Here is a 98,646-nt window from a genome sequence, read left to right as displayed (position 1 = left end):
CAGATCACGGTGCAAGGGCAGCCCGACCATGCCGGCACCACGCCCATGGACATCCGCCGCGACGCCCTGGTGGGCGCGGCCCGCATCATCGACGCCGCCCACCGCCAGGCCAGCGCCGCCAGCGGCAATCCGCACTACGTCGTGGCGACGGTGGGCCGCCTGTCCATGACGCCCAACGCGGCCAATGCGGTGCCCGGCTGCGTCGAACTCACGCTGGAAGTGCGCAGCGACAGCGACGCCGTGCTCGATGCTTTCCCCGAAACCCTGATGGCGGGCGTGGCCACGGACCTGACGGCGCTGCGCCTGTCCGCAAGCTTCACGCAGCTGAGCCGCGCCCGGCCCACCGACTGCACGCCGCTGGTGATGGACGCGGTGCAGGCCGCCGCCAGCCAGCTGGGCTACGCCTGCATGCGCCTGCCCAGCGGCGCGGGCCACGATGCCGTCTACATGGCGCCCACCGGACCCATCGGGATGATCTTCATCCCCTGCCTGAACGGCCGCAGCCATTGCCCGGAAGAATGGATCGAGCCCTCGCAACTGCTGGACGGCACCCGCGTGCTGTATCAGTCCGTCCTGGAACTGGACCGGGCGCTGCGGGCGTAGTTGTCGCGGACGCCTTAACGGCGCCCGCCTTTCATCGCCGTTACTTCTTCACCAGTGGGCAGGACGACCGGGACAGCGGCATGAAGGCCTGGTCTCCCGGCAGCGTGGCCACCAGCTTGTAGTAGTCCCAAGGGCCCTTGGACTCGGCCGGCTTCTTCACTTCGAACAGGTACATGTCATGCACCATGCGTCCGTCCTCGCGGATGCGGCCGTTGGTGGCGAAGAAGTCGTTGATGGGCATGGACTTCATCTGCTTCATCACCGCCGCGGGCTCGTCGGTGCCGGCGGCCTGCACGGCCTTGAGATAGTGCATGACCGAGGAGTACGTGCCCGCCTGGCTCATGTTGGGCATTTTTTTGAGCTTGTCGTAGTACCGCTGGGACCAGGCGCGCGTCTGGTCGTTCATGTCCCAATAGAAGGCCTCGGTCAGCGTCAGGCCGGCCGCCGCTTCCAGGCCGATGGCGTGGATGTCGTTGATGTACAGCAGCAGTCCAGCCATTTTCTGGCCGCCCTTGGTCAGCCCGAATTCGCTGGCGGCCTTGATGGCGTTGACGGTGTCGCCACCGGCGTTGGCCAGTCCCACGATCTGCGCGCGGCTGGCCTGCGCCTGCAGGAGGTACGAGGCGAAATCGCTGGAGCCCAGCGGGTGGCGCGATGCGCCCAGCACGGTTCCGCCATTGGCCTTGACGACTTCGGTGGCGGACGCCTGCAAGGTATGGCCGAACGCATAGTCCGCCGTCAGGAAGTACCAGCTCTTGCCGCCTTGCTCGACGGTGGCGCGCGCCGTGGTGTTGGCGAGCGACCAGGTGTCGTAGGTATAGTGGACCGAATAGGGCGAGCACAGGTCATTGGTGATGCGTTCGGTGCCGGGGCCGCTGTAGACCACGATCTTCTTTTTCTCGCGCGCCACTTCCAGGACGGCCAGCGCGGGGGCGGAACCCGCCACGTCCATGATGGCATCCACCTTCTGGGTGTCGTACCACTCGCGGGCCTTGGCGGCCGCGATGTCGGCCTTGTTTTGATGGTCCACCACAAGCAGGTCGATTTTCTTGCCGAGCACGGTGCCGCCGAAGTCCGCAATGGCCATTTCGGCGGCGGTGGCGCTGCCTTTGCCCGTGACGTCGGCGTACACGCCGCTCATGTCCAGGATCAGGCCCATGCGGACCACATCGTCGGAGATTGCCTGCGCCAGGGCGCCAGGCGCGGCGGCAAACGCGGAAAACAGGGCAAGCGTGCTGCGCAACTTCAAGGAAATCCGGGGGGGTCTACGGCATTTCATGGTTGTCTCCTTTGATGCCGGATCTTGTTCGGATACTGCGGGCGCTTGTGAGAATCAGCTGCTGCGCTCTGTTATGGCGGGTTGCGACGGGGCGCGGGCTCTTTGGTGTGGATAGGCCTTAGCGGTGGGGTAGAAGATCGAATTCCATCCGTACCTTGCGGAACGGAAATTCCAGCCGCGCGAAATACACCACGCGGCCGTCGATGCAGGCGTAGCGGCGCAATTCCGCCACTGGCGAGGACACGGGTATCTGAAGCGACTCCGCGGACTCCTGGCCGGCCTCGATCACGTTGAGCACCTGGCGCGCTTCGCTGATGCGGGCGCCGTAGAACTGATCCAGCACGGGCGCCACGGTGCTTTTCCGGATGCGGGCGCGGTGTTTGCGGAACAACACGCTGTCCAGGAAGACCTCGCTATAGCAGAAGGGAGCGCCGTCCGTGGTGTGCACACGCCGCAGATACTGGAAGCTGCCGCTGCGGTCGGCGTTGCAGGGCATGCCCAGCGTGTCCGGCAGGGGCGAATCGGCGCTGGATTCCACCAGGGACACGGTGCCCAGCTGATTGCTCAGTTCCACGGTCTCGGCCCAGGTCTTGGGGATGAGCAGGGTCGGCGTTTCGGGCAGCTCCGCGTTGACAAACGTGCCCGATCCGCGCGATCGGCGGATCAGGCCGTCGTCTTCCAGCAGGCCGAAGGCCTGTCGGATGGTGGCCCGCGAAATGCCGTAGGTTTCCATCAGCGATTCCAGCGGCGGGATCTGCTGCCCGGGCCGCCAGGTGCGATTCTGGATATTGCTGCGAAACAGCGCCGCCGCCTGCAGATACAGGGGCTGGGGGCTGCGCGAGAATAGCTTGGGGTCGGGCATGTTCAGGCCGAAGGCGTCAAGGGCGGGGCCGCAAGTATGGCATCGGCCATCTCGCGCAGCCGGTGCTTCTGGATCTTGACCGAGTTGGCGCTTTCCACCGAGGGGAAGGCGTCCAGCGCGGTAAAGCCCGCTGGCGTCTTGAAACCTGCCATTGCGGCCTTGCAGGCGCGGGTCCAGCCTGCCGGGTCCGGCGCGGCGCCTTCGCGCAGCAGCACGAAGGCATAGGGCACGGTCTTGCCGGCCTGCGTGGCGCCCACCACCTGGCAGGCGCGCACGCCGGGCAAGGTTTCGACCACCTGTTCGATTTCCACCGGATTCACCAGGAAGCCCGAGAGGCGCAGCGAATCGCCCATGCGGGTCTGGAACACGAACTGGCGCGGGTTCAGCGTGTAGCCCAGGTCGCCAGTCTTGAAGTAGCCGTCGTCGGTCAGTGCGCCGCGGGTGGCTTCCGGATTGTCCAGATAGCCCTGCATCAGGCTGGGCGAGAGGATTTCGAGTTCGCCGGACTGGCCGTGAGGCAGGACTGCGCCCGTGGCCGGATCGCGCGCGCGCACGCGGGCTTCCGGGTAGATCAGCGTGCCGCCCGGCTGGTGGCGTACGGATACGTCGCCCTCGGCTGGATCGCGCGGCTGGCCGGCAACCAGCGCCACCAGTTCGCTGGATCCGTAAAGGCCGGTAAGCGGCACGCCGGCCTCGCGAGCCAGGTCCAGCATGTTGTCCAGCGCGGGCGTGAAGCTGGCGAAGCCGAACAGGCGGGCGGAAGCGAAGTCCCCCTGGCCCGCGGCCCGCATCATGCCGACCAGGGCTTCGTTGTTGGCATAGGTATGCGTGACCGCATGGCGGCGCACCGCAGCGGCGGATTGCGCCGCGTCGAATACGGGCGCGCAGACCACGGGCACGCCCTGCGCCAGGCCGCCTGCCAGCGTCGCGAAACCGAAGGCGCCGCAGAATGGCGCGCTGGCCAGCACGCAAGCGCCAGGGGCGTAGTCAAAAGCCCGGGCCACGGCCTCGCCATGGTTGAGCAGAGTGCGTTGGTCGTGCAGCACGAATTTCGGCTTGGACGTGGTGCCGGACGTGGTAAAGCACAGCACGCCCGCATTGGGCTGGGCCGGCGGAGCGGGGTCCGGGCAGGCCAGGAGGTCCAGGTAGCGATGCGCGGGTTTGCCATGCATGGCGTCGGGCAGCGCTTCGCCCACCCCCGTCAGCGCGATCACGCCTTGCAGGCGCGCCAGATGCTCGGGCGCCACCTCGCCCAGGATGCCCTGGAAGTCGATGCCCTTGAATCCCGGCCAGAACACCAGCCAGTCGGCCTTTCCGCGGCCCAGGATGTCGGCAAGTTCCAATGCGCGAAAGCGCGTATTGACCGCCAGCACCAGCGCGCCCAGGTGGGCGCTGGCCAGGAAGGACTCCACCCAGGCCGCGCAATTCGGCAGCCAGACCGCGACCCGCTGTCCCGGTTGCACGCCAATGCGCGCAAGCCCGGCGGCCAGCGCGCGGCTGCGCGCGCGCAGCAGTGCGGCGCTGATCGGCTGGTCCTGGTCAATCAGGATAGTCGCGTCGGGCTGGCGGGCAACCAGCGCGTCCAGGTGGGCGGAGAAAGTCGTATGCGGCATGGTCGTCACACCGTGGCGATCGGCGTCACGGGGGAACCGACGGCGCCGGGCATGCGCAGGGGTGGGGCCGTCAGCAGGAAACGGCTGCGGCCTTGTTCGTGCAGCCAATCGGCCAGGTCCTTCAGGTACCAGAGTTCCGCCAGCGGCACGCCCAGCTTGAACAGGCAATGGTGGTGCAGCGGCAGGATGGAGTGGCCGGGGCCGGCGCTACGCGCGGGATAGGCTTCGACCGCGTAGTTGTCCGCGCAGATCGCGGCAATGCCGGACTGCGTGATCCAGTCCAGCAGCGCCGGGTCGGAGCCATCCAGCACGGCGCCGGTCTGTTCCAGCCGATGCGCGTCGGGCTGGCCGTTCATGGCCACGATCGCTTCCGCGAAGCCGGTGCGCAGCACCAGCATGTCGCCGGACTCGATCGTCACGTTCTGCGCTTGCATGGCCTCTTGCAAGCGTGCCAGGTCCACGAGGGTGCGGCCGGGGCCGAAGGCGCGCGCAAGGTCGACAAGCACGCCCCGACCCTGCATGCCTTTCTCGGCATAGCGGCTGATGCTGAGTTTGCGCGCGTACGAACCGCCGGGCGGGCAGCAGGCGTCGGGCGAGGTGTCGGGATCCGCGCCGCCGAACACGTCCACGCCGGCCGCGTAGCCGTTGTAGTAGACGCGGCGCGCCTCGCCGTCACCCTGGATGTCGAACAGCGCGCCCACGTGACAGAGGCCGTCCCATTGGGTGGAGTACTGCATGGACATCGTGACCTGGTCATCGGACAGCACGTCCACGGCTTCGGGTTGCACCTGGGACATCTGGAAGTTCAGATAGGGCGTGCCTTCGCGGAACGTGGGCTTGAGGACCGGCGCGTGGCGGCGCGGATTCAGCACGTTGCCGCCCGGCAGGTCCAACGGCAGCGACAGGCAGAACACCTTGCCCGCGCGCACTTCACGCACGGCCTGCAGCACTTTTTCCTCGGTCAGCAGGTTCAGGCGGCCGATCTCGTCATCCGGGCCGAAGTCGCCCCATGTGGAGCCTTCGGGGCGTTGGGTCCAGCGTTTCATCTGCTTGTCTCCTGGAGGTTTTCTATGTTTTTATTAATATAGTACGTATTTACGTACTTTAAAAAGAGACCCGCAAGAAGCCACAAAAGAAATCCGCAATCAGCGGATTCGATAGGAGACAAGTCCATGACGCAATTGCCGCATCCGAATGCCGCGTGGCGCAGGCTGGCCGTCGCTGCGCTGGCCATACTGGCGCTGCCAGCCGCGCAAGCCGCCGGCTACCCCGATCATCCCGTGACGGTGGTCGTGCCTTATCCGCCGGGCGGCGGCGCGGACATCTTCGGCCGCGCCATCGCCCACGCGCTGGAACCGGGCCTGAAGCAGACCGTGCTGGTCGAGAACAAGCCCGGCGCGGGCGGCAATATCGGCATGGCCTACGTGGCGCGGGCCAAGCCCGACGGCTACACGCTGGGCCTGGGCACCATCGGCACCCAGACGATCAACCAGTTTCTCTATAGCAACATGGCGTTCGACCCCGAGCGCGACCTGGTGCCCATTGCGCTGGTATCCACCACGCCCAATGTCATCGCCGTCAGCGCCAAATCGCCCTATAAAACGGTGGCCGACGTGATCAAGGCGGCCAAGCAGTCCAAGGACAAGAAACTGACGTACGCCTCGCCCGGCATCGGTTCCTCGGTGCACCTGACCGGCGCCTATTTCGAAGCCATGGCCGGCGTGACCATGTTGCACGTCCCGTTCAAGGGCACGTCCGCGTCGCTGCCTGCGGTGGCGGGCGGTCAGGTCGATCTGCTGTTCGACAACCTGCCCGGCGCCCTGGCCCAGATCAAGGACGGAAACCTGGTGCGCGGCGTGGCCGTGACCTCCGCCGCGCGCGACGCCTCGGTGCCCAATCTGCCTACCGTGGCGGAGTCGGGCCTGCCGGGCTTCGACGTCACCGCGTGGTTTGCGCTGTACGCCCCGCGCAACACGCCGGAAGCGGTCGTCAAACAGTTGATCGAAGCCGCTCGCAGCGGACTGCAAACCCCGGCCATCGCCCAGAATTTCTCGGGCATGGGAGCCAAGCCTGGCACGCTGTTCGGCGCGGACCTGGCAGCCTTCGAGAGCGAGGAGCGCAAGAAGTGGGGCGGGCTCATCAAGGAAAAGGGAATCACCGCGCAATGAATACGCCCACCGCACTGGTCACCGGCGGCAGCCGGGGCATTGGCCGCGCCATCGTCGCGCGCCTGATCGACGACGGCTTTCTGGTCGTCAACTTCAGCCGCGGCGCACCCGAGGCGCTTCTGCCCGGCGAAACATTCCGTTCGGTGGATCTGGGAGATCCTGCGGCGACCATCGCCGCGGCTCGGGAACTCGTTGCCGAACGCCAGGTCCTGCATCTGGTCAACAACGCCGGCATGATCCAGGTCGCTCGTGTGGACGAGGTGACCCAGGAGCAGATGGCGCGCACCATGGCGCTGAACGTCACGGCGCCGGTGTTGCTGATGCAGGCCCTGTTGCCGGGCATGCGGGCGGCCGGCTACGGGCGCGTGGTGAACATCGGCAGTCGCGCCGCGTTGGGCAAGGACGGGCGCACTGCGTACGGCGCGTCCAAGGCGGCGCTCGCGGGCATGGCGCGCACCTGGGCGCTGGAGTTGGCGGGCAGCGGCATTACCGTGAACACCGTCGCGCCGGGGCCGATAGCGACTGAACTGTTCAACCAATCCAATCCGCCGGGCGCGCCGAAGACCTTGGCGCTGGAGGCGTCGATCCCGGTAGGACGCGTGGGCCGACCGGAAGAGGTTGCCCACGCGGTCTCCATGTTCCTGGATGCGCGCGCAGGCTTCATGACCGGGCAGATGCTGTATGTCTGCGGCGGGGTGTCGGTGGGGCTGGCGGGCTGACCGCGCCGGCCTACTGCTTCGTCCAGGTGCGCCCGTCGGTGGAGCGGTATTCGCCGCCAGTGGCGCAGCAACCGCCGCCGCCAAAGGCTTGCTCGCCCAGAAAGGCCCGCACGCCTTTGCCGGCGCGGTCGGCGCTCAGGCTTTGCCGCACGCAGGTCGTGAACGAGGGGTAGAACTCCGGTTCCAGCACCTTGACCCAGCGGGCCGCGCTGGCGCCGGTGGCAGGTTCGCGCAGATAGACCTTGCAGTCGCTGACGACCAGTAGCACGGGCTGTCCGTTCAGGCTGCCTTCGAAACGTTCATGCGGCGCGGCGTCGCGCAGCAGTGTTTGCTCCAGCGCTTGCGGCGGCGGGTCGCGGTCGCAGGCCGTGAGCAGTGGCAACAGTGCCAGCAACCCGAACATCATGCGCAGCGCGGAAGGCGTTTTCATCGCCTGGCCCCAGGTTTTCATTCCGACACCGTCCGTTGCGGCGCGGCGTGCACGGCGAACTCCCGCAGCATTTCTTTTCTCGACACCTTGCCGGACGCCGCCAGCGCTTGTGCGCGTTCCTGCCGCAACCGCTTGAGCACTTCCGTGGGCGCCACGCCGAAATGCGCGGCAAACTTGCGCTGGAAGGTGCGGCGTGACATCTGGCAGGCGTCGGCCATGTCGTCGACCGACCAGCGCGCCGACAGCCGGGCCTCGATTCTTTCCACCAGATCCCGGAACGGCGCCGCCACCCGATCCTGCACGCGCAACGCCTGGCTGTACTGGCGTTGGTCGCCGTTGCGGCGCATGAATACGACCAGCCGGCGCGCGACGCATTGCGACAGGTCTGCTCCGAAGTCGCGCTCGATCAGCGCCAGCGCCAGGTCGATGCCGGCGGTGACGCCCGCCGAGGTCCAGTACTTGCCGCTTTCGATATAGATGCGGTCGTCCTCGACGCGCAGCGCGGGATAGCGCTGGCGCAGCCTGTCGGCCGAACGCCAGTGGGTGGTGACGGCGCGTCCGTCCAGCAGGCCGGCCGAGGCCAGCACGAACGCGCCTGTGCACACGCTGCACGTGCGCCCGGCATTCGCGTCGCGGCGGCGCAGCCAGGCTCGCGTTTCGCCATGGGCGCCGGCCAGATCCGCGCCGGGTCCACCGGGCACGAACATCATGTCCACGGGCTCATCGCCATCGTCGGCGAAGGTGCCGTCCACCTGCATGCGCAGCCCCTGTTCCCACGTGGATACCAGGGGCGTGGCGGCGATGGTGCCCAGGCGGTAGAGCTTGCGGCCCGATTCTTCGTTGGCTGAACTGAAGGCTTGCCAGGGACCGGCCAGATCCAGCGGCTGGAAACCGTCATACAGTACGAACACCACGCGCAATGGCGCATCCGGCGCCGGAATTGGCGCAGCCTTCCTGGCGCGTCCGCCTATGCTGGAAGGCGTCGTTTCTAACGGAGCATCGTCATGCATGTGAATTTTCTCTTGTTCGAGGGGCTGACCCAGCTGGATATGACCGGGCCGTACGAAGTGTTGGCGAACGCGCCGGGCTTCACCGTGGATTTTGTCGCAAAAACGCGCGATCCGGTGCGCAGCGATCGCGGCCTGTGTTTCGTGCCCACGCAGACCATCGCGTCCGCCCCGCCTTGCGACCTGCTGGTGGTGCCGGGCGGGCCGGGCACGGATGATGCCATTGTCGACGCCGACTGGGTAGCGTTCACGCGCACGCAGGGGCTCGCGGCGCGGTATGTGTTCGGCATCTGCACCGGTTCGCTGCTGCTGGGCGCGGCGGGCCTGTTGCGGGGCAGGCGCGCATCCAGTCATTGGCGCGCGCGTGCATTGCTGTCGCATTTCGGGGCCATCCCCAGCGAAGAACGCATGTGTGTGGATGGCAACCTGTTCACTGCCGGCGGCGTGACCTCGGGCATCGATATGGGGCTCAAGGTCGTGGCGATGCTGTGCGGCGAAGACGTGGCCAAGCTGATCCAGCTGCAGATCGAGTACGACCCCGAGCCGCCGTTTCCCGGCGGCACGCCCAAGACGTCCGAGCCGGCCGTGGTGCAGCGTTATCTTGCGCTGTCGCAGGCCCGGTACGAACGCCGGTCGCAGGCGGTGGAGCGGGCCGCGGCGGCGATGGAATGAGTGCTCAGCGGGCCAGGTGGTCCAGCGGAAGCGGGCTTTGCGGTTTGACGGTCTGGATGGCGAAATTGCTGCGTATGTCTTTCACGCCTGGCAGCTTGAGCAGGGTGTTCAGCAGGAAGCGTTCATAGGCGCGCAGGTCGGGCACCACCACCTGCAGCAGGAAGTCGGATTCGCCCGATACCAGGTGCGCGGCAATGACTTCCGGCAAGGTGCTGACTTCCTTGCGGAACAGGGCGGAGTCGCGCTCGTGGTGCCGCTCTACCTTGATGCCGACGAAGACGGTCAGGCCCAGGCCGACTTCGTCCGGAGCGAGGCGGGCCTCGTAGCCCTGGATCACGCCCGCTTCTTCCAGCAGCCGCACCCGCCGCAGGCAGGGAGAAGGGGACAGGCCGATCTGTTCGGCGAGCTCGACATTGGTCAGCCGGCCGTTCTGCTGCAGCGCCTCCAGGATACGGCGGTCGTAGGCATCCAGTTCACGTTTTGGCATGGAATCAAGATCAGGGTTTATCAATTGGTGGAATATGCCAATCATGATAAATCCAATGGCATGAATAGGATGCACATGCCAGCCCGCTTTTTCTAGAATGATCGCCTGCAACGCGTAACGGTAGAGGGTAAAGCGATGGCGGATATGGCGATGTTTCTAGGGGCGCTGCTGATTGTCTACGTGGTGCCCGGACCCGACATGCTCCTGCTGCTGGAAACGGGCATGCTGCGCGGCAGGGCGCAGGCCTTGGCGGTGGCTGTGGGGCTGGCGATTGCGCGAGCCGCGCATGTGACCCTGGCCGCGCTGGGATTGGCGGCGCTGTTCAAGACCCATCCGTGGGCGTTCGACGTTGCGCGCACCGTGGGCGGCTGCTATCTGGTGTGGCTGGGGATCAAACTGCTGCGGTCAGGCCCGGTCTCTTATGACGCGGCCGGGCAGGCGGTCGCGGAGCGGGTCGGGCTGGGGCCGGCGCTCCTGAGCGGCGTGCTCACCAACGTGCTCAATCCCAAGGCCTTGCTGTTCTGTTCGGTGTTGTTGCCGCAATTCGTGTCGCCCGCCCTCGGGCCGATCGGTCCGCAGTTCGCGGTGCTGGGCGTGATCCTGGTCAGTCTGGGGCTTGCCCTGGATGTGCTGTGCGCCTTGGCCGGCGGTGCGGTAGGACGCTGGATGTCGGCCAGCCCGCGCGCGCAGAAGATCCAGAGCCGGGTGTTCGGCCTGGCGCTGATCGGCTTTGGCCTGCGCCTGACCGTGGCCCAGCGTCCGGCCTGAACCGTCGGCCCCGCGGCTTGCGCCACGGGGCCGACCGCCCGGTTTACTTGGCGTAGGCGTACGAGGACTCGTCGGCTTCCTCGTCCTTCGGCTGCGGCGGGACCGCGCCGTCTTCCAGCAGTTCCGACTGCGTCAGGCCCTTGGTCAATTCCAGTGCCTGGCGCTCGAACAGGCGCCGGTACAGGCCACCCTTGAGCCGGATCAGCGCGTCGTGGCTGCCTTCCTCGATAACGCGGCCGCGGTCCATCACCAGCAGGCGGTCCAGCGCGCGCACCGTCGACAGGCGGTGCGCAACCACCAGGGTGGTGCGGCCCACCATCAGGCGGTCCATGGCCTGCTGGATCAGCACTTCGCTTTCGCTGTCCAGGCTGGACGTGGCTTCGTCCAGGATCAGGATGGGCGCGTCGGCCAGGAAGGCCCGGGCGATGGCGACACGCTGGCGTTCGCCGCCCGACAGCTTGACGCCGCGTTCGCCCACCAGCGTGTCGTAGCCCTTGGGCAGCGCCATGATGAAGTCATGCGCGCTGGCCAACCGCGCCGCCTGCTCGATCTCGGCCTGCGTGGCGCCGGGACGGGCGTAGGCGATGTTCTCCGCCAGGGTGCGGTGGAACAGCACCGGCTCTTGCTGCACGATGGCGATCTGGCTGCGCAAGGACGCCTGCCGCGCCTGGGCAATGTCCTGCCCGTCGATGGTGATACGGCCGCCATTGATGTCATACAGACGCTGGATCAGCTTGATGAACGTGGTCTTGCCGGAGCCGGAATGGCCGACCAGGCCGACCCGTTCGCCCGGGGCGATGCGCACCGAGAACTGGTCGTACAGCGCCTTGTCGTGCGCGCCATAGCGGAACGTCACGTCCTCGAAGCGGATCTCGCCAGCCGTGATGCGCAGGTCGCCCGCGCCAGGCCTGTCGTCCACGCCCAACGGTTGCTTTTCCAGCGCGACCAGTTCTTCCATATCGTTGACCGAGCGCTGCAGGTTGCGGATATGCATGCCCACGTCGCGCAGGTAGCCCTGCAGCATGAAGAACATCGTCAACGCGAAGGTGATGTCACCGACGCTGGCCTGGCCGCGCGACCACAGCAGCAGCGATGCACCCAGGATGCCCGCCTGCATGGCGACCAGCATCGCGCCCTGGATACCGCCGTTGATCGTGCCGCGGATCCAGGTGCGGCGGGTGCGGCGCCGCCATTTGTCGACGACACGGTCCAGCCTGACTTCTTCGCGCTCTTCCGCGCCGAAGGCCTTGACCACGGCGTTGCAGCTGACAGCGTCCGCCAGCGCGCCGCCCATGCGGGTATCCCAGGCGTTGCCCAGGCGCGCAGCCGGCGCCACGTAGCCCAGCGACAGTGCGGCCGTCACGGCGATATACAGCACCGAGCCCAAGCCCACTACCAGGCCCATGATCGGCCAGTGCACGCCCAGGAGGGCGGTGGCGCCCACCAGCATGACGACCGAAGGCAGCAGCGCGACCAGCAGGGTGTCGTTCAGGATGTCCACCGCCCACATGCCGCGCGTGACCTTGCGCACCGTGGAGCCGGCGAAGCTGTTGGCGTGCCAGTCCGTGGAAAAGCGCTGCACGCGGTAGAACGCGTTGGACACGATGCCGTTCATCATCTTCAGCGTGAAGGTGATGATGTTCTGGAACACGGCTTGGCGCAGCAGCGTGCCGCCGATGCCCAGCGCGATCAGCAGCCAGAACGAGGTGAGCGCCGCGTTCCAGACGATGTCCTCGCCGGCCGCGCCGGAAGCCACGGCGTCGATCAGTTTGCCGGCGTATAGCGGTGTCAGCACATCGGTCACCGCCGACAGCAGGGCGAGCGCGATGATGGCGGAGGTACGCCAGGGCTGCGCGCGCCAATGGCGGAAGGTAAAGCCCAGGACATCCTTGAAGGTCTGTCCTCGTAGATCGATTTTTTTTCTAGCCATTGCAATGGCCCGGCGGCACCAGGACGCCGGGTGTCCTTGTGTGGAAAGAGGAAGGAACGGCCTGCGCTGCGAAGCGCGGGCGATTGCGTTTAGGGTTTTGGGGCGGGCACGGAGGACCGGTCGCTAGATAGGCATCCAGCGATGGGTCCGCGCGGGCGACGACTTAATGGCGTCGCGGAGACACGCGCGGGACGGCGGTATGCGGATTCATCATCTTGCGCCTCCCAGTGGTGTATTGAATGGAGAAAAGGAATGGGCGTAGGCCCGAATTGAAGATTCTATAGAAGTGGTGTAAGCGAATCAACGGGTGGGCACGCGCTAGTGTGGGTTTTTTTCAACTGACGAGGGCGTTCAGCCTGGGGTGAACAGGTTTGAAGGCAGGCGCGCGACGGCGTCGTAGGTGAGGCGGATGTGGGCGGCCAGCAGATCGCAGGCGCGGTCGGCATCGCGGGCCAGGGTGGCGTCCAGGATGCCCTTGTGTTCGTCGTCGAGATCGCGCGCGATGGGTTTGCGGGTGACGGTCAGGCGGCGGTAGCGCTCTGCCTGCTGGTAGAGGATGCCCAGGAAATGATGCAGCCAGCGCGAGGGACAGGCGCGGATGAGTTCGCGGTGGAATTCGCGGTTGCGCTGCTCCCATTCCTCGAAGCGGGTGTCGGGGTCGGCGGCCAGGCGCTGTTCGGCCTTGCTCAGGCGGTGGAAGGCGGCGAGTACGGCGCTTTCCCAGTCGTCGTCGCCCAGGGCGATGGACTGGCGCAGGGCCTGGGTTTCGAGCAGCACGCGGTTTTCGGTGATGTCGCGGAAGTCTTCGAGCGAGATCGGGGTGACGTGAAAGCCGCGTTGTCCTTGCGCGATGACCAGGGCATCGGAGACCAGCAGCGCGAGGGCTTCGCGCAGGGTGCCGGCGCCCACGCCGTAGTCGTCCTTGAGGTGTTCGACCCGCAGGCGGGAGCCTGGCGGGTGCACGCCCTGGATGATGTCGCGGCGCAGGTTGACGTAGGCCGCGCCGACCAGGGTGTTGGCGGAGGCGGAGTGAGCGAGCGGGGGGAGGGTGGCGCCGTCTGACATGGGAGGTACTTTATCACTGCGCTCAAAAAATCTCGATAAAAATTATTGACGCCGAGATTTATGCTGCTTATCGTAGAAAAAAGCGTCGCGATGACGACCGGCATGAAGCCGGCGGCGGGCGCCACCAGGAGACAAGCAGTGATACGGCTACACGACATCCGGTACGTCCGGCTGGGTACCCGCGATCTGGAATCCGCGGTCCGCTATGCGACCGCGGTGCTGGGGTTGGAAGTGGCGCGCAAGGAGCATGGCGCGGTCTATTTCAAGTCCGATTCCCGCGACCACACCCTGTGCTACTTCGAAGGCGATCCGCGCGACCACACCACGGCCTTCGAGGTGGATACCCCCGAAGAACTGGAGCACGCCGGCGCGGTGCTGGAGCGCAGCGGCTACCAGGTTGCCGCGGGCAAGCGCGAGGACGCCGAACAGCGCTACGTGCGCGATTTCCTCAGCTTTATCGACCCCTCGGGCAACCGCATCGAGCTGGTGCATGCGCCGCATCACAGCGGTCGCCGCTATTTTCCCAGCCGGGATGCGGGCGTAACGGGGTTTTCGCACATCGGCCTGCGCACGCTGGATGCGCGGCGCGACGAGGCCTTCTGGACTGGCCTGTTGTCCGCGCGGGTCAGCGACCGCATCGGCGAAGCGCCGCTGCTGCGCATTGACGAAGTGCACCACAAGATCGCGCTGTTTCCTTCCAGCTACCCAGGCGTGCAGCACATCAACCACCAGGTCGAAAGCATCGACGACATCATGCGCGCCTGGTACCAACTGAAGGAATGGAACGTGCCGATCCGCTTCGGTCCCGGGCGGCATCCGACCTCGGGCGCCATGTTCCTGTACTTCGACGGGCCCGACGGCATGATCTATGAATATTCCACTGGCGTGCGGCTGATCACCGCGGAAGACGAAAAGACCTATCGCCCGCGCAGTTTCCCGGCCGTGCCGTCTTCATTCTGCATGTGGGGAGCCAGGCCCGATATTCCGGAGTTCAAGACGTGAGCGCCACACAGATGAAAGCCGCCGCGGGCCAGGAGGCCCTGGTGCGGGTGGCGGCGCGCGGCCTGGCCCGCGCCGGCCTGGTCCACGCCTATGGTCACTGCAGCAGCCGGCTCGACGCCGATCACTTCCTGGTATGCGCGGCGCGGCCCATGGGCCTGATCGAGACCGGGGAAGCCGGCACGGTCGTGCCGGTGCATGGCGAACTGCCCGATGGCGTGCTGGGCGAGGTCCGCATCCACCAGCATATCTACCGCATGCGGCCCGAAGTGGGCGGAGTGGTGCGCTCCATGCCGCCCACCGTCATGACGCTGTCGTCGGCGCGGGTGACGCCGCAGCCGCGCCATGGCATGGGTTCGTATTTTTCGCCCGCCGTGCCGCTCTGGGACGATCCGCAACTGGTGCGCAGCGATGCCCAGGCGCGCGGCGTGGCGCAGGCCATGGGGACGGCGCGCGCCGTCGCCATGCGCGGCAACGGCGCGGTGGTGGCGGCAGAATCCCTGATGCATGCCGTGGTGCTGACCTGGTACCTGGAGGACGCCGCGCGCATCGAATGGCAACTGCGCTCGGCCGGCCTGGCCGACGGCGCGCCCACGTTTTCGCCCGAAGAGGCGGCGACCCGCGCCGTGGGCACGGGCCGCATCTACGAGCGCATGTGGGAATACCTGACCGCCGGCGACCCGGAAGCGGCGCTGGCAGACCTGTCACAACCGAGGACGCAATGACCGATTTCCGCAATTTCATCAACGGCGTATGGGTCGCCACCGACAAGACGTTCGATAACCGGGATCCGGTCGACAACCGCCTGATCGGCCGCATCCACGAGGCAGGCGATGCCGAAGTCGATGCCGCGGTGCGTGCCGCCAAGGCGGCGTTGCGCGGTCCCTGGGCCAAGTTGAAGACGCAGCAGCGCGTGGAGCTGCTGCACGCCGTGGCAGACGGCATCATCCGCCGCTTCGACGACTTCGTGGACGCCGAAATCGCGGACACCGGCAAGCCTTATGACCTGGCCAGCCATCTGGACATTCCTCGGGGGGCGGCGAACTTCAAGATCTTTGCGGACCTGGTGCGCAACATTCCCAACGAGACTTTCGATCTGGAAACGCCGGACGGCGGCCATGCGCTGAACTACGGGGTGCGCGTGCCGCGCGGCGTGATCGGCGTGATCTGCCCCTGGAATCTGCCGTTGCTGCTGATGACCTGGAAGGTGGGGCCGGCGCTGGCCTGCGGCAACACGGTGGTGGTCAAGCCGTCGGAGGACACCCCGGCCACGGCTACGCTGCTGGGCGAGGTGATGAACGAGGTCGGCGTGCCGCCAGGCGTCTATAACGTGGTGCATGGGCGCGGCCCCGGATCCGCCGGCGAGAAGCTCACCCGCCACCCGCTGGTCGACGGTATCACCTTCACGGGCGAGACCCGCACCGGCGAAGCCATCATGCAGGCGGCGGCGGTGGGCGTGCGGCCCGTGTCCTTCGAGTTGGGCGGCAAGAACGCCGGCATCGTGTTCGCCGACGCGGATTTCGACAAGGCCGTGGCGGGCATTGCGCGCGCCGCTTTCGACAATACCGGCCAGGTCTGCCTGGGCACCGAGCGCGTCTACGTGCAGCGGCCGATCTTCGAGCGCTTCGTCGCCGCGTTGGGCGAGCGGGCCCGAGGCTTCAAGCTGGGCCGCCCGAAGGATCCCGGCGTGAACCTGGGGCCGCTGATTTCGCAGCGTCACCGCGACAAGGTGCTGGGCTACTACGCCCGCGCCCGCGAAGAAGGCGCCACGGTGGTGGCAGGCGGCGGCGTGCCGGACATGCCCGACGATCTGGCCGCCGGCGCATGGATACAGCCCACGGTATGGACCGGCCTGCCGGAAACCTCGGCCGTGATCCAGCAGGAGATCTTCGGTCCTTGCTGCCACATTGCGCCGTTCGACACCGAGGAAGAAGCCGTTGTCCTGGCCAATGCCACGCCCTACGGCCTGGCGGCTTCGGTCTGGACCAGCAACGTGGGTACGGCCCACCGCATGGGACAGGCGCTGGAAGTGGGTATCTGCTGGATCAATTCCTGGTTTCTGCGCGATCTGCGCACGGCTTTCGGCGGCGCCAAGCAGTCCGGCATCGGCCGCGAGGGCGGAGTGCATTCGCTGGAGTTCTACACGGAGCTGCGCAATGTCTGCGTGAAGCTCTGAAGCCAATACGGCAGGCGCCGCGCAGAACGGCGCCGCCGCCCATCCCCCAAGGAGACATAGCATGCAAGCATACGCACGCGGGTTGTCCGCGCTGGCCGCGGTCGTGACCCTGACGGCGGCCAATGCCGCAATGGCGGACATCCGCATCGGTTTTACCGGAGTGTTGTCCGGGCCCCAGGCGGCGCTGGGCCAGGACCAGTATGACGGCCTGATGCTGGGTATCGAGCAACTCGGCGGCAGCCTGGGCGGCCAGAAGGCCGTGGTGATCCGCGACGACGACCAGCTCAAGCCCGACGTGGGCGCGCAGATCGTGCAGAAGTTTATCGAGAAAGACAAGGTGGATGTGATCGTCGGCCTGGGCTTCTCCAATGTGCTGATGGCCGAACTGCGCCGCATCAAGGAGTCGGGCGTGGTGGCGCTGTCCACCAATGCCGGACCCGCGCCCATCGCCGGCCGCATGTGCCTGCCCAATCTGTTCGTGCTGGGCTGGCAGAACGACAGCATGTCCGAAGCCATGGGCAAGTACGTCAAGGACCAGGGCTACAAGCGCACCTACCTGATGTCGTCCAACTACCAGGCGGGCAAGGACAAGCTGGCGGGCTTCAAGCGCTTCTATGGCGCGGCGCCTGCCGACGAAATCTATACCCAGCTGGGACAGCTGGACTATTCCGCCGAGATCTCGCGCATGCAGTCGGCTTCGCCCGACGCGCTGTTCGTGTTCTATACCGGCGGGGTGGGCGTGAACTTCGTGCGCCAGCTGCGCCAGGCCGGCCTGATGGAAAAACTGCCGTTCTTCTCGGAAAGCCTGATCGATTCCAACACGCTGACCGCGCTGAAGGAACAGGCCGTGGGGGCGATCTACGGCACGCCCTGGGCCACCACGCTGGACAATCCGCAGAACCGCAAGTTCGTCGAGGCCTTCAAGGCCAAATACGGACGCTTGCCGTCGGAGTATGCGGTGGGCGGCTATGACTCGGCCTTCCTGCTGGACGCAGCCATCAAGCAACAGGGCGGCAAGGTGGGGGACAGCAAGGCCCTGGCGGCGGCGGTAAAGTCCGCGGGCGCCAACTTCCCCTCGGTGCGCGGCAAGTTCCGCTTCAACACCAACAATATGCCGGTGCAGGATCTGTATGCCTATCAGGTCGTGAAGGAAGGCGAGGGCGTGGGCCTGAAGCAGCTGGCCAAGGTGTTCACCGACCACCAGGACGCCTATGTGGCGGACTGCCCGCTGAAGTGATCGTCCCGGGAGACGCCCCATGAACGGATCCTTGCTGTTGTCGCAGATGCTCAATGGCCTGCAGCTGGGCGCCTTGCTGTTCCTGTTGTCCTCGGGGCTGACCCTGATCTTCGGCATCATGAACTTCATCAACCTGGCGCACGGTTCGTTGTACATGATCGGCGCCTTCCTGGGCGCCACCGCCTACAACGCCAGTGGCTCGTTCGCCTTCGCCATTCTGGCGGCGGTCACGGGCAGCGGCCTGGTGGGCGTGGCGCTGGAGCGCCTGATCGCAAGGCCCCTCTACAAGCACGACCATCTTTACCAGGTGCTGGCCACCTTCGGGCTGATGATGTTCTTCAACGAGCTGGCCTCGGTCATCTGGGGCAGCCGGCCTTATTACGCGGCTGTGCCGCAGGGGCTTGAAGGTGCCGTCAGCCTGTTCGGCAACGACTATCCGGTGTATCGCTTGATGATCATCGGCGTTGGCGCGCTGGTTGCCGTGGGCGCCTGGTTCCTGATCCAGCGCACCCGCTTCGGCATGCTGATCCGCGCGGGGGCCAGCAATGCGCCCATGGCCAGCGTGCTGGGCGCCAACGTGGACCTGCAGAAGACACTGCTGTTCCTGCTGGGCGCGGTGCTGGCCGGCGTGGCGGGCGCGCTGGCGGGCCCCATCCTGTCGGTGCAGTCCGGCATGGGGGAACCGGTCCTGATCCTGGCGCTGGTGGTGATCGTTGTCGGTGGCATCGGCTCGGTGCGCGGCACGTTGGTGGCGGCGTTGCTGATCGCCATGATAGATACGCTGGGCCGCGCCTTCTTGCCCGACATGCTGCGCGCCGTGTTCGATGCGTCGGTCGCCAATGCGGTCGGGCCGGCCCTGGCTTCCATGCTTATCTACGTCCTGATGGCGGTCGTGCTGGCGTTCCGGCCGCAAGGCCTGGTCTTCTCGGCGCGGCGTTGACGCGCGCCTGTCCTGAGGTTGGATCATCATGCAAGAACACAACAACCGGCGTTGGGTGCTGCCCTTGCTGTTCCTGGTCCTGGCCGGCGTGCCCTTCGTGGCGCAATGGCTGGGTGAACCGTTCTACGTGACGCTGGGCGCGCGCATCCTGATTTATGCGCTGGCCGCGCTGGCGTTGAACCTGGTGCTGGGTTTCGCCGGACTGGTGAGCTTCGGCCACGCCATGTTCCTGGGCCTGGGCTGCTATGCCGTGGGCATCCTCAGCTATCACGGTTTCGGCAACGGCTGGCTGCAACTGGCCGTGTGCATCGCGGTGTGCGCGCTGGTGGCGCTGATTGTCGGCACGGTCTGCCTGCGAACCTCGGGCATAGGGTTCATCATGATCACGCTGGCCTTCGCGCAAATGTTCTATTTCCTGGCAGTGAGCCTGCGCGAGTATGGCGGCGACGACGGGTTGAACATCTACGAAGCTAGTTCCTTCGGCCTGTTCGACCTGGGCGGCAGCCAGCCCGTGTACTGGGCGGCCTGGGGGTTGCTGCTGGCATCCAGCCTGGCAATGCTGCGCCTGCGCCGCTCGCCCTTCGGCATGATTCTGCGCGCCACCCATGCCAACCCGCGGCGCGTGGACGCACTGGGCTATTCGGTGTTTGGCGTGCGCCTGACTGCCTATGTGGCATCGGGCGTGCTGACGGGGGTGGCCGGGCTGCTGCTGGCCAACCTGACCGCCTTCGCATCGCCCAGCTATATGTCCTGGCCGGTGTCGGGCGAGCTTATCGTTATGGTCGTGATAGGCGGGCTGGGGAGTGTGCTGGGCCCGATCTTCGGCGCCGTCGCCTACCTGCTGCTGGAAGAGGCCTTCAAGAGCATGACGCAGCACTGGATGCTGCTGATGGGACCGACGGTGGTGATCATCGCCATGGTGGCCAAGGGCGGCTACTCCAATTCCCTTTCCTGGCTGCGGCGTCCCCCGCCGGCCGCGCCGACGGTCCAGCCGCCGACCGCGGAGGGTCAGAAGGACCGTCGTGCGCCGGACGCGCTGGCCAAGGAGGCTTCGGCATGAATATGCAAACTGCCGCCGCACCCGCCGGACTGTCCACGCAGGACCTGGTGCGCCGCTTCGGCGGCCTCAAGGCCACGGACGGCGTATCGCTGGACGTGGCGCCCGGCGAACTGCACGCGCTGATCGGCCCCAACGGCGCGGGCAAGACCACCCTGATCAACCTGCTGTCGGGCGAGCTTCGCCCCGACGGCGGGTCCGTGCGCCTGGGCGCCGCCGACGTTTCCCGTGCCACGGTGCAGGAGCGCGTGGCCCAGGGAATGTTGCGGTCCTACCAGGTGACCTCGGTATTCGACAGCTATACGGTGCTGGACAACGCCTGCCTTGCCGCGCTGCGCAAGCGCCGCCGGCGCTTGTCGGCGTGGACCGGCTTGCGCGATTGCGCCGACGTCGTGGACGCTGCCAAAGAGGCGCTGCGGGCCTGCCGATTGGAGGACGTGGCCGAGGCCCAGGTGGACAGCCTGGCCTATGGCCAGCGTCGGCAACTGGAGATTGCCATGGCGTTGGCGGGCGAGCCGTCCGTGCTGTTGCTGGACGAGCCCATGGCTGGCATGAGCGCGGCGGAAAGCGCCGGCGTGATCGCCTTGCTGCAAAGCCTGAAAGGCCGCTACACCATCGTGCTGGTCGAACATGACATGAACGCCGTGTTCGCGCTGGCCGACCGTATCAGCGTGCTGGTCTACGGCAAGATCATCGCCACCGGCAGCGCGGACCAGATACGCAACCATCCGGACGTGCGCCGCGCCTATCTGGGCGACGACGCCGACGCATAAGGAGCCGCCATGTTGAGCATCAGCGGATTGACGGCGGCCTACGGGCATTGCCAGGCATTGTTCGGCGTAGACCTGGACGTGGGCCAGGGCGAGGTCGTGGGCCTGATCGGCCGCAACGGCATGGGCCGCAGCACCGTCATCAAATGCCTGTTCGGCCTGCTGCCGGCCAGCCAGGGCAGCATACGCTACGGCGAGCGCTCCTTGCGCGGACTGGCCCCGTACCGGATCGGCCGGATGGGCCTGTCGCTGGTCCCGGAGGGACGCCAGATTTTCCCGACTCTGACGGTGGAAGAAAACCTCATCGCTACCGCCATCGGCCGTGGCGGCTCCCGCGCCTGGACGCTGGAGCGCGTGTACGAACTGTTTCCGCGCCTGCGCGAACGGCGCGCCAACCTGGGCACCCAGCTATCCGGCGGCGAGCAGCAGATGCTGGCGCTGGGTCGGGCACTGATGACCAACCCCAGCCTGCTGGTGCTGGACGAAGCCACTGAAGGTCTGGCGCCCGTGGTGCGCGCGGAGATCTGGCGCGTCCTGGCGCAATTGAAAGCCGAAGGCCTGTCGATGATCGTGGTGGACAAGAACACCACGGCCTTGCTGCGCTTGTCGGATCGCAACGTCATCCTCGACAAGGGCGTGACGGTGTGGCGCGGCAGCTCGGCGGAATTGTCCGATCGGCCCGACTTGGTGGCCGCCTACGTAGGAGTCTGAGATGAGATTGCAGGACAAGGTGGCGTTGGTCACCGGTGCCGCCGGAGGTATCGGGCTGGCGATCGCGCGACGTTTCGTGGCGGAGGGCGCCTATGTGTTGCTGGCCGACCGCAAGGAGGCCGAACTGACGGCCGCGGCCCGCTCGCTGGGAGAACGCGCCGCGGCCATAGTGGCCGATGTGACCGACCCGGCCGATGCCCGGACTCTGGCCGACGAGTGCGTGCGGCGCTGGGGCGGCCTGGACATCTGCGTCTGCAATGCCGGCGTGATCCGCGCGGCTGACTTCCTGGACCTGAAGCTGGAGGACCTGGACGCGGTCATGAATGTGAACGTGCGCGGCACGTTCCTGGTGGCGCAGGCCGCAGCGCGCGCCATGGTCGCGGGCGGCCGTGGCAACGGCGCCATCGTGACGCTGTCTTCGATGACGGCGGAGCTGGCCATGCCGGATCAGCTGGCTTACGGCGCCAGCAAGGGCGCGGTGCGGCAGATGACCAAGTCGATGGCGCTGTCCCTGGCCCCGCACGGCATCCGTGTCAACGCCATCGGGCCCGGCAGCATCGATACAGAGATCCTGGCCACGATCACCAGCAATCCGGAGGCGCGCAGGACCGTGTTGTCGCGCATCCCGATGCAGCGGCTGGGGTCGACCGACGAAGTCGCCAAGGTCGCAGTGTTCCTGGCCAGCGACGACGCCAGCTACGTGACCGGGCAGACCGTTTACGCGGATGGCGGCAGACTGGCGCTGAACTATACAGTGGCGGTGCAAGAGTAGAAGCGCGGAGATGCTACATTCTGGCGCGTTACGCAGAATATGGACTCTCCCCATGAAAGCTGCCGCAATCACTTCCTCCGAGGATGCCGCCTGGCTCGCGCTGCGCATGGCGCTCTGGCCCGACGCCTCGGCCAGCGAGCATCTGCAGGAAATGGCCGATCAGGTCTCGTCGCCGACCAGGTACGCGCAGTTCCTGGTGCGATCCGACGCCGGGCAGGCTGTCGGTCTTGCCGAGGCTTCAATCCGATCCGACTACGTCAATGGAACGAATTCCAGCCCCGTTGCCTTTCTGGAGGGGCTATACGTCGTGCCCGAGGCCCGGCGGCTGGGCGCGGCCAGGGCCTTGATCGCCGCTGTGCGCGGCTGGGCGCGGGACAGGGGCTGCAAAGAGCTGGCCTCGGACACGCAGCTGGACAACGCGGTAAGCCAGGCGGCCCACTCGCGCCTCGGGTTCACGGAGACGGAGCGGGTCGTCTACTTCAATATGCCGCTGCAGGCGCCGGCGCATCCCGCTCATTGCGAGTAAGGTATGGGCTGCAGCCCATGAATTTCCGGCACACTGGCCCGTGCTACCCCAGCAGGAATCAGCACATCATGAAGATCCTTAGTCCAGCGCCGCGGCCCGTACTCGTGGCGGCTGCGTGCGCGTTGATCGCCGCTTGCGCGAGCAAGCCGCCCGAGCGGACCGACCTGGAATATCGCAGCCGGCCGCCTTCCTCGGCAACGGGCGCCCATAGGGCTCCTGACTCCGCGGATCAGCGTTTGACCATACAGTCCGGCGAAGGAGAAAAATTGAATCTGCCCTGGTTCATCCAGGACACGCAGGATTGGATCAATCGCAATTGAACTCGACCAGGAGCCGGTAGTGAACTTCATGATTGCTCGCAGCACGCTGCTGGCGCTTGCCATGCTGAGCTTTTCCCCCGCCATCCATGCCCAAGCCGCTCCGGGCGTTGCTGCGTGGACCCCTGCGGCTCCGACAGCATGCGGTTTTTCCGGCTGGACGACCAACGACAAGCCCGGCATCCCGGTGCGCGCCGAGGCTTCCGCCCAGGCCGAAGTGGTGGGCGAGCTGCCGACCACGCGCGGCGAGGGGCCCGATCCCGAGATCGACTACTACAGCGTCACTTTCGACGTGACCGAAGCGCGCGATGGCTGGCTCAGGATCAGGAACGCCAGCGACGACATGACGGCCGGTGAATCCGGCCGCCCGCGCCCCGTATACCGGGGAGAGGGCTGGATCGAGGCCGCGGATGCCCAGGTCGGCATCCAGTCTGCGCGCGGATATGCCCGTCCTGATGCCGCCAGTGAGCGCTTGCTCGATCTGGGCGACGACTGGCTTACCGAAAGGGCCACGCTGCGAGGCATAGTCGCCTGCGAGGGCGATTGGCTGCTGCTGGACTACGAGATGCGCAACAGCGACAAATTCGAGCCGCTGGCGCCCAAGGACCGCACGCGGGGGAGGGCGTGGTTCCGTGGCGTCTGCTCCTCGTCCGAGACGACTTGCGACATGCGGTCGGTGGACGCAAATTGATATATCGCGAATTCCCGATATAATCCGCCCATGGATCTGCTTGAAATCTTCAAAGCCCTCTCTAACCGCACACGCCTTGAAATCCTGAAAGGCTTGAAGGACCCCGTGAACAGCTTTCCCCCGCAGGACGAGGGCGACGTTCATACGGTGGGCGTGTGCGTCAGCAGCATCCAGGAAGGCGTCGGATTGTCGCAATCCACCGTCTCCGATTACCTTGCCACGCTCCAGCGAGCCGGACTGGTCGAAGCCACGCGCATCGGATCGTGGACCTATTACAAGCGCAACGAAGGCGCCATCAGCGCCTTGGCCCAGGTCATCGGGAAAGAGTTGTAATTTTTTTTGCCCCACAATATCGGAAAATCCCGATATCCCTATTTACCGAAATGAGAGATCCCAATGAAATCGATCGTACTTAAAGCATTTGGCGGCCCGGAATCGTTCGAGCTGCGCGATGTGCCCACTCCAGTGCCAAATCCGGGGCAAGTCCTGGTCCGAGTCCACGCAACCTCCATCAATCCCTTGGACTACCAGGTGCGGCGCGGGGACTATCCCGACCTCGTGCCACTGCCCGCCATCACTGGGCACGACGTATCGGGCGTTGTGGAAGAGGTCGGCGCCGGCGTGACGGCATTCGCGCCGGGAGACGAGGTCTGGTACACGCCGCAAATCTTCGAAGGGTCGGGAAGCTATGCGGAATATCACGTTGCCTCAGAGAGCATTGTCGGAATGAAGCCTCCCTCGCTGAGCCATCTGAAGGCCGCAAGCCTGACCCTGGTTGGCGGGACGGCGTGGGAGGCGCTAGTGGTGCGCGCGGCGCTGCGAGTGGGGGAGGACATATTGGTGCATGGCGGCGCGGGAGGCGTTGGCCACGTGGCAATCCAGCTCGCGAAAGCCATGGGCGCCAGGGTATTTACGACCGTGCGCGCGGCAAACGCCGAGTTCGCGCGGGCGATGGGGGCCGATGTCGTGATCGACTACGAAAGCGAAGACTATGCCGACGCCATCATGCGGATGACGGGAGGCCGCGGCGTGGACGTTGTGTTCGATACCATCGGCGGCGCCACCTTGTCGCGCAGTCCTGACGCACTTGCCCAACTGGGCCGGGTGGTCTCGATCGTCGACATTGCGCAGCCGCAGGGGCTGCTTCAGGCCTGGGGTAAAAACGCGAGCTATCACTTTGTCTTCACCAGGCAGAACCGCGGCAAGCTCGATGAGTTGAGCGCATTGGTCGCCCGGGGGCAGTTGAGGCCGCATGTGGGCGCCGTCTATACGCTTGCCGATGTTCCGTTGGCCCATGCCCGGCTGGAAAGCCCTAACAACGGCATCCGCGGAAAAATCGCGATTGCGGTCGCGCCCTAGGCGCGCCCGCGACCGCATGGTTCGCCGGGCGTGGCCTGGGTGCATCAGGCGACCGCCGCTCATGTCAGGCGAATTGCAGCTTGCCGCGATGGCGCGCCGCATTGGCAAGGTCGGCGATGGGCGCGAGCAATCCGCGATCGAAAGCCTCCAGCGCCTGGCCGGCGCGCAGTCTGGCGGGCCAGTCGGCATGCGTGAGCGCGCCGCGGCCCAGCGACACGAAATCCGCTTCCTTTCGCGAAATCATGCCGCCGGCCTGGACCGGATCATGCAGCGAGCCGTTGGCCAGCACCGGAACGCGCACGTGCCGCCGCGCCAGCGCGGCCAGGCTGGGACCCTGTGCACCGAAAGCGGGACGCCAGGCCTCGAACTCCGTGGTGTGCAGATAATCGATGGGCTGCGCGTCCAACGCGCGGTAGATCTGCGCGGCATCGGCCTCGCCGCCTTCCCATTTGTGCGTGAAGTCGTTGACCTTGCCTTGCGAACTGCGCACCCCTACGACAAAGTGCCGCGCGGTGGACGCTCGGACAGCCTGGATCACGTCCAGGGTCAGGCGCAGGCGATTGTCCAGGCTGCCACCGTAGCGGTCGTTACGCGCATTGGTGTAGGTGGTGAGGAACTGATCCAGCAGATACCCGTTGGCGCCGTGTATCTCGACGCCGTCGAACCCGGCTTCCTGCGCCCGACGCGCTGCCTGCGCGAAGCCGGCTACCGCTACGGAGATATCTTCTTCCGACATCGCTTCGGGCATCCGGTACGGCCCCGTGCCTCGATAGAACGTCATCTGCTGCCCTTTGGGTAGTACAGCGGACGGGCCTTGCGTGGTGGCGCGATGGGGGTTGCCCTGCGACAACGCGCCCGCATGCATGAGTTGCGCGATGATCCGGCCGCCATGAGCATGCACACGATCCACCACGGTCCGCCACGCATCGCGTTGCGCGTCGTCGGCCAGGCCGGGCTGGAACAGGTAGCCCTGCGCATGGGCCTTGTCCGTATAGATGCCTTCCGTAATCACAAGGCCGAAGCCGCCGGCAGCGTAGGCGGCGTAGTAGTCGGCCATCTGGGCGGTGGCGCGGCCATCGGCCGTGGCGCTGACCCGAGTCATGGGCGCCACGGCGAGTCGATTCGACAGCCCCAGCCCGCGTTCCAGCTGCAGCGACGCGAACAATCCTGTGTGCGTGCTCATGTCAGCGGCCCTCCTGAGGGCGCACGGCCGCGATCGCCTCGATTTCGATCATGGCTGCCGGGTCGTAGAGCGCTTTGATTTCGGCGATGGTGTCGGCCGGGTAGGGAGCCGAGAAAAAGCGGCGGCGCAGCGTTACCACGTCCTTGAAATACCCCATGTCGGTGACGAAGATGGTGACCTTGATGACGTCCTTCAAGCTTGAACCGCCTGCTTCCAGCGCTCGGCGCAAATTCAGGAATGCTTGCTCGCCTTGCGCGAGAAAGCCGCCGTCGACGATCTTTCCATCGTCGCCGGCGCCCGCCTGGCCGGAGATGAACAACAGGTTGCCGAATTGGATTCCCTGCGACAGCAGGAAGGGCTCGTAGTTGTCGGGCTGGGTGATGACGCGCTGTAGCATGATGCGAATTCCTTCACTTATGGTTGATGAGAGGACCGGTGTGAAAATCGCCAATCCATGCCCACACTGTAGGGACGGGCGAGCATGGTGACAAAGGTTCATTTGTCAGCTATAAGATGAGAAAAACTCATCTGTAATCTCGATCATGCAACGCCGATCCCTGCCGCTTTCCGGACTACGCGTATTCGAGGCCGCCGCACGACTGGGTAGCTTCAAGGCCGCTGCTCGCGAACTGGCGGTCACGCCGACTGCCGTCAGCCACCAGATCCGCGCTCTGGAGGCGCAGACCGGCCTTGCGCTGTTCGATCGCCATGTGCGCAGGGTGTCGCTGACCGACGCGGGGGCGCAGCTTTATCCCGTGCTGCGCGACGGGTTCGATGCTTTCGAGGCGACACTGGCGCGGCTGACCCAGCAGCGCGCGCGGGTCCAGGTGACCATCTCCGCGACAAACGCGTTTACTGTGAAATGGCTGGTGCCGCGCATGGCCGATTTCCGCAGCCGGCATCCTGGTATCGACCTGCAGTTGCAGGCCAGCGATGACATCGTCGACCTGCGGTCGACGGCGGTGGATATCGCGATCCGCTACGGCCGAGGGCCATATCCGGGGCTGGTCGTACAGCCCCTGTTCACCGACAGGTTCGCGCCCGTGGCGAATCCACGGCTGGGCATCGGATCGCCAGACGATTTGGCTCGTGTGCCGTTGATCTGTTTCGACTGGAAGCGGCGCAGGCCGGAGAATCCAACCTGGGAACGTTGGTTTGCGGCCGCCGAGCGGGCACAGCCTCGCCAGGCGAGCCAGCTGCGCTTTTCCGATGAAGGGCATGCAATACAAGCGGCCGTCGCTGGCCACGGCGTTGCGCTGGTCAGCCTGGCCTTGGTTGCCGAGGAACTGGAGGCCGGCCATCTCGTGCAGCCCTTCGGCCCGGTGATAGACGGGCACACCTATCACCTGGCCATGTACGCCGGACGGCCGCCCTCGGCGCCGGTCCAGGCCGTGGCGCATTGGTTGACTACGCAGGCGGCCTGGCAGGACCCCGAAGAATGAGCGAAGCGGGCGCTGCGTGTCAGAAGGTTCCGCGCAGGGTCAGCGTTGCATTGCGGGGCTCGCCATAGAAGCTGCCCCATCCCGGCGCGCCGATGGTCTGGTAGTACGTCTTGTCGAACAGGTTGTTCACGTTCAGCGCCGCGGACCAGTGCTTGTTGATCTTGTATCCGACGCGTGCATTCCAGACGGCGTAGGGCGCCTGCGACACGCGGACCGATCGGGTTTCCGTGTAGCTGCCGGTCTGGTAGTTGACGCCGCCGCCCAAGGTCCATGCCGACCACTCGCCTGGCAGGCGGTAGTCCGACCAGAGCCGCAGGATGTGCTTCGGTGTCACCGTGCGCCCAAAATTGGTGCTTGATACTTCAGTGTCGTTCAGGAACTTCAGGGTATTGAACGTATAGCCGGCAAACAGTTGCCAGCCAGGCGCTACCTCGCCGCTGATTTCGGCGTCCACGCCCTGGCTGCGCACCTTGCCGCTGGACACATAGCAGATATCGCCCACCGTGCACGCGCTGACCAGGTCCTGCTGGGCTCGATTCTTCTGGTCGACGCGGAAGAGCGCGAGCGAGGCGTTGACCCGGCCGTCGAGCAGTTCGCCCTTGATGCCCGCTTCGTAGTTTTTGCCGAGTATGGGGTCGAGCAGTTGGCCCGACGCGTCCACGGCGTTTTGCGGTTCGAAGATTTCCGCAAAGCTGACGTAGCCCGACCACTGGGGATTGAAGGCGTAGATCAGGCCGCCGTACGGCGTGACGACGCCATTCTCCTTATAGGGATCGGTGTAGCGGTCTCCGCCATCCCGGTAATTGCCGGTGTTCTCATACCAACTGACGCGGGCGCCCGCCACCAGCGTCAACGGGTCGGCCAGCTGGAACCGGCCGACGCCATAGACGCCGGTCTGCTTCATCTTGATGATGGTCGCGGCTCCTCGGTAGGCGTACTCGCGCAACCATTGATCGGTAGGCTCGGGCACGTGATGATCCGGATTCCACACGTTCACGCCCCGGTTCAGGCGCGCTGTCGCGAAATCGTTTTTGCTGGTCAGTTCGTTGTAGCTGGCGCCGACGCTCACCGAATGCCTGCGGCCCAGGGCCTCGAAGGCGCCGTCCACGTCCAGGTTGAGGGCTTTGTTGTGCGTCGAGAAATCGAATATGCCCGCGTACATCGTCGGCCCAAGCCCGGTGGCCGGATCGACCGCGCCTTCCGTGAAGGCGTATTTGGAATCGTTGGACTCCTGGGTGGAAGTCCCGGTGAGTTTCAGCGACCAATCCTGGTTGAAGCGATGCGCAAGCTCGGCGAACACGGTCGTCTGCTTGCCGTTCCAGCGGTTCCAGTCCTGCGAGAGCGAGGTCGAACGCTGCTGCCCGATGTCGTCGCCGTTGGCGTAATGGGGCAGGCCGTGGAAGAACGGCGTGGACCGCAGCTCCTCGTAGCTGACGCCGCCGGTCAAGGTGGTGGCGGGTCCCAGGTCGTAGCTCAGCACGCCATACAGCACGCCGGTGCGGCTGTCGGCGTTGTCGTAAAAATAATCGCGGTCGTTGTAGCTGGCCACGGCGCGGCCGCGTAAGGAGCCCGATGCATTCAGCGGGCCGGTCGCGTCGATGTCGGCCCGGTAGTTGCTCCACGAGCCGCCGCTGGCCATCAGCTGCACCTGGTTTTCGGCGAGCGGGCGCTTGCGCACCAGGTTGACCGCTGCGCTGGGCGACCCGGCGCCTTGCAGCAAGCCGGTGGCGCCGCGAATGATCTCCACGCGGTCCAGGATCACCGTGCTGCTCGTGAAGCTATTGGCCTGGGGGTAGTAGAACGCGCGGTTGACGCCATCGAATTGATAGCTGTCGACGCGAAAACCGCGCGAGAACACGTAGTTGCCACCCATCGGACTCTTGTAGAGCGTCATGCCGGTGCTGTTGGCCAACACGTCGTCCAGCGTGTTGGCGTTCTGGTCATCCATGCGCTGGCGTGTCACCACCGTGACCGACTGAGGGATCTCTTTCAGGCTCTGCTCTCCCTTGCCTATCGTCACTATTCCGCTGGTATAGCTGCCCGTGCCTTCGGTGACGGCGGGATCGGCCATGCCCGTTACCGTGACCGGCGCGAGCGTGGTCGCTTCTCCCTGCGCAATGCGGCGCAGGTGATAGCCTTCTCCGTTGGCGTTGGGCACTGCCTGCAGTCCCGTGCCCGCGAGCAGGCGCGTGAGGCCCTGTTCGGCGGTGTAGCGGCCCGTGAGGCCTTGCGTCATCACTCCGAGGGTCAGCGTTGGCGACGCGGCCACGGTGACGTTGGCAGCGACACCGAACTGGCCCAGCGCCGCGTCCAGCGTCGTGGGCGCAATGGCGAAGGCGATCCCCTGCGCGGTGGCGGGCTGAGCCCAGGACGTGACGGGCGCGGCGAGCGAGGCCATTGCGGCCAATGCAAGATGGACGGCTAGGCGCAAGCGGGCCGTACCCGCCCCGGGCGTCTGGGGCGCGGCAAGAATAGAGGATGTATGGCGTGCTGCCATGAGAGCTTCCTGGTTCGTCGATTGATCGGGCCAGACCGCGGGCGCCTCGGGTCTGTCTCTATGTCTAACGAACCACATCCGATAATCTTCGCCGTCGTTACAAATTTTCCGCCGGTCCGGGGTCGATGCGGACCGTGTTGTCCGGTCAGGCGCGGTCGACGCTGACCCAGTAGCGTGTGCGGTACCGCAGCCTCAGGTCGAGCACGTCGGCCAGCACCTGCAGCGCCTTGTCGGTGTCGTCGATCCGGAAGGCGCCGGTGACTTCCAGGTTCGCCACCTGGGGGGCGCAGCGCAGGACGCCGACCCGGTAGCGGCCCAGTTCCGCCAGGAAGTGATCCAGCCGCATGCGGTTTGCGACGAGCATGCCGGTAGCCCAGGCGGGTTCCTTGCCGGCGACGGTGAAAGCAGGGGATGCCGTGCGGCCGTCGAAGTCCGTCTGTTCTCCTGCATGCACGATCCGCGCGGCGGATTCGATGCGGACAGCGCCTTCAAAGACGGCAACACGCGTCGAACCACGGCTGTCGTCCAGCTCGCGCACGGCAAAGCGCGTGCCAAGCGGCGTGAGCAGGCCGTTGCGGGTCTGCACGCGGAAGGGGCGCCCCGCGGTATCCGATGCCGTCGCGATCAGGATCTCGCCGCTCTGCAGCTTGATCCGGCGCTGCTGCGCGTCGTAGCGCAGCGCCACTGCGGTGTCGGTGTTCAGGGTCAGGACAGTGCCGTCGGGCAGCGTCATGGTCCGCTGCTCGCCGGTGGCAGTGCGATAGACGGTGCTGCCGTCCCACCAGCCTTCGCGCGCGCCCGCCCATGCCAGCGTGCCCAGGCAAATGCCGCCCGCCGCCCATTTCATGACGCTGCGGCGCGAACGCTGCTCGCAGTAGCGCAGGATGGTCTGGCTGGCGGCGCCCTCGGACACCTTGCTGGCATTGATGGTATTGACCTCGCGCCCGATGCCCTGCAGGCGCTGCCAAGCCAGTTCGTGGCGCGCGTCTGCCTGACGCCATGCCGCACAGGCGGCCTGGGTGGCCGCATCGGGGGCGTCCCCGGTTCGCATCATCCAGCGCGCCGCCTGCTTGATGATGTCGGGATGCAGCCGTTCGGCTTGGGCGGCGTTCATGCGTACAGCACCGCGTAGCAATGTTCCCAGGCCTTGACGATGTCGCGCTGCACGGCCGCCACTGAAACGCCGAGCTGTTGGGCAATGTCGCGATAGGGCAGTCCTTCCACCTGCGCCAGCACGAAGACGCGGCGTGCCCGTGGCGGCAGTTGCTCCAGCATGCGGCATACGGCGTTCAGTGCCTCCAGCACCAGGGCGTGGGTCTCGGGGCTGGGTTCGACGGCTACGCTGCGCGAGGCCAGCGTTTCCAGGTAGGCTTGTTCCACGGCGCGGCGGCGAGACTGGTCGATCAGGAGACGCTTGGCGACGGTGGTGAGGAAGCCGCGGGGTTCTGCAAACGCGGCGCGCGATTCGCTGCGCATGACGCGTTCGAACGTGTCATGCGCCAGATCAGCGGCGTTTTCGGCGTTGCCGCTGAGCCGGCGGCGCAGCATCTGCACGAGCCAGCCGTGATGCTCTCGATACAGGCTGACGAAATCGTCGGAGGACGCAAGGTCGGCAGGGCGCAAGGGGGCTTCCGTTCAAACGCTAATGGGAATGATTTCTAATTGTATAGGATCATTGCCCAACGGGCGCGTGGCGCCAAGGAAGCGCGGACGTCAGCGCGCGGCTTTCGCGAGCAATTCCGCTACGGCCGTCTTGGCGCGGCCGAATTCAGCCTTGTCATCCATCAATGCGGCGACGTTGGCAAATGCCTGGTAGGCGAGCAGGTCCATGACGAGTTTTGGCTCGTCCGTCTCTGCCGTAATTTGGTCCTGTGCCTTTGCGTCGCGGATCAATCCGTAAAGGCGCGTCCGGACTGCCTGGCGGTATTGCTGGATGGCGTCGCGCAATGGTCCGGGGCGGGCGCGGTACTCGCTGCTGACGGCAGTGATGACACAGCCGCCGGGAAGCTGGCGGGTCTCGACGAAGTCGAACCATCCGTTCATCAGCGCGCGCAGGCGTGCCAGCGGCGTGCGCTTGCGCATGGCCGGCTCGACCACCTGGACGTGGTACAGGGCGATCGCATGGGCCAAGGCTGCCAGTTGCAGGTTTTCCTTGTCGCCGAAGAGAACCTGGAGATTGCTTTTTCCCGTTTCAGCCTTCTCGGCCACCTGTCCGAAGGTCAGGCCTCCCAAGCCCTCGACGGATAGGAGCTTCACGGCTTCATCCAGCACGCGCGCACGGGCGCGTTCGCCCCGCAGCCGGCGGCCGTCGAGTGGCGGAGAGGGCGGCAACTGATTCATCACATCTGGTTCTTTTGCTTGCATGAGTTCCATTCTTTCACGATACTATAAATACGTACGTATATATAGTTATAGAAACATGAACCATAGCCTGGCCCTGCCTCCTGAAAAGACCCGCCCATGGAGCGCGCTTGCCGTGTTGTTGACGGGCAATTTCGTGACGATCCTCGATCTCTTCATCGTCAATGTTGCGCTGCCAAGCATCCAGCGCGATTTGTCGGCAACGGATACCGACCTGCAACTGGTCGTGGTGGCCTATGCGCTGGCCTATGGCTTATGCCTGATAAACGGTGCGCGGCTGGGCGATCTGTTCGGACGACGCAGTTTGTTCCTTATTGGCATGAGCATATTCACCCTGGCTTCGGCGCTATGCGGACTGGCCGTCACGCCGTGGCAACTGGTCGCGGCGCGTGCCTTGCAGGGCTTGGGGGCGGGCCTGTTGATGCCGCAGGTGCTGGCATCCATACGAGTCTTGTTCGAAGGAGAGGCTCGCAGGCGCGCCTTTGGAACCATGGGAGCGGTGCAAGGCTTGGCCGCGACGGTCTCACAGTTGCTGGGCGGGGTTCTCATCGCGTTGAATCCGCTCGGCCTGGGCTGGCGGCTGGTGTTCCTTATCAATGTTCCGCTAGGGATAGCCGCGTTGCTGGCGGGACGGCAATTGCTCCCTGAATGGCGCGCGCCGGTTCCGATGCGCGTGGACGTGCGCGGCGCGCTGGTGGGCGCGCTTGGCTTGGCCTTGATCCTGGTGCCGATCATGGAGGGGCGGGAGTACGGCTGGCCTTGGTGGTCGCTTGCGGGGCCGGTGCTGGCGTTGGCGGTACTGAGATATTTCGTCCACTACGAGAAAGCGCTTGTCCTGCGCGCAGGCGTGCCGGTGCTGGATATGCGGCTGTTTGAAAACCGTGCGTTCCTGTCGGGCGTGGGCGCCATCTTCTGCTTCTATTCGGCTATCAGCTCATTTTTCTTCGCGCTGACGCTGCTGTTGCAGTTTGGGCTGGGCTATGCCCCGCTGATGGCGGGGATGGTGTTCACTCCCTCGGCATTGGCATTCTTTGGCGCTTCGCTCGCCGGTCCGAAACTGGCGGCACGTCATGGCCGAGGGGTACTGTTGTCTGGCGTGCTGATGTTTGCCGCGGGCTTGGGGCTCTCCGCGATCACCGCCGCGGCGCAGCCGGAGAATCTGGCACTGCTGGTGGCATCCCTGGTACTCAATGGGGCAGGACAAGGCCTCGTGATCCCGCTTGCGTTCAACGCCATCCTGGGCTCAGTGCGTCAGGAAGAGGCCGGTATGGCCTCGGGGATGCTCAGTACCCTGCAAGTCGTTGGCACTTCCGTAGGCGTCGCGGTGGTGGGCGGCGTGATATTCACGATGCTTGAGACCTTGGATAACGCGCCGGCGGCGAACAGCGCGCTGATCTACGGACGGGCGTTGGCGGTGGCAATGTTCTACAACATCGCCGCGGCGATGCTCGGCTTCGTCTTGTTCAGGGCTGCGACACAAACCCATCCCAATACCCCCGCGTGAATTCATATAGCGCGTCCTGCGCGGTCAATGGCGTGCGCCCCGCCAGCCGCGCCAGCGCATAGTGGCCTTGGCGCTGCGGGTCGGGCGGAATGGGCACTTCGACCAGCAGCCCGGCCTTCTGTTGCTGGCGGGTGACGCAGATCACGCCCAGCAGTAGGGCGTCCGAGCGCAGCGCCAGCTCGACCAGCGCGTCCAGGTTTTCGCAGCGGTGGGTGACCATCTGTTCGGGGGCGCCGCCGGGTCCCAGCGTTTCCGCAAGCCGCAATGAAACTTCGGGGCTGAGCGTGCTGGAGGCCACCGGGTACTGCCTTATCTGTTCGATGCCGGGCCGCTTGTGGGCCAGGATGGGGTGGCGCTTGCGGCAGACCAGGCCGGCGCGTAGCGGAGGCAGGGAACGGGTTTCGAGGTCGGCCGCGTCATACAGCATGCGGGCGTCGCAGACCATGGCGTCGATGCGTTCTGTTCGCAGCATTGCCAGCAGCGCGGCGGTGGAGCCGAGTTCGACACCGACGCGCACCTGCGGATGGCGCTCGGCCATGTGGGCCAGGAAAGGGGAGAGCAGCAGGGAGGCCGGTGCCGGGCTCAATCCGATAGACAGGGTTCCCGATTCGCCGCTGTGCAGGGTCTTGAGCTCGCGTTGCAACTCCGCTTCTTCATAGCGCATGCGGCGTGCGCGTTCGGCCACGCAGGCGCCATAGGGCGTGAGGCGCACGCGGCGGGTGTCGCGGTCAAGCAGGGGCAAGCCCAATTCGGCTTCCAGTGCCTGGATGCTGCGGCTGAGCGCGGGCTGCGACAGGTTGACCGCTTCCGCGGCGCGCGAATAGGTGCCGTGCTCCACCACCGCGAGCAAGTGCTTGAGTTTCTGGAAGTCCATGTCTCTATTGCATAAATATTATGAAATAAATGCATTGGAATTATAGAAGTGCTGTTCGTATGATGGGCCGCAGACGGTGCCCGCAAGAGGCGCCGCTACGCCGCGCACGGGACTCGCACCGCCACGCGGCTCGTCAAACACGGAGACAGATTCACATGAAGCAGCACTTGTTGTCGGCCGCCATCCTGGCGGCCTGTGCGGCCGTGGGCGCTCAGGCCCAGGCCCAGGAAATCCCGCAGAAGACCTCGCCGCAGGCCGGTGCCTCGGCGCGTCCTGCTGGAGCCACCAGCGGACAGGTCACGATACGGCGCGATGGTTATGGCATGCCGCACGTGTACGCCAACACCGTGTATGGCATTTTCTATGGCTATGGCTACGCGGTGGCGCAGGATCGCCTGTTCCAGATGGAGATGGCGCGGCGCAGCACCCAGGGCCGCGTGGCTGAAGTGCTTGGACAGCCCATGGTGGCGTTCGACAAGTCCATCCGGGGGAATTTCTCGCCGGAGCGCATCCAGCGCCAGCTCGCGGCGTTGCCGGCATCGGAGCGTCAGATCCTGGACGGCTACGCGGCCGGCATGAATGCCTGGATCGCGCGGGTGCGCGCCGAGCCTGGTGGACTGATGCCCAAGGAATTCAACGACCTGCGCTTCCAGCCGGCGGACTGGACGGCCTACGACGTGGCGATGGTGTTCGTGGGCACCATGGCCAACCGCTTCTCCGACGCCAATAGCGAGATCGACAATCTGGCGCTGCTGACCGCGCTGAAGGACAAGCACGGCGATGAGCGCGCCATGCAGATCTTCAACCAGCTGCGCTGGATGACCGACAGCCGCGCGCCCACCACCGTGCCGGAGGAAGAGGGGGTGTACCAACCGGACGCCGCTCGTCCTTCCGCCAGGCTCTCCTATGCGTTGCCGCGCTACGAGGGCACGCCGCCCATGCTGGAACGCGTGGCGCGCGATCCGCAAACCCGCGGTGTGCTGGACGAAGCGCCTGCCGCGGTGCCGGCGCGACTGCTGGCCCAGTTTGCGGAATCGGGGCAACCGGGCATCGCCGGCTTTCCCACGACCAGCAACATGTGGATCGTGGGCCGCGACCATGCCCAGGACGCGCGCGCCATCCTGCTGAACGGACCGCAGTTCGGCTGGTGGAACCCGGCGTATACCTACGGGATCGGCTTGCACGGGGCCGGATTCGACGTGGTCGGCAATACGCCGTTTGCCTATCCCAGCATCTTGTTCGGCCACAATGCGCACGTGACCTGGGGCTCGACTGCCGGCTTTGGCGATGACGTGGACATCTACGCCGAAAAGCTGGATCCCAACGACCGCACCCGCTATTTCCATGATGGCGTCTGGAAGACGATGGAAAAGCGCACCGAGCTCATCGAGGTCAGGGACGCGCAGCCGGTGGTGATGGATGTCTACCGCACCGTGCACGGCATCGTCACGAAGTTCGACGACAAGCAGCGCGTGGCCTACGCCAAGGCACGCGCCTGGGAGGGCTATGAGCTGCAATCGCTGATGGCCTGGACCCACAAGGCGCAGTCCCGCAACTGGGACCAGTGGAAACAGCAGGCCGCGCGCCACGCCCTGACCATCAACTGGTATTACGCGGACGACACGGGCAATATCGGCTACGCGCATACGGGGTTCTACCCCAAACGCCGTCCGGGCCACGATCCGCGCCTGCCCGTGCCTGGCACCGGCGAGATGGATTGGGACGGCATGCTGCCTTTCTCGACCAACCCGCAGGTGTACAACCCGCGCCAGGGCTTTATCGCCAACTGGAATAACCAGCCCATGCGCGGCTATCCCTCCACCGACCTGTTCGCCATCGTATGGGGCCAGGCGGATCGCTACGCCGAGATCGAGACGCGCCTGAAGGCCATGACAGCCAATGGCGGCAAGGTCAGCGCGCAACAAATGTGGGACCTGATCCGCACGACCAGCTATGCCGACGTGAACCGCCGCCATTTCCTGCCGTTCCTGCAGCAGGCGGTGCAAGGGCTGCCCGCGGATGACGCGCGGGCGCGGCTGGTTGCCGGGCTGGCATCGTGGGACGGCATGGGTACCAGCGACAAGCAACCGGGTTACTACGACCACACGAGTCCCGCGGTGATGGACGCCTGGCTGCGCGCCATGCTCAAGCGCACGCTGGCCGACGAGATGCCCGCCGACTTCTTCAAGTGGTACAGCGCCACCGGTTATCCGACGCAGGCGGCGCCTGCTACCGGGTCGGTCAACCTGACGGTGGGGGTGAAGGTGTTGTTCAATGCGCTGGCGGGTCGCGATGCGGGCGTGCCGCAGCAGTACGATTTCTTCAACGGCCAACGACCCCAGGATGTAACGCTGGCGGCCCTGGACGACGCGCTGGCGGCTTTGCGCAAGGCCTACGGCGAGGATCCCGCCCAGTGGCGCATACCTGCGCCTCCGATGGTGTTCGCGCCCAAGAACTTCCTGGGCGTGCCGCAGGCGGACGACAAGGCCGTATTGAGCTTCCCGGCCACCCAGAACCGCGGCACCGAGAACAACATGACGGTGTTCGATGGCAAGGGCGTGCGCGCGGTGGACGTGGTGGCGCCGGGACAAAGCGGTTTTGTCGCCCCGGACGGCACCCCGTCACCCCACGCGCGCGACCAGTTCGACCTTTACACCAGTTTCGGCAGCAAGCGGATCTGGTTCACGGATGCGGAAGTGCGCGCCCACGCTAAGTCGGTAGAGACGTTGCGCTACTGACGGCGTAGCCGCCCTGGTGGCTGGCCAGCCGCGCATAGACTCCTTGCCGCTTGAGCAATTGGTCGTGCGTGCCGGCCTCCGCCAGGGTGCCGCGTTCCAGCACCAGGATCAGGTCGGCATCGCGGATCGTCGACAGGCGGTGGGCGATGACCAGCGTGGTCCGGTGCCGCATCAGCACGTCCAGTGCGCCGCGTACCTGCATCTCGGACAAGGTGTCCAGGTGCGAAGTGGCTTCGTCCAGGATCAGCACCGGCGCATTCTTCAGGAAGGCGCGGGCAATGGAAATACGTTGCCGCTGGCCGCCCGACAGTTGCATGCCGCGTTCGCCCACGCGCGTGGCCAGGCCGTCCGGCAGGGTGCGCACGAAGTCGGCCAGCGCCGCCTGTTCCAGGGCGCGCGCCAGGTCCTGGGGGCTGGCCTCCGGCCGCGCCAGCCGGATATTGCCTTCCAGCGTGTCGTTGAACAGGTAGGTGTCCTGCGTTACCAGCGCCACGCGCTCGCGCAGGCCGTCCAGCTGCATTTCGCGCAGGTCCACGCCATCGAGCTTCACCTGGCCGGAGCGCGGATCCCAGAAGCGCAATAGCAGGCTGGCCACGGTGCTCTTGCCTGCGCCGGACGCGCCCACCACGGCCACGGTGGCGCCCGCGGGCACCTTGAAGCTCAGGTCGCGCAATGTGTCGTCGCGCTTGCCCGGATAGGCGAAGCTGACGTGCTCGAAGGCGAGCGAGAGGCCGTGCGCGGAGACCGGCGCTGGCCGCGGCCCGTCGACCACGGGCTCGGGTTCGTTGGCGACCACGTGCAGGCGGCGGGTGGCCGCGATGGTGTCGGCCAATTGCCGGCTGACCTGGGAAATCTCCGACACAGGCAAGAAGGTGGCCAGAGCGATCAGCACCAGCAGGGGCAGCATGCCGGCCGAGAGCACGCCTGCCGATACCTGAAGCGCGCCCACGACCGCTACCGCCAGGCCGCCCAGGCCCATCGCGATCTCGAAGCCCGCGGTCTGGCGAGACAGATCGTCCAAGATGTCCAGGCGGCGCGTCCGGTAGTGATCCGCCACACGCAGGAACTCGTCGCGCCGGCGGCCGGTGGCCTGGAAGGCGGTCAGGTCGGCCAGGCCCTGGATGGTGTCGGTGGTGTGCGCGCTCATCTCGCCCAAGGCCTCGCGCGCCTTGTCTCCCAGCGCATCGACCTTGCGCCGTCCGCGCACCGGCGACACCAGGGCATAGGCGAGGAAGGGCAGCAACGCCAGCGCCACGGGCCAGCTGTAGATTCCCAGAAAGCCCAGCACGGATAGCGGGACCAGCACCGAAACGATGGCTGGCGCGATCGTATGGGCGTAGAAGTACTCGACCATCTCCACATCCTGCGTGGCCAGCGCGACCAGGTCGCCGGAGCGGCGCTGCAGCAGGTACGCCGGCGCCAACCGTTCCAGCTTGTCGTAAAGCTTGACCCGCATATCGGCCAGCAGCTGGTAGGCCATGGCGTGCGCCAGCCAGGATTCCAGCCAGTGGAACAAGGCGGCCAGGGGCGCGGCGATCAGCAGGCCAGCAATCAGGGCGGAATAGTCGCGGCCGTCGCGGATGGCCGCGACGATCAACGCGCTGAACACGCCAACGCCGATGTAGGCCGCGACCCGCGCCACGCCCAGCAGGATGGTGGCTGTCAGGGTCCCGCGCCATGGCCGCACCACGGAAAGCAGCGTGCCGAGGGTGGCGCGCCAGCCGACCTGGGCGGCATCCTCGTCCAGCGCGCGCAGGGCAGGGCCTTGCGCACCGGACTCCTGGCCGGTGCCGTCGCGGTCCGGCGCCGCCGTGGTAACGGCGGCAGTCGCTGCTGCGGCGGATCCTGCCGAGGGATTGCGGTGCGCCGCGGCCTGTTCGTGCATCAGGCGGTGGTACAGGCCTCCTTGACGCATCAGCTCGGCGTGCGGACCGGATTCCGCGATCCGCCCCTGGTCCAGCACCAGGCAGCGGTCGGCGCCGATGACGCTGGCCAGCCGATGCGCCAGGATCAGCGTGGTGCGGCCCGCCATGAGGCGGTCCAGCGCCTGCTGGATCAGTGCCTCGTTCTCCGTATCGACCGAGGATAGCGCTTCGTCCAGGATCAGGATGGGCGCGTCGCGCAGCAGGGCGCGGGCAATCGCCACGCGCTGCCGCTGGCCGCCGGACAGCTGCAGGCCGCGTTCTCCGATGCGGGTGGCGTAGCCGTCGGGCAACGCCATGATGAAGTCGTCGATGTTGGCGGCGCGTGCGGCGGCGCGCACCTGCTCAGGCGTGGCGTCGGGGCGGCCCAGCCGCAGGTTGTCGTCGATGGTGCCGTGGAACAGCGTGATGTCCTGGCTGACCAGCGCGATATGCGACAGCAACGCCTGCGTGTCGAGTTCGTTCACGTCCTGGCCGCCGATGCGGATGCTGCCCGACTGGGGCACGCATTCGCGCAGCAGCAGGCGCACGATGGTGGACTTGCCGGCCCCGCTGGGGCCAACCACGCCGACGCGTTCGCCTGCGGCGATGCGGAAGCTGAGGCCTTGATGGGCGCGACGGTCAGGCGTGTAGGAAAAGGCTACGTTGTCGAATTCGATGGTGGGGGCGAGCCGCGCGGGCGCCTTGCCGCCAACCGTGGGCGCGGGCGTCAGGGGCTGGGCGTCCGTCAGCGCATGGATGCTGGCGGCTGCCGACTGGCCCAGCATGCCCCGGTGCAGCACCGAGCGCAGGTCGCGCAGCGGTCGGAAAATCTCGGTGCCGGCCATCAGCACGATCAACAGCGCTTCCACGCTCATGTCCCCGTGGGCCACGCGCCAGGCGCCCAGCGTCAGCGCCAGCGCCGCACCCAGCGCCACGCCCAGATCGCTGATGCCGCGGGTCAGCAGGCTGACCGACAGCACCCAGAACGTGTTGTCCGACAGGCTGCGGGCGCGGGCCGCCAGGCGTTGGCCCCAGGCCTTGCCCTGACCGTAGGATTTGAGGGTCGGCAGGCCTTGAACCGCATCCAGGAAGTCCTCGCCGAAATCATTCAGCGACTTCGTGCGGGCCAGGCTGGCGCGGCGGTCCAGCATGTGCACCGCCATCGGGCCGAACAGCGCGAACAACGCCGCCGCCAGGAACACCAGCGCAGTGGGCACGTCCCAGAACGCAATCACGGCAAAGATGGCGAAGGGGGCGGCGGCGGCAATCGCCACTTGTGGCAGGTACTGGCCGAAAAAGGCCTGCAATTGCTCGACCCCATCCACCACCGTCAGCATCACGCCGCCGGTGCGCTGGTTGGCGAACCAGGCCGGCCCCAGGGCCACGATCCGGTCATAGAGCCGGGCGCGCAGCGCATGCTGGACCGTGGCCGCGCAGCGGTTGGCCTGCACGGTGCGCCAGTGGTCCAGGAAGGCGCGCAAGAGCACCATGGCGGCGGCGCATAGCGCGGGCGCGATCCAGTCCTGCCAGGCGGCGCCATCGAACACCCGGGCCAGCAATTGGCCCAGGAACACGTAGCGGGCGATGCCGGCCGCCAACGCCAGCAGTCCCAGGAAAATGCCGCCCGCCATGCCGGCGCGCAAACCCGCCGTCAACTGCCATAGGCGCGAATCGAAATACATAGCAAACTCCTTTCAGTGTTTGCATGGTCACTGATCCCGCGCCCTGGCGAAAGCGATAGTTTTTCAATCATGGGTTGAGCTAGACTTGACCCATGGCCGATCTCCCCAACCATACCCCACCCCTGGCGGCCCTGCGCGCCTTCGAGGCCGTCGCCCGTCTGGGCAGCCTGAGCCGCGCCGCCGCCGAGCTACATGTCACCAAGAGCGCCGTGAGCCATCAGTTGCGCGCGCTGGAGGCCGATCTGGGCGTTGCGCTGCTGCGCCGAGGGGGGACGGTGCGCCGCGCCGAAACCACTGCGGCGGGCGCCGACCTGCTGGCTTCCGTGCAACAGGCCTTGACCCTGCTGGAGACCGCCTGCCGCAACGTGCGGGCTTCCGCCCGGGGCAAACGGCGCAATACCCTGAACGTTTCCGCCAATCCCTCGCTGGCCGCCATGTGGCTGGCGCCCCGTATCGGACGTTTCATCGAGCTGCATCCCGGCATCGACATCCAGGTGTATCTGCATGCCAGCCAGGACCCGGCCTGGAAAAGCCAGGACATCGACCTGGCATTCCTGCACGTGCGCGCCATGGGGCCGCACATTGCCGAACCTGGCGACATTCCGCTCATGACCGAGACAGTGGTGCCCGTCTGCAGCCCCACGCTGGTGGATCCAGCCGAGCGTGGCGACCCCAGCGTCTTTCTGCGCCACCGCTGGCTGGAGGAAAAGCACGTGGACAGCCCCGAAACCGACTGGCGGACCTGGAGTCCAAGGTTGGGCCTGGCCGATACCGACTGGCAGGAACCCATGGTTCTGAGCGGGCTGAGCACGGTTGCCGCCGCGGCTGCCGCCGGAGTCGGCATCGCGCTGGGGCGCGCGCCGCTCATCGACGAGGAACTGGCCAGCGGCCGGCTGGTGCCCCTGGTGCCGCAGTTGCGCATGCCCGGTTCCTGGGGCTACGTCATGCGCATCCAGGCCAACCGCCCGATGGACGCCGCCTTGCCGACGCTGGTGGAATTCCTGGCCGAAGAGGGGCGTAGCACCGGCGCGTGGCAGCACCAGGCCGAAGCGGCGCGCTGAGGCCGCTGACCAGGCTGACGGCTCAGTCGGAGCCGCCGCGGCCGCGCGGCGGTGAACTGATGGTGACCGCCGAAGTGACGATCAGCTCCATCAGGATGTTGCGGGCCAGATTCTCGGCATAGTCATTGCGCGCTTCCGCCGTGGCGATGGCGCGTTCCACCGAGCCCTCCACGATGGCGTTGATCTGCTGGATGTGCAGCTCGCAGATCTGGATCAGGTCCGGATGGCGCTTCTGATGGAAGTACAGGAAGCGGCGGGCCAGCGTCTGCAGCATGGCGTGGAACTCGGCCGCGTAGCTGTTGCGCGAGGCGGCGCCGATCTGGCTGGTCAGGGAAAAATGCAGGCGCATGTACATGCGCATGTCGTTCACGGCTTTCAGGTCTTCGAGCTCACGGGCCAGCCGCGCCAGTTCGGCGCGCTCGGCGTCGTCGGCCCACTGCGCCGCCTGGGCCACGATCAGCCGCTCGATCTCGCGCCGCGCCTGGATGATCTTCAACTGCCCTTGGTAGTCGATCTCGGAAATGAAAATGCCCTGGCGCGGCGCGATTTCCACCAGGCGCTGGAATGCCAGCTTCTGCAGCGCGTCGCGCACCGGCGAGCGGCCGATGCCGACGCGCTCGCTCAGGGTGGTTTCCGACCACTGGCTCCCCGGCGGCAGTTCGCCGGTGACGATCATTTCCTCCAGGGCGCAATAGGCCTTTTCGGTTTGACTGACAGCCGTGCGGCCAAAGAGGGGCGAGGGTTGGGTCATGGAGTCGGAAGCACGCGTTGTTGGAGTTCGCGTTTTAACACTTTGCCGGTGCTGTTTTTTGGCAGTTCATCCAGAAAGACGTAGCGCTTGGGCCGCTTGAAGCGCGCGATGGACGCCAGGCACAGGCGGTCCAGCTCCTGGTCCGAGACCTGGGCGCCCGGCTTCAGCACCACAAAGGCCAGTACCGATTCGCCCCATTCCGGATCCGGGCTGCCGACCACCGATACCTCCTGCACGGCTTCGTGGCGCATCAGCGTCTCTTCCACTTCGCGCGGATAGATGTTGGTTCCGCCGCTGATAATGACGTCCTTGGACCGGTCTTTCAGGTGCAGCAGCCCGCGTTCATCCAGGATGCCGATGTCCCCCGTGCGCAGCCAGCCATCCACCAGGGTGTCGGCGCTGGCGCGTGGATTGTTCCAATAGCCCTGCATGACGGTCGGTCCGCTGACGGCGACTTCGCCCAGTTCGCCTGGAGCCACCTTATGGCCGGCGGCGTTGCGCAGTTCCACCTCCATGGACGACTGCACATAGCCAACCGAGCCCAGCAGCGCGTCGTCGTTGCGGGCCACGGCGGCACCCACCTGGGCCGCGGACAGCGCAGAGATAGACATGGGGCTTTCCCCTTGTCCGTAGATCTGTGCCACGCGAGCGCCAAAGCAGGTCACGGCGTCCTTGATGTCTTCGACGTAGAACGGCGCGCCGCCCACGATCAGCGTGCGCAGACCGGGCGGCGGGCCGCCTGCCTGGCGGGCGTGGCGCACCATGCGCTGCACGATGGTGGGCGAGGCGAACAGGCTGACGTTGCGGTAGTGCGCCAGCAGCCCGGACAGCTCGTCCTCGTCCAGGCCGCCGCTGTCGGGGACGACTTGCAAGGCGCCATGCAGCCAGTACGGAATGCTGTAGAGACCGCCGCCATGCGACAGCGGCGCCACGTGCACCATGGTGTCGCCGGGCTGCACCGACTGCACATCGGCGTAGAAGTTAAGGCACATGCCGACCAGGTTGGCATGACTGAGCATCACGCCCTTGGGCTTGCCGGTAGTGCCGCTGGTATAGAACAGCCAGGCCAGTTCCTGCGACGGCCGCGTTTCCAGCGCCCGTGGCGGGCCCATGGCGCCCGCCGCGTAATCCGCGGATTCCACGTCGATTACGCGCGTTGCTTCGAGACCGCGGGCGACGGGAGCCAGCGCTTGCAGCAGCTCGCCTTGGGACAGGCACAGGCGCGCATCGCAGTCGCGCAGTATGTATTCGAGTTCGTTGGGATGCAGCTTGGCATTGACGGGCACGGCGCACAGGCCGGCGTGCCAGATGGCCAGCATCGATTCGATGTAGCTGGGATGGTTGCGCAACGCCAGCATGACACGCTGGCCGGGCGTAAGGCCCAGCGGGCCGCGCAGCCAGCCGGCCAGCGCCTGCACGCGAGCCTGGAGCTGGGCGTAGCTGAGGGAATCACGGGTACCGGCGGCCAGCGCGGGCTGGTCGGCGTAGGTGGCGGCGCTGCGGTGAAAGAGAGAGCTGAGATGCATGGCGGTCTCTGGATTGATGGGGAACGCGGGTCAGCGGCCAAGCAGGGTGATGCACGTCACCGCCTCTTCCACGCCATTGAAGCCGCCGCCGTTTTCGGCAATGGCGAAGCGCGCGCCTTCGACCTGGCGGGCGCCGGCCTCGCCGCGCAGCTGGATCACCATTTCATGGACTTGCGCCAGGCCGGTTGCGCCAATGGGGTGGCCGCGCGACAGCAGGCCCCCCGACACGTTGATGGGAATGCGGCCGCCCAGGCTGGTGGCGCCGGATTCGGCCATCGGCCCGCCTTCGCCGAATGCGCAGAAGCCCAAGGCCTCCGTCTGCTGGATTTCGGCGAACGCGGTAGCGTCATGGACTTCCGCCAGCGACATGTCCTGCGGGCCGACGCCGGCGCGCTCGTAGGCTTCGAGCGCGGCCAGGTGGCACAGGTGCTGATCGTAGCGGTCAGCCGGGCGATCCGTGGCTGTGCGCAGCACGCTGGCATGCAGGCGCACGGCGCGGGCACGCCGCAGGCGTTTCAAGCCCTGGGCGTTGCACACGATGGCGGCCGCGGCGCCGTCGCTGATGGGGGCGCACATGGGCAGCGTCAGCGGCCAGGACACGGGCCGCGCGGCAAGGGCCTCTTCGATCGTCATCGGGTACTGGAACTGGGCCAGCGGGTTGCGGGTGGAATGCATGTGGTTCTTTGCGGCCACCGCGGCAAGCTGGCGCTGAGTGGTGCCGAAGGTCTTCATGTGCAGCCGCGCCAGGCTCGCGTAGATGTCCATGAACACGCTGCGCTTGCCCGGCTCCTCGAACCCGGGCGGCGGCGTCACGTCGGGCGCCAGCGCCAGCAGGCGGGACATCTGCGCCGGCGCGTCATGCACGTCCCAGGCGCCGTCGAACACGGCGAAGCTCTTGGCCTTGTCTTCGGAATACAGCTTGTCCACGCCGACGGCCAGGCAGATGTCGCCCGCGCCCGAGGCCACGTACAGGTGCGCGGCGTTCAGCGCGGTGCTGGAGCTGGCGCAGGCGTTTTCCACGTTGATGACGGGTATGCCGGCGATGCCCATGGCCTTGAGCGCCACTTGGCCTGCCACCATGTATTGGCCCTCGATGGAACCCTGGCCGGCGGTGGCGAAGTAGGCCGCCTGCAGGTCGGGGGCATCGCAGCCCGCATCGGCCAATGCCTGGGTGACCGCATCGCTGACCAGATCCTTGACGCTCCTGGACGGCTGTTTATCGAAGCGGGTGATGCCCACGCCCGCGATGTAGGTGGTGTCGTTGCTCATGCTTGGATGCCCGTGGTGAGGATGGATTCGATGATGTGGCGGTCGGCCTCGACGTCCGCGGCCGATCCGCTCCAGGCGATTTCGCCGTGGTCCAGCACGTACTGGCGGTGCGCCAGCCGCGCCGGCACCTTGAGGTTTTGTTCGACCAGCACGATGCCGGTGCCCTGACGGTGGACCTCTGCGAATACCTCGATCAGTTCGTTGACGATGCGCGGCGCAAGGCCCTCCGTCGGCTCGTCCAGCAGCAGGACGCGCGGATTGCCGAGCAGGGCGCGCGCGATCGACAGCATCTGCTGTTCGCCGCCGGACAATTGGTCGCCATGAAAACCGATGCGTTCGCCCAGCCGCGGGAAGACTTGCAGCACCCGCTCCTGCGTCCAGTAGCCTGGTTGGTGCGCGAGCGCGCCCATGCGCAGGTTTTCCCGCACGGTCAGGTTGGGGAAGATGCGGCGTGTGTCGGGCACCAGCGCGATGCCGCCGCGGCTGATCTGTTCGACGGCGCGGCGCGTGGCGTCCTGGCCCGCAAGCAGGCGGCTGCCCGAGGACAGGGGCAACAGCCCGATCAGCGTCTTGAGCACGGTGGACTTGCCTGCGCCATTGCGCCCCACGATGGCGACGATTTCGTCCTGGGCGGCGCGCAGGCCGATGTTCTTGAGCGCCAGCGCCTGGCCGTAGTGGACGCTGGCATGCTGCAGTTCGATCATGCCGCCACCTCTTCGCCCAGGTAGACCGCGCGCACGGTGGCGTCGTCGCGGATCGCGGCCGGCGATCCCTCGGCCACCTTGCGGCCGTTGGACAGCACCACGATGTGTTCCGATAGCGTCATGATCACGTCCATGTTGTGTTCTATGAGCAGCACCGTCCGGCCGGTGGCGGCATGCCGGATGAGGCGGGTGGCGGCGGCGATTTCGTGGTGGCCGACGCCGGCCAGGGGCTCGTCCAGCAGCAGGATGCGCGGGTTCGGCAGCAGGGTCAGGCCCAGTTCCAGTGCGCGTTGCAAGCCATACGACAAAGTACCCGCCACGGTGTTGCGCCAAGCCGCCAGATCGGTCAGTTCGAGCATGGCGTCGATGGTGGATGCCAGGCGGCGGTCATAGCGCGGCGCAAGCCAGAAGGGCAGCAGGTGAGAGTGGCTGATCTGCGCGGCGATGCGCAGGTTCTCCAGCACCGTCATCTCGGGGAAGATCTTGGTGATCTGGAAGCTGCGGCCGATGCCGTGCCTGGCGCGTTCATAGGCACGCAGGCGCGAGATGTCGGTGCCGTGGCACCGAATGCGCCCTCCGTGGCCGGGAAGGTTGCCGGACAGCACGTTGAGCAGGGTTGTCTTGCCAGCGCCGTTGGGGCCGATCAGCCCGTAGACGCGGCCAGTCTCGAAGGCGTAGCTGAAGTCCTCGATGGCGCGCAGCGCGCCGAAGGTCACGCTGACCTGTTCGCATTGCAGGGCGACGTTGCTCATGAGGGGCTCCCTTCGCGCGGGGTCAGCGGCACGCCGGGCGTGGGCGGACTGGCAGGCGCGGGCACCGCGGGACGCTTGCGATTCCAGCGGGCCTGCAGGGCGCCCAGCACTCCTTGCGGGAAATACAGCGTGGCCAGGATGAAGACCAGCCCCAGGATGCCGTACCAATAGGGCGTCCAGCCGCTGAGCCATTCCTTCAGGGCTTCAAAGAGCAGTACACCCGCCACCGGCCCCCATAGCGTGCCGGCGCCGCCCAGCAAGGTCATGATGATGACGTCGCCGGACGTGGTCCAGTGCAACATCTGGGGGTTCATGTACATCAGCATCGCGGCCAGCAGCCCGCCCGCCAGGCCGCCGACGGCGCCGGACACCAGGAAGGTAATCTGCTTGAGGCGTTGCACGTTGTAGCCCAGTTGGGCCGCCCGGATTTCGTTCTGGCGCACGCCTGCCACCGCGCGGCCGAAGGGCGATGCGCGCAGCATGGCCATCAGCGCCATCACCAGTGCAAACACGGCGGCGACATACCAATAGAAGTTCACGGTGTCGAAGAAGTCGATGCCGGCGAGTTCCGGCCGGCCGATGCCGGGCAGGCCGTCCGCGCCGCCGGTCCATTCACGCAGCTTGCTGTCGGCCAGGATGTACATGAGCTGCGAAAGCGCCAGCGTGACCAGCGCGAAAAAGATTCCCGAGACCCGCAGCGCGAAAACGCTGAAGATCCAGGCGCAGGCCGCACCGGCCAGGATAGCGAGCGCCAGGCCGGCCTCGAACGGCAGGCCGTAGCGCTGCGTGGCCAGCGCCAGCGCATAGCCGCCCGTGCCGAGGAAGGCCGCATGGCCGAAGGACACCATGCCTAGCAGCCCGAACACCAGGTCGAAGCCCACGGCGAATATCGACCACACCATGATCAGGATGCTCAGGTTCAACAGGAAATCGTTTTGCGTGCAGAAGGGCACCGCGATCACCGCGGCGGCCACGCCGGCCGCCATGGCGGCATCTTGGCGGGAAGTCGTCATGCCAGCCTCGCTTGACGGGAGAACAGTCCTTGGGGACGGGTGAGCAGGGTGGCGATCAGCATGGCGAACGTCAGGATGTCCACCCAGCTGGGCATGAAGGTGTAGCCCACCGCGCGGACCATGCCGATCAGCAGCGATGCGGCGACCACGCCGCGTATATTGCCCAGCCCGCCCAGGATCACGACGATGAAGCAGTCGATGATGGTGTTGGTGGCCATTCCCAGTTCAATGGGGAACAGCGGGGCGGAGATGGCGCCCGCCAGTCCGGCCAGCGCCGCGCCCACGCCGAATACGGCGCTGCGGATGGTGGCGGCGGGCAGCCCCAGGATGCGCACCATTTCGCCGTCGCTGCTGGCGGCGCGCACCAGCATGCCGAAGGTGCTTTTCTCCAGCACGAAGAACAGCGCGGCCGATACCAGCAGGCCGAAGGCGATGACGAACAGGCGGTAGACAGGAATGGTGCTGCCGGCCAGGTCGACCGTGCCCGACAGCAGCGCCGGCATCGGCGTTTCCTGGTACCCCAGGCCCCAGACGAACTTCACGGCTTCGCTGATGACCAGGATGAAGCCGAAAGTCAGGATCAGCTGGTAGAAATGCGGGCGGCTGTACAGCGGTCGCAGCGCCAGCCGTTCGATGGCCAGGCCGGCGAGTCCGACGCCCGCCGTTGCGACGATCAGGCCGGCGATGAATGAACCTGTGCGCAGCTGGATGTCGAAGGCCAGGTAGGCGCCCAGCATGTACAGGGCGCCATGGGCGAAGTTGATGACGCCCAGCATGCCGAAGATTAGCGTAAGGCCGGACGCCAGCAGGAACAGCAGCATTCCCAGGCTCAGGCCGATGATCACGGTGGACATGGCAGAAATCCGTCAGGCGGCGCGAGCGCGCCGGGGGCGCCGGTCCGCTGGACCGGCGAGGACATGGCGCGACGGGCTCAGCCCGCGCAGGGTTCGAATACCTGTTCCGGCGGAAACACCTTGACGATGTCCATGACGTAGGCCGGTTGCGGCGGCTTGCCCGTATCGACCACGCCCCACAGGCCGTTCTGCATGGCCTGGTGGTCGCAGGCGCGCATGCTTTTCTTGCCTTCCACGGAGTTGTCTCGCACGCTGGCCGCAAATGCCTCGACCCACTTTTCCTTGTCCCAGGTGCCGGTCTGGTCCACCACGTCCAGCCACCAGCTCATGCCGTCATAGGCTTCGCCCGCGGCGGCCGAGGGGAACTCGTTGTACTTCTTGCGGAACGCCGCGACGAAGGCCTTGTTGGCTTCGTTTTCGACCGTGAAGTGATATCTCACGCCCGATTGCACGCCGACCGCGGTGGGCCCGACGCCGGCGGCCATGGTCTCGTCGGCGATGACCGGGCCGAAGATCTTGCGCGTCTTGCCCAGTTCTATCTGGCCGGCCTGCTTGACCATCGTGACCGCGTCCGAACCCGTCATGAACAGCGCCACGCCATCAGCATTGGAACGCGCAATCTTGTCGGCGATGGATGAATAGTCGCGATTGCCCAGTGGCGGGAAGTCCGCGCCCACGATCTCGATGCCGGCCTTCTCGGCTTCGCGGCGGTACCAGTCCCAGCTGTCGCGCGTGGCCTGGTAGTCGGCCGTCACGCCGTAGACCCGCTTGAGTTTCTGCTCCTTGGAGTAGGCCAGCGCCATGCGCTGCTCCATGCCTAGCGTGTTGGAGGTGCGGAAGGTGTAGCGCGAACCGCCAGGCGCCGTGATCTTGTCGTCGGCCGACATGGTGACCAGATGGGGGATCTTGCGCTGCTTGGCAATGTTCATGATGGCCAGCGTGCTGGCCGAGCTGACCGCGCCGAAGATCATCTGCGACCCGTCCGAGATCAGGCGGGTGGTTTTCTGCACCGCTGGCTGCGGCTTGGTCTCATCGTCTTCCCAGGTGACCTGGATGGGCTTGCCCAGCACTTTGCCGCCGCGCTGTTCGATGGCGATGGTGACGCCCTTGCGCATGTCTTCGCCAAAGATGCCGTAAGTGCCCGACAGCGACACCACGCCGCCGATCTTGAACGTGTCGGGATCGGCGGCGCGCGCGCCTGTCGTGAACAGGGCGCACAACGCCAGCGCGCCGTAGGCGGCGGGTCTCCATGTCTTCATTATTTGTCTCCACGTATTTTTCATTATGGCTCGTAATGTTTTACGTAGCGCGGTTGAAATACTACGTTTGAGACTGTGATGTGAAAAATTGGGGTATACCCGGGGCGGACGGGCGAAGAAAGCCGCCCCAGGGCCACGCGGGCGCCTGGGGCGGTTTTCGGAAAGGGACGGCTGGCCGAGGCGCGCATGGCGCCTTGCGGCTGGCGCTCAGCGCTGACGCGCCTGGGTCTGATTCAGCGCCGACTGCACCATGCTTTCGACCAGCGGGATGACGCGGCCGGCCAGTTCGGGGCGGTAGGCGTAGGGATGTGTCTCGTCCATGTAGGTGGACTGGCACATTTCCAGCTGGATGGCGTGCACGTTGTCTGCCGGATTGCCGTAATGGCGCGTGATATAGCCGCCCTTGAAGCGGCCGTTCACGGCCCAGGTGTAGGCGGCGTTGCCGGACAACCGGCTTTCGACGGCCGCCAGGATGTCTGGCGCGCAGGCCGCGCCGTCGGCGGTGCCGATGTTCAGGTCGGGCAGCTTGCCCTCGAACAGGCGCGGCAGCACGCTCGCAATCGAGTGCGCTTCCCACAGAAGCACGGTCCCGTGCTCGGCCTTGATGCGGTCGATTTCCTCGCACAGCTTTGCGTGGTAGGGCTTCCAGTAGGCCTGCAGCCGGTGTTCGCGTTCGGCGTCGGTCAGGACGGCCTCGTTGCGGTAGAGGGGGTCGCCACGGAAGGTGTGGGTGGGACACAGGCCGGTTTTGGTCTGGCCGGGATACAGGCTTTCATCGTTGGGCGGGCGGTTCAGGTCCACCACGTAGCGCGAATAGCGCGCCCCGATGACGGAAGCGCCGAGCGTCTCGGCGAACTTGTACAACGTGTCCAGGTGCCAGTCGGTGTCGCCCGATTGCAGGCCCAGCGGCGTCATCTGCGCGCGTTGCGAATCGGGGATCATGCTGCCCAGATGGGGGATGGAGATCAGCAGCGGGGCCGTGCCGCGGCTGAATTGATAGATGTCGCTCAAGTAAAACTCCGGGGGAAATGGCGGGGCGCAGGCAAGGGTGCCTGGCAGCGTCCCTGGGTATCCGGTATTGCGCCTTGCGGGGCAATGCCGGCAATCATAGTGGATCAGGCGCCTGTCCATGGCCGCCGCGGTGCGTCGACGGCCCAGGGCGCGCCGCGGCTCCAGGCGCTCGCGAGGCTGTCGATCAGCACGCGCACCTTGGGCGCCAGGTGGCGCCGGTGCGGATAGACCGCACAGACCGGCGCTCCGGGAGGCGCCACCGATTCCAGCACCGGCGCGAGCCTGCCTGCGCGCAAGTCTTCCCCGACCAGAAAAGCGCCCAGTTGGGCGATGCCTTCGCCCGCCAGCGCGGCGTCGCGCAGGGCCTCGGTATTGCCCAGGCGCAGGCGTCCGGCGACGTGTACGCCGCGTTCCTGACCGTTGACCGCAAAGCGCCACGGCACCAGCGCGCCAGCGTGGGTGTAGGCCATGGTCTGGTGGCGGGCCAGATCGTCCGGGCTGGCGGGAGCGCCATGGCGCTCAAGGTAGCCAGGCGAGGCGCACGTGATCAGGCGGTGCGGCGCCAGCACTTTTCGCACCAGCCGGCTATCGGTTTCGCCGCCGATGCGGATGGCGACATCCACGCCGTCGCGCACCAGGTCGATATAGTCGTCCGAGAAGCTGACGTCCGCCTCGACCTCGGGCCATTCGCGCAGGTAGTCGCGCAACAGCGGCATGATGTGCAGCCGTCCCAGCGAAACGGGCAGGTCGATGCGCAACCGTCCCCGCGGCGCCAGCTTGCGGCTGGCCATTGCGTCGGTGGCGTTGTCCACCTCGGACAGGATGCGTTGCGCGTGGTCATAGAAAACACGGCCCTCATCGCTCAGGCTGACGCTGCGGGTACTGCGATGGAGCAGCCGCGCGCCCAGGCCTTGCTCCAGGCGCGCGATGCACTTGCCTGTCGCCGAGCGCGACAGGCCCAGCTTTTCGGCCGCGGCGGTAAAGCTCTGGGTGTCGGCCACGCGCACGAACGCGAGCAGGTCGCCGATATGGTCCAAGCGGGCCATCGGAGAGGGTGAATTGCGCACGATTCGTCCCTACTGTTTATTGAACGTCCTACTTTATCAGCGAATTGGAAACAGTAGACTGCCTAGGGGTCGGCTCGGCATGAGCTCTTATCAGGACCCTACACAATGACCCGCAGTTGCCCTGCGCCAGAAAGCGCCATCCCTGACTCTCCCAGCAACCAGCCGGCGGCCTGGCGCGCGTGGCTTAGCGTCATTGCCGTCGGCATGGCGACTTTCTGCGTGGTCACGACCGAAATGCTGCCGGTGGGGCTGTTCGTTCCCATCACTGGCGCGCTCGAGGTGTCGGTGGGGATGGGCGGTTTCATGCTGTTTGTGCCCGCGATGCTGGCGGCGCTATTCGCCCCGCTTGTGGTCCTGGGCGCCAAAGGGGCCGACCGCCGCGTCATTCTCTGCGGTTTGCTGGCGCTATTGGTCTGCGCCAACGCAGCCAGCGCGTGGGCCCCCAGCATGCCGTGGTTCCTGGCGGCGCGGGTGTTGGTGGGCTTTTGCATCGGCGGCGTCTGGGCGATCGCGGGCGGGCTGGCGAACAGGCTGGTCGGCCCGAGCGCCGTGGGACTGGCCACGTCCATCATTTTCGGCGGCGTCGCGGTGGCGTCGGTACTGGGGGTTCCGCTGGGCGCCTTCCTTGGCGAACTGGCCGGCTGGCGCGCGGCTTTCGGCGCGATGGCCGCATTGTGCGCCGCGGTGCTGTTGCTGAATCTGCTGGGCCTGCCGGCCTTGCCCGCGGCGCGCTCGCTGCAGCCACGCCAGCTGGCGTCGCAACTGGCCAATCCGGGCTTGAGGCGCGGCCTGCTCATCACACTGTTCCTGGTTGCCGGCCATTTCATGGCCTATACCTTCGTCCGTCCGCTGCTGCAAATCCATGCGGCCTTCGGAGAGGGCTGGATCGGACCGCTGCTCTTTGCCTACGGCGCAGCGGGCGTGGCCGGCAATTTCCTGGGCGGCGCCGCAGCCGCCCGACGCCCCGCGGCGACCTTGCTCGTGATCGCTGCCAGCTTGCTGTCGATCCTGCTATTGCTGAGCGGGCTGGGGCAATTGCGCCCGGCGGCCGCGGTCTTGCTGCTGCTGTGGGGGCTGGCGTATGGCGCCGTGTCCGTTTCGTTGCAGACCTGGATGATGAAGGCGGCGCCGGATGCCGTGGAAGCCGCAACCTCGCTTTTCGTCGCGGTGTTCAACCTGGGGATTGCCGCGGGTTCGCTGCTGGGCGTGCCCAGCGTGGACGCTCTGGGACTGCGGGTCAACCTGTGGTTGGCGGCGGCCTGCATGCTGTGGCCGGCGACGCTGCTGGCGCGCCAAGGGTGGGGCGAATTGCGTCGCCCCTACGCCCGGAAAGCGCGCAACAGCGTGTCCACGCCGTAGCGGCAGGTGGCCAGGTCTTCGTCGTCCGGGCCATCGGCCCGGCCGCCTGTCAAGCGCGCGTGCGAGGCAATGCCATTGATCAGGTTGCCCAGGGTGCGCGCGGCCAGCCGCGGATCGTCGATGCGGAGTTCGCCGCGTTCGCAGGCCTGCTTCAGGCATTGCTCCAGCGGCGCGTGGAGTTGCATGGCTACCGCCAGCCGCAATGATTCGGCCAGTTGTGGCAGGCGATGCGATTCCGAGACGATCAGGCGGTACAGTGCGACCGATTTGGGCTGCAGCGCATAGCTCAGCAGCCGTCGCGCCAGTTCGTGCAGGGCCGGGCCGACGGGCTGATCCAGCAAGGCCGGCGGAAACACGGCTGCGCGCATGCTGTTCAGTTCGTGTTCGAGCACGGCGACGAGCAAGCCTTCCTTGCTGCCGAACAACTGATAGGCGGTGGCCGCCGAGCCGCCCGCCTGGCGCACGATGCGCTGGATGGACGTCTGCGCGTAGCCGTGCTCCAGCAAGGATTGCGTGGCGGCTTCCAGCAGCCGTTCCCGGCGCGCTTCGCCCCGGCTGGTCAGCGCGCGCGGCGCCGTATCGTTTTGAATCGAGTTCATTTCGCCCCCTTGTCGCGGCATGGCCCTGGCGTTTCGCCCGGCCATGATTCTGGCTGAAGTTGTGTAATGTATAGTACATTACACAACTGCTACATCATCCGAGCCGCCGTGACGCGCCGCGCCGCGCACCGCGCAATTCGCTATGACTGACGACCTGGTTCAATTGGGAAAGCTGGTCAGCCTGGGGCTGGCCTTGATGCTGCCGCTGGCCAATCCGCTGACCTCCATGACCTTGCTGCTGTCGCTGGGCCAGCAGATCCCCTACAAAGAGCGCGAGCGCCAGGTCAAGCAGGCGGCCTTCTATGTCGTCGGCATCATGGTGGTGACCTACTATGCCGGCGCCTGGATCATGCACACCTTCGGCATTTCGATTCCGGGGCTGCGCATTGCCGGTGGGCTGATCGTGGCCAGCATCGGCTTCAGCATGGTGTTTCCCTCCGCGCCGTCAACCGCCGCCGAAGCCGACGTGGCGGACGCGCAGGCCAATCGGCAGACGCCCAACATCGCTTTCGTGCCACTGGCGATGCCGGGTACGGCGGGGCCGGGCACGATTGCCATGATCATCAGCGGCGCGGCCACGCTTGACGCCTCGGTGACGCAGGCCTATTCCCAGTGGGTGCTCGCGGTGACGCCCATCGTGGTGTTTTCCCTGCTGGGTCTGCTGTTCTGGATATGTCTGCGCTCGGCCGGGCGCATCGTGGCCGTGATCGGCCAGGGCGGGGTGGAGGCCATCTCCCGCATCATGGGCTTTCTGCTGGTCTGCATGGCGGTGCAGTTCGTGATCAACGGCGTCCTGGAAATCGTGCAGCAGCATGGCGGCATGTAATCCTGCCCGGCGCGGCTGGCGGACGATCGCCTGGCGCATCGCGTTAAGCCTGCTGCTCATCCTGTCCGCGGCGTGGGGCTGCCTGGCGTTTGCCTATCGCGTGCCGGGCGGAGCGTTCCTCCAAGGGGCGGCCGCACTGGCCTGGGCCGCGCTGTGCTTATATTTGGCCGTGGTGCTGTGGCGCGGGCGTACCCGGCGCGCCATCGGGACCTGGCTGATCGGCATGGCCGCGCTGTGTATTTGGTGGCAGACCCTGGCGCCGTCCAATGACCGCATCTGGGCGGACGACGTGGCGCGCACGCTGCGCGGTAGCGTATCCGGGTCCATCGTCACGTTGGACAGCGTGCGCAATTTCGATTGGCAGGCCGATACGGACACGCGCTACACGCCCCGCTGGGAAGTCCAGCAGTACAACCTTAACGAGCTGGCCACGGTGGACATGGTGCTGTCGTACTGGGGCAGCCCGGCCATCGCCCATACGCTGGTCTCGTTTGGCTTCACGGACGGCCGCCAGGTTGTGTTCTCGGTCGAGATCCGCAAGGAGCGCGGCGAGCAGTTTTCCGAGATCGGCGGCTTCTTCAAGCAGTTCGAGCTGAGCGTGATCGCGGCGCAGGAGCGCGACATACTTTACGTGCGAGCCGGACCGCGCGACGAGCGCGTGTACCGCTACGCCGTCGACATGCCGGTGCCTGCCATGCGCGAATTGTTCTTGTCCTATGTGCGCACCGCGAATGAACTGGCCGACGAGCCGCGCTTCTATCACACGGTAACCGCCAATTGCACGACGCTGGTCTACCGCATGGTGCGCGCCATCGTGCCGGGCCTGCCCATGGACTACCGCATTCTCCTGTCCGGCTATTTGCCGGAGTATCTCTACGAGCAAGGCGGGCTGGACACCAGCAAGCCTCTTTCCACGCTGCGTGAGCAGGCCTATATCGGCAAGCCCGCCTTGCCCGGGTCGGATCCTGTTGCGTTTTCGCGGGCCATCCGCTTGCCGGAGTCGGCGGGAACCCCGCCATGAACGGCCTCTGGCAAGCGGGCGCAAAAGCCTGCGCGATCCTGGGGCTGGCCGTGTGCGCGGGCTGCGCGGGCGTCAAGGTGTCTTCCGTCAGCACGCAGGACTACATTGCCCAGCGCCGCGGCGACGTGCTCACCACCGGGCGGCTCAGCGCCTCCGCGCGCGAGTCCATGGCCGTGCTGGGCTTGAACGCGCAGGACTGCCGCAAGGACCGAGACGCCTGCACCCGCTCGCTGGCCACCATGGAGGGCCTGGACAGCGAACGGCGCCTGGCCACCTTGTCCGAGGTCTGGCTGATGGAGGCGCTGGCGACGGAAAAGCAGCGTCCCGCCAGTCAGGACGAGCAGGACCAGTTGCTGGATGCCTATCTGCAGACCGCGCGGGCCGCCTATGCCTATCTGTTTTTCACGCCGCGTTCCCCCAGCGACCGCGCCTTCGAGGATCGCCAGACCCAGGTGCGGGATTACTACAACTATGCGGTGCAGCAGGCCGTCACTCGCCTGTTCGAGCAGCATCGCGGCCGCCCGCCGGCGCCTGGAGCCAGGATGGCGGCGGGGCCGTGGCAGGTGCTGGGCGAGATGTCGGACGTCAAGTTGCCTGGCGGCAAGCAGTTCCCGCACGAGCTGGTGCCGGCGTCGACCCTGACGTTCCAGGGCCTGCGCAGCATGTACCGGCGCGACGGTTTCGGCGCCGAGCTGGTGGCGGTGACGGCACGCCGCGTGAACGATGCCGACACCTTCAAGACGCCCTATAGCGAAACGCCATTTCCCGCCGTGACGGTCATCATGGGCTTTCCCGGCGCCACGCTGGAACAGGTCATGGCCACGCGCGAAGCGACCCTCGCTGCCTACGACCCTTATAAGCGGGATACGGTGGCATTGGCTGGCACGACGGTGCCCCTGGCCGCCAACTTCACCTCCGGCTACGGGCTGTGGCTGGCACGGTCGGGCTTCGCCACGCAGGCGTTGCGCAACGTGCTGGGCAAGGAAGAGGGCATCGAGGCGCCGCACGTCTACCTGTTGCAGCCCTACGATCCGGACCGCCGCACCATCATCATGCTGCACGGTCTGGCGAGCAGTCCCGAGGCGTGGATCAACGTCGCCAATGAGGTGCTGGGCGACGAAACCCTGCGCCAGCACTATCAGATCTGGCAGGTCTATTACCCGACCAATACGCCCCTGGCGCTGAACAACCGGGCCATCCGCGACGCGTTGAGCCAGACGATCGAACATTTCGATCCCACGGGTGCGGCGCAGGCGTCGCGCGACATGGTGATCATCGGGCACAGCATGGGCGGCGTGTTGAGCCGGCTGCTGGTGTCCTCGTCCGGCACCGTGCTGTGGGACGCGCTGCGCGACCATGCCAATCTCGACGAAGCGCGGCTCGCCCAGGCGCACGCCGAGTTCGATCCGGTGCTGAGCTTCGATGCCTTTCCCGGCATTACGCGGGCGGTGTTCATCGCGGCTCCGCACCGGGGCACGCCTTTTGCCGAGAACACTTTGTCGCGCTGGCTGTCCAACTTGATCACGCTGCCTGCCACGGTAGTCAGGCAGTTCGCCAAGCTCAACCGGTTGGCCGACACCGATGGGCCGCCCCGGCCCGAATCCTCGATCCGGGTGCCCAACGGCGTGGACAACCTGAGCGAAAAGGACCGATTCGTGAGATTGACCGCGACCATGCCGATTTCGCCGGCGGTGCGTTACCACAGCATCATTGCGAACAACACGCCCGGCGTGGCGCTGGCAGATTCCGACGACGGCCTCGTCCCGTATCGCAGCGCGCACCTGGACGGCGCCGAATCCGAGAAGATCATCAGTTTCTCGCACAGCGTGCAAGAGACGCCGCAAGCCATCCTGGAACTCAGGCGCATCCTGCGCTTGCAGCTCGAGCAGGGGCCGCGCTGATGCACTGGATCGCAATTGGCCTGGCGGCTATCGGCATTTGCGCATTGGCGGCGGCGCTGCTGCGCCATCCCGGCGTCATCCTCTACGACTGGTTCGTGACGACGCGCTCCAGAAAGCGGTCCGCGTCCCGTGGCCGTGCCGCGGCGCGGGCCGAGCGTCGCGACCCCGCATCCTTGCCCGGATAGTGCGCCAGGCGGGCAGGCAAGGGCAGATAGCCCCAAGCTGGAAGCGGCCAAAAAAAAGCCACCCGATGCACGGATGGCCAAAAGAGGAGACGCCCCGACTCTGCTCAGTTGGGGCAGTCCATGACCTGCTTAGAAGCGATGGCGGATGCCGAAGCCCACCGTGCTCATCTTGTCGCCCTTGATGAAGGCGGCGCCATCAGCGTAGGACGCCAAGGCGTACAGGTTGGTCCGCTTGGACAGATCGTACGTGTAGCCCAGGCTGTACACGTCCATCGCGTACAGGTTCTTGTTGGGGTCGGCACGTTGCCAAGAGGCGAACACATTGCTTGCGCCGCCGATCGGAGCGCTCAGGCCGACCATGTACGAGTTGATGCGCAGGCCGTCCCAGGTGAAGCGGTCGTTGGTGTAGCCCAGGCCGCGGGCGACGCCGCCGGATTGCTGGCGGCCGCCCATCAGGGCGAAGTCCTGGCCGGCGAACACGCCGTCCTCGGAACGGCCGTAGGCCAGCGCCAGCTTGATCACTTCAAAGTCGTACGCGCCGCCGATGATGAACTGCTGCGGCTGAGGCTGGTTCGGCTTGCGGTACTGCACGTCATACGTCAGGGCCACGTTCAGGGGGCCGTTGTCGTACTTCACACCGGCCGTCCATGCGCGGTTGTTTTCCTTGGTCTTGAAGCCGGTGGGGCCTTCGACGTCGTCGGTCGAGAACGAGTAGCCCACGCCGCCCTGGAAGCCGTTCCAGTTCGGGGTCTGGTACATGACCATGTTGTCATAGCGGACGGTGTTGGCCGCGCTGAAGGCCATGCCCATGTTGGCGTTCAGGTAGTCCAGCGAGAACGGATCGATGTTGCGGAAGTACTTGGACGCGATGTTGGTCTGGCGGCCCAATTCCAGCAGACCCCATTCGGTGTGGCTCAGACCGACGGTTGCCTGGCGGCCGAACATGCGGCCTCCTTGCGAGCGGTTGCCGTTGTTGGCCGTAAAGCCGCTTTCCAACGTGAAGACCGCCGACAGGCCGTCGCCCAGATCTTCAACGCCGCGCAGGCCCCAACGCGAGCCATTCTGGATGCCGTCGTTCATGCCGATGCGGGACTGATAGTCGCCGCCATACAGGCCGCGGTTGGAATCGGTGGTGCCGACCTTGCCGCGCTGGTAGGTCATGCCCAGGTCGACCACGCCATAAAGCGTCACCGAGGTTTCTGCGTACGCGGTGCCAGCCATGCCAGCCAGAATGGCGCCAGCAAGCAAAGTTCTTGTTAGTTTCATAATAAATCCCGTTCTATGGCTTGAATCGCCTGCCTTCTGTACCGATGAAGACAGCCCAGACGTAACCTTAGGCATGTGAGCGGGGTGAAATGAAACTGAAAACTACATAATGGTTCGGGATATGGATATTGGGGTCGAATTAAATTATCGGCTCTCTGACGAAAGACTTAACGGCGTTTATTTTGTTACGGAATACACAAAATAAAACCTGCGATTCATTGCTTGTGTACAACGTTGAGAGCGTTTTCTTTTTTTTATCCGGCCCGCGCCACCGCAATTTCCCTTGATATGTATGAAGAAAATGTTGGTGGCCAATTCCGTACATTTGGATAAATTGTGGCGCTGCATCTGTAACGCCGCAGCGGCTTGCCAACGCCGCTTTCACCCGCCGTCCAAGCCCAGGTGCCCGCGCAATGTCCGGTGTTGATATTCGGTCCGGAACAGGCCCCGGCGCTGCAGCACGGGGATGACGTGTTCGACGAAATCGTCGATGCCGCCGGGAAGCGATGGCGGCATCAGGTTGAAGCCGTCGGCGCCTTCGTTCCGGTACCAGTGTTCCATCTTGTCCGCGATCTGTTCGGGCGTCCCCACCATGGTGCAATGACCGCCACCGGCCGCAAGCCGGCCAAGCAGCTGGCGTACTGTGGGCTTTTCGGTTTCGATGATGCGCAGGATGGTGGCATAGCGGCCCTTGGGGCCAGTGAACTCGGACAGGGGCGGCAGGACGGGCACGGGCGCGTCCAGTTCCCAGGCGGAGCAGTCCTGAAGCACGAACATGCCCAGCTGGCGTAGCGACGCGTCGCTGGGCAGCAGGACGTCCAGTTCGCGCTGCTTGGCCCGGGCTTCGGCCTCGGTCGAACCAACGTAGGTGACCAGGCCCGGCATGATGGGCACGAAATCCTCGCGGCCGGCGGCCTGCACGCGGCGCTTGATGTCGCGGTAATAGGCCTGCGCCGCGGGCAGGTCGTAGGCGACTGCGTAGATCGCCTCGGCGCGCCTCGCGGCGAGGTCTCGGCCCTGGTCCGACGCGCCTGCCTGGAACAGCACCGGGCGGCCCTGCGGCGGACGCGGCACGGTCAGGGGGCCGTCGACCAGAAAGTGTTCGCCGTGGTGCGCGATCTTGTGCACGCGCGCAGGCACGCCGTAGTCTCCCGAGCGGTCGATGGCCAAGGCGTCTTTTTCCCAGGAGTCGAACAGCTTGAGCGCGACGTCGACAAATTCTTCGGCGCGCGCGTAGCGCCAGTCGTGCCCGGGCATGGACTCGTAGCCGTGGTTGCGCGCTTCAGCGTCGAACATGGAGGTGACCACATTCCAGCCCATGCGCCCGCCCGAGATGTGGTCCAGCGAAGCCACCATGCGCGCCGCGTGAAAGGGCGTGAAGAAGGTGCTGGAAACCGTGCTGATCAGGCCGATGCGGGACGTGGCGCGCGCGATCGCGGCCATGGCGGTCAACGGTTCCAGGTACCAGCGCGGGCCGTCGCCGATGTTGTCGACCGATTGCCCGTCGGCAAAGAAGATGGCGTCCAGCTTCCCGCGCTCGGCGGTGCGCGCCAGTTCTTCGTAGTAGGCAATGTCGCCCAGCCGTTCGGCGGCGGAATCGGGGTGGCGCCAGGCGGCGCGATGGTGGCCGCAGCCGAAGATGAACAGGTTCAGATGCAGCATGGCGGTTCGGTGCGGGCGGAGGCGGTGAAAGACGCGATAGACATGGTCGGGCTCTACGATTCCAGCGGCGCACAGGCAAACGGACGCCGCTCGCGGGCGAACTTAGCACAAAAGCCGCCGCCGGCGTCCGCGCCGCGCGCGTTGACATTGCCGTGCCGCTCTCCTAATCTTGCGGCAATTCCTGGGGGAGCCCTGCAAGGGCTGAGATTCCGCGTCATCGCGGTAACCCTTTGAACCTGATCCGGGTAATGCCGGCGAAGGGAAGGACATCGCGCAGTCCGCGCGCCCTCCCTAGACTTTCATTCATTTTGCGGCTTGCGCGCCACGCGTGGGCCGCGGCGTTGCGCGTCCGGCTGCCAGCCGGCAGCGGGAGGACCGATTCCATGTTGACCCAATCAACCGCCCTGATGTGGCTGCTGCTGTTCTCGGGGGGCTTCGCCTTGGCCAGCGTGCTGTATACGCGGCGCAAGCGCGGCACGCTGGAGGACTACATCGTCGCCCGCAACAGCCAGGGCGCCTTTGGCACCATCCTGACGCTGATGGCCTCGACGCTGGGCGCCTGGATCCTGTTCTCGCCCGCGCAGGCGGCGACCTGGGGAGGGCTGGCGGCAGTGATCGGCTACGCGTTGGGATCGATGTCGCCGCGCCTGGTCATGATTCCCCTGGGGCGGCGCATGCGCGAACTGATCCCGCATGGGCACACCCTGACGGAGTTCCTGATGGCGCGCTACGGCCGTCCCATGTACGGGCTGGCGCTGTTCATCATGCTGTTTTATCTCTTCATCGCGCTGTCGGCCGAAGTCACGGCGATTGCCAAGCTGGTCACCATGCTGGCGCCCGTGCCGCTGTGGGCCACCGCCGCCATCGTGATGGGCACCACCTTGCTCTACACCACCTACGGCGGGCTGCGCTCGTCAATCTTCACGGACCAGGTGCAGATGATGGTCATCGTGCCGCTGTTGGTGATTCTGTGCGTGGTCGGCTGGCAGGCCGCGGGCGGAGCCATGCCCACCATCGAGGCCCTGCAGGCCAAGGCGCCGCAGTTGCTGGACCTGACCGATCCGGTGGGCATCAAGGCCGGCCTGACCTTTTTCGTTGCCATTCTGTTGACCGGCGTGTTCCACCAGGGCAACTGGCAGCGCATCTACGCCGCGCGCGACGCCCGGTCCATGCGCAACGGATTTCTGCTGGGCGGAGTGCTGGTTGCGCCGTTCATTTTCCTGATGGGGCTGTTCGGCCTGGCTTTCGTCGGCCTCGCGCCCCAGGGCGACAGTTCCATCGCGCTGTTCAGCGTCATCATGCCGCATGCGCCCGCATGGTTCGTGATCGCGCTGATTCCGTTGGGGCTGTCGCTGGTCATGAGCACGGCCGACACGGCGATCAGCGCGGTTTCCAGCATTATCGCGGTCGATCTGCGGCGCCTGATGCCCAACGCCAAGTCCATGACCATGAAGCGTCTGGCGCGCTGGCTGGTGCTGCTGATGGCGATTCCGGTCATGATCGTGGCCTCGCAGGGCTACAGCGTGCTGTACCTGTTCCTGCTGGCCGATCTGCTCTGCTCCGCCGCCGCGTTCCCGGTGTTCTACGGCCTGTTCAGCCGCAAGCACGACGGCCTGACCGCCACCGTTGCCACGATCTCCGGCCTCGCGGCCGGCCTGTTCTTCTTCCCGGCGCCGGGCGATAAGCCCTCGTTCCTGCTGGAGTCCTTCCTGCTGGCCGCGGTGGTGCCTGTCATTACGACGGTGCTGATGCGCTGCCTGCTGCGCGGGCGCAAGGAATTCGATTTCTCGACCTTGAGCGCGGCAGTGCGCAGGCTGGACCAGGATCCGGTTTGAGGGGCTGGCGCCCCGGCTGAGGGCGCCAGCCGCGGAAACGCTAGGCGGCGCGCAGCGCTTTCTTGTCGACCTTGTTGGCGCCGGTATAGGGCAGGGCGTCGAGAATGCTGATGACCGCCGGCACTTTGTAACGGGCCAGGTTGGCTTGGCAGTGCGCGATCAGGCCGGCTTCGTCGACGGCCGCGCCCGGCCGCAGGACCACGAAGGCGCGGATGACCTCGCCGCGATAGCTGTCCGGCCAGCCTACCGCCGCCGCTTCGGCCACGTCCGGATGCAGGTACAGCACCTCGTCGATTTCGCGCGGGTATATGTTGTAGCCGCCTGAAATCACCAGGTCCTTCTTGCGGTCGCGGATGTACAGGAAGCCGTCCTCCGCGAACTCGCCGATGTCGCCCGTGTACAACCAGCCGTCGCGCAGGGCTTCGGCAGTGGCGTCGGGCCTGGCCAGGTAACCCTGCATGATCTGCGGTCCGCGCGCGCGGATTTCGCCGCGCTGGCCGGGTGGCAGCACCACCGTGCCCGATTCCAGATCCACCACCTGCACCTCGGTGCATGCGACCGGCGCGCCCACGGAGCCGTGGCGGGTTCCCGCCGGGCCGTTGTAGGTGAGGATGGGGCCCGCTTCGGTCTGGCCGTAGCCTTCGTATATCGGCGCGCCCACCGCAGCCTCCCAGCGCCGGTGCACCTCTTCGGCCAATGGCGCGGATCCGGAATAGCAGACACGCACGCTGGACCAGTCGGTGAGCGCGAAGCGCGCATGCCCAAGCAGGCCGGTATAGATGGTGGGACTGCCGGGAAACAAGGTGATGCGCTCGCGTTCAATCGCATCGCAGACATCGTCCGGCCGGTAGCGCGGCAGCACCACCAGTGTCGCCGCGGCGCTGACGGCCAGGAACAGGCCCATGGCCATGCCATAGGAATGGAATAGCGGCATGGCGCAAAGCACGCTGTCGGCGCCGTATCGGGTGGGCAAGGCCAGCTCCCGCTGCAGCACATTGGTGGCGATGGCGTCGCGCCCGAGGATTACCCCCTTGGGCTGCCCGGTCGTGCCGCCGGTGTATTGCAGCAAGGCCGGTGCTTGGGCATCGGCGTCGTCCACGGGCGTGTCCGCCATGCCGGGCTCTGGCTTCATCCACGCGCGGGCCTCATCTTCCAGGACCAGTCGGATGCCCAGCGCCGCCGCCAGCGGGGCGGCCACGGCAGAGCACGGGCCGTCGGCGACCAGTAGCGCGGGTTGCGCGTCCCGCAGGATGAATTCCAGTTCGCGGGCCGTATAAAGAGGGTTGAGGGGGACGTGCTGGTTGCCGGCGCATTGCAGCGCCAGCGTCATCACGCAGGCCAGGTCGGAATTGCCCAGCAGCGTTGCGACCCGGTCGCCCAAGCGCGTTGTCTCGCGCAGGCGGTGGGCCGTTGCCCAGGTTTGCGTCGCATAGCGCCGGTAGCCGACGCGGTGCGTGCCGCAGACCAGCGCGGTGCGCTCGGGATGGTCGCGGGCCGCGCGCGCCAGCAGTGCCGGAATGCGCGGCACATTTTCCAGATTGACGCTGCTCATCTTGCGCCTCCGGCAGCGTCCACCCGCAGCACCACCGCCATGGCGCTGTCGCCGGCCGCGCAGCCGGTAAACAGGCCCAGGCCGCCGCCGCGTTCGGCCAGTTCCTCGATGAGTTCGATGACGGACCGCAGCCCGGTCGGGCTCTGGGGGTGGCCCCACACCAGCGAGCAGCCATAGTTGTTCATGGCCATGGCGTCGAACCCTGTGGCGCGCGCCAACGCGATGTCCGAGACCACGAAGGGATTGTGTGTCTTCACGGCATGCAAGTCCGCGACCGCCAGGCCGGCGCGCGCCAGCGCGCGGCTGGCGGCTTCGATGGGGGCTTGCGGCATGTAGCCCTTTTCGGTACGCGACTGGCCGAAGGCCAGAATCTCGATGCCAATCTCGGGGCGGCGCGACAGCTCGCGGGCACGCTCGGCGGTCGCGAGGATCATGCCTGCGTTGCCGTCTGCCGGATGCGTCTGCCCGCCGTAGGTGATAGTGCCCCCAGGCAAGACCGGGGCCAGGCGCGCCAGGCCGTCCGCCGTGGTGGCGTGGATGCCCTCATCGCCTTCCATCACCGCCGCGATCTTTGCGTACCGCGCATCGGGCACTTCGAAGGGCAGCGTCATGTAGCGCTGCTGGAACCGTCGTCCATCGGCACAGGCCTGCGCATACTGCTCGTAGCGGCGCAGCGTGACCGCATTCTGTTCGTCCGTGCATATGCCATGGCGCTCGGCCACGCGCTCGCCAGTCTGCAGCATGGACAGGCCGCTCCACGGGTCGTGCGAGAAATTGTCCAGCACCCAGTTTTCGTGCGTGCCGGAGCCGCCAGGGCCTGCAGGGTCGGGATAGTAGAGCTGCGGACCGTTCGACACGCGGTCCGCCATCAGGACCAGCGACGTCTCGGCGTTGCCGAGCATGAGTTCGGCTGCGGCCGTCGCCAGGCCCCGCACGGAAGTGGCGCAGGCCTGCGACACCACGGGTCCCGCCAGTTGGGGCGCGCCGAGCATGCCGGCCACCCAGGGCAGGCCGTAGAACGACCCCTGTTGCGGCACCGAGCAGCCCAGCACCGCGCTTTGCAGCGCCGTGGGCGCGATGCCCCGGCGTTCCAGTTCGCGGCGCGCGGTCCAGGCCGCGAAGCGCAGGCTGTGCAGACGTGACAGGCTGCCCTGCCAACGGGAAAACGGGGTGCTCCAATACACGCCGTAGGGGATGTGTACGCCGGTCATGCGGACTCCTGCTGCAAAAGAGGCGGTTCAGGGCAGGAACTGCCAGGCGCCGGAACGGGCTTGCATCAGCACGACGCCGCGCTCGTCCAGGCCGTTGTGGTTGGTGGGCGACATCATGTAGATGCCCTGGGTGCCCACCGTGCCTTGCAGGCTTTCCAGCGCGTCGCGCAATGCCTGGCGGAAGGCTGGGGTGCCGGCCGGGACGTCAGCGGGGATCTTGGCGACGGCGGCGTCCAGCAGCAGGTAGGCATCGTAGGTATAGGGCGCGAAAGCGTTGCGTGAATCGGCGCCGTAGGTTGATTCGTACTGCTGGGCGTAACGGCCGGCCACCGGCTTGATCGGGCTGTCGGCGGGCAGTTGTTCAACCACTTGCACCGGGCCGCTGGGCACGATGACGCCATCCACGCCCTTGCCTCCGAGCTTCAGGAACTCCTTGTTGATGACGCCGTGGGTGTTGTACTGGACGCCTTGGTAGCCGCGCTCGCGCAGCGACAGGTGGGGCAGGGCCCCCGGCGTGCCCGAGCCGCCCACCAGCACCGCGTCCGGAGTGAGCGATACGATTTTCAGCACCTGGGCCGTGACCGAGTTGTCGGTGCGCGCATAACGTTCATTGCTGAGCAGCTTGATGCCGCGCTTGGCGGCCGACTCCTGCAGCGCGCGATACACGGCGTCGCCCCAGGCGTCCGAAAAGCCGATGTATGCCACCGTCTTCACGCCCCGCTTGGCCATGTTGGCGGTCAGCGAATCCACCATCAGGTCGATGCCGTGCGCCACCACGAATATCCATTCGGCGCGGTCGGGGCTGAGCACGATGGGCGCCAGGGACAATTGCGGGGTGCGCGCCTCGCGAGCGACTTCCGTGACCGCCATCGAGGTCGGCACATTGCTCGGCCCGATGATGGCGTCCACCTTGTTCTCGGTGACCAGCTTGCGCGCTGTCTTGACCGCGGAGGACGGGTCGGTCGCATCGTCCAGGGCAATGTATTCCACGGCTCTGCCGCCCAGCGTCTTGGGCAGCAACGGCACGGTGCTGCGGTACAGCGAGCCCATGGAAGCACCGGGTCCGGTGCTGCTGGCGATCACGCCGATGCGGATGTCGGCGAGGGCGGCGCTAGGCGCCAGGGCGCAGGCCAGCGCCAGCGCGGCAAGACGACGATACATGGCTATTCCCCTTTTTCTGGATATGGCCCGGCTAGCGGGATGACCCTAGTATGGGCATGTTGGCGATAACTGGATAATTGCGATTCCTTATCGATCGATAACCAATTTCCGGATCCAACCCATGTCGGAAATCCCCACTTTGCAGCAACTGCGGTCACGCCTGCGTATCCGCCATCTGGTGTTGCTGGACGAGTTGGGGCGGGTGGGTAATCTGCACCGCGCGGCCGAGGCGATGCACCTCAGCCAGCCGGCGCTGAGCAAGCTGCTGGGCGAAGCCGAGGCACTGGCCGGGCAGGCCCTGTTCGAACGTTCGCATCATGGCGTCGCGCCGACGGCGCTGGGCCTGCTGATGATCGACCGCGCGCGCTTGCTGCTGAACGAGCTGGATGCGACCCATGCCGAACTCGCTGCCGCGGCCAATGGCGCGACGGGCAAGGTGCGGGCCGGTATTTTCCCGGTGGTGGCGCACCTGCTGGTGCCTTTGGCGGTGCAGCGCCTGCAGGCAAGCCACCCGGCGTTGCGCATCGAATTGTCCGAAGGCTTGGAGAAGCAGTTGCTGCCAGCCTTGCGCGCGGGCGAACTGGATTGCGTGGTGGGACGGCTGGGAGTGGAGGGCGCGGATGCGGACCTGCAATGCGAGATCCTGTATGACGAGGCGACCGCGGTCGTCTGCGGACCGGCGCATCCCTTGGCCTCGCGCAGCCGGCTGAGCGGCGCCGCCCTGGACAGTTGCCGCTGGGTGCTGCCATCGCGCAATGCCGCGCTCTACAGCATGGTTGCCGCCGCCGTTTCGGCGCGAGGAGCGGGCTTTCCGCAGGTCGCCATCGAATCCAGCGCCATTTTGACCATCGTGTCTTTGCTGCAGCGGACCTCGCTGCTGTCGGCCATCCCGTTGCGGGTGGCGCGAGCGCTTGCCGAAAACGGGCAGCTCGCGATCCTGCCGCTGGCATTGCAGGCACGGCTGCATCCGGTGGGCATCATGACCCGGCGAGATGCGCGCGCGGCAGCCGCCGCCTCCTTGTTCCTGAACGCGCTGCGCGAGGCGGCAACCGTGGTGCGCACCGACGCCAACCTTTGACGGTTTCGCTCGCGCCAGGGCATTCAGGCGAAAAAAAAAGCCAACTTCTTCAAGTTGGCTTTCTTCCGGCCAGAGCCGCCGTGGCTCTGCAGGTACTGCTTCAGTGCTTGTTCAAAATCGTCTGGCTCGGACAGGTCCGAAGGCCGTCATGCAAGAACATCCATTCATGTAAGAACATCCATGCATGAACATCCCGTGCCAGGATTTTGGTGGAGCGGAGGAGGATCGAACTCCCGACCTTCGCATTGCGAACGCGACGCTCTCCCAGCTGAGCTACCGCCCCAATCAAGCAAGACCAAAACTATACAGGAATATTCCCGGCGCGCGCAATAAGCCGTTGAATAAAAACCTCAGGCGAATTCCAGGGTGGCGACGACCGGGGCGTGGTCGGAGGGCTGCTCGTTGCGGCGGGGCTCTTTGTCGATGACGCAGGCCACGCAGCGCTTGACCAGGGGGGGCGACAACAGGACGTGGTCGATGCGCAGGCCGGCGTTGCGGCGGAAGGCGAATTGGCGATAGTCCCACCAGCTGAAGGACTTTTCGGGTTGCTCGAACAGGCGGAACGAGTCGGCCAGCCCTAAGTCGAGCAGGGCGCGGAAGGCCTTGCGTTCGGGTTCGGATACCAGGACCTGGCCTTCCCACTTCTCGGGGTTATGCACGTCTTCGTCGGCCGGGGCGACGTTGTAGTCGCCCAGCACCGCCAGTCTGGGGTACTGCTTGATTTCCTCCGCCAGCCAGGCACGCATGGCTTCGAACCAGTCCAGCTTGTAGGCGTACTTGTCGGAGCCCACGGACTGGCCGTTGGGGCAGTAGGCGCAGACGACGCGGACATCGCCTTCGGGGCTGGGAAAGGTCAGCGCCAGCACGCGCTGTTGCGGGTCTTCGTAGCCGGGGATGTTGCGCGCCATGGACGTGCCAGGCATGCGCGACACGATGGCGACGCCGTTATAGGTCTTCTGGCCAGCCCAGACGGCGTGGTAGCCGGCTTCGGTGAAGGCCGCCTCGGGGAACTTGTCATCCGTGAGCTTGAGTTCCTGGATGCACAGGACGTCAACGGGATTGGCGGCCAGCCAGTCCAGCACCTGCGGCAGGCGCACGTTCAGGGAGTTCACGTTCCAAGTGGCAAATTTCATGTTTCGCGTAGACCGGTTATTGATGCGGCGCTCGTGGGCTGCCTACCAAAACCCGTGTCAGCGACTGATCTGGCTGCCTGTCCGGGCATGGTTGGCGGGCGCCAGGGACAAGGCCAGATGATACCCGGTCGTGCCGCCTTGCTCCCTTGCGCCTTGAGGTCGGCGCCCGTGCGCCAACCACCCATCGACTGTCTACGCGTGCTTCCTGATCTCGTTCGCGTCCGGTTCCAAACTATCGGCTCGCGGTGGATCCCCGGCCAGGCTGGCTGCCCTCCGGTCTCGTTTTTCCGGCTTGTTCCTGCGTCTTGCGGTCACGCCCATAGGCGTCCTTTCCTTCGGGCAACTCCTTTCCGCCTGCGGGATAGCCGGAATTCGTATCCGCGTCGGGGTTTTCCGGCCCGCCTGGCGGCGCGTCCGCCGTGGGCTGGCCGCGTCGGAGCTTGTCGGAATCGGTATGAGAGTAGTGTTTTGGCATGTCGCGGACCCTCGTCGTTTGCAGGCTCGCCTCCAGGGGAGCGGTCAACGGAACGCGCGAACGTTTTTCGCGCACATGCCGCAGCGCCCTGGCGAGGGTAAAGATCCCGCGCCAGGCGTCAGACCGCCCGTTGCCACGGTCGTGCACGAGAAAGCAACGGAGCGCTGCAGCAGACGTGGCGTAGCAAGCGGCGTGCCGCGCGGCCAGATGCGCTACATCGCATGCCGCCGGCGAGCGGGCGGGGGGCGGCAGCTAGGGGGAGGGGTCCGTGATTCGACTGCCGCCAGAAATCCGCATTCCCAGGCGTCGATTTTCAGCCGCCACTCAGTGATCGATTCGCCAGTATGGCCCGGCATGGCCTCGGCGCGGTAAAAGGGGCAATCCCAAAGCGTCAACCCATCGCGGGCGGCTTTTGCGCCCAGCTTTTGGATGTCGTCATACATTTGTGATCCCTCCAAAAGTAGATGAATGCACGGAAAGTATGAAACAAGCGGGGAGCCCAACGCAATAGCGCGGCCTGGTTGCCCAGCGCCGCGATGACCGCGCTTGATTATGCGCGGCCGGGGTCAGTCAAATACATCGAAAAGCACATCGGCCACCACGGCGGTGGCCACCGCGACCAGAATGAGGTCCGACCCCGCGACTCGCCACTCATAGCCTGGGTAGACGGGAAGCCGTGCAAGCATCGGGCCCGGAACCATTTTCTTGGCAATTCCCGGGGGCAGAGGCTTGCCGCGGGCGAGGTTTTTGCGGATGCCTGGCGGCAGCGAGCCGTAGCCCGACAACCCATACTCTTGCGCGTAGCCTCGGGCGGTCGAAATGGTGATGCCGGCATGGCGCAAGCTCACATTGACGTCGCCGGAATTGCTGCCGCTTCCTTTGGACGAGTTGCCATTTCCACTATTGCCTTTGCCCGAGCCGCCGCCTTTGTTGCCGTTGCCATTGCTATTGCCTTTGCCATTGCCTTGTCCTTGGCCGGCATTGTCAGGCTTGCCTTTGCCTTCGGGAGGGGCGGCCATGGCGCCGCCGGCAACGAACATGCAGCAGATGGCTGCGGTGAGGATTTTCTTGGCGATCATGCGGCTCATGGATGGCTCCTGCTCAGCCCTTGGGGCGATGAGCGGATTCTAGGGCGGCCTAGTCTTTTGGTGTAGCAGCCCATTTGATATAGATGTAAGCGGGGCTATGGTTGGCGAGCCGCGAGGCGCGGATTTCCGGGCAAGCCGGCCTGCCTCAAGTTGCGCTGAAAAATCGTTGATATGTGAGCGTCTATGTCCAGTGGACCAGGGGCCCATGCTGGAGCGATCCCGTCGGAGAGCGATATAGCTTGGTATACAAAATGTTCTACTTTTTGCGGTTTCCTAATGACTGGGCGTCGAAGGGCCTCTACGCTCCGCTAACAGTTTCCTGAATGGAGAGGAGTATGAAGCCCCTTGATTTGGAACAGGTTTCTCCTGGCGTGGCCGGCATGCCCGGCGCCCCCATCGTTGGCTGGCTGCTGGATGGGCCGCAACCCGAATTCACGGATGTCGTGAGCGTCGCCCGCCAATGGATGGCGGACGGCCAGCGCGTATCAGAGGTGGTGCGGGCGCAGGATTACCGGGGGGCGCCCATGACGGGCCCGGGACGTAGCGTGGCGCGCGCCTGCGCCATTGCAGGCCGGCGCTAGCGCGAAGGGTGTCCATCATGAGAACCGGAGTGATCAGGCTCAACGGCCACCAACTCGAATATGAACTCAGGCCGCTGGCCGCCCAGCAAGGTTACGAGGCCTGGGTGCGCACCGCGCCTGGCCGTGACTGGACCAGGATAGGCGTGGGCGACTCCGCCTTCGTGACGGAGGACGCCGCGCTCAAGGGCATCAAGTACGCCGCCGTCGAAATCAGCGCGCGGCGCCTTCAGGCCTGACGGATCAGCCCTTAATCAATCAGCCTTTTACCAATCAGCCCTTTACCAACCCGCCGTCGACGATCAGGTTCTGGCCCGTCACCGCGCGAGACCAGGGGCTGGCGAAGAACAGCACGGCGTCGGCGAATTGCTCGGGCGTCGTGACTTCGCGCAGCGGCGTGCCCGCGGCAATCATGTCGAAAACCACGTCAGGGGTTGCCGCGGAGGCGTCGGTGGTGCGCAGCAAGCCGCCCGACACCATGTTCACGGTGATACCGTCCGCGCCCAGTTCGTGCGACAGCGTCCGTGTGAAAGCCAGTAGCGCGGCCTTGGCCGCCGTGTAGTCGTGGTATGGCACCACCGGATTCTGGACCAGATTGGTGCCTACATTGACGATGCGTCCATAGCCCGCGGCGCGCATGGCGGGTAAAGCGGCCTGAGTGGTGTTGAGCGCGGCGCGCACGCTGCCTTCCAGCTGCGCATTCATATGCGTCCAGTCCAACGTGTCGGCGTGCGGTCGAGCGTCGCCATTGAACTGGAAGGCGGGCAGGGCGTTATTGACGACCGTGCCCACGGGCTGGCCGAAGTGTGCGCTGGCTTGGGCGAACATGGCGGCGACGGCAGCAGGGTCGCGCACGTCCGCCTGTACCGCCAGGGCGCGTTCGGGCGCCGTCGCCGCCAGGGCTTGCGCGCGGTCGGCGCTGTTCAGATAGTTGATGACCACCTTGGCGCCCTCGCGCAGGAAGGCGCGCGCAATGGCCGCGCCCAGGCCGCGGCTGGCGCCGGTGACGATGACGAGTTGCTGGTCCAGGTTCAGGGATGGGCGTTGCGATGACATGTTCAAAAGGCTTCCTGCTTAATGTTCCGAGCCGCTGTTCAGCATGCGGCTGCGGGCTTTTTCGATATGGGCGCGCATGACATTGCGCGCGCCCTCGGCATCCTGTTCCTGGATGAGCCGATAGATGTGGCGGTGTTCCTCGATGGCGGCGCGGGTGCGCTTCCAGGGCTGGCTGTGGACCAGATGGCGCATGACGTTGACGGCGTGGCTGACGTCGTACTCCAACGATTTCAGCACTTGCACGAAGCGCTGGTTGCTGGTGGCGGCCGCAATGGCGCGATGAAAGCCGTAGTCGTGATGGTGGGCGATGGCGCCTGAGGCATCGGCCTCTTCGTAGCCGGTCAGCATGCGGTCCATTTCGCGCAAGTCTTCGTCGGTACGGCGCAGGGCGGCCAGGAAGGCGCATTCGGGTTCGATCACCATGCGCAGCTCCAGGCCTTCCAGGATGTGGCCGACGCGGCGCGCGGGGTCCACCGCGGGCATGCCGCCCATCAGTTCCGGCTTGGCGCGCACATAGGTGCCCGAGCCGCGGATGGAATCCACCAATTGGTCCTCGCGCAACCGGTCCAGTGCCTGCCGCACGACGGGCCGCGACACCTCGAACAGCGCGGCGAGTTCGAGCTCCGTGGGCAGCTTGTTGCCGGGCGCGATCTTGCCGGTGGCGATGGCATAGAAGAGGCTTTCGTAGACGCGTTCGGCGAAGCGTTCGGCGCGCACATAGCCCAGGCCCGACGCCACTTCCGCCAGCACGTCCAATTCGGGACGGGGGCGGTTCACGGCTTCCAGCAGCGATTCAAGCTGCGGATCACGCACATTGCTCATCGGCGCTCCTACTCGTTTAGCCGGGCTTGTCAGTCGCCATGACAAATCCGGGGTGGCGCGGGGTGGCATTAAGCCCGCTGAATTATTAGGGATTACCCCAGGTCGTTGGAAAATATCCTGACTCTTGGGACAAAAGCTGTCAATCCAATTGACAAGTTGCCGGCCGCTCCCGTACCTTGGCTCGATACCAAAACGCGACTCGCGCGACACCGCGAGCGGCGCGGTTGCGGCCCCGAGCCGGCAGCCACGCCTGGAGACGAATCCATCCCGCAACCGGCCGTCCGGCCGCTACTTTACTCCGCACATCGTGACTCAGAAGAACTTTATCGCCAACCAATGGGTGGCCGCCGCCACCGGTGAAACCATTCCCGTCCTGAACCCGTCCGATGGCAAGCCCTTCGAGGCGATCGCCCGCTCGGGCGCCGCGGATGTGGACCGCGCCGTCACTGCAGCGCGGGAAGCGTTTGAGGGCGAGTGGGGCCAGATGGCCCCCGCCGCGCGCAGCCGCCTGTTGATGCGCATCGCCTTCGCGCTGCTGGACCGCCAGGAAGAGCTGGCGCAGCTGGAGTCGGCCGACACGGGCAAGCCCATCAAGCAGGCTCGCGCCGACGCCGCCGCCGTGGCCCGCTATTTCGAGTTCTATGCCGGCGCGGTCGACAAGCTGCACGGCGAAACCATCCCCTACACCCCCGGCTTCACCGTGCTGACGGTGCGCGAGGCGCACGGCGTCACCGGCCACATCGTGCCGTGGAACTACCCCTTGCAGATCTTCGGCCGCAGCGTGGGCGCGGCGCTGGCCGCAGGCAACGCGTGCGTGGTCAAGCCGGCGGAGGATGCCTGCCTGTCGCTCTTGAAGCTGGCGGAAATCGCCTCCGACGCGGGCCTGCCCGCCGGCGCCCTGAACATCTGCACGGGCTATGGCCATGAAGCCGGCGCGGCGCTGTCCGCCCATCCGGGCATCGACCACATCTCCTTCACCGGCTCGCCGCAAACGGGCAAGATGGTGGCGCACGCCGCCGCGGAAAACCACGTGCCGGTAACGTTGGAGCTGGGCGGCAAGTCGCCCCAGATCGTGTTCGACGATGCCGACCTGGACGCCGCCATGCCTGTGCTGCTGGCCGCCATCATCCAGAATGCCGGCCAGACCTGCTCGGCCGGCAGCCGTGTGCTGATCCAGCGCGGCGTATACGAGACCGTGCTCAAGCGCCTGTCCGACGCATTCTCGGCCACGGTCACCGGTCCGGCCGCGGCCGATCTGGACGTGGGTCCGCTGATCAACGCCCGCCAGCAGGACCGCGTGCGCGGTTTCCTGGCGGAAGCCGAGGCCGACGGCCTGAAGGTTGCGGCGCGCGGCAAGCTCAAGGAAGGCACGCCCGAGGCCGGCTTCTACCAGCCGCCCGTGCTGTTCCGCGACGTCCCGCCCAACAGCCGCCTGGCGCAGGAAGAAGTCTTCGGCCCCGTGCTGGCCGCGATGGTGTTCGACACCGAGGAAGAGGCGCTGGAAATCGCCAACGGCACGCTGTATGGCCTGGTGGCTGGCGTCTGGACCCGCGACGGCGGCCGTCAGTTGCGCCTGGCGCGCAAGCTGCGCGCCGGCCAGGTGTTCGTCAACAACTATGGCGCCGGCGGCGGCGTGGAACTGCCCTTCGGCGGTTCGCGCCAATCGGGCTACGGCCGCGAAAAGGGCTTTGAAGCGCTGTATGGCTTCACCACCCTGAAGACGATCGCCATCCGCCACTGATCCTGGCGCGCGGGTCGCGCGGCCCCTGGCAAAATATCGGTTAACGTTGATGTTTTGCTTCAGGGGCGCGCCGCCCCGCATTCAGGATCCGTATGTTCACCGGTATTGTTCAAGGCACCGCGAAGATCGCCAAGATCGCGGATCGCGAAGGCCTGCGCACTTTCACTCTGGATTTCCCCCCTGGTTTCTGCGTGGACCTGGCCATAGGCGCCAGTGTGTCGACGGATGGCGTTTGCCTGACCGTCACCGAGATCCTGTCCGAGAACCAGGCGACCTTCGACGTCATGCTGCAAAGCCTGGCCATTACCACTCTGGGCAGCTACCACGAGGGCGACCGCGCCAACGTGGAACGCGCCGCCAAGGACGGCGCCGAGATCGGCGGCCATCCTTTGTCCGGCCATGTCGATTTCACGTCCGAAGTGGTGATGGTGAAGTCCTCGGATACCAACCGACTGATGCGCTTCAGCATTCCGGAGGCTTTCCGCAAGTACGTGTTCGCCAAGGGCTATATCGCCATCAATGGCGCCAGCCTCACCGTATCGGAAGTCAATCGCGCCGAAGGCTGGTTCGAGGTCTGGCTGATTCCCGAAACCCGCCGCATGACGGTGTTCGAAGACAAACAGGTGGGCGATTTCGTCAATATCGAGATCGAGCGCAGCACGCAGGTGGTGGTCGATACCGTGCGCGAAACGGTCCAGGAAAGCCTGGGCAAGCTGCAGCCGCTGCTGGAAGCCATCCTGAAGGAAAAGGGCCTGACGCTGGAGGATTTCGTCAGCCCGCAGCCCAAGCTCAAGTAAGCCGCCGCGCCCAAAGGGGCGGCGCGCCGCCCGTCAGCCGGAAAGCCGTGCCGATGTCAGGTCGGTCAGCACGCCGTTTTCCAGCGCGACCATCGTCAACCTGTCCACCGAGCCGCGGATTTCCAGCCCGCCCTGGTTCAGTTCGTCGCACAGCGATTTCATCAGCGCGCGGTTGGTGGAAGACCCAATGGTGATGTGCGGCACATAGGGAATGTCCAGGCGCAGGGTCGGCGCGAGCACCTGGCGGTACAAGGCATCGTGCAGGCGGGACAGCGAGCTGTAGCCTTCGTCGGGAACCAGGTACGCATATGCGTGCGCCGCGTCCGCGCCCAGCATGGCGTAGCGGCATGCGAAGCTGATAGGACCTTGCTTGCGGGCCACTTCTTCAAGGTGCAGCAAGTAGGCCTGTTCGTCGATGCCGGCGCAACCAAACGCCATCGTGAAATGCGCTTTGGCGAGCGGGTGCTGGCCATCATGCTGCCGCCGGAATGCTTCGATGAAGTCGGAGTCCGGCGCGCCGAGGCAGGGGTAGGCAAATGTGAAGAACTTCTTCATGCCGCCAGTCTGCCACCGCAACGCCCGAAAGCCAAACCGCGGCGGCGCGCGGTTTGGCTGGACTCAATAGGAGAACGGCTTGCCTTGCGGACGCACGCGGATTCCGGGTTGCAGCCGGGTCCAGGGAAGGTCGGCCGGATCGGCCTGCATGGGGCCGGGCGCCTTGGCCACCAGGACCTCATGGGCGATGGGCTGGAAATCCGCGCGGAAGTGCACCGAACTCTTCACGACCAGTATCGCCATTTCCTCGGGCTGCACCCCGCCCACGCGGAACAGGTTGCGGTCCAGCATCTGCGATTTGGTGGCGCTGACCACCACCCGCACGCCGCCGATGCGCAGGCCCGCCACCGCTTCCAGATCCACGTCCATGCCGTTCATCATCGGCCCGTCAAAGCGCAGCTTGCCAGGTGACAGCGTCTCGACCTCGAACTCGCCTTCGAAAGCCGAGTCGCCCGCCACGCCCGACTGGCCGCCCAGGCGTAGCCGCAGCTTGCTGCCGACCCCGGCCGCGCGGGCCTGGCGCACCGCTTCCGGGTCGTAGAACAGCCCCAGGGCGGCGTTCTGGGCATTGGCTTGCACCAGGGCGCGCAGCATCCCCGTGGTGTTGGCGTCGCCGCCGGCGCCCGGATTGTCCTGTGTGTCGGCGATGACCACGGGACGCGACGCGCCCGCCGCCAGCGCCTGCGCGCGCCGCACGGCTTCGGCGGGTTCGAGGAAGTCGGGCGACCATTGCGGTTCCAGTTCCAGCACGCGCTGATATAGGGTTTCGGTCACGCTTTCGACCGCCGCCGCATCCGTCCCGTAGGCCCACACTACCGGACCGCATTCGGGGAAGTCCGCCGCCGGAAAGCCGGGAGCGAACGAGATGGAGGCGACCCCCGGCGTTTGCTCCAGCCGCTCGAGCAGTTCATACACGCCTTGCGAGGGTTGCAGCATCGTGCACATGCCGTTGATCGGAATCAGGAACGGCAGGCGGCGCTGGCTGCGGCGCCAGTGGTCGCCCGCTGCGATGCGCGCCTGCAGCAGACGCGCCGCGTGCTCGCCGGTCGTGGCCATGTCCACGTGCGGGTAGGTGCGGAACGCGGCCAGGCCATCGGCTTCCTGGAGCATCTGCGCGGTGACGTTGGCGTGCAGGTCCAGGCTGGCGATCACCGGTACATCGGGGCCCACGATCTGGCGCATGCGCGCCAGCAGTTCGCCTTCGCCGTCGTCCACGTGTTCGGCGACCATGGCGCCGTGCAGGTCGAGGTAGACCGCATCGTAGGACCCACTGCGGGCTGCCTCCAGGATTTCGCCGGCGATCCGTTCGTAGGCATCGCGGGTGACGTGCGCCGAGGGGCTCGCGCCCGCCCAGATGACGGTTTCCACCGTATGGCCTTCGGCCAGCACCGCGTTGATGAAGCCGCCCGCGGGAATGTTGACCTCGCGCAGCGCCAGCATGTCCTTGCCGCGCACCATGGCCGGAAAGCCTTCGCCTCGCACGAAGTTTTCATAGCCGGCCTTCGAGGGCGCGAAGGTGTTGGTTTCATGCTGGAAGCCAGCAACCAGAATATGCATGATCGTTTCCTGTGGGTGGGGACTTCAGGCGCGGGCGGGCGCGGAACGGGGCGGACGATTGACCAGCAGGAGCAAGGCTCCCGCCACCAGCAAGGCGGAAATCACATACAGGCCGCCTGCCAGCGTGCCGGTGGCCTCCTTGGACCAGCCGATGATCGACGGGCTGAGGAATCCGCCCAGCAGGCCGATGCTGTTGATGAGGGCGATGCCGCCGGCCGCAGCCTCTCCTTTCAGGTATTGCGAAGGAATCGCCCAGAATACCGTGTAAGAGGCCCACATGAAGCCCGTGGCCAGTGTGATGGCCGTCAGGGATAGCGCGAATTGCGTCGGCGCCGCGGTAGCGATGCACAGGGACACGCCGGCAAGCAGAGCGGGCACCAGGGTGTGCCAGCGCCGTTCCTGCATGCGGTCGGAGCTGCGTGCGAACCACAGCATGAAGACGGCCGCCGCGATGTACGGGATGGCGGAGTACAGGCCGATCTCCATGGTGTCCCGCACGCCCGCCAGCTTGAGCAGCGTGGGCAGCCAGAAGCTGACGGCATAAATGCCGCAGATCAGGCAGAAGTACGTCAGGGCCATGCCGTAGATGACGGGGTCGCGCAGTACCTGCTTGAAGGCATGCTTCTGGTGCGTGCCCCGGGTCTCCAGGTCGGCCGCCAGCAGCGCCTTTTCCTCGGCGCTGAGCCAGCGTGCCTCGGTGGGCTTGTCATCCAGGTAGCGGTAGGCGACCACACCCAGAAGCACACAGGGCAAGCCTTCCAGCAGGAACATCCACTGCCAGCCGTCCAGGCCGTGCGCGCCAGAGAACGCGGTCATGATCCAGGCCGACACGGGGCCGCCGACGATACCGCCGATCGGACCCGCCAGCATCACCACCGCCATGACGCCGGCCATGCGCGACTGCGAGTACCAGTAGGTCAGGTAGAAAATCATGCCGGGCGCGAAGCCGGCTTCGAAGACCCCCAGCATGAAGCGCAGGACGTAGAAGCTCCATTCCCCCTGCACGAACAGCATCGAGGCCGAGGTCAGACCCCACAGCACCATGATGCGGCTGATCGTGCGGCGCGCGCCGATGCGGGTCAGCAGCAGATTGCTGGGCACTTCGAAGAGCACGTAGCCGAGGAAGAAGATGCCGGCGCCCAGGCCGTAGACGGCGTCGGAAATCCCGATGTCTTGCTGCATCTGCAGTTTGGCGAAGCCGATGTTGATGCGGTCCAGGTAGGCGAACACGTAGCAAAGCAGCAAGAAGGGCAGCAGGCGCCACGTGATCTTGCGGTATAGCGGTGCCAGGCGCGGGTCCGCGCCCGGCGTGGTCGGATGTGGCATTGCAATGTCTCCTCGCGCGGGTCTGGCGCCCGCGGTTGCTGGGGTTGGCGCTGGCAGCCCGATGGCTGCCGGGCCGCCATTATTGGAAGACTGCGGCGTTCCGAACAATGACCAGGGTGATAAATTATCGTTGCCCTATGGGCAACGCTGGGTTCATCTTCAACCGGCGCCGACGAGCGCCCCAGGAACGCGGGTATGCAGGAAATCAGCCAGGTTCGCCTGAAGTACTTCAACGAGGTCATGGCCTGCGGCTCGATACGAGGCGCCGCGGACAAGCTGGATACGGCGGCCTCCGTCATCAGTCGGCAGATACAGCTGCTTGAAAAAGAGCTGGGCGTGCAGTTGTTCGAGCGGCGTTCGCGCGGGCTGACGCCCACCGAGGCGGCCGACATGCTGCTGGAATACCACCGCGGGTGCCGCGCCCAGCAGGAGCATCTGAACGCGCGCCTGCAGGAATTGCGCGGCATGCAGCGCGGCAATGTGCAGCTGATGATCAGCGAGGGGTTCATCGACGGCCTGATGGAGCACGTGATGGGGCCGTTCTGCATCGAGTATCCGCAGATCAACATCAGCGTCAATGTGGGCTCTGTGAACGAAGTGGTCGAAGCGGTGGCGACGGATGCAGCCCACATCGGGTTGGCCTACAACCCGCCGGTGGACCCGCGGCTGCGCTGTCGCGCCAGCCGCAAGCATCCGGTGTGCCTGCTGGCAGGCCGAGGCCACGCCCTGGCCTCGCGGCGAGACCCGCTGACCATCGCGGACATCCTGCCGTATCCCTTCGCCCTGATGTCCGCTCCCTATGGCTTGCGCCAGGCGGTGGACCTGCTGGAATTCACGGAGCGCATACATCTGACGCCCAGCCTCACCACCAATTCGTTGCGCGTGCTCAAGCAGTACGCGATGACGGGGGCTGGCGTGACCTTGATGCCCAACCTGGGCGTGCACCATGAACTGGCAAGCGGCGAGCTGGTAGCGCTGCCCATCGCGCATCCCATCTTGAGCGCGCCTGAATGCCAGATGCTGCTGCGGCTGGGCCGTCCGCTGTCGTCCGCCGCGAACGAAGTGGCGCGGCGGATCGAGTTGCGCCTGCCGGCGTTTGCCGGCTCCTGAGACGAGCGGCGTTCAGAACGAGGCCCAGTCGGGATCTTCGGCTTTGCCCGCGGTAGCTGCGCTCAGGGCTGGCGTGGCTGCGCGCGGGCTGCGGGCCGGGCGCTCATTGGCGGCGGATTTGGCCGGGGCGGCGTGGTGTAACGCCGCAGAGGTGGATCTGCCCACTTGTTGCGCGGACACATCGATGACGTCCGAGGCGTTGATCTTGAAGATGCTGACCGCCTTGCGCAGCCCCTCCGCCTGCTCTTCCAGCGACCCGGAGGCCGCTGCGGCCTGTTCGACCAGTGCGGCGTTCTGCTGGGTGACTTCGTCCATCTGCGAGACCGCGCGGTTGACTTGTTCGATACCGGTGGCCTGTTCTTCGGATGCGGCGCTGATTTCGCCCATGATGTCGGCCACGCGGCTTACGGATGAGACGATGTCCTGCATGGTGGAGCCGGCCTGCTCCACCTGGCCGGACCCCGCTTCGACGGCGGTGGCGGCATCGGTGATCAGCAATTTGATTTCCTTGGCGGCCTGGGCGCTGCTTTGCGCCAGCGACCGCACTTCGCCTGCGACCACGGCGAAGCCCTTGCCCTGGTCGCCCGCGCGGGCGGCTTCCACGGCGGCGTTCAAGGCCAGGATGTTGGTCTGGAAGGCAATGCCGTCGATCACCGAGACGATTTCCACGATCTTGCCCGAGCTGGTGGTGATGCCTTGCATGGTGCGGACGACTTCCGCCACGGCCGCGCTGCCGCGTTGCGCCACGTCGGAGGCGGTGGCTGCGAGTTGGTTCGCCTGGCGCGCGTTGTCCGCGTTCTGCTTGACCGTGGCTGCCAGTTCTTCCATGGAGGCGGCGGTTTCCTCCAGGGAGGCGGCCTGCTGTTCGGTGCGGCTGGACAGGTCCTGGTTGCCGGCGGCGATCTGGTGCGCGCCCACGGTGATTTCTTCCACGCCCCGATGGACTGCGGACACGGTGCGGGTCAGGCTTTCCTGCATGCGCTTGATGGACGCGAACATCTGTCCGATTTCGTTGCTGTTGCGAACGTCGACGCGGCCGGTGAAGTCGCCTTCGGCGATTTTCTCGAAGCAGGCGCCGGCTTCCTGCAGCGGGCGCAAGACCACGCCGCGCATGAACAGCCAGGCCAGCAGTGTCAGGCCGAGGGAAATCGCGATCATGGCGAGGACCACCGTGCGGGCGCGTTTGTAATCGACCTGCGCATCATCGACCATGGCGGTGGTCGCCTTGTCGAGGAAATCCAGGAACCGCATGGCCGCGGCGTTGAAGGTGAGGGTGACGCTGCGCGAATCCGCCTCCAGCGAGCGGAAGGCGTCCAGATCGCGGAGCGTGAGCGCGCGTATTTGCGCATTGGTGACGTCGCGGTAGCCTTTCGTGGCTTTTTCTAGTTCGGCAACCAGGCTGTCGGTGCCTTCCAGATGCGGATCCCTGATGAAGGCATCCAGCCGGGCATTGGCATCGGACTGGAGATCGATCGAGGCTTTCAGTTCGTCAGCCGCGTCCTTGTGCTGCTGCAGTTCCAGGTCCATGAAACTGTTGGCGAGCAGCACGCGCGCGCGCAGCAATAGCAGGTAGGCATTGTTGAGCTCGGTGGCCTGTAGCGAGTAGGCGTCGTTGACGTGGGCCAGGTTGCGGTTGCTGGTGCTGAGGCTCAGCCACGAGGTGCCGTTGGACACCAGCATGGTGCCAGACAACAGGAAGAGCAGTGCGAGTATGCAGGTGCGCACTTTCAAGTCTCGGAGCATTACGTTTCCTTATGGAAAAACAGACGCCGGTGGCGTCTGCGCGGGAATGCTGGCGGCGTGCCGGCAGCGGGTCAGGTATGGGGGCGGGGGCGCACCTTTTCCCAGATGTCGGCTGGAATAAGGGAGGCGAGCCATGCTTCGCGCTGTTGCAGGATGTCGTCGCCTTGGAGCGTGCCGAGAGCCTGGACGAAATCGCCTTCGATGGAGCCGCAGAGCGATTGCTCGATATGGGATTGCAGTTCGGGCACGCGGTAGAGCGCGGCGTGCACGCCGATCATTACGGTGCGCAGGGCTTCCAGCTGCGCATGGCTGAGAGCGACGGCGTGAGCCAGCTTGTGCACGGTGTCTGCCAGAGTCAGTAGAAGATCCCGTTCCTTGAGTTCCATGGCGTCAGCCCTCCTCATGCGTGCGGCCGGCGCCGGAACGGGAACGCCTGAAGCTCGTAATCAGTAAAAAATAGCGAATATTGGAAACATAATGCGTCATCGATCCCAGTAGAGCGATAGGACATTTCCGAAAGAGGGGGGAGACACTGCGAATAAAATAGATACACGTTTGGAGGTATCTATGTCGGTCATTTCCGATATCAAAATCCGCCCGCTGGAGCGCGGCGACCTGCACTTCGTGCACAAGATCAACAACAACGACGTCATCATGCGTTATTGGTTCGAAGAGCCTTACGAGGCCTACGACGAACTCGTTGCCCTGTATGACCGCCACTTGCATGACCAGAACGAGCGGCGTTTCATCATCGAGCATGACACCGGCCAGCCGGCAGGCCTGGTCGAATTGGTGGAAATCGATTACATCCACCGTCGCGCCGAGTTCCAGATCATCATCGCGCCCAGCTACCAGGGCCGTGGCTACGCCAAGGCGGCGACCCGCATTGCGGTTGGCTACGCATTTCGCGTGCTGAACCTGCATAAGGTCTATCTGGTGGTGGACAAGGACAACACCGCGGCCGTGCATATCTACGAACGCTGCGGCTTCCAGATCGAAGGCCTGCTGAAGGAAGAGTTCTTCTCCAACGGCGCCTACCGCGATGCCTATCGCATGGCCTTGCTGCAGCGCGACCATCTGCGCGATGTGGGGCCTGGCGCCCCGGATGCGCCGGTGCTGCGCGACTGGCCGCAAGAAGAACAGGCCGGCTGAGGCCGGCGCGCTGCCTGCGCCGCAAGGGCGCAGGCTTCTCGGGTGTCAGTGGGCGGCAGGCGCCGCCCGCAGCAACCGCAGACCGTTGGCCACCACCAGCAGGCTTGCGCCTACGTCGGCGAAGACGGCCATCCACAGCGTGGCGTTGCCGGTCATGGCCAGGGCCAGGAACACGGCCTTGATGCCCAGCGCCAACACAATGTTCTGTACCAGCACGCGGTGTGTGGCGCGCGACAGCCGCAGGAAGGTGCCGATCTTGCGCAGGTCGTCGTCCATCAGGGCCACGTCGGCCGTTTCGATGGCAGTGCCGGTGCCCGCCGCGCCCATGGCGAAGCCGATGTCGGCGCGGGCCAGGGCGGGCGCGTCATTGATGCCGTCGCCCACCATGCCCACGCGGCCGCCCGCCGCCAGCTTGCTTTCGATGGCGGCCAGCTTGTCTTCGGGCAGTTGATCGCCGCGCGCTTCGTCGATGCCGACTTGTTGCGCAATGGCCTGCGCCGTGGGCGTGTTGTCGCCCGTCAGCATCAGCGTGCGCACGCCCAGCGCATGCAGGTCGGCGATGGCGGTGGCGCTGGTCGGCTTGACGGTGTCGGCCACGGCGGCCACGGCCAGCACGCGGCTGCCGTCACTCAAGGCGATGGCGCTCTTGCCCTGGCGTTCCAGCTCGTCCAGGCGCGCTTCCAGCTTGGGGCTGGACACGCCCAGCTCGCGCATCAGCCGGCGGTTGCCCAGCTGGAAGGTCACGCCGTCCAGTGCCGCGCTGACGCCGCGGCCGGGCAGGGCGGTGAATTCCTGCACGTCCAGCAATGCCGCGCCGGTGTCGCGCGCGGCATTGGCCACGGCCAGCGATACGGGGTGGTCGGAACGCGCCGCCAGGCTGGCCGCGACCAGCGCGGCCGGATGGCGGGTCTGGTCGGACACGTCCCAATCCTGGATGTCGGTCTGCACCGGCTTGCCATGCGTGAGCGTGCCGGTCTTGTCCAGCGCCAGCCATTTCAGGTTGCGGCCTTCTTCGAGGTACACGCCGCCCTTGACCAGGATGCCGCGGCGCGACGCGCCGGTCAGTCCGCTGACGATGCTGACCGGCGTGGAAATGACCAGGGCGCAGGGGCAGGCGATGATCAGCAGCGCCAGGGCGCGGTAGATGGCGTCGAACCAGGGCTGGTCCCACAGCAGGGGCGGCAGCACCGCCACCAGCAGCGCGATGCCCACCACGGCGGGCGTATAGATGCGGGAAAAGCGGTCGATGAAGCGCTGCGTGGGCGCCCGGGCGCCTTGGGCCTGTTCGACGGCATGGATGATGCGCGCCAGCGTGGTGTTTCCCGCCGCCGCGGTGACCCGGTACTCGAAGGAGCCTGCCGCGTTCACCGTGGCCGCGTAGACCGGATCGTCCTGCGTTTTTTCCACCGGCAGGCTTTCGCCCGTGATGGGGGACTGGTCCACGGCAGAGCTGCCGCTGACGATGATGCCGTCGGCGGCGATGCGCTCGCCCGGACGCACTCGGACGATGTCACCCGCTTGCAGTTTGGCGGCGGGTACTTCCAACCATTGGCCATTTGCCTGCTGCACGGTGGCCGTTTCCGGCGCCAGGTCCAGCAGTCCGCGCACGGCATTGCGTGCCCGGTCGAGGGAACGGGCTTCGATCAGTTCGGCCACGTTGAACAGGAACATCACCATGGCCGCTTCGGGCCATTGTCCGATCAGCACGGCGCCGGTGACGGCGATGCTCATCAGGGCATTGATGTTGAGGTTGCCGTTGCGCACGGCGATCCAGCCCTTGCGGTAGGTGCTGACGCCGCAGGCCAGGATGGCGGCCACCGCCAGGGCTGCGGTGACGCCTAGCGGCCAGCCCGCGAAGTGGGACAGTTCCGACAGCGCGGCCAGCACGCCCGCGCCTCCGATGAGCCACCAGTTCACGGGCTTCGCGGCGGGAGCGGGCGTGCCGGGAGCACTATCGGCCAGGGGCTCGGGCGTCATGTCCAGCGACTTGATGGCGGCCATGATGCGGTCCAGCGCACCTTCGGCGTGCACCACCGTCAGGACGCGCTGCATCAGGTTGAAGTCCAGCGCATGCACGCCGTCCAGGTTGTCCAGCTTTTTGCGGATCAGCGTTTCCTCGGTGGGGCAGTCCATCTGGCCGATGCGCAGGCGTGCCAGCGCTTGGCCGGGGCCGGCGGTGAGCGTGGCCGCGCCGGAGCCGGAAATGCTGAAGGGCTGGCCGCCTTCGCCGTGGCCGCAGCAGCTCCCGGCGGCGTGGCTGTGGGCATGGGCGTGGGGATGATCGTGACCGTGGGCCGTGTGGTCGTGGCTGGCGTGATCGTGGCTGGAGTGGTCGTGGCCGGCGTGAGCGTGTGCGTCGTGATGGGGATGGCTGCCATTGTCATGCGCGGCATGGTCGTGGCTGGCATGAACCTGTTCGTTCTTGGCAGGCGCGCCGCAGGTGTCGTGCGCGCAGCAGGCGCCGTCTTGCCCGTCGGGCATATGTTCGTGTTTTTTGACCGGAGGTAAAGACATCGTCCTCTGCCTTGAAATAAGCTGATGTCGCTATTCCACACCTTGGAGTTACTATAGGGTCAACCCCCTATATCAATCGGATGCGATCCGGGAGGCAGCGATGCGTATCGGCGAATTGGCCACAGCGGCCGGAACCACGGTCGAAACCGTCAGGTATTACGAGAAAGAAGGGCTGTTGCCGGCCCCGGACCGGGGCCTGAACAACTACCGCAGCTATGGACAGGCCCATCTGGAGCGGCTGCGCCTGATCCGCAATTGCCGCGCGCTGGATATGACGCAGGACGAAATCCGGGCCATTTTGTCGCTGGCGGATAACCACCAGAGCGGTTGCGGTCCTATCAATGAGCTTTTCGACGAACACATCTCCCATGTGGACGAGCGCATCGCCGAACTGACCCAGCTCAAGACGCAGTTGACCGACCTGCGCCAGCGTTGCCTGTCGGCGCGGCCCGACACGGAAGACTGCGGCATTCTGCACGGCCTGAGCGAAATGCAGGTGGAAGAGCGCCAGGAACGGCACACGCACCTCGGCTGAGCATGGCGGATCCGGGCAAAGCCCCTTAATGGCGGCTTCCGAGCCCCCGCACGACCTATTGACGGTGAAGGGCCTGGAGCAGGCCCTAGGGAAAACCCGCCGCGCCAAACGCGCGGCGGTGTCTTGTTATGCCTGATCTCAGCATGTAAGATGTCCAACATCCAACAAATAATGACTTGCATCCCGGGTTCACACCATGGGGCGCCGGGCAGAGAGGCAGACAAGCATGGATTCCAAGCCATTGGGCAGATTTACCGTTCTGGACCTGACGCGGGTGCGTTCCGGCCCCGCCGCCGTGCGCCAGTTCGCGGATTGGGGCGCCACCGTCATCAAGATAGAAGAGCCGGGCGACGAGCAGGACGACAAGCCGGGCGGCTCCGCCCAGTTCGCGGACTACCAGAACACGCATCGCAATAAGCGCAGCGTCACGCTGAACCTCAAGCATCCGCAGGGGCGGGCGCTGTTCCTGGACCTGGTGCGCCAGGCTGACGTGGTGGTTGAAAACTACCGGCCGAACGTCAAGTTCAAGCTGGGCATCGACTATGAGACGCTGCGCGAGGTCAATCCGCGCATCGTCTACGCCAGCGTCTCCGGCTTCGGGCAGGACGGCCCTTATGCCGGCCGGCCGGGGCTGGATCAGATCGCGCAGGGCATAGGCGGACTGATGTCGGTCACGGGCGAACCCGGCCGTGGACCCATGCGGGCCGGAATTCCGGTGGCGGACCTGACCTCGGGCCTGTTTTGCGCCATAGGCATCTTCATCGCACTGCTGGAACGCGAGGTGTCGGGGCAGGGCCAGTGGGTGCAGACCTCGCTGCTGCAATCGCAGGTCTGGATGATGGATTTCCAGGCGATGCGCTGGCTCATGAATGGCGAGGTGCCTGGCCAGAGTGGCAACGACCATCCCACCAGCAGCCCGACCGGCGTGTTCCCCACCCGCGACGGTTATATGAATATCGCGGCCATGGGCAACGACATCTACGCGCGGCTGTGCCGCGTGCTGGAACTGCCCGAACTGATCGAGGACGAGCGTTTTCTTTCGGTGCCGCTGCGTGCGCGCAACCGTCCCGCGCTGAACGCGGCGATCGGCGCGCGCACCGCCACCCGGCCCACCGCCGAGTGGATCGCATTGATGAATAAGGAGGGCGTGCCTTGCGGCCCGATCCTGGGCATGGACCAGACCTTCGAGGATCCGCAGGTGCGTCACCTGAAGCTCAGCCGCGAGATCCGGCACCCTGCGCTGGGGCCGATTTCGGTGGTGGGGCAGCCCATGATCCTGAGCCGATCGGCGCCCGGGGAAATGGCCCCCGCGCCGGAGCGCGGCCAGCACAATGGCGACGTGTACGGCGGCATGCTGGGCCTGGCGCCCGCCGACCTGCAACAACTGGCGCGCGAAGGCGTGATTTGAGGGCGACGCCCAGGCACCGAGGATAATATCGCCGCCAAGGCCGCCAGCGTATCCAGCGGCCCAGACGGAGACAGCCCCACATGAACGCCCCTTCCAACGCCGCTGCCGACCAGGTCTTTTCCAGCCTGGGACGCCCCGATAACCTGCCGGACGAGATCGCTTCGCAGATCCGCCAGAAGATCGTGCTGCGCGAATTCGAGCCCGGCCAGCGCCTGCCCACGGAGTTCGAGCTGGCGCAGATGTTCGCCGTCAGCCGCAACGTGGTGCGCGAGGCGATCGCGCGGTTGAAGCTGTCCGGTTATGTCGACACGCGGCGTGGCGTCGGTTCCTTTGTGGCGCAGGACGTGGGCACGCGTAATTTCGAGATCGCGCCCGAGGATCTGCTCCAGCCCGAACCGTTGGCGCACATAGTCCAGCTGCGGGTCGAACTGGAGTCCGGCGCGGCGGCGCAGGCGGCGCTGCACCGTACGCCCGAACAGATCGAAACCCTGCGCCAGGCCCTGCAACGGGTCGATGCCGCGGGCAATGACTGGCAGGCCGGCGCCGACCATGCGCTGGACTTCCACATGGCCGTGGGCGAGGCCACCAACAACCCGTATTTCGTGCGTCTGCTGGCGCACCTGCGACACGTATTTCGCGGCGCCGTGCGCACGCTGCGCTACACCAGCGCTGGCACCGAGCGCGTGCCTGAGATCGAGCGTGAACACCACCGTATCTTCGACGCCATCGTCGCCGGCGACAGCGAGGCCGCGCGCCTTGCCATGCGCGTGCACCTGACCAATGGCATTCAACGGCACCAGACAGTCATACAAGGAAAGCAACCGTGACCATCCAACGCATCCTGCAGGGCGACATCACCGACAACATCGTGGCTGAAAAGCGCGGCGCGATCGGCTGGCTGACATTCAACGATCCGCAGCGCCACAACGCGGTGTCCTTCGCGATGTGGGAAGCGGTGCCGGTCGTGCTGGAAGCTTTTCGCCGGGACCCCGAGATCCGGGCGGTGGTACTGCAGGGCGCGGGCGGCAAGGCGTTCGTCAGCGGCGCGAACATCTCGCAGTTCGACACGCTGCGCAGCGGCGAAGACGCCGTCGTGGAGTACGAGCGCGTGGCGGAAACGGCGCAGCTGGCGCTGTATGACTATGACAAACCCACGATTGCGTACATTCAGGGCTATTGCATCGGCGGCGGGCTGAACATCGCGCTGTGCTGCGACATCCGCATCGCGTCCGACAACAGCACGTTCGCCATTCCCGCCGGCAAGCTGGGCCTGGGCTACCGCCTGACCGCGATCCGCAACCTGGTGACCGCGGTAGGCCCGGCCAATGCGCTGGAGATCTTCCTGACGGCGGCGCGCTACGACGCGAACCAGGCCAAGGAGCTGGGGCTGATCCGCCGCGTGGCGCCGGCGGACGAGCTGCCCCAGGTGCTGGAAACCATGCTGTCCCAGATCCAGGCCAACGCGCCGCTCACGCTGCGGGCTGGCAAGAAGATGATCCGCCAGCTTCAACAGCTGGGGCCGGAGGTGGACGTGGAGGCCATGCGGCGCCTGGTGTTGCAGTGTTTCGAAAGCAATGACTACCGCGAAGGCCGCAAGGCGTTCGCGGAAAAGAGAGCGCCGGTCTTTACCGGCACCTGATCTCCGGCCGCGGGCCGGATTCCCTACGCGGCTTGCAGGTCCGCGCCGATGCCGGCGCGGCCGGGGGAGGCTTGCGTCCTGAATCCGCGTCCGGACCGGATCAACCCGGCCACCGATCCCATCGCGGACGGCCCGGCCATAGATCGCGCAGCAAGCGTGGCGACGAGGAGACAGACATGAAAGCGGTTCATCTGAGGACAGGCCTGGCGGGCCTGGCGGTGTGGATATGCGCGGGGCCGCTGCACGCGCAGGGCGCGTATCCCAGCCAGCCGGTGCGCATCGTGGTGGGGTATGCCGCCGGCGGCACCACGGACATCCTGGCGCGGGCGTTGGGCGAGCAGCTGAGCAAGGAGCTGAAGCAGCCTGTCATCATCGAGAACAAAGCCGGCGCCGCGGGCAACATCGCCGCGGCCGCCGTGCAGCAGGCCGCGCCAGACGGCTACACCCTGTTCATGGCCACCGTGTCCAGCCACGGCATCAATCCGGTCGTATACAAGAAGTCGCTGGGCTATGACCCGGTGGGCGGCTTCACGCCGGTCAGCATGATCGCTTCCATCCCCCTGGTGTTGGTGGCCAATCCCAAGCTGCCCGTGGCGTCGGTGGCGGACCTGGTGAAGCTTGCGCGCGAGAAGCCGGGCGATCTGAACTATTCCTCCAGCGGCAACGGCTCGCCCGTACATGTCGCGGGGGCGATGTTCGCCTCCGAGGCCAAGGTGCAGATCCAGCACGTGCCTTACCGGGGCGGCTCGCTGGCCAATTCGTCCGTCATGAGCGGCGAGACGCAGTTCAGCTTCGCCACCTTGCCCGCGGCTTTGCCGCAGGTGCGGGCGGGCAGTCTGCGCGCGCTCGCCGTCACCACGCGGGACCGGTCGGCGGAACTGCCCGATGTGCCCACCGTGGCCGAGGACCCGATGTTCAAGGGCTACGAGATCAACACCTGGAATGCATTGATGGCGCCCAAGGGCACGCCCGATGCAGTGGTGGACGTGCTGAACAAGGCGGTGGCGCGGTCGTTGGCCGTGCCGGCACTGCAGACCCGCTTCAAGGGCGAGGGCGCGACGCCCGGCGCCAGCAGCCCGGCCGAACTGGGCCAGTTCGTCAACGCGGAGCTTGCGCGCTGGGCGGGCGTCATCAAGGAAGTCGGCATCCAGATTGAATGACCTCTGGCGGCTCGGGGGGATGACGGTCCGCGTCGGCGGAGTGGCGTAATATGAATTGTGTTTCTTTCTCATTGACGCCAGATCCGATGACCACCACCCAGAACGCCAGCCCGACCGCCACCCCGCTGCACGCCCTGAACACGCGCCGTTCCTTCAAGTTTCTCCGTGCCCCGGCGCCCAAGCCCGAGGAACTCGAACAGATCCTGCAGGCGGCCATGTCGGCGCCCGACCATGGCGCCCTGCGTCCATGGCGTTTCGTCGTGATCCAGGGCGAGGCCATCGGCAAGCTGGCCGATCTGGCCTTGGACGCCGTCAAGCGCAGCGGCGATCCGCGCATGACGCCCGAAAAGGAAAAGTCCGTGCGTGAATGGATGGCCGGCGTGCCGCTGTTCATCGCGGTGGCGCAGAAGATCGCGCACGACAACACCAAGATCCCCGAGCAGGAGCAGTTGCTCGCCACCGGCGCGGCCACCATGAATTTGCTGAACGCCGTGCACATGCTGGGTTATGGCGCGTTCTGGAGCACGGGCATCGGCACCTACGTGGAAGATGTGCAGAATGCGTTGGGCCTGGATGCCCTGGATTACCGCTTCCTGGGTTTCCTGGCCATCGGCACCCCGGCTTGCGCCGTGCCGCCGGCCAACCGCCCGGATTACCGCGAGTTCGTCACCGAATGGACCGGTCCGGTCTGATGCGGACATCGCAATCCAAGTGAAAAAACCGGCCATAGGCCGGTTTTTTTATGGAACTTCGCCTAGCGGCGTCCCGGCAACGGCCGGAAGGCCAAGCGCAGCAGCCGTTCCAGGCACCAGCCTGCGAAGTAGAAGAGGGCTAGCGTGGGCAGTCCGATCAGCAGGTAGCCCCCGACCCACGACAGGTCGCCCAGCAGGTGGTCCATGTTCAGTTCATGCAGCAGCGCGAGCTGTAGCGCCAGGGGCAGTTGCAGCAGCACGAATCGTCCCTTGTCGTCGCTGTCGGCCGACAGCGCGCCGGCGACACAGAGGATGACGATGGCGAGATACAGCGCCGCGAACGCGATGCCGGTCCAGCTGAACCATTTCGAGGCGGTCAATCCGGGCACGTCGGTTTCCAGGGAATCAGGGACAGGAAGTATAGAGCGTTCCCCTGTGATACTCTGGCTGCCGGTCGTGCATGTTCATCCCTTTGCCCGGCCGACGATGGCAATGTCCGAGGTCATCCCCTTGGGCAGTGTCTTGGTAAGAAGAATGCGCATGACACGATCAAGCGTGGAGACAATACATGAGCCAATATGGGCCGTTGAAGTTGCACGTCCCGGAGCCGACAGGGCGCCCGGGTTGCAAGACCGACTTTTCCTACCTGCACCTGTCGCCGCCCGGCGATGTGCCCAAACCCCCCATTGATGTTGCCGCGGTCGATACCGGCGGACTGGCCTACAGCCTGGTCCGGGTGATCGCGGACGACGGCAGCGCCGTCGGACCGTGGGCGCCGGAACTCAGCCATGAGCAACTGCGCGCCGGCATGCGCAACATGCTGAAGACACGCCTCTTCGATGCGCGCATGTTGACCGCCCAGCGCAAGAAGAAGATCTCCTTCTACATGCAAAGCCTGGGCGAGGAGGCCATCGGGTCGGCCCACGCCATGGCGCTGGAGCAGGGGGATATGTGCTTTCCGACCTACCGGCAGCAAAGCATCCTGCTGGCGCGCGACGCCTCGCTGGTCACGATGATGTGCCAGCTGATGTCCAACGAGCGCGATCCGCTCAAGGGCCGTCAGCTGCCGGTCATGTATTCGGACCGCGAACGCGGCTTTTTCAGCATTTCCGGCAACCTGGCCACGCAGTTCATCCAGGCGGTGGGCTGGGGCATGGCCTCGGCCATCAAGGGCGACACGCGCATCGCTTCCGGCTGGATCGGCGATGGCGCCACGGCCGAAGCCGACTTCCATACCGCGCTGACCTTCGCGCACGTCTACCGCGCGCCGGTCATCCTGAACGTGGTCAACAACCAGTGGGCCATATCCACCTTCCAGGCGATTGCCGGCGGCGAAGGCGCGACCTTCGCGGGCCGCGGCGTGGGCTGCGGCATCGCGTCGCTACGGGTGGACGGCAACGATTTCCTGGCGGTCTATTCCGCATCGCAATGGGCCGCCGAGCGCGCCCGTCGCAACCTGGGGCCGACTCTGATCGAATGGGTGACCTACCGCGCCGGCCCGCACTCCACGTCCGACGATCCTTCCAAGTACCGCCCCGGCGATGACTGGAGCCACTTCCCGCTGGGCGACCCGATAGCGCGCTTCAAGAAACACCTGGTCCTGCTGGGCATCTGGTCCGACGAAGAGCACGAAGCCGTCAAGGCCGAACTCGACGCCGAGATCCTGGCGGCCCAGAAGGAAGCGGAAAGCTACGGCACGCTGGTGGACGGCCATGTCCCCAGCGCCGCCAGCATTTTTGATGACGTGTACAAGGACATGCCGGAGCATCTGCGCCGGCAACGTCAGCAGCTCGGAGTGTGATCATGGCTATCGATAACAACGCTGGTCCGGCCTCCGCGCCGATGACCATGATCCAGGCTTTGCGCTCGGCCATGGATGTCATGCTGGAGCGCGACAACAATGTCGTGGTGTTCGGGCAGGACGTCGGCTATTTCGGCGGCGTGTTCCGCTGCACCGAGGGCCTGCAGGCCAAGTACGGCAGCTCGCGCGTGTTCGACACGCCCATCTCCGAAGGCGGCATCGTCGGCGTGGCGGTGGGCATGGGCGCCTACGGCTTGCGTCCCGTCTGCGAGATCCAGTTCGCCGATTATTTCTATCCCGCCTCGGATCAGATCGTGTCCGAGGCCGCTCGCCTGCGCTACCGCTCGGTCAACGAGTTCGTCGCTCCCATGACCATCCGCATGCCTTGTGGCGGCGGCATCTATGGCGGGCAGACGCACAGCCAGAGTCCCGAAGCCATGTTCACGCAAGTGTGCGGGCTGCGCACGGTGATGCCGTCCAATCCCTATGACGCCAAGGGTCTCCTGATCGCGGCCATCGAGAACGACGATCCCGTGATTTTCCTGGAGCCCAAACGGCTGTACAACGGCCCGTTCGACGGCCATCACGACCGGCCCGTCACGCCCTGGACCGGACGGCCGGGCAGCGTGGTGCCCACCGGCTACTACACCGTGCCGCTGGACACGGCCGCCATTGTGCGGCCGGGCAATGCGCTCACCGTGCTGACCTACGGCACTACCGTGCATGTGTCGCTGACCGCCGCGGAAGAAACCGGCATAGACGCCGAAGTCATCGACCTGCGCAGCCTGTGGCCGTTGGACCTGGACGCCATCGTCAATTCGGTCAAAAAGACCGGGCGCTGCGTGGTGGTGCATGAGGCCACGCGCACCTGCGGCTTTGGCGCCGAGCTGATTTCGCTGGTGCAGGAACACTGCTTCCATCATCTGGAGGCGCCCGTGGAGCGCGTGACCGGCTGGGATACGCCGTATCCCCACGCGCAGGAATGGGCGTACTTCCCCGGCCCGCGCCGGGTCGGCGAAGCGTTCAAGCGCGCGATGGAGGGTTGAGAGATGGGTATTCATGTCATCAAGATGCCCGACATCGGCGAAGGCATCGCGGAAGTGGAACTGGTTGCCTGGCATGTGAAGATCGGCGACATGGTGGCCGAGGACCAGCCGCTGGCCGACGTCATGACGGACAAGGCCACGGTCGAGATTCCCGCGCCGGTGGTCGGCCGCGTGGTCGCGCTGGGCGGAGAAGTAGGCCAGGTCATGGCCGTGGGCGGCGAGCTGATCCGCCTGGAAGTGGAAGGCGAAGGCAATCTCAAGCCGGGCGGGGATTCGCCGCCAGCCAAGGCGGCCGCAGCGGCGCAGCCCGCTGCGTCGGCGCCCGAGCCCGCGCAGGCCGCGCAGGCCGCGAAGGCCGAGGCGCCTGCGCCCGTGGCGCCGGCAAAACCCGCGCCCGCGGCGCGGGCACAGCCAGCACGCCAGGCGCCCGCAGCCGTGGCGCGCCAACCGGGCGACAAGCCGCTGGCTTCTCCTGCCGTGCGCAAGCGCGCCTGGGACCTGGGCATCGAGTTGCGCTACGTGCACGGCAGCGGCCCGGCCGGCCGCATCGTGCACGAAGACCTGGACGCTTATCTGCAGGGCCAGGGCACGGGCGGCCAGGCTCGGGGCGGCGTAGCCTATGCCGAACGCAACGACGAGGAAAACGTGCCGGTCATCGGCCTGCGCCGCAAGATTGCGCAGAAGATGGCGGAGTCCAAGCGCCGCATTCCGCACTTCAGCTACGTCGAGGAAATCGACGTGACCGAACTGGAAGACCTGCGCGCCAGCCTCAACCAGAAGTGGGGCGCCACGCGCGGCAAGCTCACGCTATTGCCGCTGCTTGCGCGCGCCATGGTGGTGGCGCTGCGCGATTTCCCGCAGATCAATGCGCGTTACGACGACGAGGCCGGCGTAGTCACGCGTTATGGCGCGGTCCATATCGGCATTGCGACGCAAAGCGACGGCGGGCTGATGGTGCCCGTCATGCGCCATGCCGAAGCGCGGGATCTCTGGTCCATGGCGGCCGAGATCGTCCGGCTGGCCGAGGCGGTGCGCACGGGGGCGGCCAGCCGCGACGAACTGTCGGGGTCGACCATCACCATCACCAGCCTGGGGCCCTTGGGCGGCATTGTCACCACGCCGGTCATCAACCATCCCGAGGTCGGCATCGTGGGCGTGAACCGCATCGTCGAGCGGCCCGCCATCCGCAATGGCGCCGTGGTCGCGCGCAAGCTGATGAACCTGTCGTCGTCCTTCGACCACCGCGTGGTGGACGGCATGGACGCGGCGCGCTTCATCCAGGCGGTGCGCGCGCTGCTGGAACAACCCGCGCTGCTTTTCGTGGAGTGAGCATGAGCCAGATCACAAAGACTACGACCCTGCTGGTGATCGGTGGCGGTCCCGGCGGCTACGTGGCCGCCATCCGCGCAGGTCAACTGGGCGTGCCGACCATCCTGGTCGAAGGCGCGCAATTGGGCGGCACCTGCCTGAATATCGGCTGCATACCGTCCAAGGCGCTGATCCACGCGGCCGAGGAATTCGACAAGGCGCGCCATTACGCGGGCAATTCGGACCTGGGCATTTCCGTATCGGCGCCTGCCATCGACCTGGCCCGGACCGTCGCCTGGAAAGACGGCATCGTCGGCAAGCTGACCGGCGGCGTGGCCGCCCTGCTGAAAAAGAATGGCGTGGAAGTGGTGCGCGGGTGGGCGCGGCTGCTGGATGGCAAGACGGTGGAAGTGGACGCGGGTGAGTCCGGCGCCCTACGCATCCAATGCGAACATCTGCTGTTGGCGGCGGGCTCCGAGCCGACGCCGCTGCCGTCCATGCCGTTTGGCGGCATGGTGGTGTCATCCACGGAGGCGCTCTCGCCCTCCAGCATTCCCAAGCAATTGGTGGTGGTGGGCGGCGGCTACATCGGCCTGGAGCTGGGCACGGTGTATCGCAAGCTCGGCGCGGAAGTCGCCGTGGTGGAGGCGCAGGATCGCATCCTGCCGACCTACGACGCGGAACTCACCAAGCCCGTGGCCGCTGCCTTGGCGAAAATGGGCGTGGCGCTGCACCTGGGCCGTAAAGTGCTGGGCCTGAATGGCGCCGGCAACGCGGTGCGGGTGCAGGATGCCACGGGCGCAGAGACCTTGCTGCCTGCCGATCGCGTGCTGATCGCGGTGGGACGGCGCCCGCGCACGCAGGAGTGGGGGCTCGAAAGCCTGCAGCTCGACCGCAAGGGCAACGCGTTGCGCATCGATGACCAGTGCCGTACCTCCATGCGCGACGTCTGGGCCATCGGCGATATCGCGGGTGAGCCGATGCTGGCGCATCGCGCCATGGCGCAGGGCGAAATGGTGGCCGAGCTGGTGGCGGGCAAACGCCGCCACTTCCAGCCCGCCGCGATCCCGGCGGTCTGCTTCACCGATCCTGAGGTCGTGGTGGCGGGTCTGTCGCCGGCCGAGGCAGAAAGCGCGGGGCTGGACTGCCTGACGGCGTCCTTCCCATTTGCCGCCAACGGCCGGTCGATGACGCTGGAGTCGACCGATGGCTTCGTGCGCGTGGTTGCGCGCCGCGACAATCACCTGATCGTGGGCTGGCAGGCGGTGGGGCGTGGCGTGTCGGAACTGTCGGCGGCTTTCGGGCAGTCGCTGGAAATGGGCGCTACGCTGGAAGACGTGGCGGGCACCATCCATGCGCATCCGACCCTGGGCGAAGCGGTGCAGGAAGCCGCGCTCAAAGCACTGGGCCACGCGCTGCATATCTGAGCAGGGCAGGACGCCGCAACGGGACGCCGCGCTTGCGCGGCGTCCCGTTGTGCCTTCCGGCCTGGTTTAGCGCCGGCCCACGGCCTGCGCCAATGCCGCGCTGAATCCTTCGACCGCGGGGTTGCCTTGCTTGCGCATTGCGGCCACCACGACCTGCGCGGTTGCGCCCGCCACGTCGCGCAACGGCAGAAAGCACAATGAGTCCGATCGCATGCGGGACAACGATTGGGGCACGAGCGCCGGTCCGATGCCTGCTTCCACCAATGTCAGCAGCGTGGGAATGACGCTTTCCTGCGCGATTTCGGGCTTTAGTTGAGCACGCGCGAACAGCGCCTGGATCATGTTGCGGAAGTAGGGCGAGATGTCCTGTCGATAGCCGACCAGTGGATACTCCAGCAGCTCTTCCAGCGAAACATCCCGCTGGTGCGCCAGCGCATGGTCGCGGCGCAACGCCACGCGCAAGGGCTCTTCGTAGATGACGTGCGTCAGGATATCAGCGTCCAGGGGGTGCGGACGCATCAGCGCCACGTCCACCACGCGTGACCGCAGCGCGGCCTCCATGTCCACGGAGTTCATCTCGCGCAGGTCGATCCGGACTTCCGGGTGCGCATCGCGATAGTGACTCAGCGCCGATACCAGCGGCGAACTGGCAGCGCTGGGCGTGATGCCGATTACCAGCGTACCGGTCTCGCCGCGTGCCGTGCGGCGAGCCTGCCGCAGCATCAGTTGGGTATCGGCGGCGATCTTGCGGGCCCGTTCGTACATGATTTCGCCGGCGGGTGTTAGCGCGACCGAGCGCGTGGTGCGCTCGAACAGGGGCACGCCCACAATCGCTTCCAGCCGCTTGATCTGTTGCGTCAGGGGCGGTTGGGTCATGAACAGGCGCGCGGCGGCCCGCGCGAAATGCAGTTCTTCCGCCAGCGTGCAGAACAGGACCAGTAGCCGGCCATCCAGAAAGATTAATTCTGATTTCGACATAATCAACGCCAAATTACCAATTGGACAGAGATTAGTCGAGTTCCTAAGATGCCGCATCGATTCGTTCTGCCGGCATCCCGGATTCGCCTCATGTCTTTCGCTCCCTTTCCCGCTTCAGTCATTGCCATTGCCCAAGGGGTCAGGGCCGGCGAGACGACGGCCCACGCGGCGGCGCGCCAGAGCCTGGCCGCCATCGAGCGGCAAGAGCCCGCCGTGCGCGCGTGGAGCCACGTGCTGTCCGCCGCGGTCCTGGAGCGTATGGAGCCGGAGCGCCGCGCCGTTGGCGCGCTGGCTGGCGTGCCGATAGGCGTGAAGGACGTCATAGACGTGGCAGGCATGCCCACCGGTTTCGGCGCGCCTTCCTTGACCCCGGGCTCGCCGGCGTTCGACGCTTGCTGCGTGGGCATGCTGCGCGCGGCCGGCGCGATTCCGGTGGGCAAGACGGTGACCGCCGAGTTTGCCTTCAGGACACCGGGGCCGACCCGCAATCCTCACGCGCCGACGCACACGCCCGGCGGCTCTTCCAGCGGTTCCGCGGCCGCGGTGGCGGCTGGCATGGTGCCCGCCGCCCTGGGCACGCAGACGGGGGGCTCGATGATCCGTCCCGCGGCGTATTGCGGGGTGGTGGGATTCAAGCCCAGCATCGGCCGCGTGTTCCGGGACGGCATGAAGCTCACCTGTGAATCGCTGGACACCATAGGCTGGTATTCGAACAGCGTGGCGGATGCGCAGGCCATCG

93 protein-coding genes, 1 tRNA gene and 1 riboswitch (1 of these 95 cut by a window edge) are annotated in these 98,646 nt (G+C 66.0%); of the genes, 47 read left to right on the top strand and 47 right to left on the bottom strand.

Features of this window, described 5'->3' with window-relative positions:
* Positions 1-603, top strand: a 603-nt coding sequence (locus CEY08_RS15085) for a M20/M25/M40 family metallo-hydrolase (RefSeq protein WP_141099893.1), incomplete at its 5' end; no start/stop codon positions are given.
* Positions 604-643: 40 nt separating this feature from the next.
* On the opposite strand, the gene CEY08_RS15080 is transcribed toward CEY08_RS15085, so the two are convergent.
* From CEY08_RS15080 to CEY08_RS15065, 4 genes are all read right to left on the bottom strand, one after another.
* Complete coding sequence (locus CEY08_RS15080; protein ID WP_088607708.1) at positions 644-1,882, bottom strand: ABC transporter substrate-binding protein; 1,239 nt, start codon at positions 1,880-1,882, stop codon at positions 644-646.
* 118 nt (positions 1,883-2,000) lie between these two features.
* Positions 2,001-2,744, bottom strand: coding sequence for a GntR family transcriptional regulator (locus CEY08_RS15075; RefSeq protein ID WP_063642646.1), 744 nt, complete (start codon positions 2,742-2,744; stop codon positions 2,001-2,003).
* Between the two features lie 2 nt (positions 2,745-2,746).
* The gene (locus CEY08_RS15070) at positions 2,747-4,357 is read right to left on the bottom strand and encodes an AMP-binding protein (RefSeq protein ID WP_076817610.1); all 1,611 of its coding nucleotides are present in this window, start codon (positions 4,355-4,357) and stop codon (positions 2,747-2,749) included.
* A gap of 5 nt (positions 4,358-4,362) precedes the next feature.
* Positions 4,363-5,403: a cyclase family protein gene (locus CEY08_RS15065; RefSeq protein WP_042793131.1), complete on the bottom strand. Its 1,041-nt coding sequence runs from the start codon at positions 5,401-5,403 to the stop codon at positions 4,363-4,365.
* Between the two features lie 126 nt (positions 5,404-5,529).
* Here CEY08_RS15065 and CEY08_RS15060 point away from each other — a divergent pair, with 126 nt between their 5' ends.
* The gene (locus tag CEY08_RS15060) at positions 5,530-6,525 is read left to right on the top strand and encodes a Bug family tripartite tricarboxylate transporter substrate binding protein (protein ID WP_076812742.1); all 996 of its coding nucleotides are present in this window, start codon (positions 5,530-5,532) and stop codon (positions 6,523-6,525) included.
* Complete coding sequence (locus CEY08_RS15055; RefSeq protein ID WP_076812744.1) at positions 6,522-7,244, top strand: SDR family oxidoreductase; 723 nt, start codon at positions 6,522-6,524, stop codon at positions 7,242-7,244. Before CEY08_RS15060 ends, CEY08_RS15055 begins: the two co-directional genes overlap by 4 nt.
* Before the next feature lie 10 nt (positions 7,245-7,254).
* Here CEY08_RS15055 and CEY08_RS15050 read toward each other — a convergent pair whose 3' ends face one another.
* Both CEY08_RS15050 and CEY08_RS15045 read right to left on the bottom strand, forming a co-directional pair.
* The gene (locus CEY08_RS15050; protein WP_076812747.1) at positions 7,255-7,674 is read right to left on the bottom strand and encodes a hypothetical protein; all 420 of its coding nucleotides are present in this window, start codon (positions 7,672-7,674) and stop codon (positions 7,255-7,257) included.
* A 17-nt stretch (positions 7,675-7,691) separates the two neighbouring features.
* Positions 7,692-8,588, bottom strand: coding sequence for a GlxA family transcriptional regulator (locus CEY08_RS15045; RefSeq protein ID WP_076817613.1), 897 nt, complete (start codon positions 8,586-8,588; stop codon positions 7,692-7,694).
* A gap of 90 nt (positions 8,589-8,678) precedes the next feature.
* Here CEY08_RS15045 and CEY08_RS15040 point away from each other — a divergent pair, with 90 nt between their 5' ends.
* Positions 8,679-9,353 carry a DJ-1/PfpI family protein gene (locus tag CEY08_RS15040; protein WP_042793134.1) on the top strand — a complete coding sequence of 225 codons (675 nt, stop codon included), beginning with the start codon at positions 8,679-8,681 and terminating at the stop codon, positions 9,351-9,353.
* Between the two features lie 4 nt (positions 9,354-9,357).
* Here CEY08_RS15040 and CEY08_RS15035 read toward each other — a convergent pair whose 3' ends face one another.
* Entirely contained in the window at positions 9,358-9,840 is a 483-nt protein-coding gene (locus CEY08_RS15035) for an Lrp/AsnC family transcriptional regulator (RefSeq protein ID WP_042796951.1), read from the bottom strand.
* A gap of 144 nt (positions 9,841-9,984) precedes the next feature.
* On the opposite strand from CEY08_RS15035, the gene CEY08_RS15030 reads away from it, so the two are divergent.
* On the top strand, positions 9,985-10,608 hold the full coding sequence (locus tag CEY08_RS15030) for a LysE family translocator (RefSeq protein WP_232033740.1): 624 nt from the start codon (positions 9,985-9,987) through the stop codon (positions 10,606-10,608).
* 43 nt (positions 10,609-10,651) lie between these two features.
* Here CEY08_RS15030 and CEY08_RS15025 read toward each other — a convergent pair whose 3' ends face one another.
* Positions 10,652-12,538, bottom strand: coding sequence for an ABC transporter ATP-binding protein (locus CEY08_RS15025; RefSeq protein WP_042793136.1), 1,887 nt, complete (start codon positions 12,536-12,538; stop codon positions 10,652-10,654).
* Positions 12,539-12,889: 351 nt separating this feature from the next.
* A complete protein-coding gene (locus tag CEY08_RS15020) occupies positions 12,890-13,603 on the bottom strand; it encodes a GntR family transcriptional regulator (RefSeq protein WP_068979639.1) in 714 nt (237 codons plus the stop codon).
* Positions 13,604-13,741: 138 nt separating this feature from the next.
* Between CEY08_RS15020 and CEY08_RS15015 the strand changes: the two genes are divergently transcribed.
* From CEY08_RS15015 to CEY08_RS14950, 14 genes are all read left to right on the top strand, one after another.
* Positions 13,742-14,605: a VOC family protein gene (locus CEY08_RS15015; RefSeq protein ID WP_042793138.1), complete on the top strand. Its 864-nt coding sequence runs from the start codon at positions 13,742-13,744 to the stop codon at positions 14,603-14,605.
* A gap of 11 nt (positions 14,606-14,616) precedes the next feature.
* Positions 14,617-15,327, top strand: a complete 711-nt coding sequence (locus CEY08_RS15010) for a class II aldolase/adducin family protein (protein WP_088607707.1) — start codon at positions 14,617-14,619, stop codon at positions 15,325-15,327.
* The gene (locus CEY08_RS15005; protein WP_076812753.1) at positions 15,324-16,778 is read left to right on the top strand and encodes a 2-hydroxymuconic semialdehyde dehydrogenase; all 1,455 of its coding nucleotides are present in this window, start codon (positions 15,324-15,326) and stop codon (positions 16,776-16,778) included. Before CEY08_RS15010 ends, CEY08_RS15005 begins: the two co-directional genes overlap by 4 nt.
* Positions 16,779-16,839: 61 nt before the next feature.
* Positions 16,840-18,015: an ABC transporter substrate-binding protein gene (locus CEY08_RS15000; RefSeq protein WP_063960397.1), complete on the top strand. Its 1,176-nt coding sequence runs from the start codon at positions 16,840-16,842 to the stop codon at positions 18,013-18,015.
* A 19-nt stretch (positions 18,016-18,034) separates the two neighbouring features.
* Positions 18,035-18,955 (top strand): branched-chain amino acid ABC transporter permease, encoded by a 921-nt coding sequence (locus CEY08_RS14995; protein ID WP_042793142.1) that lies wholly within the window; start codon positions 18,035-18,037, stop codon positions 18,953-18,955.
* Positions 18,956-18,983: 28 nt separating this feature from the next.
* A complete protein-coding gene (locus tag CEY08_RS14990) occupies positions 18,984-20,015 on the top strand; it encodes a branched-chain amino acid ABC transporter permease (protein WP_063642640.1) in 1,032 nt (343 codons plus the stop codon).
* Positions 20,012-20,785: an ABC transporter ATP-binding protein gene (locus tag CEY08_RS14985; RefSeq protein WP_042793145.1), complete on the top strand. Its 774-nt coding sequence runs from the start codon at positions 20,012-20,014 to the stop codon at positions 20,783-20,785. The genes CEY08_RS14990 and CEY08_RS14985 overlap by 4 nt, the downstream gene beginning before the upstream one ends.
* A gap of 9 nt (positions 20,786-20,794) precedes the next feature.
* Complete coding sequence (locus CEY08_RS14980) at positions 20,795-21,493, top strand: ABC transporter ATP-binding protein (RefSeq protein WP_063642639.1); 699 nt, start codon at positions 20,795-20,797, stop codon at positions 21,491-21,493.
* A 1-nt stretch (position 21,494) separates the two neighbouring features.
* Positions 21,495-22,265, top strand: a complete 771-nt coding sequence (locus tag CEY08_RS14975) for an SDR family NAD(P)-dependent oxidoreductase (protein ID WP_076812756.1) — start codon at positions 21,495-21,497, stop codon at positions 22,263-22,265.
* Positions 22,266-22,317: 52 nt separating this feature from the next.
* Positions 22,318-22,791 (top strand): aminoglycoside 6'-N-acetyltransferase, encoded by a 474-nt coding sequence (aac(6'), locus tag CEY08_RS14970; protein WP_042793149.1) that lies wholly within the window; start codon positions 22,318-22,320, stop codon positions 22,789-22,791.
* A 68-nt stretch (positions 22,792-22,859) separates the two neighbouring features.
* Positions 22,860-23,111: a hypothetical protein gene (locus CEY08_RS30165; protein WP_042793150.1), complete on the top strand. Its 252-nt coding sequence runs from the start codon at positions 22,860-22,862 to the stop codon at positions 23,109-23,111.
* Between the two features lie 28 nt (positions 23,112-23,139).
* A complete protein-coding gene (locus tag CEY08_RS14960) occupies positions 23,140-23,799 on the top strand; it encodes a hypothetical protein (protein WP_076817617.1) in 660 nt (219 codons plus the stop codon).
* A 30-nt stretch (positions 23,800-23,829) separates the two neighbouring features.
* A complete protein-coding gene (locus CEY08_RS14955; protein ID WP_088607706.1) occupies positions 23,830-24,132 on the top strand; it encodes an ArsR/SmtB family transcription factor in 303 nt (100 codons plus the stop codon).
* A gap of 63 nt (positions 24,133-24,195) precedes the next feature.
* On the top strand, positions 24,196-25,158 hold the full coding sequence (locus tag CEY08_RS14950) for a zinc-dependent alcohol dehydrogenase family protein (protein WP_088607705.1): 963 nt from the start codon (positions 24,196-24,198) through the stop codon (positions 25,156-25,158).
* A 64-nt stretch (positions 25,159-25,222) separates the two neighbouring features.
* On the opposite strand, the gene CEY08_RS14945 is transcribed toward CEY08_RS14950, so the two are convergent.
* Complete coding sequence (locus tag CEY08_RS14945) at positions 25,223-26,341, bottom strand: NADH:flavin oxidoreductase (RefSeq protein WP_076812759.1); 1,119 nt, start codon at positions 26,339-26,341, stop codon at positions 25,223-25,225.
* 1 nt (position 26,342) lies between these two features.
* Positions 26,343-26,738, bottom strand: coding sequence for a RidA family protein (locus tag CEY08_RS14940; RefSeq protein ID WP_063642635.1), 396 nt, complete (start codon positions 26,736-26,738; stop codon positions 26,343-26,345).
* A 145-nt stretch (positions 26,739-26,883) separates the two neighbouring features.
* Here CEY08_RS14940 and CEY08_RS14935 point away from each other — a divergent pair, with 145 nt between their 5' ends.
* Entirely contained in the window at positions 26,884-27,783 is a 900-nt protein-coding gene (locus CEY08_RS14935) for a LysR substrate-binding domain-containing protein (protein ID WP_042793154.1), read from the top strand.
* A 19-nt stretch (positions 27,784-27,802) separates the two neighbouring features.
* Here CEY08_RS14935 and CEY08_RS14930 read toward each other — a convergent pair whose 3' ends face one another.
* The 4 genes from CEY08_RS14930 to CEY08_RS14915 form a co-directional block, all read right to left on the bottom strand.
* The gene (locus CEY08_RS14930; protein WP_076812762.1) at positions 27,803-30,280 is read right to left on the bottom strand and encodes a TonB-dependent siderophore receptor; all 2,478 of its coding nucleotides are present in this window, start codon (positions 30,278-30,280) and stop codon (positions 27,803-27,805) included.
* Between the two features lie 145 nt (positions 30,281-30,425).
* On the bottom strand, positions 30,426-31,394 hold the full coding sequence (locus CEY08_RS14925) for a FecR domain-containing protein (RefSeq protein ID WP_076812764.1): 969 nt from the start codon (positions 31,392-31,394) through the stop codon (positions 30,426-30,428).
* Complete coding sequence (locus tag CEY08_RS14920; protein ID WP_042793156.1) at positions 31,391-31,903, bottom strand: sigma-70 family RNA polymerase sigma factor; 513 nt, start codon at positions 31,901-31,903, stop codon at positions 31,391-31,393. The genes CEY08_RS14925 and CEY08_RS14920 overlap by 4 nt, the downstream gene beginning before the upstream one ends.
* 90 nt (positions 31,904-31,993) lie before the next feature.
* A complete protein-coding gene (locus tag CEY08_RS14915) occupies positions 31,994-32,653 on the bottom strand; it encodes a TetR/AcrR family transcriptional regulator (RefSeq protein ID WP_167380333.1) in 660 nt (219 codons plus the stop codon).
* Positions 32,654-32,699: 46 nt separating this feature from the next.
* On the opposite strand from CEY08_RS14915, the gene CEY08_RS14910 reads away from it, so the two are divergent.
* On the top strand, positions 32,700-34,145 hold the full coding sequence (locus CEY08_RS14910; RefSeq protein WP_076812770.1) for an MFS transporter: 1,446 nt from the start codon (positions 32,700-32,702) through the stop codon (positions 34,143-34,145).
* On the opposite strand, the gene CEY08_RS14905 is transcribed toward CEY08_RS14910, so the two are convergent.
* Complete coding sequence (locus tag CEY08_RS14905; RefSeq protein WP_076812774.1) at positions 34,105-35,019, bottom strand: LysR family transcriptional regulator; 915 nt, start codon at positions 35,017-35,019, stop codon at positions 34,105-34,107. The genes CEY08_RS14910 and CEY08_RS14905 overlap by 41 nt on opposite strands.
* Positions 35,020-35,174: 155 nt before the next feature.
* On the opposite strand from CEY08_RS14905, the gene CEY08_RS14900 reads away from it, so the two are divergent.
* Positions 35,175-37,757: a penicillin G acylase gene (locus CEY08_RS14900; protein ID WP_076812777.1), complete on the top strand. Its 2,583-nt coding sequence runs from the start codon at positions 35,175-35,177 to the stop codon at positions 37,755-37,757.
* On the opposite strand, the gene cydC is transcribed toward CEY08_RS14900, so the two are convergent.
* The gene (gene cydC / locus CEY08_RS14895; protein WP_076812780.1) at positions 37,729-41,343 is read right to left on the bottom strand and encodes a thiol reductant ABC exporter subunit CydC; all 3,615 of its coding nucleotides are present in this window, start codon (positions 41,341-41,343) and stop codon (positions 37,729-37,731) included. The genes CEY08_RS14900 and cydC overlap by 29 nt on opposite strands.
* A gap of 92 nt (positions 41,344-41,435) precedes the next feature.
* On the opposite strand from cydC, the gene CEY08_RS14890 reads away from it, so the two are divergent.
* On the top strand, positions 41,436-42,404 hold the full coding sequence (locus CEY08_RS14890; protein WP_042793159.1) for a LysR substrate-binding domain-containing protein: 969 nt from the start codon (positions 41,436-41,438) through the stop codon (positions 42,402-42,404).
* A 22-nt stretch (positions 42,405-42,426) separates the two neighbouring features.
* On the opposite strand, the gene CEY08_RS14885 is transcribed toward CEY08_RS14890, so the two are convergent.
* From CEY08_RS14885 to CEY08_RS14840, 10 genes are all read right to left on the bottom strand, one after another.
* Positions 42,427-43,155 (bottom strand): GntR family transcriptional regulator, encoded by a 729-nt coding sequence (locus CEY08_RS14885; protein ID WP_076812783.1) that lies wholly within the window; start codon positions 43,153-43,155, stop codon positions 42,427-42,429.
* Positions 43,152-44,681 carry a class I adenylate-forming enzyme family protein gene (locus tag CEY08_RS14880; RefSeq protein WP_076812787.1) on the bottom strand — a complete coding sequence of 510 codons (1,530 nt, stop codon included), beginning with the start codon at positions 44,679-44,681 and terminating at the stop codon, positions 43,152-43,154. Before CEY08_RS14880 ends, CEY08_RS14885 begins: the two co-directional genes overlap by 4 nt.
* Positions 44,682-44,711: 30 nt before the next feature.
* Entirely contained in the window at positions 44,712-45,950 is a 1,239-nt protein-coding gene (locus CEY08_RS14875; RefSeq protein WP_088607704.1) for a thiolase family protein, read from the bottom strand.
* Positions 45,947-46,654 carry an ABC transporter ATP-binding protein gene (locus tag CEY08_RS14870; RefSeq protein ID WP_042793162.1) on the bottom strand — a complete coding sequence of 236 codons (708 nt, stop codon included), beginning with the start codon at positions 46,652-46,654 and terminating at the stop codon, positions 45,947-45,949. The genes CEY08_RS14875 and CEY08_RS14870 overlap by 4 nt, the downstream gene beginning before the upstream one ends.
* Complete coding sequence (locus CEY08_RS14865) at positions 46,651-47,406, bottom strand: ABC transporter ATP-binding protein (protein WP_076812790.1); 756 nt, start codon at positions 47,404-47,406, stop codon at positions 46,651-46,653. Before CEY08_RS14865 ends, CEY08_RS14870 begins: the two co-directional genes overlap by 4 nt.
* Positions 47,403-48,419, bottom strand: coding sequence for a branched-chain amino acid ABC transporter permease (locus CEY08_RS14860; RefSeq protein WP_076812793.1), 1,017 nt, complete (start codon positions 48,417-48,419; stop codon positions 47,403-47,405). The genes CEY08_RS14865 and CEY08_RS14860 overlap by 4 nt, the downstream gene beginning before the upstream one ends.
* A complete protein-coding gene (locus tag CEY08_RS14855; protein ID WP_042793164.1) occupies positions 48,416-49,273 on the bottom strand; it encodes a branched-chain amino acid ABC transporter permease in 858 nt (285 codons plus the stop codon). The genes CEY08_RS14860 and CEY08_RS14855 overlap by 4 nt, the downstream gene beginning before the upstream one ends.
* A 77-nt stretch (positions 49,274-49,350) precedes the next feature.
* Positions 49,351-50,532 carry an ABC transporter substrate-binding protein gene (locus CEY08_RS14850; RefSeq protein ID WP_088607703.1) on the bottom strand — a complete coding sequence of 394 codons (1,182 nt, stop codon included), beginning with the start codon at positions 50,530-50,532 and terminating at the stop codon, positions 49,351-49,353.
* Between the two features lie 207 nt (positions 50,533-50,739).
* Entirely contained in the window at positions 50,740-51,543 is an 804-nt protein-coding gene (gene hutG / locus CEY08_RS14845; RefSeq protein WP_076812799.1) for an N-formylglutamate deformylase, read from the bottom strand.
* Between the two features lie 104 nt (positions 51,544-51,647).
* Positions 51,648-52,610: a LysR family transcriptional regulator gene (locus tag CEY08_RS14840; protein WP_232033738.1), complete on the bottom strand. Its 963-nt coding sequence runs from the start codon at positions 52,608-52,610 to the stop codon at positions 51,648-51,650.
* Positions 52,611-52,715: 105 nt separating this feature from the next.
* Between CEY08_RS14840 and CEY08_RS14835 the strand changes: the two genes are divergently transcribed.
* Positions 52,716-53,969, top strand: coding sequence for an MFS transporter (locus CEY08_RS14835; protein ID WP_076812805.1), 1,254 nt, complete (start codon positions 52,716-52,718; stop codon positions 53,967-53,969).
* On the opposite strand, the gene CEY08_RS14830 is transcribed toward CEY08_RS14835, so the two are convergent.
* Positions 53,930-54,568: a TetR/AcrR family transcriptional regulator gene (locus CEY08_RS14830; RefSeq protein ID WP_076812808.1), complete on the bottom strand. Its 639-nt coding sequence runs from the start codon at positions 54,566-54,568 to the stop codon at positions 53,930-53,932. The two genes, CEY08_RS14835 and CEY08_RS14830, sit on opposite strands and share 40 nt — an antisense overlap.
* 142 nt (positions 54,569-54,710) lie before the next feature.
* Here CEY08_RS14830 and CEY08_RS14825 point away from each other — a divergent pair, with 142 nt between their 5' ends.
* The 4 genes from CEY08_RS14825 to CEY08_RS14810 are packed head-to-tail and all read left to right on the top strand — an operon-like array spanning position 54,711 to position 58,501.
* Entirely contained in the window at positions 54,711-55,394 is a 684-nt protein-coding gene (locus tag CEY08_RS14825; protein ID WP_063960382.1) for a MarC family NAAT transporter, read from the top strand.
* A complete protein-coding gene (locus CEY08_RS14820) occupies positions 55,381-56,415 on the top strand; it encodes an Lnb N-terminal periplasmic domain-containing protein (RefSeq protein ID WP_076812811.1) in 1,035 nt (344 codons plus the stop codon). The genes CEY08_RS14825 and CEY08_RS14820 overlap by 14 nt, the downstream gene beginning before the upstream one ends.
* On the top strand, positions 56,412-58,316 hold the full coding sequence (locus CEY08_RS14815) for an esterase/lipase family protein (RefSeq protein ID WP_076812813.1): 1,905 nt from the start codon (positions 56,412-56,414) through the stop codon (positions 58,314-58,316). Before CEY08_RS14820 ends, CEY08_RS14815 begins: the two co-directional genes overlap by 4 nt.
* Positions 58,316-58,501 carry a hypothetical protein gene (locus CEY08_RS14810; RefSeq protein ID WP_076812816.1) on the top strand — a complete coding sequence of 62 codons (186 nt, stop codon included), beginning with the start codon at positions 58,316-58,318 and terminating at the stop codon, positions 58,499-58,501. The genes CEY08_RS14815 and CEY08_RS14810 overlap by 1 nt, the downstream gene beginning before the upstream one ends.
* 129 nt (positions 58,502-58,630) lie before the next feature.
* On the opposite strand, the gene CEY08_RS14805 is transcribed toward CEY08_RS14810, so the two are convergent.
* Together CEY08_RS14805 and CEY08_RS14800 are read right to left on the bottom strand one after the other, a co-directional pair.
* Positions 58,631-59,767: a porin gene (locus tag CEY08_RS14805; RefSeq protein ID WP_063642618.1), complete on the bottom strand. Its 1,137-nt coding sequence runs from the start codon at positions 59,765-59,767 to the stop codon at positions 58,631-58,633.
* 381 nt (positions 59,768-60,148) lie between these two features.
* Positions 60,149-61,429 (bottom strand): LLM class flavin-dependent oxidoreductase, encoded by a 1,281-nt coding sequence (locus tag CEY08_RS14800; protein WP_063642617.1) that lies wholly within the window; start codon positions 61,427-61,429, stop codon positions 60,149-60,151.
* A gap of 173 nt (positions 61,430-61,602) precedes the next feature.
* A riboswitch (TPP riboswitch) is annotated at positions 61,603-61,709 on the top strand.
* A 103-nt stretch (positions 61,710-61,812) separates the two neighbouring features.
* Between CEY08_RS14800 and CEY08_RS14795 the strand changes: the two genes are divergently transcribed.
* Positions 61,813-63,264 (top strand): sodium:solute symporter family protein, encoded by a 1,452-nt coding sequence (locus CEY08_RS14795; protein WP_088607702.1) that lies wholly within the window; start codon positions 61,813-61,815, stop codon positions 63,262-63,264.
* A gap of 40 nt (positions 63,265-63,304) precedes the next feature.
* Here CEY08_RS14795 and CEY08_RS14790 read toward each other — a convergent pair whose 3' ends face one another.
* Genes CEY08_RS14790 through CEY08_RS14780 form a run of 3 tightly spaced genes read right to left on the bottom strand, consistent with a single transcriptional unit; the run spans position 63,305 to position 67,188 of the window.
* A complete protein-coding gene (locus CEY08_RS14790; RefSeq protein ID WP_076812819.1) occupies positions 63,305-64,816 on the bottom strand; it encodes an AMP-binding protein in 1,512 nt (503 codons plus the stop codon).
* Positions 64,813-66,027, bottom strand: a complete 1,215-nt coding sequence (locus tag CEY08_RS14785) for a thiolase family protein (protein ID WP_076812822.1) — start codon at positions 66,025-66,027, stop codon at positions 64,813-64,815. The genes CEY08_RS14790 and CEY08_RS14785 overlap by 4 nt, the downstream gene beginning before the upstream one ends.
* A 27-nt stretch (positions 66,028-66,054) precedes the next feature.
* The gene (locus CEY08_RS14780) at positions 66,055-67,188 is read right to left on the bottom strand and encodes an ABC transporter substrate-binding protein (RefSeq protein ID WP_076812825.1); all 1,134 of its coding nucleotides are present in this window, start codon (positions 67,186-67,188) and stop codon (positions 66,055-66,057) included.
* Positions 67,189-67,309: 121 nt separating this feature from the next.
* Between CEY08_RS14780 and CEY08_RS14775 the strand changes: the two genes are divergently transcribed.
* Positions 67,310-68,266, top strand: coding sequence for a LysR substrate-binding domain-containing protein (locus tag CEY08_RS14775; RefSeq protein WP_076812828.1), 957 nt, complete (start codon positions 67,310-67,312; stop codon positions 68,264-68,266).
* Between the two features lie 207 nt (positions 68,267-68,473).
* On the opposite strand, the gene CEY08_RS14770 is transcribed toward CEY08_RS14775, so the two are convergent.
* The 4 genes from CEY08_RS14770 to CEY08_RS14755 form a co-directional block, all read right to left on the bottom strand.
* Positions 68,474-68,549 (bottom strand) — tRNA-Ala (locus tag CEY08_RS14770).
* 67 nt (positions 68,550-68,616) lie between these two features.
* A complete protein-coding gene (gene xth / locus CEY08_RS14765) occupies positions 68,617-69,399 on the bottom strand; it encodes an exodeoxyribonuclease III (protein WP_076812831.1) in 783 nt (260 codons plus the stop codon).
* 687 nt (positions 69,400-70,086) lie between these two features.
* The gene (locus tag CEY08_RS30305) at positions 70,087-70,317 is read right to left on the bottom strand and encodes a CrpP-related protein (RefSeq protein WP_076812834.1); all 231 of its coding nucleotides are present in this window, start codon (positions 70,315-70,317) and stop codon (positions 70,087-70,089) included.
* A gap of 123 nt (positions 70,318-70,440) precedes the next feature.
* Positions 70,441-70,953 (bottom strand): anti-virulence regulator CigR family protein, encoded by a 513-nt coding sequence (locus CEY08_RS14755; RefSeq protein ID WP_088607723.1) that lies wholly within the window; start codon positions 70,951-70,953, stop codon positions 70,441-70,443.
* Positions 70,954-71,297: 344 nt separating this feature from the next.
* Here CEY08_RS14755 and CEY08_RS14750 point away from each other — a divergent pair, with 344 nt between their 5' ends.
* Together CEY08_RS14750 and CEY08_RS14745 are read left to right on the top strand one after the other, a co-directional pair.
* Positions 71,298-71,543 carry a hypothetical protein gene (locus CEY08_RS14750; protein ID WP_063642613.1) on the top strand — a complete coding sequence of 82 codons (246 nt, stop codon included), beginning with the start codon at positions 71,298-71,300 and terminating at the stop codon, positions 71,541-71,543.
* 17 nt (positions 71,544-71,560) lie between these two features.
* On the top strand, positions 71,561-71,779 hold the full coding sequence (locus CEY08_RS14745; RefSeq protein ID WP_126389639.1) for a hypothetical protein: 219 nt from the start codon (positions 71,561-71,563) through the stop codon (positions 71,777-71,779).
* Positions 71,780-71,813: 34 nt separating this feature from the next.
* On the opposite strand, the gene CEY08_RS14740 is transcribed toward CEY08_RS14745, so the two are convergent.
* Both CEY08_RS14740 and CEY08_RS14735 read right to left on the bottom strand, forming a co-directional pair.
* Positions 71,814-72,596, bottom strand: a complete 783-nt coding sequence (locus tag CEY08_RS14740) for a 3-oxoacyl-ACP reductase (protein ID WP_076817619.1) — start codon at positions 72,594-72,596, stop codon at positions 71,814-71,816.
* A gap of 18 nt (positions 72,597-72,614) precedes the next feature.
* Complete coding sequence (locus CEY08_RS14735) at positions 72,615-73,418, bottom strand: FadR/GntR family transcriptional regulator (RefSeq protein WP_076812840.1); 804 nt, start codon at positions 73,416-73,418, stop codon at positions 72,615-72,617.
* A 307-nt stretch (positions 73,419-73,725) separates the two neighbouring features.
* Between CEY08_RS14735 and CEY08_RS14730 the strand changes: the two genes are divergently transcribed.
* Both CEY08_RS14730 and CEY08_RS14725 read left to right on the top strand, forming a co-directional pair.
* Complete coding sequence (locus CEY08_RS14730; RefSeq protein WP_063642612.1) at positions 73,726-75,159, top strand: aldehyde dehydrogenase family protein; 1,434 nt, start codon at positions 73,726-73,728, stop codon at positions 75,157-75,159.
* A 92-nt stretch (positions 75,160-75,251) separates the two neighbouring features.
* Positions 75,252-75,956: a riboflavin synthase gene (locus CEY08_RS14725; protein ID WP_063642611.1), complete on the top strand. Its 705-nt coding sequence runs from the start codon at positions 75,252-75,254 to the stop codon at positions 75,954-75,956.
* A gap of 33 nt (positions 75,957-75,989) precedes the next feature.
* Here CEY08_RS14725 and CEY08_RS14720 read toward each other — a convergent pair whose 3' ends face one another.
* The 3 genes from CEY08_RS14720 to CEY08_RS14710 form a co-directional block, all read right to left on the bottom strand.
* Positions 75,990-76,511, bottom strand: a complete 522-nt coding sequence (locus CEY08_RS14720; RefSeq protein ID WP_076812843.1) for a 2'-5' RNA ligase family protein — start codon at positions 76,509-76,511, stop codon at positions 75,990-75,992.
* Positions 76,512-76,574: 63 nt separating this feature from the next.
* A complete protein-coding gene (locus CEY08_RS14715) occupies positions 76,575-78,068 on the bottom strand; it encodes a M81 family metallopeptidase (protein ID WP_063960372.1) in 1,494 nt (497 codons plus the stop codon).
* A gap of 24 nt (positions 78,069-78,092) precedes the next feature.
* The gene (locus CEY08_RS14710) at positions 78,093-79,394 is read right to left on the bottom strand and encodes an MFS transporter (protein ID WP_076812846.1); all 1,302 of its coding nucleotides are present in this window, start codon (positions 79,392-79,394) and stop codon (positions 78,093-78,095) included.
* 195 nt (positions 79,395-79,589) lie between these two features.
* On the opposite strand from CEY08_RS14710, the gene CEY08_RS14705 reads away from it, so the two are divergent.
* Positions 79,590-80,504 carry a LysR family transcriptional regulator gene (locus tag CEY08_RS14705; protein ID WP_076812849.1) on the top strand — a complete coding sequence of 305 codons (915 nt, stop codon included), beginning with the start codon at positions 79,590-79,592 and terminating at the stop codon, positions 80,502-80,504.
* Between the two features lie 12 nt (positions 80,505-80,516).
* On the opposite strand, the gene CEY08_RS14700 is transcribed toward CEY08_RS14705, so the two are convergent.
* Positions 80,517-82,247 carry a methyl-accepting chemotaxis protein gene (locus CEY08_RS14700; RefSeq protein WP_076812852.1) on the bottom strand — a complete coding sequence of 577 codons (1,731 nt, stop codon included), beginning with the start codon at positions 82,245-82,247 and terminating at the stop codon, positions 80,517-80,519.
* A gap of 71 nt (positions 82,248-82,318) precedes the next feature.
* Positions 82,319-82,633, bottom strand: a complete 315-nt coding sequence (locus tag CEY08_RS14695) for a hypothetical protein (RefSeq protein ID WP_076812855.1) — start codon at positions 82,631-82,633, stop codon at positions 82,319-82,321.
* A 181-nt stretch (positions 82,634-82,814) separates the two neighbouring features.
* Between CEY08_RS14695 and speG the strand changes: the two genes are divergently transcribed.
* Positions 82,815-83,399 (top strand): spermidine N1-acetyltransferase, encoded by a 585-nt coding sequence (speG, locus tag CEY08_RS14690; RefSeq protein ID WP_042793186.1) that lies wholly within the window; start codon positions 82,815-82,817, stop codon positions 83,397-83,399.
* Between the two features lie 45 nt (positions 83,400-83,444).
* Here the strand turns inward: speG and CEY08_RS14685 are convergent, their stop codons facing one another.
* Positions 83,445-85,913, bottom strand: coding sequence for a heavy metal translocating P-type ATPase (locus CEY08_RS14685; RefSeq protein WP_076812858.1), 2,469 nt, complete (start codon positions 85,911-85,913; stop codon positions 83,445-83,447).
* A 100-nt stretch (positions 85,914-86,013) separates the two neighbouring features.
* On the opposite strand from CEY08_RS14685, the gene cadR reads away from it, so the two are divergent.
* The 6 genes from cadR to CEY08_RS14655 all read left to right on the top strand — a co-directional run bounded on the left by cadR (position 86,014) and on the right by CEY08_RS14655 (position 91,347).
* Positions 86,014-86,448: a Cd(II)/Pb(II)-responsive transcriptional regulator gene (gene cadR / locus CEY08_RS14680; RefSeq protein ID WP_042793187.1), complete on the top strand. Its 435-nt coding sequence runs from the start codon at positions 86,014-86,016 to the stop codon at positions 86,446-86,448.
* A 226-nt stretch (positions 86,449-86,674) separates the two neighbouring features.
* A complete protein-coding gene (locus CEY08_RS14675; protein WP_063642606.1) occupies positions 86,675-87,856 on the top strand; it encodes a CaiB/BaiF CoA transferase family protein in 1,182 nt (393 codons plus the stop codon).
* Between the two features lie 80 nt (positions 87,857-87,936).
* Entirely contained in the window at positions 87,937-88,683 is a 747-nt protein-coding gene (locus tag CEY08_RS14670; protein WP_076812860.1) for a FadR/GntR family transcriptional regulator, read from the top strand.
* Positions 88,680-89,495, top strand: a complete 816-nt coding sequence (locus tag CEY08_RS14665; protein ID WP_076812863.1) for an enoyl-CoA hydratase — start codon at positions 88,680-88,682, stop codon at positions 89,493-89,495. Before CEY08_RS14670 ends, CEY08_RS14665 begins: the two co-directional genes overlap by 4 nt.
* A gap of 176 nt (positions 89,496-89,671) precedes the next feature.
* Positions 89,672-90,655: a Bug family tripartite tricarboxylate transporter substrate binding protein gene (locus CEY08_RS14660; RefSeq protein WP_063960367.1), complete on the top strand. Its 984-nt coding sequence runs from the start codon at positions 89,672-89,674 to the stop codon at positions 90,653-90,655.
* An 86-nt stretch (positions 90,656-90,741) separates the two neighbouring features.
* Positions 90,742-91,347, top strand: a complete 606-nt coding sequence (locus CEY08_RS14655; protein ID WP_042793190.1) for a nitroreductase family protein — start codon at positions 90,742-90,744, stop codon at positions 91,345-91,347.
* Positions 91,348-91,409: 62 nt separating this feature from the next.
* Here the strand turns inward: CEY08_RS14655 and CEY08_RS14650 are convergent, their stop codons facing one another.
* A complete protein-coding gene (locus CEY08_RS14650; protein WP_076812866.1) occupies positions 91,410-91,736 on the bottom strand; it encodes a hypothetical protein in 327 nt (108 codons plus the stop codon).
* Between the two features lie 179 nt (positions 91,737-91,915).
* On the opposite strand from CEY08_RS14650, the gene CEY08_RS14645 reads away from it, so the two are divergent.
* Genes CEY08_RS14645 through lpdA form a run of 4 tightly spaced genes read left to right on the top strand, consistent with a single transcriptional unit; the run spans position 91,916 to position 96,929 of the window.
* Positions 91,916-93,148 (top strand): 3-methyl-2-oxobutanoate dehydrogenase (2-methylpropanoyl-transferring) subunit alpha, encoded by a 1,233-nt coding sequence (locus CEY08_RS14645; RefSeq protein ID WP_063642602.1) that lies wholly within the window; start codon positions 91,916-91,918, stop codon positions 93,146-93,148.
* 2 nt (positions 93,149-93,150) lie between these two features.
* Entirely contained in the window at positions 93,151-94,194 is a 1,044-nt protein-coding gene (locus CEY08_RS14640) for an alpha-ketoacid dehydrogenase subunit beta (protein ID WP_042793191.1), read from the top strand.
* A gap of 3 nt (positions 94,195-94,197) precedes the next feature.
* A complete protein-coding gene (locus tag CEY08_RS14635) occupies positions 94,198-95,523 on the top strand; it encodes a dihydrolipoamide acetyltransferase family protein (protein ID WP_076812870.1) in 1,326 nt (441 codons plus the stop codon).
* Positions 95,524-95,525: 2 nt separating this feature from the next.
* A complete protein-coding gene (gene lpdA / locus CEY08_RS14630; RefSeq protein ID WP_076812873.1) occupies positions 95,526-96,929 on the top strand; it encodes a dihydrolipoyl dehydrogenase in 1,404 nt (467 codons plus the stop codon).
* Positions 96,930-96,995: 66 nt separating this feature from the next.
* On the opposite strand, the gene CEY08_RS14625 is transcribed toward lpdA, so the two are convergent.
* Positions 96,996-97,907 carry a LysR substrate-binding domain-containing protein gene (locus CEY08_RS14625; protein ID WP_076812876.1) on the bottom strand — a complete coding sequence of 304 codons (912 nt, stop codon included), beginning with the start codon at positions 97,905-97,907 and terminating at the stop codon, positions 96,996-96,998.
* 90 nt (positions 97,908-97,997) lie between these two features.
* Between CEY08_RS14625 and CEY08_RS14620 the strand changes: the two genes are divergently transcribed.
* Positions 97,998-98,646, top strand: partial view of an amidase gene (locus CEY08_RS14620; protein WP_076812880.1) — the 5' portion only. 647 nt of this gene lie beyond the right edge of the window; 649 of the gene's 1,296 nt are visible here — the first part of the coding sequence; its start codon is at positions 97,998-98,000; its stop codon lies beyond the right edge, outside the window.

The organism is Achromobacter insolitus, from assembly GCF_002209555.1.
Lineage (GTDB): Bacteria > Pseudomonadota > Gammaproteobacteria > Burkholderiales > Burkholderiaceae_B > Achromobacter > Achromobacter insolitus.
The sequence above is the reverse complement of the archived record's forward strand: the minus strand, read 5'-3'. Positions and strand labels throughout refer to the sequence as shown.

Bases quoted from the DNA above. Each gene is read 5' to 3' on its own strand.
- CEY08_RS15080 (WP_088607708.1), bottom strand. From the start codon at position 1,882: ATGAAATGCCGTAGACCCCCCCGGATTTCCTTGAAGTTGCGCAGCACG.
- CEY08_RS15075 (WP_063642646.1), bottom strand. From the start codon at position 2,744: ATGCCCGACCCCAAGCTATTCTCGCGCAGCCCCCAGCCCCTGTATCTG.
- CEY08_RS15070 (WP_076817610.1), bottom strand. From the start codon at position 4,357: ATGCCGCATACGACTTTCTCCGCCCACCTGGACGCGCTGGTTGCCCGC.
- CEY08_RS15065 (WP_042793131.1), bottom strand. From the start codon at position 5,403: ATGAAACGCTGGACCCAACGCCCCGAAGGCTCCACATGGGGCGACTTC.
- CEY08_RS15060 (WP_076812742.1), top strand. From the start codon at position 5,530: ATGACGCAATTGCCGCATCCGAATGCCGCGTGGCGCAGGCTGGCCGTC.
- CEY08_RS15055 (WP_076812744.1), top strand. From the start codon at position 6,522: ATGAATACGCCCACCGCACTGGTCACCGGCGGCAGCCGGGGCATTGGC.
- CEY08_RS15050 (WP_076812747.1), bottom strand. From the start codon at position 7,674: ATGAAAACGCCTTCCGCGCTGCGCATGATGTTCGGGTTGCTGGCACTG.
- CEY08_RS15040 (WP_042793134.1), top strand. From the start codon at position 8,679: ATGCATGTGAATTTTCTCTTGTTCGAGGGGCTGACCCAGCTGGATATG.
- CEY08_RS15035 (WP_042796951.1), bottom strand. From the start codon at position 9,840: ATGCCAAAACGTGAACTGGATGCCTACGACCGCCGTATCCTGGAGGCG.
- CEY08_RS15030 (WP_232033740.1), top strand. From the start codon at position 9,985: ATGGCGATGTTTCTAGGGGCGCTGCTGATTGTCTACGTGGTGCCCGGA.
- CEY08_RS15025 (WP_042793136.1), bottom strand. From the start codon at position 12,538: ATGGCTAGAAAAAAAATCGATCTACGAGGACAGACCTTCAAGGATGTC.
- CEY08_RS15020 (WP_068979639.1), bottom strand. From the start codon at position 13,603: ATGTCAGACGGCGCCACCCTCCCCCCGCTCGCTCACTCCGCCTCCGCC.
- CEY08_RS15010 (WP_088607707.1), top strand. From the start codon at position 14,617: ATGAAAGCCGCCGCGGGCCAGGAGGCCCTGGTGCGGGTGGCGGCGCGC.
- CEY08_RS15005 (WP_076812753.1), top strand. From the start codon at position 15,324: ATGACCGATTTCCGCAATTTCATCAACGGCGTATGGGTCGCCACCGAC.
- CEY08_RS15000 (WP_063960397.1), top strand. From the start codon at position 16,840: ATGCAAGCATACGCACGCGGGTTGTCCGCGCTGGCCGCGGTCGTGACC.
- CEY08_RS14995 (WP_042793142.1), top strand. From the start codon at position 18,035: ATGAACGGATCCTTGCTGTTGTCGCAGATGCTCAATGGCCTGCAGCTG.
- CEY08_RS14990 (WP_063642640.1), top strand. From the start codon at position 18,984: ATGCAAGAACACAACAACCGGCGTTGGGTGCTGCCCTTGCTGTTCCTG.
- CEY08_RS14985 (WP_042793145.1), top strand. From the start codon at position 20,012: ATGAATATGCAAACTGCCGCCGCACCCGCCGGACTGTCCACGCAGGAC.
- CEY08_RS14980 (WP_063642639.1), top strand. From the start codon at position 20,795: ATGTTGAGCATCAGCGGATTGACGGCGGCCTACGGGCATTGCCAGGCA.
- CEY08_RS14975 (WP_076812756.1), top strand. From the start codon at position 21,495: ATGAGATTGCAGGACAAGGTGGCGTTGGTCACCGGTGCCGCCGGAGGT.
- CEY08_RS30165 (WP_042793150.1), top strand. From the start codon at position 22,860: ATGAAGATCCTTAGTCCAGCGCCGCGGCCCGTACTCGTGGCGGCTGCG.
- CEY08_RS14960 (WP_076817617.1), top strand. From the start codon at position 23,140: ATGATTGCTCGCAGCACGCTGCTGGCGCTTGCCATGCTGAGCTTTTCC.
- CEY08_RS14955 (WP_088607706.1), top strand. From the start codon at position 23,830: ATGGATCTGCTTGAAATCTTCAAAGCCCTCTCTAACCGCACACGCCTT.
- CEY08_RS14950 (WP_088607705.1), top strand. From the start codon at position 24,196: ATGAAATCGATCGTACTTAAAGCATTTGGCGGCCCGGAATCGTTCGAG.
- CEY08_RS14945 (WP_076812759.1), bottom strand. From the start codon at position 26,341: ATGAGCACGCACACAGGATTGTTCGCGTCGCTGCAGCTGGAACGCGGG.
- CEY08_RS14940 (WP_063642635.1), bottom strand. From the start codon at position 26,738: ATGCTACAGCGCGTCATCACCCAGCCCGACAACTACGAGCCCTTCCTG.
- CEY08_RS14935 (WP_042793154.1), top strand. From the start codon at position 26,884: ATGCAACGCCGATCCCTGCCGCTTTCCGGACTACGCGTATTCGAGGCC.
- CEY08_RS14930 (WP_076812762.1), bottom strand. From the start codon at position 30,280: ATGGCAGCACGCCATACATCCTCTATTCTTGCCGCGCCCCAGACGCCC.
- CEY08_RS14925 (WP_076812764.1), bottom strand. From the start codon at position 31,394: ATGAACGCCGCCCAAGCCGAACGGCTGCATCCCGACATCATCAAGCAG.
- CEY08_RS14915 (WP_167380333.1), bottom strand. From the start codon at position 32,653: ATGGAACTCATGCAAGCAAAAGAACCAGATGTGATGAATCAGTTGCCG.
- CEY08_RS14910 (WP_076812770.1), top strand. From the start codon at position 32,700: ATGAACCATAGCCTGGCCCTGCCTCCTGAAAAGACCCGCCCATGGAGC.
- CEY08_RS14905 (WP_076812774.1), bottom strand. From the start codon at position 35,019: ATGGACTTCCAGAAACTCAAGCACTTGCTCGCGGTGGTGGAGCACGGC.
- CEY08_RS14900 (WP_076812777.1), top strand. From the start codon at position 35,175: ATGAAGCAGCACTTGTTGTCGGCCGCCATCCTGGCGGCCTGTGCGGCC.
- cydC (WP_076812780.1), bottom strand. From the start codon at position 41,343: ATGTATTTCGATTCGCGCCTATGGCAGTTGACGGCGGGTTTGCGCGCC.
- CEY08_RS14890 (WP_042793159.1), top strand. From the start codon at position 41,436: ATGGCCGATCTCCCCAACCATACCCCACCCCTGGCGGCCCTGCGCGCC.
- CEY08_RS14885 (WP_076812783.1), bottom strand. From the start codon at position 43,155: ATGACCCAACCCTCGCCCCTCTTTGGCCGCACGGCTGTCAGTCAAACC.
- CEY08_RS14880 (WP_076812787.1), bottom strand. From the start codon at position 44,681: ATGCATCTCAGCTCTCTCTTTCACCGCAGCGCCGCCACCTACGCCGAC.
- CEY08_RS14875 (WP_088607704.1), bottom strand. From the start codon at position 45,950: ATGAGCAACGACACCACCTACATCGCGGGCGTGGGCATCACCCGCTTC.
- CEY08_RS14870 (WP_042793162.1), bottom strand. From the start codon at position 46,654: ATGATCGAACTGCAGCATGCCAGCGTCCACTACGGCCAGGCGCTGGCG.
- CEY08_RS14865 (WP_076812790.1), bottom strand. From the start codon at position 47,406: ATGAGCAACGTCGCCCTGCAATGCGAACAGGTCAGCGTGACCTTCGGC.
- CEY08_RS14860 (WP_076812793.1), bottom strand. From the start codon at position 48,419: ATGACGACTTCCCGCCAAGATGCCGCCATGGCGGCCGGCGTGGCCGCC.
- CEY08_RS14855 (WP_042793164.1), bottom strand. From the start codon at position 49,273: ATGTCCACCGTGATCATCGGCCTGAGCCTGGGAATGCTGCTGTTCCTG.
- CEY08_RS14850 (WP_088607703.1), bottom strand. From the start codon at position 50,532: ATGAAGACATGGAGACCCGCCGCCTACGGCGCGCTGGCGTTGTGCGCC.
- CEY08_RS14835 (WP_076812805.1), top strand. From the start codon at position 52,716: ATGACCCGCAGTTGCCCTGCGCCAGAAAGCGCCATCCCTGACTCTCCC.
- CEY08_RS14830 (WP_076812808.1), bottom strand. From the start codon at position 54,568: ATGAACTCGATTCAAAACGATACGGCGCCGCGCGCGCTGACCAGCCGG.
- CEY08_RS14825 (WP_063960382.1), top strand. From the start codon at position 54,711: ATGACTGACGACCTGGTTCAATTGGGAAAGCTGGTCAGCCTGGGGCTG.
- CEY08_RS14820 (WP_076812811.1), top strand. From the start codon at position 55,381: ATGGCGGCATGTAATCCTGCCCGGCGCGGCTGGCGGACGATCGCCTGG.
- CEY08_RS14815 (WP_076812813.1), top strand. From the start codon at position 56,412: ATGAACGGCCTCTGGCAAGCGGGCGCAAAAGCCTGCGCGATCCTGGGG.
- CEY08_RS14810 (WP_076812816.1), top strand. From the start codon at position 58,316: ATGCACTGGATCGCAATTGGCCTGGCGGCTATCGGCATTTGCGCATTG.
- CEY08_RS14805 (WP_063642618.1), bottom strand. From the start codon at position 59,767: ATGAAACTAACAAGAACTTTGCTTGCTGGCGCCATTCTGGCTGGCATG.
- CEY08_RS14800 (WP_063642617.1), bottom strand. From the start codon at position 61,429: ATGCTGCATCTGAACCTGTTCATCTTCGGCTGCGGCCACCATCGCGCC.
- CEY08_RS14795 (WP_088607702.1), top strand. From the start codon at position 61,813: ATGTTGACCCAATCAACCGCCCTGATGTGGCTGCTGCTGTTCTCGGGG.
- CEY08_RS14790 (WP_076812819.1), bottom strand. From the start codon at position 64,816: ATGAGCAGCGTCAATCTGGAAAATGTGCCGCGCATTCCGGCACTGCTG.
- CEY08_RS14785 (WP_076812822.1), bottom strand. From the start codon at position 66,027: ATGACCGGCGTACACATCCCCTACGGCGTGTATTGGAGCACCCCGTTT.
- CEY08_RS14780 (WP_076812825.1), bottom strand. From the start codon at position 67,188: ATGTATCGTCGTCTTGCCGCGCTGGCGCTGGCCTGCGCCCTGGCGCCT.
- CEY08_RS14775 (WP_076812828.1), top strand. From the start codon at position 67,310: ATGTCGGAAATCCCCACTTTGCAGCAACTGCGGTCACGCCTGCGTATC.
- xth (WP_076812831.1), bottom strand. From the start codon at position 69,399: ATGAAATTTGCCACTTGGAACGTGAACTCCCTGAACGTGCGCCTGCCG.
- CEY08_RS30305 (WP_076812834.1), bottom strand. From the start codon at position 70,317: ATGTATGACGACATCCAAAAGCTGGGCGCAAAAGCCGCCCGCGATGGG.
- CEY08_RS14755 (WP_088607723.1), bottom strand. From the start codon at position 70,953: ATGATCGCCAAGAAAATCCTCACCGCAGCCATCTGCTGCATGTTCGTT.
- CEY08_RS14750 (WP_063642613.1), top strand. From the start codon at position 71,298: ATGAAGCCCCTTGATTTGGAACAGGTTTCTCCTGGCGTGGCCGGCATG.
- CEY08_RS14745 (WP_126389639.1), top strand. From the start codon at position 71,561: ATGAGAACCGGAGTGATCAGGCTCAACGGCCACCAACTCGAATATGAA.
- CEY08_RS14740 (WP_076817619.1), bottom strand. From the start codon at position 72,596: ATGTCATCGCAACGCCCATCCCTGAACCTGGACCAGCAACTCGTCATC.
- CEY08_RS14735 (WP_076812840.1), bottom strand. From the start codon at position 73,418: ATGAGCAATGTGCGTGATCCGCAGCTTGAATCGCTGCTGGAAGCCGTG.
- CEY08_RS14725 (WP_063642611.1), top strand. From the start codon at position 75,252: ATGTTCACCGGTATTGTTCAAGGCACCGCGAAGATCGCCAAGATCGCG.
- CEY08_RS14720 (WP_076812843.1), bottom strand. From the start codon at position 76,511: ATGAAGAAGTTCTTCACATTTGCCTACCCCTGCCTCGGCGCGCCGGAC.
- CEY08_RS14715 (WP_063960372.1), bottom strand. From the start codon at position 78,068: ATGCATATTCTGGTTGCTGGCTTCCAGCATGAAACCAACACCTTCGCG.
- CEY08_RS14710 (WP_076812846.1), bottom strand. From the start codon at position 79,394: ATGCCACATCCGACCACGCCGGGCGCGGACCCGCGCCTGGCACCGCTA.
- CEY08_RS14705 (WP_076812849.1), top strand. From the start codon at position 79,590: ATGCAGGAAATCAGCCAGGTTCGCCTGAAGTACTTCAACGAGGTCATG.
- CEY08_RS14700 (WP_076812852.1), bottom strand. From the start codon at position 82,247: ATGCTCCGAGACTTGAAAGTGCGCACCTGCATACTCGCACTGCTCTTC.
- CEY08_RS14695 (WP_076812855.1), bottom strand. From the start codon at position 82,633: ATGGAACTCAAGGAACGGGATCTTCTACTGACTCTGGCAGACACCGTG.
- speG (WP_042793186.1), top strand. From the start codon at position 82,815: ATGTCGGTCATTTCCGATATCAAAATCCGCCCGCTGGAGCGCGGCGAC.
- CEY08_RS14685 (WP_076812858.1), bottom strand. From the start codon at position 85,913: ATGTCTTTACCTCCGGTCAAAAAACACGAACATATGCCCGACGGGCAA.
- cadR (WP_042793187.1), top strand. From the start codon at position 86,014: ATGCGTATCGGCGAATTGGCCACAGCGGCCGGAACCACGGTCGAAACC.
- CEY08_RS14675 (WP_063642606.1), top strand. From the start codon at position 86,675: ATGGATTCCAAGCCATTGGGCAGATTTACCGTTCTGGACCTGACGCGG.
- CEY08_RS14670 (WP_076812860.1), top strand. From the start codon at position 87,937: ATGAACGCCCCTTCCAACGCCGCTGCCGACCAGGTCTTTTCCAGCCTG.
- CEY08_RS14660 (WP_063960367.1), top strand. From the start codon at position 89,672: ATGAAAGCGGTTCATCTGAGGACAGGCCTGGCGGGCCTGGCGGTGTGG.
- CEY08_RS14655 (WP_042793190.1), top strand. From the start codon at position 90,742: ATGACCACCACCCAGAACGCCAGCCCGACCGCCACCCCGCTGCACGCC.
- CEY08_RS14645 (WP_063642602.1), top strand. From the start codon at position 91,916: ATGAGCCAATATGGGCCGTTGAAGTTGCACGTCCCGGAGCCGACAGGG.
- CEY08_RS14640 (WP_042793191.1), top strand. From the start codon at position 93,151: ATGGCTATCGATAACAACGCTGGTCCGGCCTCCGCGCCGATGACCATG.
- CEY08_RS14635 (WP_076812870.1), top strand. From the start codon at position 94,198: ATGGGTATTCATGTCATCAAGATGCCCGACATCGGCGAAGGCATCGCG.
- lpdA (WP_076812873.1), top strand. From the start codon at position 95,526: ATGAGCCAGATCACAAAGACTACGACCCTGCTGGTGATCGGTGGCGGT.
- CEY08_RS14625 (WP_076812876.1), bottom strand. From the start codon at position 97,907: ATGTCGAAATCAGAATTAATCTTTCTGGATGGCCGGCTACTGGTCCTG.